Raw genomic sequence first — 113,053 nt, 5'->3', positions numbered from 1 at the left:
TCGACCGATACCGAATTGGCGCACGAGGCCCGAGCAGTACCAGCACGGCGAAAGCGTGGTGACCATCACCGTGTCGCGATAGCTGAGCTGGCGCCCGGCGTTGTGGAAGGCGTTCGTCTCGGCGTGCATCGCCGCGTCACCGTCTTGCACACGGCGGTTGTGGCCGCTGCCGAGCAGGACCCCCGCGCTGGTGAACAGGGCGGCGCCGATCGGGATGCCGCCTTCCGCGGCTCCTTTTCTCGCCTCGTCGCGGGCGACGGCCAACTTGTCTGCGTCGGTCTCGTAGATCACGCGGAGGCCTCCACTCGCTCGGCCGGCATCGTGGTCGTCTCGGCCGACAGGGGAGGCCCCAGCACCGGCCGGATGATGCGGAAGACGACGACGTACAGCAGCGCGGCGACGACGAAGCCGACCAGTGCTGTGAGATCGCCGATCTCAGGCGCGACCAGCACGATAAGGCCCACGTAGACGGCCTGGTTGGAGAAGAGCCCGATCGAGACCACCGCCGCGACGATGAACGCGATGATGCCTGCGGGGTTGCGGTACTTGTTCTTCTCGTCGACGACGAGTGCCAGCACGGCCGTGCCGCGGCGGAGCCAGCGGTCGGCGAGAACGATGCCGAGCCAGGGAGCGATCCAGTAGGCGATCACGAGCAGGAAGTTCTCGTAGCTCGCTCCGGCGTCGGGCAGGGCGAGCAGGGCGATCACGAAGCCCAGCACACCGAATCCGAGCGCCACGATGGCCCGACGGCGCTCGAAGGGGATCTTGATCCCGATCGCGAGGAACGACATCGACCCGGAGTAGATGTTCAGCGCGTTCGCCGAGATGGCGCCCACAGCGATGGCGAGCAGCGTGATCGCCGAGATCCAGCCCGGCATACCCGCGGTGAACGAGTCGGTCGGGCTGGCATCGTCGGCCAGACCGCTGTGAACGACGGTCGCGGATGCCGCGCCCACGATCATGAGAAAGCTGGTCGACACGAAATTGCCGAGACCGGATGCGACGGCGATGGTTCTGCGGTTCGTCGCGGCGGGCAGGTAGCGCGTGTAGTCCGCCGCGTAGGGGTTCCAGCCGGCCGTGTAGCCGAACGCTGCGCCGGCGGCGAGCATGAAGCCGGCGAAACCGCCGAAGCCGTCGGTGCCGTCGCCGGCCGCCGGCGCCGCGGTGTCGGCGTTGGCCAGGATGAAGATGCCGGCGATGAGGAAGATGGCGCCCAGCACGAACATGGCGTAGCGCTCGAAAAGCTGAACGATGTCATGGCCGACGAAGGCCACGGTCACCTCGACGACCACAACGATGATCAGGGTGAGAACGGGGCTCAGGCCCGTGAGCGTGGCCAGGGCGAAGGCCCCGCTGATGGAGTTGACGGCGAACCAGCCGAGCCCGGCCATGGCGGTGTTGAGCCCGGCGGGCACGATGTTGCCCCAGAAGCCGAATGCCGTGCGACCCAGCAGCATCTGGGCGAGACCCTCGCGCGGCCCCCACGTCGACAGGAAGCCCTGGCTCAGGCTGCCCAGGAAATTGCCCAGCAGCACGGCCGCGACGGCCTGCCAGAAGCTCAGCCCGAAGTAGAGGACAGCGATCACACCCACGAAGATCGTGGCGAACTCGAGGTTGGGCGAGGTCCAGGTGGCGAACAGCTGCCACGGCGAACCGTGTCGCCTGTTCGAGGGAATGGGCTCGATGCCCCCGGGCTCGACGAGTTGCGTTTTTACGGGATCGATCACTGTCATCCTCGGAGCCTAGGACCGCCGAACGCGCAGAGGCGTGCGTTGCGACAACGCGTTACAGGTCATTTACACGATCGAAACGAAGCGGGGTGCTGCGTGCAGCCAAGTAATCTTGCACGTATCGATTCCGCACCGATCCAACGCAGGAGCACTATGTCGCGCACCATCAGACTCGCCGTCATTCCCGGAGACGGCATCGGCCCCGAGGTCGTCGCCGAGGCCGTGAAGGTGCTCGACGCCGTGGCCCCCTCCGCGGGCCTCACCGTGGAGAAGACGGAGTTCTCGCTGGGGGCGACCCGTTTTCTCTCCACCGGCGACGTGCTGACCGACGACGATCTCGCATCCATCTCGTCGCACGACGCGATTCTTCTCGGGGCCGTCGGGGGAGTGCCGGGCGACCCGCGCCTCGCCGACGCCAACATCGAGCGCGGACTGCTGCTGAAGCTGCGCTTCACGCTCGATCACTACGTGAACCTGCGCCCCACCACGATCTACCCCGGTGTCGCCAGCCCGCTGTCGAACCCGGGCGACGTCGACTTCGTGGTCGTGCGCGAGGGAACGGAGGGCCCCTACGTGGGCAACGGCGGTGCCATCCGCGTGGGCACGCCGCAGGAGATCGCCAACGAGGTGTCGATCAACACGGCATTCGGCGTCGAGCGCGTCGTGCGCTTCGCCTTCGAGCTGGCCCAGTCGCGCCCCGCCAAAAAGCTCACCCTCGTGCACAAGACCAACGTGCTCACCTTCGCCGGCGGCATCTGGCGTCGGCTTGTCGACACGGTCGGGGCCGAATACCCCGACGTGGCCGTCGACTACCTGCACGTCGACGCGGCCACGATCTTCCTCGTCACCGATCCTGCTAGATTTGACGTCATCGTCACAGACAACCTCTTCGGCGACATCCTCACCGATCTGGCCGGCGCAATCAGCGGCGGAATCGGCCTGGCGGCCTCGGGCAACATCAACCCCGACGGAGCCTTCCCCAGCATGTTCGAGCCGGTCCACGGATCCGCGCCCGACATCGCAGGCAAGCAGATCGCCGACCCCACGGCCGCGATCCTGTCGGTGGCACTGCTCCTCGATCACCTCGGGGTTCCGGATGCCGCGGTCACGGTTCGCGACGCCGTGACGGCCGACATCGCGACCCGGCAGGCAGACCACCCGCGCACGACGAGCGCCGTGGGCGACGCCATCCGCGACGCAGTCGCCGCATCGCTCGCCCGCTGACACCGAACCTTTTCGACTAAGGAACTCGCAATGACCGATCTCGACACCACCTTCCCCCTCACCTTCACCCTCACGCCGTCGGAGGCGACGCGGGCTGAGGTCGAGCGCGAGGCGATCCTCGCCGACCCCGGCTTCGGCAAGCACTTCACCGACCACATGGTGCAGATCGACTGGACCCTGTCCGGTGGCTGGCACAACGCCGCCGTCGTGCCGTACGGTCCGCTGCTGCTCGATCCCGCGGCATCCGTTCTGCACTATGCGCAGGAGATCTTCGAGGGCATGAAGGCCTACCGTCACGCCGACGGCTCGATCTGGACCTTCCGCCCCGAGAAGAACGCCGAGCGCCTGCAGCGCTCGGCCCGCCGCCTCGCCCTGCCCGAGCTGTCGACCGAAGACTTCGTGGAATCGCTCAAGCAGCTCATCGCGGCCGACGGCGCGTGGGTGCCCGAGGGCGGCGAGACGAGCCTCTACATCCGGCCCTTCATGTTCGCCAACGAGAGCTTCCTCGGTGTGCGCAGCGCCCAGAAGGTGGGCTACTACGTGATCGCGAGCCCCGCCGGAGCGTATTTCCCCGGGGGCGTGACGCCGGTGTCGATCTGGCTGTCGACCGACTACGCGCGCGCCGGCCGCGGCGGCACGGGAGCGGCGAAGACGGGCGGCAACTACGCCTCGTCGCTGCTGCCACAGGAGGAGGCGTACGAGCACGGCTGCGCCCAGGTGCTGTTCCTCGACTCGTCGGAGGGCAAATACCTCGAGGAGCTCGGCGGCATGAACGTGTTCCTGGTGAAGAAAGACGGCACGCTCGTTACCCCCGAGTCACCGAGCATCCTCGACGGCGTCACCCGCGACAGCATCATCGAGCTGGCCAAGGCCCGCGGCCACAATGTCGAGCACCGCAGGGTGACGCTCGACGAGTGGCGCGACGGTGTCGCGTCCGGTGACGTGGTCGAGGTGTTCGCATGCGGCACCGCCGCCGTGGTCACGCCGATCGCTGCGCTCAAGGGCGCCGACTTCGTGATCGGCGATCCGGATGCTCCGGCCGGCGAGCTCACGATGTCTTTGCGCAAGGAGCTCACCGACATCCAGTACGGGCGCATCCCCGACGTGAACGGATGGCTGACCCGCCTCGACGCGTAGGCGCCGCCGTTCCCTGAGCTTGTCGAAGGGCAGAGCCGCAGGCGCTACTGGCGCTCGCGGTCGTCGGCCATCTCGAGGTAGCCGCTGAGCGCTGCGATGAACTCGTTGCTCGGAACGTGCTCTGGGTCTGCCTGAACCTTCACGTACTCGGCCTGCAGCTCGTCGATGGCCTGGTCGATCTCGAGCACGGCGAGGGCGTTGCGCTGCTCGTTGTCGAGGCTCACGAGGAATCCGATGGCGCGGTCGATGTCGGCTGCTCCGCCGAAGGAATAGTCGGACATGGGTGTGCTCCTCGAGGCTTGCTCACTGACGGGCGAGGGGATGCTCGCCCTTCGATAGCGTAGCGTTCGCACTAGGCTCGGAAGCGTGAAAATTGCGCGCTTTACGGTCAGCGGGGGAGAGCCCCGATTCGGAATCGTCGATGAGACGGAGATCGTCGTTCTCGTGGGCGACCCCATGTTCGTCGGCTACGAGACCACGGAAGAGCGGGTTCCGCTCGACGCCACGGTCAAGCTGCTCGCGCCGGTCATTCCGCGCTCCAAGGTGGTCGCCGTCGGCAAGAACTACGCCGACCACGCCGCGGAGATGGGCGGCGAGGCGCCTACGACCCCGCTGATCTTCCTGAAGCCCAACACGTCCGTGATCGGGCCGGGCGACGCCATCCAGTTGCCGCGTGAGAGCTCGCAGGTCGAGCACGAGGGCGAGCTCGCCATCGTGATCGGCAGCATCGCCCGCGACGTGAAGAAAGAGGACTACGCCGACGTCGTCTTCGGGTACACGATCGCGAACGACGTGACCGCCCGCGACATCCAGAAGGCCGACGGCCAGTGGGCCCGCGCGAAGGGGTACGACACGTTCTGCCCGCTGGGCCCGGTCATCGAGACGGAGTTCGACTTCTCGGATGCCGCCATCGAGGTGCGCGTCGACGGCGAGCTGCGCCAGAGCGGCAACACGAAGCAGATGATCCACTCGATCCCCGAGATCATCGCGTTCGCGTCGAGCGTGTGGACGCTGCTGCCGGGCGACGTGATCCTCACGGGCACCCCGGCCGGAGTCGGCCCGTTCACCGACGGACAGAAGGTCGAGGTCTCGATCGAGGGACTCGGCCTGCTGAGCAACCCGGCCAAGAACCGCTGAGCCCGCCGTTCTCTGACCCAGCCCGCCGTTCCCTGAGCCCGCTGCCCGTTCCCTGAGCTTGTCGAAGGGAAACTCCCCGGCACCTTCCCCTTCGACAAGCTCAGGGAACGGTGAGGATCGGTGGGAAACGGTGAGGATCGGTAGGATTAGGAGCGTATGTCTGATACCTCCCTGCACCCCGTGTCCACCGCGACCGGCACCGACGTTCGCGTCCGGTTCTGCCCGTCGCCCACCGGTACGCCCCACGTCGGCCTGATCCGCACCGCCCTGTTCAACTGGGCGTACGCCAGGCACACGGGCGGCAAGCTCGTCTTCCGCATCGAAGACACCGACGCGGCGCGCGACTCGGAGGAGAGCTACGGCCAGCTGCTCGACGCGCTGCGCTGGCTGCGCCTCGACTGGGACGAGGGAATCGACGTCGGCGGCCCCGACGCGCCCTACCGCCAGTCGGAGCGCACCGACATCTACCTTGAGGTCATCGAGAAGCTGAAGGCCTCCGGCCACCTCTACGAGAGCTTCTCGACCGCGGAGGAGATCGACGCGCGCAACGAGGCCGCCGGTCGCGCCAAGCAGCTCGGCTACGACAACTTCGACCGCACGCTCACCGAGGAGCAGCGCGAGGCGTTCAAGGCCGAGGGTCGCCAGCCGGCGCTCCGCCTGCGCGTTCCCGACACCGAGCTGAGCTTCACCGATCTGGTGCGCGGCGACATCACGTTCCCCGAGGGCTCGTTCACCGACTTCGTGGTCGTACGCCCGAACGGCGCCCCGCTCTACACGCTCGTCAACCCGGTCGACGATGCACTGATGCACATCACGCACGTGCTGCGCGGAGAAGACCTGCTCTCGTCGACGCCCCGGCAGATCGCGCTGTACCACGCGCTCATCGACATCGGTGTGGCCGAGTGGGTGCCGCAGTTCGGCCACCTGCCCTACGTCATGGGCGACGGCAACAAGAAGCTGTCGAAGCGCGACCCCGAGTCCAACCTCTTCCACCACCGCGACCGCGGCTTCATTCCCGAGGGCCTCGTCAACTACCTCGCTCTGCTGGGCTGGTCGCTTACCCACGATCGCGACGTGTTCTCCATCGACGAGATGGTCGCGGCGTTCGACGTGAAAGATGTCAATCCCAACCCGGCGCGCTTCGACCTGAAGAAGGCGGAGTCGATCAACGGCGACCACATCCGGCTGCTCAACCCGGTCGACTTCGCGGCCCGCACGATTCCCTATCTCGTGCGTGACGGCATCCTGAACGAGCCGCTCAACGACTACGAGGAGCAGCTGCTGCTGAAGGCCGCGCCGCTCGTGCAGGAGCGTATGGCGCTGCTGGGCGATGCCCCGGCGATGCTCGGCTTCCTGTTCGTGCAGGGCGCGAACCTCGAGTACCAGCCGGATGCGTTGGCCGGGCTTCCCGAGAACGCCGGGCTCGTGCTCAGCGCGTCGATGAACGCCATCGAACTCGTCGAAGAGAGCAACTGGAACGCGGCCGAGATCCAGGCCGCTCTGCAGGCTGCGCTCATCGATGGCCTCGGCCTCAAGCCGCGCATCGCCTACGGTCCGCTGCGCGTCGCAGCCTCGGGGCGCAAGGTGTCGCCGCCGCTGTTCGAGTCGTTCGAGCTGCTCGGCAAGGCGGAGTCCATCGCTCGCATCGACCGTCTTTCGAGCAAGCTGGGCTAGGCCATGATCGAGATCTCGCGGCCCCAGGCCGCTGCGCCCGTCGAAGGACACGTCGACTGTGTGATCATCGGCGCGGGGCCTGCGGGCATGTCGGCCGGGCTCAACCTCGTGCGAGCCCGCCGCCGCGTGCTTCTCATCGACAGCAACCGGCCCCGGCACTCCGCCACGCTCAAAAGCCACGGCTTCATCACGCGCGACGGCGTTTCTCCGCTCGAGCTGCGCAAGGCCGGCCGGGCCGAGTTCGAGGCGTACCCGGGTGCGCTGTTCCAGCAGGCCCTCGTGACGAGCGTCTCGGTGTCGGATGCGGCGGGCACCCCGGCGGAGCAGCTGAGAGGCCGGCCCGAGTATCGGGTGCAGGCCACGGCGATCCGTGGTGGGGGAGCGGTCGACGTGACCGCATCCACCGTTCTCATCGCGTCCGGTCTCAGCGAGACCCTGCCCGCACTGCCGAGCGTTCGGTCGTACTACGGCTCGAGCCTGCACAGCTGCGTCGAATGCGACGGCTTCGAGAAGAGCGACGAGCCCCTCGCGCTGATCGGCGAAAGCGACGACCTCGCCGAGCGGGCGCTGCTCATCTCGCAGTGGTCGAGCGACCTGATCGTCTTCACCAACGGAGTCGGAACCGTCTCGGAGGCCGACGAGGCGTCGCTGGCCGCGCGCGGCATCCGGGTCGAAAGGCGAGCCATCGCCGATGTCGTGGGTGACCGGTCGGGCCTTACGGGCGTGCAGCTGGTCGACGGCGAGGTCATCCCGCGCACGGGCGGCTTCGTTCGTCCCCTGTGGGAGACAAAGCTGGAGTATGCGTCGTCGCTCGAGATCCCCGAGACGGCCGACGGCTGGATCGAGGCCGACGCCGACGGTCGCACCCCTGTGGCGGGCATCTACGCGGCAGGCGACGTGGTTCCTCCGGGTCCGCACCAGCTGATCGTGGCGGCCGGCGAGGGCGCCCGCGCGGCTGCAGTGATCAACCGCTACCTGATCGGCTCGCTGTAGGCCCTGCCCGTCCCCTGAGCTTGTCGTCCCGTTCCCTGAGCTTGTCGAAGGGCATCCGTCTCGACAAGCTCGACGAACGGGTGTCCGTCTCGACGAACGGGCTCACTCGGTTTGAGTGCAGCCCCCGCGTAGGCTAGTGTTGACTCTCGGTCAGGGCTTCGGTTCTGATGCAGTGGGGTATGGTGTAATTGGCAACACGGAAGATTCTGATTCTTTTGTTCTTGGTTCGAGTCCAGGTACCCCAGCAGTAAAGACCCGATGATTCGGGTCTTTTTTGTTTAAGCCGACGGGATATCGGAGTGGTGATGGATACCCGCGTGAGTGCCAGTGCGGAGGAGGAGATCCCGTCACCCCTGCCCTATGCATGCAGTCGCGCTGGCAGGCACAGCCGTCTCGAAATTTACACAAAGGGAAGGGTCGATAGGGCTTTCGCCCTGTTAGACCTCCAAGCTCCTGTGCTCAAAGCCGGAAAGCGGATCGGTGGTGTTTTTTGGACGTTAGTCGGTGCGGTGTTTGCTGGGACCAGCGGTTCGAGAGATGAGAAAGGCTGCAACGGCAAGAACAAGGCCAACAACCGCAATAGAGATAGCGATCGGAATGCTTGCTTGAATACCGGCACCGTCCTGAAAACTCTCAACCGTGCCGCTCACGAACGCGATGAGACCCGCATATACAACGGCCGCTATGAAGAGTACAGCGGCTGCCCCATGTAGCGCCTTTACTGCCAGTCGCCCTCTCGGGACTACGTTCTTCGTGAATTCGCTCATGCACAAACTCAGCACAGGTTGACCGCAGACGCAAACAAAGCATGGGACTTGATGTCCCCTAAGTGGGTGGCATCGAGCGACTTCTCGCCGGGGCTGGGCATAGCGAATCGGCTCAGAGCCGCCGAAAGGTGCTCGAGCGAATTGATTGAGCAACGCGTAACGGAGCCAGCAGGAAAGGCCCGGCGATCCGGGCCTTTCTTGTCAAAGCTCTCACTCGATCCAGAGCACGATGCCGGTCGTGCCCGAGAGTACGGCGGCGGTGCCGGCCCGGATGGCGTCGGCGCAGCGCCCCGGGCTGAACGAACTCTCGTCGAAGAGCGTAGCCGAGCCGAGTCCCTCGCCCCGGAAACCGGCGCCCGACCATTCGACCGCGGTGACGTTGTAGGTGGGTTCCGCGAGTTCGGCGCCCAGCACCAGGAAACGCATGTTGAGGTGGTTCGGCGTCACGAGCGAGAGCGGATCGATGAGATCTTGCCCGGCGGTCACGATCAATTCGGGCTTCATCTCCATGGCCTCGACGATTCCGTCGATCGGGTTGGCGCCCGTCTCGACGTGGCGCAGGTCGACATCCGATGCCTGTGCCCACTCGGTGACCGCCGTGGTGAGCGTCTGCGTCGTGACGTCATCACCGGAGGTGAGGAGCACCACGCGGTATCCGGGTGAGGGCCGCACATCAGCCCACGACCCGGCCTCCGGGTTCACGGTCGCCTCAGGCGAGGGCGCGATGTCGGGCATGAACCCGGCATCTGGTGTGCCGATCGGCGTGGTCGTCGGGAGCGGTGAGTTCCAGTCCGCGCTCGCGCATCCCGCGAGACCCAAGACGAGCGATGCCGCGACGACAGCGGCGAGGAGGTGGGGGCGAGGCGGCACGGAGGTTCCTTGCGAAAGAGGGACAGGTCGCCTGAAGAATGCCTCACCGCGGTGTCGGTGTGGTTGCGAACGAGTCCCTTTCTGGCAAACGTTGCGCGCTCTGCGCGACGTGACACCCGGCCGCCACCTCACCATCACGGGGTGTTTGCCTGAGTGACAGTGCCCACAACACCGACCGTTAAGCCGAAGGAAATCTTCAGGCTCGATAGTTCCCGTTGGGCCTGCACGTCGTGGACCCGCACCATCCACATCACATCTTCTCCAACACCTCTTTCAACAGAACGGAAGACTCATGCTTCTGGCAGTTCCCACCAGGCCGAGGGGCCGAGCAGCCCTGTGGCTCTCCGCCGCAGCGGTCAGCGCGGCTCTGGTCTTCGGCGGCTCCCTCGCCGGCCCGACCGTCGCGTATGCGGCCGACACCGCCTCCTACACCGGGATCGTGCTCGGCGTCGGTTCCGACGAGGCCCAGCGCAACATCAGCTGGTACTCCACGGCCGACACCGCCCAGCTCGTGCAGCTCGCCCCGAGCTCGGCTCTGGTCAACGGCGACTTCGTCACCTCAGTCACCACGTTCGCCGCATCCGGAGCCGCGAACACGACCACCACGGGCTTCAACCGCCACGCCACCCTGTCCGGGCTCGCGGAGAACACGCAGTACTCCTACCGCGTCGGCTCCGAGGGCAACTGGTCGACCACGTACTCGTTCAAGACGCAGTCCTTCGAGGGCGACTTCGACTTCCTGTTCTTCGGCGACCCGCAGATCGGATCGTCGGGCGACATCGCGAAGGACCAGGCGGGCTGGGTAGACACCATGAACGTCGCGCTCTCCGCTAACCCGAACGCCGAACTGCTCGTGTCGGGCGGCGACCAGGTCGAGACCGCGAACACCGAGCCGCAGTGGGACGCCTTCATGGCGCCCGATCAGCTGCGCCAGTACCCCTGGGCTGCGACGATCGGCAACCACGACGTGGGCGGCAAGGCCTACGAGCAGCACTTCTATACGCCCAACACCGACCGTTCGGCGGCGTACTACCGCAACGGCAACACGGCGACCGACTCGGGCGGAGACTACTGGTACATCTACAAGGATGTGCTCTTCATCGACCTGAACAGCAACAGCTACAACTCGGCCACCGGTGGCGGTGACGCGGCGCACGTGCAGTATGTGACCGACGTCGTCAACGCCCACGGCGCCGACGCGAAGTACACGGTGCTCACGTACCACCACTCGATCTACTCGGCCGCAGCCCACGCGAAGGATGCCGACAACAAGGTCCGCCGCGTCGACTTCCCGACCACCTTCTCGAAGCTGGGTGTCGACCTCGTTCTGCAGGGACACGACCACGTCTACACCCGCAGTTACGAGATCGCGAACGGCGAGAAGGCCAACCCCGACGAGCAGCCCGGTCAGAACGACGTGTTCGTGGGTGAGGGCGGCGTCATCTACATGACGGCGAACTCGGCCTCCGGCTCGAAGTACTACGACATCACCGCTCCCGACAACAGCGGCACCTCCGGTGCCGGCAACGGTGCAGACCCGCTGAACCCGAGCAGCTATTGGTACAACTCCGCTCAGAACCAGGAGCACGTGCGCAGCTACGTCAAGGTGCAGGTCAAGGCCGACGCCCTCGTGGTCGAGGGCATCCGCTCCGGCACCTGCGATGCGCCCAACGCGGCGGTCGAGCTCGGCAAGGTGGGCTGGTGCGGCACCGAGGGCGCAAACGCACCCGTCGACGGCGTCGGTTCGGTCATCGACTCGGTGACCATCCACCCCTACCACGGCGACGGCGAAGACATCCAGGTCGCCGTCCCGGCCGCGGCCCCCGGCGAGTTCGGCTGGACGATCGACGGCCAGAACGGCCTCGTCGACCTCGGCACCGCGCAGGAGAACAACGGCGCGTTCGAGGCGGCCGGCGAGATCAACCCGATCAAGGTGTCCGACACCCGGTCGTCGCTGTCTCCGTGGTCGCTGACCGCCGTGCTCGGTGAGTTCACCGACGGTGACAAGACCTTCTCCGGCAGCTACATGGGCTGGACTCCGAAGGTCGTCACCGATGGAGCGGGCGCCGTCGCAGGCACGTCTGTCGCGTCGGGCTTCGACGACGGAGGCAAGGGTCTCTCGGTCGACCGTGTGCTCGGCTCCGGCGCTCAGGACCACCCGAAGGGCGAGGCGCTTCTCGGAGCGAATCTCGACCTGAAGCTCCCGGTCGACACCGCCAAGGGTAGCTACCGCGCCACCCTGACGCTCACAGCCCTGGCCGGCTGACACTGAGCTGAGCCCACCACGTCCGTGGGGGGAGGGACGAAGTTCCTCCTCCCACGGACATCCCCGTTTTCACCCCGCATCGCCCCTCACACCGAAGGTCTCCCGTGAACCCACCCTCCGTCTCCTCTCGTCCCGGGGCCCGCATCCGCGCGTGGTCCACCGCGGCGCTCGCCGCTCTCCTCGTTCTCGCGCCCGTCGTCGCGCCCGCGATGGCGGCCGAAACCGATCCGGTCACCTGGACGGTGCGAACCGCCTCCAACGAATACGGGTCGGAGAGAACCAACTACAGCTACACGATCGATCCGGGTGGCACCATCTACGACTCGATCGTCGTCGCCAACCACGGAGTGGACCCCGTGGAGCTGGGGGTCTACGCGTCCGACGGTTCCACGTCGGAAGACGGGCAGCTCTCGTTGCTCGTCGCCGGAGAGGAGTCGCACGGCGTGGGCGCCTGGATCACCACGGAGAACCCGTCGGTCACAGTCGCGGCCGGTGAGACGGCGACGGTGCCGTTCACGGTCGCCGTGCCGGCCGACGCCACGCCAGGAGACTACGCGGGTGGCGTTGTGACCTCACTGACCGTGCCTGACGCCGACGCGGGGGTCAACGTCGACCGGCGGCTCGGCATCCGGGTCAATCTGCGGGTGGGCGGCGAGATCGCGCCGGCGCTGGCCGTGGAGGACATGGCCGTCGCCTGGGGCGGCGGTCTCAACCCGTTCGCGGGTGGCGATGCCACGGTGACGTACACCCTGCACAACTCGGGCAACGCGGCCATCTCGGCCCAGCCGGCGACGCATCTCAGCGGCCCCTTCGGCATGTTCGGCATGGATGCGCCCGCCGTCGACGAGGTGCCCGAATTGCTGCCCGGAGAATCGTGGACGCAGACGGTGACGCTGCCCGGGGTGGCCCCGCTCTTCGCGCTTCTCGCGTCGACCACCGTCACGCCGTTGGTTCTGGATGCCTCCGGCTCCACCTCGCCGATCGCCGATGTCTCCGGCACCGCGGGCGGACCCGCCATTCCGTGGACGCTGCTCGTGATCGTGCTGCTGGTGGCCGTCGGCGTGTACTTCCTGTTCCGTGCACGGGGCGTGCGCAAGCAGTCGGCTGAGAAGCGGCGGGAGGCCGAGGTCGACGCGGCCGTCGCCAAGGCGCTCGAGCAGGAGCGGGTGAAGGCCGGCGCGGCAGCCGAGTAGCCGTGCACGAAGGGGGCCCCGCCGGTCGCGCGATCGGCGGGGCCCTTCTGTGTCAGCTGACGAGCGAGTCAGCTGACGAACATCGTCGATCGGGCGGATCAGCTCGCGCGCTGGCGGGCTCGACGGCGGCGTGCCGCGATCAGCACCGTGCCCGCGACGGTCAGGCCGAGAGCCAGCAGGGCGCCGGGCCACAGCGACGACCAGTCGGCGCCCGTGTCGGGGAGTTCGCCGGTAGCGCCGCCGTGATGGGGCGCTGGAGCGGGTGATGGCGGCGGAGCCGGACTCACGGTCGGAGTCGCCGTGGGGGAGGTCGTCGGAGGAATCCCCGAGCGGTCGGGGATGCGCACCCCGATTTCCTCGGACTGCGAGGATGCCGGGTCGTCGTCGGTGAATGCGAAGGCCGTCGCGGCGGGCGCGAGGAGCGCGGCCGCCAGCACGACGACGCCGACGCTACGCATCGGTTTGGCAGCGGCCTGACGGAGTCGTCTCATCATCAGAGTGGTCGATGCGGTGCTCACGGCTGAAGCACCTCCGTGCGCGTCTCCTCCGCGCGTGCGTTCTCGGGGCGCCGAGTGCGCGCGAAATACCACAGCCCCACCACGATCACGACGAGCGCGAGGTAGAAGGCGATCGGGAAGCGGGCGATCTGGTCAAACACGGGCTGCAATACCGAGTTCTGATCCGTGCTGATGCCGACGATCCACGCAGCGGCGGCGATGATCGCGATCCCCGCGACGGCCGTGCGGAATCCGCCGAAGACGCGTGCGTGGGACAGGAGGATGAGCAGCGGCAGCACGAGCACCGCGGCGATGAGCTGCGCCAGCTCTACGCCCACGTTGAACCCGAGGATCGCCAGGATCTTCTCGCCGAAACCGAGGTTGAGGTCGAGGATCGTCGTTGCGAACGCGGTGCCGTGCACCAGACCGAACAGCCCGGCTATGAGCAGCTCTCCTCGCGGCACGATGGGGCGGATGGCGTGGATCGCGGCGACGATGATCGACACGGCCACCAGGATCTCGACGGGCTTCGTGGGAAAGGAGATGAGTCCGAGTGACACGAGCGCGAGCGTCACGAGATGACCGACCGTGAAGCAGCTGATGATGAGGGCCGCGCGACCGATGGTCTTCTTCAGCGGTATCGGCTGGTTCCAGCGGTATCCCCGTTTCGCACGAGAAGCGAGTGAGGGCGCCACGACGAGGAGCGTCGACAGGAAGAGCAGATGGTCGGTGCCCTCCGCGATGTGGAGCATGCCGAGCCAGATGACGGAGAAGAAGCCGTTCGCCGGCGCGGGGGAGCTGCGGTCGAGCGTCACCTCGGTGACCCCGCCACCGAGTACGGCCACCACCTCGGGGTCGCCCTCGGCGATCTGCCCGTTGTTCCAGTCGCTCACCAGGGCCACATAGACCTGATGTGCCGGAACCACGTCGAGGATGAAGGAGTAGTCGAGAGTGATCGCACCCTCGATGCTGCGCCCAGGGTCCGCAAACCGCACCGTCGTCTCGATCGCATTCTCTCCGTTGATCGGCACGAGTTCGGGGCTCGAGACCACGGTCGGAGTGAGGGCGGAGACGCTGTCCGCCACGCTGACGCGATGGAGGATGAACGTCATGAGGTTGTCTGACACCGCGTCGAGCGCGGCCTGGTCTGTGACCTCGTACCCCGTCGCCGCCGTGAACCCGGCCTCTTGAATCTGCATCGTGATCTCGACCGCATCCGACTGGATCGTGACGAGAAGACCCGTGGTGCCGGCCGGATGCGCGGAGGCTCTCCAGGCGGGAAGGAACACGAGCGCCATCGCGACCGCGACCAACGGCGCGATCATCCATCTTCGCATGCGTCTCACGGGAGTCAGGGTCACAGAGGCACGGTAGTTGCTTCGAATTGCCGGTCGGTTCTTTCCGGCGAACGGGAGGAGAACGGTGGGCGACGTGTTGTGCGGCGAGGTACGAACCGAGCTCGGAGCGATCTCAGGAGCCGCATTGGCCGTTCTGGTCGCGTGGATCGTCTTCCGGGCAGCGGCGACGGCGCGGAGTCGGCCCCGATAAGACGTTCATCCTGGGTCTGTCTTCGCGATAGACCTCGGGATATATTGAGACGGAGAGATGGAGGGATTCATGACCGACGCAGCCACGCGCATCCGCTCTGCTCGGGCGACTGCGGGAATGACGCAGGCCCACCTCGCCGCGCTCTCGGGGATCTCGCAACCTAAACTTTCCGCATACGAGCGCGGAGTCATCAGGCCGGAACCGGCAACTGTCGAGCGGATACTCTCCGTAGCCAAACAGCGTCCCTCCGAGGTGCTCGAAGCGCATGCTGACGAGGTCATCGCGATCGGCCGGAAGTATCACATCCTGCAGGTGAAGGTGTTCGGGTCGGCCGTGCACGGAACCGATACGCCCAGGTCCGACGTCGATCTGCTCGTGTCTTTCAGTGATGAGGCCAGCCTGCTCGACGAAGCCGGGTTCGAACGCGAGGCGTCGGAGTTGCTCGGGTACCCAGTCGACGTGGTGAGCGATCGGGCGGCCCCCAACCCGATACTCGACCGGATCATGGCGGAAGCCGTGCCACTGTGACCGACGAACAACGGGCGCGGTTTCGGGCCATTGATCCCGACGATGCGCGCCCTGCTCAGCTCAAAGTCTCGGTGACCGCCGAGCTCGTCATGCACATGCAGGAACTCGTCGTCGATTCGGCTGCCATAGTCGAGGCGGGAGCGGATGTCTTTCTCAGCGACGGCGGCAGGCTCGCTCGGCACGCCGCTGACGCGATCATCATCAAATTCCACGAGCTGGCAGACCGGATGCCGATGGAGGTGCAGGAAAGACATCCGGATATCAGCTGGACTGATCTCCGGGGAATGCGGAACAGGCTCGGTCACAATTACCGCCAGACGGACTATCGGATCGTCTGGACCACTCTCACGAAGGACCTGCCTGCCATTGCCGCGAGCGTGAGAGGCGAGTCGTAAGAGGGTTCATGTCGGGGCATTCAGCCCGTGGTTCCCCGCACGTCACCTGCCGTTCATGTGGCGGCGGCAGTGTTACGGGGTGCTGAAACCCCTGTCGCGTCCCCTCGCCCTCACCGTTGGATCCGCCGTGCTGCTCGCGGGCCTCTTCGCCGTTCCCGCCGCGGCGTCCGCCGACGTCGGCTCGCAGGAGACGAGCGATGTCGCTGCCGCCACCGACCTCCGCATCAACGAAATCGAGACAGACGGCTCGCCCGACTGGGTCGAGGTCATCAACACGAGCACGCAGCCGCTCGACGCATCCGGTTTCGTGCTGACCGGCCGCGCCAACGCCGTGACCATCACGCTGCCCAGCGGAACCACGATCCAGCCCGGAGCGGTATACGTCGCCGAGAGCTCGACCTTCAAGCTCAAGAAGGGCGACAAGGTCAGCCTGCTCGCGTCTGACGGCACGACGCTGCTCGACTCGTACGAGTGGGGCGACTTCCACCTCGACACCTACGGACGCGTTCCGAACGGCACCGGCGAGTTCGTGAAGCAGACCACGCCGTCGAAGGGCGAGCTCAACCCCGTCGCGACCGACCCGGGCGAAGAGCCTGGCGAGGGCGGCGACGATACAGGGTGGGAGTCCATCAAACTCAACGAGGTGACATCGGCCAACGACGACCCCACGCACGACGCCTACGAGCTCGTGAACACGGGTGACACCGACGTCGACGTCTCGTCCTTCCTGCAGGCCGACAGCACCAGCCTTCCGGCTGCGATCGAGGCGCCTAACGGCACCGTCGTTCCCGCGCACGGCTACCTCGTGCTGCTCTCGAACCAGGGCTTGAGCTCGGGCGGCGACTCGGTGAAGGTCTACCGTGCTGACGGCTCGACCATCGTCGACACGGTCGGATGGGGCAATGCCGACGCGCAGCCCGGATCGTGGTCGCGCTGTGCCGACGCGACGGGTGCCTGGGCGCACACCGCCGCATCCAGCTTCGGAGCCTCGAACGCCACCGCGTGCGCCGGCGAGATCATTCCGCCGAGCACCCCGGGCGGCGGCGAGGTCTCGTGCCAGACCGAGGCGCCCTCGGGCAGCGGCCCCGCCATCACCGGCGGCATCGCCTGGCCCGGCAGCCAGAACCCCGTCGTCTCCGACAACGAGTGCCAGTTCGTCACCCCGGTCTCGGGCCAGGATGTCTCGGGTCTCGACATCGACCCGAGTGCGCCCGATGTGATGTGGGCGGTCAAGAACAAGAGCCACGTCTACCGTCTCATCAAGAGCGGAGCGCTCTGGGTGCCCGACACCACGAACGGGTGGTCGACAGGCAAGGACCTCGTCTTCCCTGACGGCGGCGGCCAGCCCGACTCCGAAGGCATCACGGTCGGCCCCGACGGCCTGCTCTACGTCACGACCGAGCGCGACAACGCGGCGAGCGGCGTGCCGCTCGAGAGCGTTCTGCGCTTCGACCCGACCGAGTCGGGAGCGGTTCTGCACCCGACCCAGCAGTGGGTGCTGACGGCCGACCTGGCCGACGTCATCGACCCGGTCAAGGCCGACTCCAACCTCGGCTTCGAGGGCATCACGTGGGTGCCCGACTCCTACCTGACCGCAAACGGCTTCGTCGACCAGAGCACGACCAAGGCGTACGACCCGAAGGACTACCCGGGCCACGGCACGGGCCTGTTCTTCGGCGCACTGGAGAAGAACGGCCACCTCTACGCCTACGCACTCAAGGGTGACGGCACCTTCCAGCGCGTCGCCTCGATCGACACGGGTCTTCCGATGATCCAGGAGACGCAGTGGGATGCAGACTCGCAGCGCATCTGGGCGGTGGCCGACAACTCGTCCGCCGGATCCACGACGCTGCTCAAGATCGACGCGAACGGTGCGTTCGTCGTCGACCGCATCTACAACCGCCCGACGGGCCTGCCCGACTACAACAACGAGGGGTTCGCCATCGCGCCGAGCTCGACCTGTGTCGACGGCGTCAAGGAGGTCATCCGGGCCGATGACGGCAACAACGGCGGACACTCCCTGTGGTCGGGCACGATCTCGTGCGACCTCGCACTCGGCCCGCAGGGTCCGAACCCGCCCGCCGAGTCGACCCCGACCGTCACCGCGACTCCGTCGACGGTTCAGGCCGGCGGCACGACGACGGTCGTCGCGTCGGGTCTCGAAGCGGATGCGGAGTACACGATCGTGCTGCGCTCCGAGCCGGTGACACTCGGCCTCGTGGTCGCCGACGCCGATGGCGCGCTGACGCTGCGCGACGCGCGCATCCCGGCCGACACGACCGCCGGAGCCCACACGATCACGCTCGCAGCGGCATCCGACCCGTCTGTCGTGGTGGCCAGCACCCCGATCACGGTGACGGCAGCCGCCACGGCGCCGTCGGGAACAGCGCCGACGCCGGCGAACGGCGTCGCCAAGCCGAGCAGTCTCGCATCGACCGGCGCCCAGCCGCTGCCCGTGATCGCTGCGGGTGCACTCTTCCTGATGCTCGGCGCGGGCCTCGTGGTCGCCCGCCGTCGGGCGCGCGGCGCCCAGGCCTGATAGGACCGATATGACAGTCGCGGGGCCCCGAGCCGGGGCCTCGCGGCTGTCGTCGCTGCGGCGCTGTGGGCGACGAGCTTAGGCTGTCAGACATGGATGACGCAGACACCCACGCACGGCTCGTCGAGCAGGGCAGGCGACTGTTCGAGATTCTCGCCCCCGAGGCGACGCTCGACACGGTCGTTCTCGACGGCGGGGCGGGCATCTGTGTGATGCACGATGTGAGGGGCGGCGGCAAGATCTATGTCGCGCCCGACCTGTCGGTGCTCTTCGTCGCCTCGACGCTCGACTTCCAGAAGGGCCTCGAGGCGTTTCTGGCAGGAAGACGCACTCCCCTCGAGAAGTTCGAGCGCCGCTCGTGACGGTCGCGCTGGTCGTCGACGCGGTCGAGCTGGAGGCTTTCGCGAGAGACATCGTTCACCAGCTCGTCGCCGCGGGCGAGGACGTCGTGCTCGTTCCCACCGACGGCCTGCAGCAGCTCGCTCCGGGGTGGGATGCCGACGGTTTCGCCGAGATGGTCAGAGACCCGGCGGCGCCCGCGCACCTCGACGGCACGGAGTTGTCGCTGACCATCGGCCGCGTCGTCGTGCTGGCCTCAGCAAGCTGGCTCGCTACTACCGGGGGCTCCGACGAGTCCGCGGAGGATGCCGTCCGCGTCCTGCGCTCCGGTCTCGAGCGAGGCGTACCCATTCTTATCGTGCCGGGATGGGAGTCCGGAGATGAGGAGGCGTTCGCTCGCGCGCGATCAGCCGCGGCGGAAGTGCCGTCGGTCGAGTGGCTCGATCCGGGCACAGGCGAGTATGGCCACGCGCCCGCCATCACTCCGTCTGGCGAGATGTTCGATGCCGCCTGGGTCGAGGCCTGGTACTGGGGCTGACCGGCGACGTGGTACCTCAGGACCATCCTCACTGACCCGGAATAGGTACATCTGAGGACGCCGCGTCGGCGTGCCTCCTCCTAGCGTGGAACCGCTTCACTCATCCACGCCGGAGGACTTCCCCCTATGACGCTGCTCACCCGCCTGAGCCTGGCCAACCGTGCCATTGTCGCCCTGCTCAGTATTCTCATCGTCGCCGTCGGCCTGTGGGCGACCGCGTCGATGAAACAGGAGCTGCTTCCCTCGATCGAGCAGCCGACCGCGGTGGTCGTCGTCGCCAAGCCGGGTGGGTCGTCCGCGACACTCGATGAGCAGGTGGTGGTTCCGCTCAGCACGGCGTTGACCTCGGTTGCCGGAGTGGACGAGGTGCGGTCGAGCACGTCGAGTGGCTCATCCCAGGTCACGGTGACCTGGAGCTTCGGCGCAGACGACGTCAAGATCCTGGCCGATGTGAAGGCCGCGACCTCCGCGGTTCTCGCACAAGCGCCCGACGGCGTCACCTCCGACGTCTTCGCGGGCAGTTCGAGCGACATCCCCGTTGTGGCGCTCGCGCTGACGAGCGACGCCGATGCGGACTCCTTTGCCGAGCGAGTGGATGCCGAGCTGGTGCCGCTGATCGAGAACGTGCCGGGGGTGCGAGACGTCGAACTGTCGGGGCGCATCCAGCAGCGTGTCGTCGTGACCCTCGATCCCGCGGCGTTGGCTGCACACTCGATCGACGGGCAGGTGATCGCGCCGCTCCTCCGCACCGCCGGAACAGTCGTACCCGCCGGCACCAGTGTCGAGGGCGACCAGGCCCTCTCGATCGAGGTGGGCCAGGAGAACGCGACCCTCGAGGACATCGCGGCCACTCCCATCCCCACCCTCGACGGGCCGATCCCGCTGTCTGCCGTCGCCACGGTCGCACTCGCCCCTGTCGACCAGACGTCGCTCTCGCGCGCCGATGGCCGACCCGCCGTCGGCCTCACCATCACGAAACTGCCCGATGCGAACGCGGTGCAGGTCTCCCATGCGGTGTCGGATGCCGTCGCCGGGCGGCTCGGCTCATTGGGTGACGGTGCCGCGATGCACGTCACCTTCGACCAGTCCACGATGGTCGAACAGTCGATTCACGACCTCTCGGTCGAGGGTGGACTCGGGCTCCTCTTCGCCGTCCTGATCATCCTCATCTTCCTTCTCTCGCCCCGCGCCACCGTTATCACTGCCATCTCGATCCCGCTGTCGCTCCTGATCGCCGTGATCGGCCTGCGCCTCGGTGGCTTCTCGCTCAACATCTTCACTCTCGCCGCGCTCACCGTCGCAGTCGGGCGCGTGGTCGACGACTCGATCGTCGTCATCGAGAACATCACTAGACGGCGAGGCGCCGACGGACTGACGGTCGAGGACGTTCGCGCCTCGGTGGGTCAGGTGGCGGGTGCCGTCACTGCGTCGACGCTCACGACCATCGCGGTCTTCCTGCCCGTGGCCTTCATCGGCGGGGTGTCGGGAGAGCTGTTCCGGCCATTCGCGGTGACCGTGTCCATCGCCCTCCTCGCCTCGCTCGTGGTGTCGCTCACGATCGTGCCCGTTCTCGCCTACTGGTTCATGCGGCATCCGTCGACGAAGGCCCGCGCGTCGCTCGCCGCCGGAGCGTCGTCGGAGCTCGACACCACGGGCATCGACGCCGAGACGGGCGAGCGCACCACGGCGATGCAGCGAACGTACCTGCCCGCGCTGGGGTTCGCGCTGCGTCGCCCCGTCACCATGGTGATCATCTCCGTCGTCGTGTTCGCGGGTTCGCTCAGCACCATCGGTCTGCTGAAAACCGACCTTCTCGGGGGCTTCGCCGATGCGCGAGCGGTCACGATCGAGCAGACGATTCCGCTCGGCTCGACCCTCGCTTCGGCAGATGCCGTCGCTCTCGAAATCGAGAAGGTGGTCTCCAGCCTCGACGAGGTCGAGTCGTACCAGACCACCGTCAGCGGCCAGGGTGCCCCCGTGCAGGTGGGCCTCGTTCTGACAGAAGACGCAGATCCGGATGCGTCGCTCACGACCATCCGCAAGGCCGTCTCCGCGCTGCCCGGCGCCGACGACATCACGGTGTCGACTCAGGCGACGCAGGCCACGAGCTCCACGATCGACGTGGTCGTCAGCGGGTCGGACGAGGCTGCTCTCGCCGCGGCCACCGACACGATCTCGGCGAAACTGGGTGCGCTGAGCGAGATCGACACGGTCACGAGCAATCTCGCCGCGGAACAGCCGGTGCTCAGCGTCTCGGTCGACCCGACGGCCGCCGCCGCCCAGGGATTCACCGTCGCCGAGGTGGGCGCCGCGATCGCCGCAGCGGTCGAGGGCGAGCAGCTCGGCTCCGTGACCGTCGACGGGCGGACCCACGATCTTATGCTGCGGTCGCAGACGACCGAGAGCACCCCCGCGGCAATCGGGGCGCTGTCGCTCCCTGTGACCGCGCTGCAGCAGCAGCGCGCCCAGAAGAACGCCGCGAACGCCCTCACCGCGGAGCAGGAGCAACTGGCCGCCGAAGCCCAGGCGAAGGCGAACAGTGCGGCCTCCGACCAGGTCGCAGACCTGATCAAGACCCGCGACACGACTCGAAGCGACCTGGCCGAACTTCAGGCGCAACTCGCCACACTGACGGCCAACCCGCCGCCCGCAGACCCCGACCCGGTGACCACGGGCGACGTCAGCGCACTCGAGTACCAGAAGCTCGTGGCCCAGCTGAGCGGAGCGGTTGACAGCTCGATCGAGGGCCTGAACACGCTCGATGAGCAGATCGCCGCCGCCCAGAAGGTCATCAGCGATGGTGCCGCCCAGCAGGCGGAGACGGACAGGCTCAGCCAGGCGCAGCGCGACCTCGAGAACGTCACTGCGACGGCCGTGAATGTCGGCGATGTCGCGACGGTCTCCGTCGTCGAAGCCCCGGCCACGATCACCCGCATCGACGGCGTTCGAGCCGTGACCATCTCGGCTCTGCCCGTCGGGAACGACCTCGGCGCCGCCGCGGCCGGCGTCGACGGCGCGATTGCGGCGATCGACCTCCCCGACGGGGTGAGCCTCGACCAGGGCGGCGCGGCGGAGGAGCAGACGGAGTCGTTCGCGCAGCTCGGACTCGCGATGCTCATCGCCATCGCCCTGGTCTACATCGTGCTGGTCGCCACCTTCCGCTCGCTGGTGCAACCGCTGCTGCTGCTCGTGTCCGTGCCGCTCGCAGCGACCGGAGCGATCGGAGGACTGCTCGTGACGGGCACCCCTCTCGGCATCCCCGCGATGATCGGCATGCTGATGCTCATCGGCATCGTCGTCACCAACGCGATCGTGCTCATCGACCTGATCAACGACTACCGCCGTCAGGGTGCGAGTATCGACGACGCGGTGAGGCACGGCGCGCGGCTCAGGCTGAGGCCGATCATCATGACGGCCTGCGCCACGGTCTTCGCTCTGTTGCCGATGGCATTCGGGCTCACGGGCGGGGGCGCGTTCATCTCGAAGTCCCTCGCGATCGTCGTCATCGGAGGCCTGGTGTCGTCGACGGTTCTCACCCTGCTTCTCCTGCCGGCCCTGTACACGCTGTATGAACGCGGCGTCGAACGACGGGCAGAGCGCCGTGTCGCGAAGCGTGCCGCCACCGCCACCGCCACAGCCACCGGCGACGACGGCGACGAGGGCCCGGAGATCGACCGTGGGAGACTGTCCCCGTGATAGACACGGCGCCACGCAGCCCCGGGCTGGTCGCCAAGATGTGGCAACGGCATCCGAGGCTCGTCGATGTGCTGGTGGCCCTGACCTGGATCCTCTTGGCGACACCCAGCCTCCTCGTCGCCAGATCGGTACCGACGTTCGGCTGGCCACCCTTGGTGGTGTTCGTCGTCGTTGTGCTCCTGGTCGCGGCCTGTCTCGTCGTATTCCGTCGTCGCAGACCCGTGCTCGCCTTCGTGATCACCTTCGTCGCCACGCTGCCCCTGATCGCTCTGGCCCCAGACCTGCTGAGCCTCGCCGTCTCGTTTTGCGTCTTCGCCATCGCGGTGCACGACTCCGCGCGCCGAGCCTGGATCGCCGTCGGTGCGGCGACGGTGGTCACGGTCGCTGTATGGGTGACCTATCTCTTCGTCGATCCGCCGTTCTTGATGTCGCCTCCCGAGGGATCGCGTGTCGGCACGGCCTTCACCTACGCCGTGACCAGCCTGCTTGTGCTTCTCGTCGCCGTCTTCTGGGGCCAGAGCCTCGGCAACCGCAAACGCTACATCGAGGGCCTGCTAGATCATGCCCGGCACCTCGAACGCGAACGCGACCAGCAGGCCCAGCTCGCGGCGCTGGCGGAGAGGTCGCGGATAGCCCGCGATGTGCACGACATCGTGTCGCACTCGTTGTCGGTGATCGTGCGCCTTTCCGACGGCGCTGAGGCCGTCTTCGAGACGGAGCCGAGACTGGCCAGGGAAGCCATCGGCCAGCTCGGCGGCGTTGCGCGTTCATCGCTCACCGAGATGCGTCGAGTGATGGGGATGCTCGAATCGACACCGGGATCGGCATCGTCGCAGCTGGGTACCGGGTTCGATGACATACCCCGCCTCGTCGAGGTGTACCGCGGCATCGGACTGCCTGTCGAGCTCACGCTCAAAGGCGAAGCGCCGTCGCAGTCCGGTGTGCAGGTGGCCGTCTTCAGGGTCATCCAGGAGGCCCTGACGAACGCGCTTCGGCATGCGTCGGCGCCGAACCTGGTCGAGGTCCTCGTCGACTCCGGAGATGACGTGACCGTCATTGTGCGCAACGATGGGGCTCCGTCGCGGGCGCGGCTCGGCGACGACCCTGTCGGCCGAGGGCTCGTGGGTATGCGCGAGCGCGCCGCCCTGTACGGCGGCACGCTGACGGCCGGTCCGGAAGACGACGGGCGATGGGCCGTGCGACTGATGCTTCCGGGGGAACGACGGTCATGACGGACATCCGAATACTCATCGCGGACGACCAGGCGCTCATCCGCACGGGACTGTCGATGGTCATCGGGGCCGCCGAGGGGATGGCGGTGGTCGGTGAGGCATCCGATGGCGTCGAGGCCGTCGCGCTCGCGGCGGTGCTCGACCCCGACATCGTGCTGATGGATGTTCAGATGCCACGGATGGACGGCATCGAGGCGACCCGCACGATCACCGCGCGCAGCTCGGCCAGCAAGGTCATCATCCTCACGACATTCGACATCGACTCCTATGCCTTCGGCGGCCTCGAGGCCGGCGCGAGCGGCTTTCTGCTCAAGGACTCCGAGAGCGGAGACATCCTCGCTGCCATTCGCGCGGTCGCCGTGGGAGATGCCGTGCTCGCGCCCCGCGTCACCTCCGAATTGCTCCGACGGTACGGCGCGCTCAGTCGGCCCTCAGACAGCTCCGGCCAGGCCCGGCAGGAGTCCGATCGTCTCGCCGCGGTCGAGCGGATGCGGGCGCTCACCGATCGAGAACGCGAGGTGTTCGACGCCCTCGTCGTGGGACTGTCGAACGCCGAGATCGCGCAGCAGCTCTGGCTCTCGGAGTCGACCGTCAAGACGCACGTCGGCCGCGTTCTTCAGAAGCTCGGGATGCGAGACCGCATCCAGGCCGTCGTCTTCGCGTTCCGAAACGGCATGGCCTGAGCCGGTTCGTTACATCACCGCGCCGATGTAGGAGTACTTCACGAAGACCTCGGCAGCGATGCCGGCCTCGTCGAGCACTCCCTGCACGGCGGTCAGCATGTAGCGCGAGTCCCAGCCCATGTAGAGGAAGTGCTCGTCGTCGAGCGTGTCCCAGTGGCCGTTCCACGACTGCGCCTCGTAGATCGGTCCGCCGCGCCGGGCGCTGAACGCCACCACGTCGGCCCGGGAGTCGGCCCACAGCCGCTTGAAGATGCGGTTGAAGAGGTACTTGACGTCGTAGACCTCCCAGTGCTCGCCGCGGTACTCCACGTACTCGAACTCGCGCTGCCAGCCCTGCGGCCAGCCGCGTCGCTTCTGGGCGTCGAGGATGGGTGTGAGCCCGTCGTCGTCGATCATCACGACGGCCGGTCGCTTCCAGACCTCGAGGAACCTCTCGGTCAGGCGAACGGTGCGTTGCGCGATCGCGCGGGTTCCCCAGCTCGGCACGTCGGCCAGCTCGCGGGTCAGCGCGATCGAACTCTTCGCATAGGAGCGGTCGCGCTTGTCGAGGAAGGATTTGTCGGCAGCGCGCTCGGCCAGGTGCTCCTCGAGCAGGGCAAGGTTGCCGACGGTCTGCGATAGGGCGCGGTGGCTGTTCTGCTCGTCGTCGGTGTAGTCGGCCCATTCGCGCTCGCCGTCGCCGCTCCACGAGTCGCCGGGAGAGAGCGGGAAGATGTGCTCGACCTCGAGATCGATGGATGCGGGCACGTCGCTGAGGCGCGCGAGAACGTAGGCCGAGTGCGGCAGCTCGGCGTACTTCAGGGCCACGCGCACACGCTCGTCGCTGGGCGTGATGCGGGAGATCGCGCGCACCAGCGCATCCGGCCCCTCGGCGCGCGCCCGGCTCAGCCGGGCGACGAGCCGGTCGTTGCTCACGCCGACCAGCGTGCGGCGCAGCAACAGCGACTGGATGTTCTCGAGCAGCTCGATGAGGCTCGTCGCGTCGAGCGCGCCCCGCGAATAGTCGAGGTAGGCCCGCATCACGAGCGGGTACATGCCGCGCCCGAAGGTGTTCAGGTAGCCGAGCTGGCGCGAGACCTCGGGGTCTGCCTCGAGGCTCGGATCGAGGAGGACGCGGTAGGCGGCCGAGAACGAGCGCCATTCGGCGGCGTGCGTGCGCAGGGTGTCGATGTCGAGTCGGGGGAACTGCTGCTGGAACGCGTCGTACACGCCGCGCTGGCCGACGACTGTGACCTCGCGGCCGGTGGTCATGACCAGGTAGTGCCTCCAGAACGAGGCGATCTGCTCGCCCGTGTTCTGCTCGATCGGCAGCCAGAACGACTCTTCGATCTCGCTCTGCTCGACGTGGGTGAGGCCCATCAGTACGTAGTTGTGGATGAGCTCGTGGTCGCGCAGGGGCTCGCCCGTGGAGTTCAGGCTCTCGAAGATCTGCTGCGCATTCGCGTCGGCGCCGAGGGTGATCGCGACATGCTCGAGCTTCTGCAGCCCGCGCCAGATGCGGGGCACCTCGTCGAGGCGCACCTGGCTGCGGAAGAAGGCATAGTTGTCGTCGAACCTCGAGTCGCGCAGTTCGTCGCCGGGGCCGAGGTGGTCGAGCACGACGCTCTCGAAGACCTGCGCCCAGGCTCGGTGGGGGCGCAGCTTCGTGCGGGCCGGATCGGCCGCGCGCACGAGCACTCTCTGCAGCTCGTCGGCAAGCGACGGGTCGCTGTGGGCGACCGTGTGGTGGAGCGCGGCGATCAGCAGCATGAGGGTGGTGATGCGCTGCTGGCCGTCGATGAGCACGAGCTCGGAGTCGTCGGCATCGTCGGTACTGCGGCTCGAGAGGATCGAGCCGATGAAGTGCGTGTGCCGGTCCTCCGATCGCGAGACCGCGCGGATGTCTGCGAGGAGCTTCTCGCACGCGCCGATGTCCCAGCGGTACTGGCGCTGGTAGACGGGAACGACGATGGTCGTGTCGTCTGCCGAGAGCCACGCGACCGTGTTGACCGCGGTCGCATCGATGTTCGTGGCAGTGACCATGTCTTCGTTTTCGCCTCTCGGTATTGCTGGGGTGCGCAACCGCCGAGTTTAGTCGATGGAAGATACGCGCCGACGGTGACTCGAGACGGGTTCAGGAGGAGGATGAGTACTAAAGTCCGTATCGAAATCGTCCAATGTAGGCTTGCCTAAGTTGGGCCTGTTAAAACGTGCTGGCCCCCAACGAAAGGACATGATTTTCAATCATGGGTTACATCAAATCTGCCGCTCTGGAAGAGACCGGCTATGTCGTACTCGATCGCTACAACAAGGAGATCGACCCCAAGGAGTGGCTCGACATCGAGTATGTCGACTGGAAGTCCTCGGGTGACACCCGGTTCGCGCCCCTCGCGAGCGCCTTCGGCGACATCGAGTGCAACGGCTTCTGGAACCACAAGCCGCCGCGCACCGACAAGGATGGCGTGTTCATCCCCTCGCAGGTCGAGAAGGCCCCGACCCTGACCGCCCGCGCCCAGGAGCCCGGCGCCAACATCGGCCGCTGCCGCGTGATCGAGCTGCAGCCCAACAGCTACGCCGACTGCCTCTACAACCTTCACCAGGACGACAACAACCGCCTGAACCCCGACGGAACCGGGTGGGTCGTTCGCGGCTTCTTCAACCTCACCGACGACACCGAGAGCTTCTTCGTTCTGCGCGAGAACCGCACCGACCCGAGCGTCGAGTACCGCATCGCGCTTCCGGCCGGAGCCCAGCTCATCATCGACACCCAGCGCCTGTGGCACGCCGCCACCCACCTGGGAACCGACCCCCGCTACTGCCTGATCACGTCGTGGGAGTCGGGCCCCGAGCTCGACGCCTACATCGAGAAGTACAACGGCCAGAAGCTCGTTCCGAACTTCGAGGTCGACCAGGAGGTTCTCGACGCCGGCCAGGCCGAGCAGACCCGCCGTCTCGCCGCCCGCGCCGCGGCCCTCGCCGCTCGCGGCCAGGCCGAGAAGCTCGTGATGAGCGAGGCCTAGGCCACACCGCTCCAGCGGCTCATCGAGGGGCTCCCTTCCGAATCGGAGGGGAGCCCCTTTTTCGGCGTTGTGGGTCGAGAGGCATGCGCCCATACTTGTTCCTCATTGGAAGACACGTGGACAAAGGAGACCATCATGCCCTCGATACTCACCCCCTACCTCGGCTTTCGCGACAACACGAAAGAGGCCATGGAGTTCTACCAGTCGGTCTTCGGCGGTGAGCTCACGATGAGCCGCTACGCGGACTTCGGCATGAACGAAGACCCGTCCGAGGCCGACAAGATCATGCATGCCCAGCTCGTCTCGCCGGGCGGGCTCATCTTCATGGCGGCGGACACCCCGAACAGCATGCCGTTCACCCCGGGCGATGCCTTCTCGGTGTCGCTCAGTGGTCGCGATGTCGACGAGCTCACGGGGTTCTGGAACGGCCTTTGCGAGGGGGCGAATGTCTTCCTGCCGCTCGCGAAGGCACCGTGGGGTGACAGCTTCGGGCAGCTCATCGACCGGTTCGGCGTTCGCTGGATGGTCAACATCGGGGGCTCACCGGACGAGCCGACACCCCAGTCCTGACGCGCCGCGCTATCGAGCGCGCGCGTACCGGGTCAGCAGCAGCCCGTCCGACTCGAGCACGTGCACGAGTCGCATCCGGCGCGCCGCCTCGCTCTCGCCGTGCGAGATCCGGATGCCCGCCCCGCCCTCCAGGAGCGGGCTGACGGTCAGGCACAGCTCGTCGACGAGGTCGGCGGCGATGAACGTTCCAAACAGGCTCGGTCCGCCCTCGCAGAGAATCTGGGGGAGTCCTCGGCTGACGAGCGCATCGATGATGAGCTGCGGTTCGGCGTGGTCGTCTCCGCACGAGACGACCTCGGCGACCTCGCCGAGTGCGTCGCGCGCGTCGGCCGGCGCCGCCGCCGAGGTGAGCACGAGCGGCCGCACGGGAGCCTTCGTGAAGATGTCGCTCGTCGCATCGAGGTCGAGCCGGCCGGACACCAGGGCGAAAGCCGGCTGCGGTGCCAGGCCGTGCTCGACCCTCCACTGCTGGTCGGCATCCGGCAGTCGCATCGCGCCGTAACCTTCTGAGCGCGCGGTGCCCGCGCCGACGAGAACGACGTCGGCCAGACGTCGGAGGGTGTCGAACACGAGCTTGTCTGCGGGGCCGCCGAGCCCACCCGAGAGCCCCTTCACCGTGGCGGAGCCGTCGAGGCTCGTCACGAAGTTCACGCGCAGTGTCGGAGTGCTGCGATCGGCGACAGAGTACGCCGAGACGAGGCCGGCCTCGTCGAGCGCTGCAGCCGCGGGGGAGAGCAGTGCGATGCGGGGTTCGGTCACGTCGGGCCTCGTTCTCGTGGTCAGTCGTTCTCGTCGGTCATGTTGTGGCGCAGGTGCTGCGGTTCTCGCAGGCCCAGGATGGCCTCCGTCATGCGCATCGCCTGCACGGATCGCGGCACGTCGTGCATTCTCACGATGCGGGCGCCGAGGAGGGCGCAGGCGGTGGCGGCGGCGATGGAGCCGTCGCCGCGCTCCTCGCGCGGCGCATCGATCGACTCGCCCACGAAGTCCTTGTTCGACACGGCCGCGATGGCGGGCAGCCCGATGCGCGCGATCTCATCGAACCGCCGCGTGATCTCGAGCGAGTGCAGGGTGTTCTTGTTGAGATCGTGCCCCGGATCGATGATGATCTGCGACTCGGCCACGCCCAGCCCCATTGCCACCTCGATGCGTTCTCGCAGAAACTCGACGACGCTCTGCACCACGTCGTCGTAGTGCGGAGCCGCGTAGGCGGTGCGCGGCCGGGCGAGGCTGTGGGTGATCACGAGCGTGGCGCCGGTCGACGCCGCGAGCTCGGCCAGTTCGGGATTCTGCAACCCCGTGGTGTCGTTCACCACCGAGGCGCCGGCGGCGATACACCTCTCGGCGACCTCGGGTCGGAACGTGTCGACCGAGATGACGACATCGGAGCGGGCCGCCACAGCCTGCACGACGGGCAGCACCCGGTCGAGCTCTTCTGCGGACGAGATCTCAGGGCCGGGTGCGAACTTGACGCCGCCGATGTCGACCCAGTCGGCTCCGGCGGAGGCCGCTGCCAGTGCGGCGTCGACGGCCCGGTCGAGCGCGAAGGTCCGGCCACGGTCGAAGAAGCTGTCGGGCGTTCTATTGACGATGGCCATCACGGCGATGCGCGAGGAGAAGTCGATGGTGCGAGCGCCGATGGTCCGCACCGGGCTCGTGAGCGGCGGCAGCGGGAATCCGAAGGCCGCCGGGGGGATCGTCATGGTTCCATCATGCCTGCGCGACGACGCTCAGGAGAACGCGGCCGCCGTCCAGATGTGGACGAGCGCGTACGACCGGATCGGCCGCCAAGGCTCGGCCAGGCGCTCGGCCTCGGCGGCCGTGCGCACTCCGAGCGCCCGCCTCAGAACGAGGTCGCCCGCCGGATACGCGTCGCGATCGCCGAGCGCTCGAACGGCGAGGTAGTCGGCCGTCCACGGTCCGACGCCGGGAATGACGAGCAGAGCAGCGCGGGTGGCCACCAGGTCGGCCGACGGGCTCAGATCGAGCCCGTCGGCCGAGGCCTGAGCGACCGCGTGCAGTGTCCTCGTGCGGGCTCCTGTGAGTCCGATCGTGCGCTGCAGCTCGTCGACCGGAATCGACGCGACGACCGCGGCCGGCGGGAAGAGCATCAGCGAATCCGGCCCCGGTTCTCCGTAGGCCGCGACGAGGCGGCCGGCGAAGGTTCGCGCCGAAGCCAGGGACACCTGCTGACCCAGCACCGTCGTGAGGGCGGCCTCGTATCCGTCGGGGTGGCCGATCACGCGGAGGCCGGGCCGGGCCGCGACCAGCGGGGCCAGCCTCGGGTCGCGACCGAAGGCATCCACGATTCTCGACGGCTCGAGATCGAGGTCGAGCCAGGCCCGAACGAGGGATGCGACGGCCTCGACATCGCGCGCGTCACCGCTCGAGACGGTCGCCCTCGCCGACGCCTCCCCGAGCTCGACGCGAACGGCGAGCGGTCCGCTGGGCGCGGCGATGATCCGGGTGACGGAGAAGTCGGTCAGATCGACCCGTTCCGACCCGGGCACGGCGTGCGCCGCGATCAGCGCCAGAGCCTTCTCGCGCTCGTAGGGAGGAACGAAAGGCAGCTCGATGATGGTCGAGTCGCCCGTCACCGCAGGGTCACAGGGCGCGCGCCAGGGAGTCGAGGCGCGAGAGCGGGTCGGTGCCGGCGGGCATGAACACGACGCTCGTGGCTCCGCTGGCGTGCAGTTCGGCGATGCGGTTGCGCACACGATCGGGTGTTCCGGTCAGGGCGAGAGCGTCGACCCACTCATCGGGGAGCGCCGCCACGAAGTCTGCCCGTGTCGCCGACCGCTCACGCAGGGCCGCGAACTCCGCGGCGAAGGGGAGGGGGTCGATGTGCGGAGCCCAGTCGGGCTCGCCGATCCACTCCAGGGCGGGGCGGGCGAGTTCTCGCGCGACGGCCGGGTCGTCGTCGACCGCGGCCACGTTGTAGGCGACGACGCTGTGCGGCCCCCGGGCATCGATGTGGCCGAGTGCCGCGGTCAGATATTCGGGAGTGACCGGCTCTGCCAGGATCGTGCCGTCGGCGGATCGGCCGGAGACCGCCAGTGACTTGGGCCCGCGCACTCCGGCGAGCACCGGGGGAGCGATGGTGGCGGGGCTCTCGAGCTGAGCTCCGTCAATGGTCACATAGCGCCCGTCGACCTCGAGCCGGTCGCCGGCGAGGAGCGTGCGCAGCGCGGTGAGCTGCTCGTCGAGCATCGTCAGGATGCTTGCCGGCTTGTCGCCGACCTGGCGCATCCACACGGGCATCCCGTGCCCGATTCCGAGAATCAGGCGGTCGGGATAGATCTCGGCGAGCGTGTTCGCCTCGAGCGCCGTGAACGCCGCATTGCGCACGGGCGCCGGCAGAATACCGATGCCGACCCGGATGCGCTGGGTCGAGGCCAGGGCGACGGCCGCCTGCGCGAATCCGCCGCGGAAGAAGCAGTCTTCGACGACCCAGAGTTCGTCGAAGCCGAGCTGCTCGGCCTTCTGTGCGAACGGCACGATCTGGTGGGCGGGGAGGTCGCGGGGCAGCATGATGCCGACGGTGGCAGTAGTCATGGCTCCCAGACTAGAGCCCCCGATCGCCCGTCGGCACGCCGGGCATACCCACTCCCCGAGTCTTGCCTGCGGGCATCCATCCGTCAGAAGATGCTCGCAACCCCTCCGACAAGAGCGTCGACTGACGGATGGATCGCTCGACGAGGGGCCCTGACGCAGAAACCGGTCGCATCCACCTGCTGAGGGTGGATGCGACCGGTTCGGTCGTCACATGGGCGAGGGTCAGGCGGCCTTTGCGAAGCCGTCGGCGGGCGACTGGCGTCGACGCTCGCTCCAGCCGACGTCTGCGGCCACCCGGGTGTCGCGCTCGACGCGCATCTCGTCTCCGATGCGCACGTCGGGCTCGATGCGGGAGTTGCTGCCAAGGCGCGCGCCGCGGCCCACGAACACCCCGCGGCCGATATGCACGTTCGCTCCGACGAAGACTCCGTCGGCGAGTGCCGCTCCGCGATCGACCCAGCTGCCCGCGCCGATCCATGCGTTCTGCCCGACCCGGGCATCCGATTCGACGTAAGCCGACGAATCGATGAACGCGCTTGGGTGTACCTTCGCTCCGGATGCCACGCGCCCGCGCCCGTTCAGGTGACGCCGGTACTTCGTGACGACGCCGGACTCGTCTTCGATCTCTTCTATTGGTCTGGTCACTTGTGCCTCCATCTACAGCCGTTCTCACGACTCGATAGAGATAACACACAAGGGGCGAAGAGGATTCCCACCGGCCGACCCCATTGCGCTTTGCGAAAACTCAACCCCCTTTTCTCGCCATTCGCGCGGGCGTAACGTCAGCCGCATGAGTACATTCGACCCCTCCACGAATCACCTGAACGACGACGCCGTCGCAGCATCGGCGGTCGACCGGGGAGACGCCGTCACCGGCCGTCACGCCCGACCACCTGCTGAGGCCGAACGGGACGTCGACGCTTTCGCGAGCGACGACACCCAGCCTTTCGACCCCATCACCGACGACGTCGACGGCAATCACGCCGAACGCGCTGAACCGAACCGCAGCGCCCTCGACGAGGTGGCGCATCCGTTCGACCAGACCAACGGCATCGTCGAGGAGGTCGACCGGCAGCACGGCGAGACGCACAACAACGACGAGCAGCTCGACGCCGACCCCGATGTCGACCCCGACCTCGACCCGACGGCCGAGGACGACGAGCCCGGGCGGGAGTCGCCGAACGACCGCCGGCCCCTCGTGAACACGGCTCTGATCACCGAAGAGGTCTTCGGCGACGACGAGAGGAAGAAGCCCCGCTTCGACTGAGGCCCGAGGCCCCCGGCCCGGCTACACGTCGAGCGTGTCGCCGGGTTCGAGCGCGAAGTACTGTCCGCCGTTGTGTTCGGTGGCCCACTTGATGCGGTCGCCCGTCATCGTCTTCCCCGCCTTCGAGAGAGTCATCTCGTGGGTGGGGAAGCTTCGTTTGGGCTTCACGGCCAGCACGTAGTCCATCGAGTCGCCGATCTTCAGCCACGGAGCTCCGACGGGTGCGGCGAGCACGTCGACGTCGACGCCCTCCGGCACCGTATAGGAGTCGCCGCCGTAGTACACGGAGCCGTTGATGAGCACGCCCACGTTGTCGACCACCGGGATCGACTCGTGGATCACCGCGTGCTTCTCGCCGAAGAAACGGAGGGTGAACGGAGCGACCGTCACCTCGTCGCCCGCCTTGACGATGGTGATCGGGAATCCGGTCGCGGCATCGGCGACGCCCCTCGGGGCGAAGATGTGGATGTCGGGCGCCTTGTCGAGCAGGCGGGTGAGCTGCTCGGGGGTCCAGTGGTCGGCGTGCTCGTGGGTGATCACGACGGCCACGGCGCCGGAGGCCTCGGTGATCGCGGTGGTGAACGATCCCGGATCGACGAAGAGCTTCTTCCCCGACTGCTCGATGATGAGTGCGGCGTGCTCGAGTTTGGTGAGTCTCATTTCTCCAGCGTAGAACTCTCGTGAAGGTCTCCGGTGCGCCTTGCACGTAGGCCATAATCGACAGATCATGACCACCTCGCCGAAGCGGATCGTCCTCGCGATCAACCCGTCGGCCTCGTTCGGCTCGAGAAGCGCCACGGGTCCTCGCGTCGTCGAGGCGCTCCTCGCCGAGGGCCACGACGTGGTCGCCCTGACAGAGCTCGATTTCGCGGCGCTCACGGCATCCGTTCGGCAGGCTCTGGATGCCGGTGGTCCGGCCGAGGCCGACGCGCTCGTCGTCGTAGGCGGTGACGGAATGGTCAGCCTCGCGGTCAATGCGACCGCCGAGACGGGCATCCCGTTCGGCATCATCCCCTCGGGCACCGGCAACGACATGGCCAGAGGGCTCGGCATCCCGCTCGACTCGCTCGACGACGCCTTGGCCGTTCTGCGCTCGGCGCTCGCGGCAGGCGCGCGAACGATCGACGCGGGCCGTGTGCACCACGCCGATGGGACGACCTGGTTCGGGGGAGTGCTCTCGGCGGGATTCGATGCCCTGGTCAACGAGCGCGCGAATCGCATGAGCCGTCCGCGCGGAGCGAGTCGCTACGTGATCGCCTTGCTCGCCGAGCTCGTCACGCTGCGCGCCCGCAGCTACGAGCTCGCCGTCGACGGGGTGACGTCCACCGTGAGCGCCTCCCTGATCGCAGTGGCGAACAACAGATCGCTCGGGGGAGGCATGACGGTGACTCCCGACGCACTCATCGACGACGGATACCTCGACCTGTTCCGGGTGGGGGCGCTGTCTCGTGTGCGCTTCCTGCGCCTCTTCCCGAAGGTGTTCTCGGGCAGCCACACCGGGCTCGACATCGTCGACATCTCCCGGGTGTCGCGCGTGCGCATCGACGCGGACGACGTGATCGCCTACGCCGACGGCGAGAGAGTCGGCCCTCTTCCGGTCGAGGTCGAGGTCGTAGCGGGGGCGCTCCGCATCCTCGCGTGAGCCGATTGGCATTGAGGGCGGATCGTATGGCATACTCGTTGAGTTGCAGACGGCCCCATCGTTTAGCGGCCTAGGACACCGCCCTCTCACGGCGGCAGCACCGGTTCGAATCCGGTTGGGGTCACACTACTCAGTCTCTCTTGAGCTGAAGATAGCCCGGTTCCCCTGATTCAGGGGCGCCGGGCTTTTTCTATGCTCGGGCGCGTACCCTCTTCAGCATGCGAGCAACCCTGATGTACGGCGCCGGAGACGTGCGCGTCGAGACCGTGGCCGATCCCGTGATCCAGGAGCCGACCGATGCCATCGTGCGCATCGTCGCCGGGTGCATCTGCGGCAGCGACCTCTGGCCGTACGCGTCGCGCGAGGCCACAGAAGAGGGGTCTCGCATGGGGCACGAGTTCGTCGGCGTCATCGAGGAGCTGGGCTCCGAGACCACCGATCTCGCCATCGGAGACTTCGTGATCGTGCCGTTCGTCGTCTCCGACGGCACCTGCGACTTCTGCCGGGAGGGACTGCAGACCTCGTGCCGCCATGGCGGACACTGGGGCGGCGACCAGGACGGCGGGCAGGGCGAGCGCGCCCGCGTGCCCCAGGCATCCGGAACCGTCGTCGTCGTGCCCGTGGGCTTCGACGAGAAGCTCATCCCGTCGCTGCTGAGCCTGTCCGACGTGATGTCGACCGGGTACCACGCGGCCAAGAAGGCGCAGATCGAACCGGGGCAGACCGTCGCGGTGATCGGCGACGGAGCCGTCGGCCTCTCCGCGGTCATCGCGGCGAAGCTCATGGGCGCGTCCCGCATCATCCTGCTGGGCAGGCACGAGGCCCGCACTAATCTGGGGCGCGAGTTCGGGGCGACCGAGGTCGTGGCCCAGAGGGGCGACGAGGCCATCGCCCGCGTTCTGGAGCTGACCGACGGCGACGGCGCGCACGCCGTGCTCGAGGCAGTCGGGCTGCGCCCCGCCATCGAGACCGCGATCGCGATCGTGCGTGACGGCGGCGTGATCAGCCGGGTCGGCGTTCCGCAGTTCACCGAGGTTCCGATCGGTCGACGCGAGTTCATGCGCAACATCACCCTCACCGGTGGAGTCGCACCGGCCCGCGCGTACATCGACGAACTCCTTCCTCTTGTGCTCGACGGCACCATCGAGCCCGGCCGGGTCTTCGATCGCACCATCGGCATCGACGAGGTGCCGGCCGGCTACCGGGCGATGGCCGACCGCGAAGCCCTCAAGGTGCTCATCCGGCCGTAGAAGAATTTTTGTTCCTGTGTGATTTCCGTCCCCGCGCCGACATTCCATAAGTGAGGGGGTACGAATGAATGCCGACGACGATTCGGACGCTGAGCTGGTGAGGGGCCTTGCGGCCGGAGACAAACGTGCACTCGCGGTGCTCTTGCGGAGGCATTCGCCCTCCGTCACGAGATATGCCTGGGCCCTGGTTGCGAGCCAGTCCGACGTGGAAGAGGTCGTGCAAGACACCTTCGTGACGTGTTGGCGCAAGGCTGACGGCATCGTGTTGCCCGACAGCTCGGTTCTCCCCTGGCTCCTGACCACCTGCAGATATCTGGCGCTGAACCTCAACAGGGCACGCGTCAGGCACGCCACGGATGAGCTTCCCGACGACGTGCCGGTATCCGACCACGATGTCGATGCTCGGGATCGCCTGCGATGGGTCATGGGAGAGATCGACAAGCTCTCTGCCCTCGACCGTCGCGTATGCGAGTTGTGTTTGATCGATGGTCGCAGCTATGCGGATGCGGCAATCGAAACCGGAATCAGCGTCGGAGCCGTGCGCCAGAGGGTCTCACGGAGTCGCGCCAGGCTGCGAAAGGCGGCGATCGACAATGAGAACTGAACCTCCAGCAGGCGATGACTTCGAGCGGATGATCGTTCGCATCTCCGAGAACGTGCTCCTGGCCGCCGAGTCACACCTCCCGGCAGCCGAAGCGGCGCCGAAACCCCGGTTGCGGTTCGGTGCCATCAGCATTGTCGTGCTCGTTGTGCTCGGTCTCGGCGCTGCGGGAGGCGCACTCGCCATCGGCCTCGGGAATTCCCCGTGGGGAGCCGTGGAGCCGACGGCGACGACCTCGACCACTCCGGCCCCCAGCCGCACGCCTCAACCGACTCCGACTGCAACGACGCCCACAGTGCCAGCCGTGCCGACCGTGGCGATCGGGGAGGCCTCGTTCAGCCCGCCGAGCTGGGGCGCCGGCATCCCTGTGGAGCTCTCCGGATTCGCGCCGAACACGGACTTCGCCCTCTCGATCGACTCCCACTACTCGGCCGGGTCGACATCTCCGGATGACTACTTCTCTGTCCTGACCGCTGTCACCACGGTCACGACCGACGATCGCGGGGCGGTGTCTTTTGTGTGGACTCCGGACTCGTTCCCGCAGAACATCGCCAGTACCGAGAGTGGACAGATCTGGGAGAGCTACCTGCGCGTCGATGCCAGCGGAGGACCGGAACGGGATCCGTCCGACGACGAATACGTCGATCCGATCGCGGCGAGCGGCCCGCTTCCCATCACCTACCTTCCTATCGATGACGTCTCGGTACAGATGCAATCGTGCATCGAGCCGGAGGTGTTCTCGGGTCAATCGGGAGTTCCTGTGACGGTGACGGGTCTCGTGCCAGGTGAGACGGTCTACCTGAGAGGTTCGAGAACAGACAACCCCTACAGTTACTCCCTGTCAGGCGAGGGCGTGGCCGACGGGCAGGGGACGGCGGTCGTCGGCCTCTCGGGTTCCTCGGTTCAGACCTCAGCGGCGATCGCCCCGGCCCAGTGGCAGCTCACCTGGACGGGCAGCTATCGTGCAACTGCATCTGACGCGAATCCCCTCGGCTCCGTGCCGTTGACGATCGGCGGCTGCGGCTGACATGCGATGTTGCGCCGAGTGACGTCATCGGATGCCGCCGGTCACGACGTTCAGCCGGCCGTGGGTACTGTGAATTCATGAGCACAGACAGCCCGCGCGACCTGAAGAGCCTCGGATTTCTCACCATCGGCTTCTTCGACGAGGCCGATCCGTTCGGCGGGCACGAGAGCACGCTGCAGATCATCGAGCTGGGTGAGCGGTTGGGCTTCGACAGTGCCTGGCTGCGCGACCGGCACCTGCAGCACGGAATCTCGTCGCCGGTCGCGGTGCTGGCCGCCGCGAGCCAGCGCACGAGTCGCATCGAGCTCGGCACGGCGGTGATCCCGCTCGGGCTCGAGAACCCGTTCCGGCTCGCCGAAGACCTCTCGACCGTCGACGTGCTGAGCCGAGGTCGGCTGAACCCGGGCGTGAGTGTCGGGGTGCCGACGCACTTCGACGACATCAAGCACCACCTCTATCCGGACTCGTGGGAGAACGAGAACTTCACGACCGAACGGGTGGACCGCCTGCTGCACAACCTGCGCGGCGACGCGGTGAGCACGTTCGAAGGCACGAAGGGCATCGAGGCGTATTCGACGCGCATTCAGCCCCATTCTCCTGGCCTCGCCGACAGAGTCTGGTACGGGGCGGCCGGTCTGTCGTCCGCCGCCTGGGCGGGGGAGCGGGGGCTCAATCTCCTGAGCAGCAGCGTCGTGCGTGCCGAGGAGGACGACGACTTCGCCCGCATCCAACGGGCTCAGATCGATCTTTTCCGCGACCGGCATCCCCTCGGGCAGGCGGCTCGCGCATCCCAGGGGCTCGTCGTTATGCCCACCGACACCGCCACGGCCGAGCAGGCAGCGAAGTACCGGGCGTTCGCCGAGCGTAGATTCGCCCGCACGACCGCGCCCCAGGGGCCGCAGCGGATGCTCTTCGCTCCCGACCTCGTGGGGAGTTCGGAGGAGATCGCCGATGCGCTGCGGGCTCACGCGGGGTACCGGGCCGTCGACGAGGTCGTGTTCGCGCTGCCCTTCACCCTCGAACACGACGACTACGTGCAGATCCTCACCGACATCGCAGGCATTCTTGCACCTCTGCTGGGGTGGCAACCTGAGAAGTAGCCGGACGAAAGTGCTCTATGTCAAGCCCTGTGCCCCGAATAGGGCACGACCGCTAGTGTCTTGGCTGCAGTAGTCGAAATCCGCCTGCTGCACTACACAGTGCATTGGAGAGACAGTCATGAGCTTTCTCGGTTTTCTTCTTCTCGGTCTGATCGCGGGCGCAATCGCTAAGGCGATTCTTCCGGGCAAGCAGGGTGGCGGCTGGGTCATCACCCTCGTCCTCGGCGTTGTCGGAGCCCTTATCGGTGGATGGATCGGCGGCGCTGTCTTCGGCGTCGGCTACGACGGATTCTTCAGCATCCAGTCGTGGCTCATCGCCATCGTCGGTTCGATCGTTGTGCTTCTCGTCTACGGCCTCATCGTGGGCCGCGGAAGCCGCAGCCGCGCGTAACGCGCCAACACACGCTCGAAGCGCCTCGACCCCCTGTGGGTCGGGGCGCTTCGTCGTTAAGCCGGGTATCGACATCCAATTCGCGATATATCTTGACCGAGTGCCAATTCGCGATATATCTTGAGAACAATCAACGCGATATATCGCGTTATCGACCTCAAGGAGAATTTCATGGCCATCGAGAAGTGGCTGGTCACCGGCCCCAAAGTCATCGACCTCGAACTCGTGCGTTCGGTCAAGATCAGCCTCATCGGCGGCAAGATCGACGTGATCGCCCACGACGAGCCCGGCGCACGCGTCGAGGTGCACTCGGTCTCGGGCAGGGACCTGAAGGTCTCGATCGACGGCGACGTGCTCGAGATCGACCACCCGCAGCTCAGCTGGGACAACTTCATCGAGGTCTTCAAGTCGTTCAAGGGCAACGCGAAGGCCGACATCAGCATCATGATCCCGCGCGACGCGAGCCTGAAGTTCGGCGTCGTCAACGCCGGCGCCCTCATCTCGGGACTGCGCACCGACGCCCGGGTCAACTCCGTGTCGGGTGACATCGTGATCGACGACATCGTCGGCGACCTCGACATCAATACCGTCAGCGGCGAGATCTCGGTGAGCGACCAGGAGGGCGTGCTGAACGCGCACACCGTCACCGGCGACATCACGGTCACCGGCGCGCTGCGCAAGTTCTCCGCAGACGGGGTCTCCGGCACGGTGTTCCTCGACCTCACCGGTATTCCCGAGGAGATCAGCAACAACACGGTCAGCGGAGATCTCACCGTGCGCCTCGACCAAGACGTTCCGGCGCGTTTCAGCCTCAACAGCGTCAGCGGCACGCTGCAGGTCGACTCGACCATCACGCGCGGCACCCGTGGCCGCGGCTTCAACCACACGTCGGGCACCCTCGACGCGAAGTGGGTGGAGGTGCGCGCGAACTCGGTCTCGGGCGACATCACGTCGGTGCGCCGTGCGACTGTCGGCGCATCCAGCGTTCCGTCGTCGGGTGTGTTCGACGCTCCCGTCGACGACTCCGCGCCGTTCGACGCACCGGAGGGGGAATCCCTGTGACCCCCGTCTTCGGCCACGGCCACCTGCGGCTCTACCTGCTCAAGCTGCTTGACGAGTCGCCCAAGCACGGCTACGAGCTGATCCAGGCTCTCAGCGAGCGCTTCGGCGGCACCTACGCGCCGAGCGCCGGCACGATCTACCCGCGGCTCGCGAAGCTCGAAGACGAGGGCCTGGTCACCAAGACCGCCGACGGCCGCAAGACCGTCTACGAGATCACCGAGACGGGGCGCGCAGAACTCGCCGCTCGCGAGGGCGACCTCACCTCGATCGAGAACGACCTCACCGACAGCGTTCGCCGGCTTGCCGACGAGGTGCGCTCGGGTGTGGGCGAGGCGATGAAGAGCCTGCGGGCCGATCTCGCATCGGCCGCCCGCCAGGCGCGCGAGGCGACGGATGCGACGAGCCAGTCGTACTCGTCGTGGTTCGCCTTCGATCCCACTCAGGATGCGCCCACCCACGGTGCGCCTCCTCGGAATGCGACGGGCGAGGCGCCCTCCGACGAGCAGGCCGGCCCCGCCGACGAGTCGCCGGCGTCGGCCGATGCGGCGAGGGATGCGAGTCGGAACGAGATCCGCGACGTCGACATCGCGCTGGCCGAGTTCCGCCAGTCGGTGCGCACGGCGCTTCGATCGAGCGGGGCCAAGGGAACCGTGCCCGCGGGCACGGCCGCTGCGTTCGCCCGCCGTCTCGACGAGGTGCGCGCATCCCTTCTCGACGACTTGAAGAAGTAGCCGCTGAGGCGGAGGTTCGTCGGGCGGCTAACGCTGCTCGACGAACTTTCCGTCGATGATGTAGCCCGACACGGCGACGGCGCCCTGCGGCACAGGCAACGGATCGATCGGCTCGACCACCTGGTCTGACGGCTTGTGGGTCAGGCTGCGCGCGCCGGCGCCGTGGTTCTGGGACATGCGGTCGATGAGCGCGAGTGCGATGGCCGAGATGATGAAAACGGTGTGGATGATGACCTGCCAGAAGACGCCCTCGCCCGTGTAGACATCGCCGGTGAGGCTCTCCTCCTCGGTATCGCTGCGTGGGTCGCCGAGATCGCCGACCTCGATGAACGTCTTGAGCAAGTGGATAGACGAGATGCCGATGATGGCCATGGCCAGCTTGACCTTGAGCACATTCGCGTTGACGTGCGAGAGCCACTCGGGCTGGTCGGGGTGGCCCTCGATGTCGATCTTCGAGACGAAGGTCTCATAGCCACCGATGATGACCATGATCAGCAGGTTCGCGATCATCACCACGTCGATGAGTCCGAGCACCGAGAGCATGATCACCGATTCCTCGATGTGCAGCGGGTCTTTCATCACGGTCTCGATGAGGTGTACGAGCTCGATCACGAAGACCACGACGTAGACGAGCTGCGCGATGATCAGGCCCAGGTAGAGGGGAGCCTGCAGCCAACGGCTGAAGAAGATGAGGTAGCCGACCGACCTGACCCACGCGGTCTGCGGTCGGTACTGGCGCTGCTGGGAGGGACTCTGCTGGGACGGGGTGGCGGTGGTCTGCGGGCTGCTGGCCAAGGGGGTCTCCTGAATATCGGTCTGGGCGGAAGCCTAGCGTCAGCATCCTGTAACATCGCCTGAAGAAGGGGAGTATCCCACCTTCATCGCAGTCGTCAGTACGATCCCCACCGCCGCGGGTCCGTTGCGGTGGCGTGACCGGCCCGGCCGGAGTCGCGCGGGAGAGACTTTCGGACGCTCGGCGTACCCGCCATCCCGAAAGGTCACACTCCCTCACATGCCTGCCACGCTCAACCTCCCGGTCTGGTTCGAAGTCGGATCCCTCGTCATCCTGACGTTGATCCTCGTCGTCGACCTTCTGCTCGTGCTCAAGCGGCCGCACATCCCCTCGGCCAAGGAGTCGACGCTCTGGGTGGTGTTCTACGTCGGCCTCGCGCTGGTGTTCGCGCTGCTGATGCTGATCTTCGCCGACGGCGAGCACGCGGGGCAGTTCCTGGCGGGCTGGCTCACCGAGTACAGCCTCTCGATCGACAACCTGTTCGTCTTCATCATCATCATGGCGCGGTTCAAGGTGCCGAAGAAGCTGCAGCAGGAGGCCCTGATGGTGGGCATCCTGATCGCGCTCGTGCTTCGGGGCATCTTCATCCTCCTGGGCGCGCAGCTCATCGAGAACTTCAGCTGGATCTTCTACATCTTCGGAGCCTTCCTTCTCTACACGGCCTGGCAGCAGGCATTCTCGAAGCACGACGACGCCGACGACGGCGAGAGCCGGCTCATCCGCTACCTGCGCCGCCACATCTCCATCTCGAACGACTTCGACGGCGCGAAGGTGCGCACCCGCGTCGACGGCAAGAAGATCTTCACGCCGATGCTCATCGTCTTTATCGCCCTGGGCTCCACCGACCTGTTGTTCGCGCTCGATTCGATTCCGGCGATCTTCGGCATCACGACGAGCCCGTTCATCGTCTTCACCGCCAACGTCTTCGCCCTCATGGGCCTGCGCCAGCTGTACTTCCTGCTTGGCGGGCTCCTCGAGAAGCTCATCTACCTGCACTACGGAATCGCCTTCATCCTCGCCTTCATCGGCTTCAAGCTGGTGGCGCACGCGCTGCACGAGAACGAGCTGCCCTTCATCAACGGCGGCGAGCACATCGAATGGGCTCCCGACATCTCCACCTGGACCTCGCTCGCGGTCATCATCGGCTCGATGGCCGTGGCCACCATCGCGAGCCTCATCGCCATGCGCCGCGAGGGTCGTCGATCGGATGCCGCACCGGCGGGTGCGCCGGTCGCCGGTCCGGCGGGCACGGCTCCGACGCGGGTCGTCGACGCTCCCGTCGACGCCGTCGACGAGAAGTCCGATACGGGCGGCGCGCCGCGCGCCTGACCGTATCCGTCGGGAATGCCCGGGAGGATCGCGGGTGTTACCCTAGACGGATGCTGTCTGGTCGACTTCTTCTTGGTTGCCGCGACGAGTCCTCGTTCTAAGGCCTCACCTCGTCGCGGAGTGTGTCATGGGCTCTCGCAAGCAGATTCGTAAGAGAAGGCATCACTCATGAGCAATGCAGAAGCACCCGTCGTGAAACGCGGCAAGACCCTGGCCGAGAAGGTCTGGGAGGATCATCTGGTCGTCAAGGGCGAAGACGGCACCCCCGACCTCATCTACATCGACCTGCACCTGGTGCACGAGGTCACGAGCCCCCAGGCGTTCGACGGACTGCGTGTAGCAGGTCGCCCCGTGCGTCGGCCCGACCTCACCATCGCGACCGAAGACCACAACACCCCCACTGCGGGCATCGACAGGCCCATCGCCGACCTGACCAGCCGCACGCAGATCGAGACGCTGCGTCGAAATGCCAAGGAATTCGGCATCCGGCTGCACTCGCTCGGCGACGTCGAGCAGGGCATCGTGCACGTCGTCGGACCCCAGCTCGGCCTCACCATGCCCGGCATCACCGTGGTGTGCGGCGACTCGCACACGAGCACGCACGGAGCGTTCGGGGCGATGGCGTTCGGCATCGGCACCAGCGAGGTCGAGCACGTCATGGCCACGCAGACGCTGCCGCTCAAGGCGTTCAAGACGATGGCCATCACGGTCGAGGGCGAACTGCGCCCGGGAGTCACGGCGAAGGACATCATCCTTGCCGTGATCGCCAAGATCTCCACGGGCGGTGGCCAGGGCTACGTTCTCGAGTACCGTGGCTCCGCAATCCGGTCCCTCTCGATGGAGGGGCGCATGACGATCTGCAACATGTCGATCGAGGCGGGCGCACGCGCCGGCATGGTCGCGCCCGACGAGACCACGTTCGAGTACCTCAAAGGCCGTCCGCACGCCCCCGAGGGCGACGACTGGGACGCCGCCGTCGAGTACTGGAAGACACTGCGCACAGACGACGATGCCGTCTTCGACGCCGAGGTCTTCCTCGACGCGAACGAGCTCGAGCCGTTCGTCACCTGGGGCACCAACCCCGGCCAGGGCGTCTCGCTCTCGCAGCCGGTGCCCGACCCCGCCACCATCATCGACCCCAACGAGCGGGCCGCCGCCGAGCGTGCGCTCGAGTACATGGCCCTCGACGCAGGAACTCCGATGAAGGAGATCGCGGTCGACACGGTCTTCATCGGCTCGTGCACCAACTCGCGCATCGAAGACCTGCGCGCCGCCGCCGACATCGTGCGTGGGCGCACAAAGGCCGAGAACGTGCGCGTCATGGTCGTTCCGGGCTCGGCGCGCGTGCGCATCGAGGCCGAGGCCGAGGGGCTCGACAAGGTGTTCAAAGACTTCGGTGCCGACTGGCGCTTCGCCGGCTGCTCGATGTGCCTCGGCATGAACCCCGACCAGCTCGCTCCGGGCGAGCGCTGCGCCTCGACCTCGAACCGCAACTTCGAGGGTCGCCAGGGCAAGGGCGGGCGCACGCACCTCGTGTCGCCCCTCGTCGCTGCGGCCACCGCCGTTCGCGGAACGCTGTCGAGTCCGTGGGATCTCGCCGTCGACGACGCGAGGCTGGTGGATGCGGGACCTTCGACGGGCTCAGGGAACGCAGGCTCAGGGAACGGGAGGGTTCTGTAATGGAGAAGGTATCCGTCATCACCGGAGTCGCCGTTCCGCTCGAGCGGTCGAACATCGACACCGACCAGATCATCCCCGCCGTGTTCCTCAAGCGGGTGACCAAGACCGGCTTCGAAGACGCTCTCTTCTACGGCTGGCGTCAAGACCCGGAGTTCGTGCTCAACCAGGAGCCCTACAAGACGGGATCCGTGCTCGTCGCCGGACCCGACTTCGGAACGGGCTCGTCTCGTGAGCACGCCGTCTGGGCGCTGCGAGACTACGGTTTCAAGGCCGTGCTCAGTGCGCGATTCGGCGACATCTTCCGGGGCAACTCGGGCAAGCAGGGGCTGCTCGCGGCCCAGCTCGCAGAAGCAGACATCGAGAAGATCTGGGCGTTGATCGACGCCCAGCCCGGTCTCGAGGTCACGGTCGATCTGCCGGCGAAAACGGTGACCGCGGGGGCGCTCACCGTGCCGTTCGAGATCGATGATTACACTCGATGGAGGCTTCTCGAAGGCCTCGACGACATCGGGCTCACCCTGCGCGACGAAGCGCGAATCACGGAGTTCGAGGGCCGCCGCGAAGGCTGGCGTCCGAAGACTCTCCCCGTTAAATAACAGCAGTACAGGCGGTTACATCAGTGAATTCACTTCTTCAGGACGCACAAATGGCAGCACGCAGGGTCGGACTTCCGAGCGACACGATCGTGATCAACGGCGGTCGCCCCTTGCGCGGCACCATCGACGTGCGCGGGGCCAAGAACCTCGTGACGAAAGCGATGGTGGCGTCGCTCCTCGGCGACACCAAGAGCATCCTGCGCGACGTGCCCGACATCTCCGACGTGCACGTGGTCGCCAGCCTTCTCGAAGCGCACGGCGTCACGATCTCGGGCAGTGCCGAGACCGGCATCCTGATCTTCGACCCCAGCAACGTGGCCAGCGCCAACAGCGCCGAGATCGACGCGCTGTCGGGATCGAGCCGTATCCCCATCCTGTTCTGCGGGCCCCTGCTGCACCGTCTCGGCCACGCGTTCATCCCCGACCTCGGCGGCTGCCGCATCGGTGATCGGCCGATCGACTTCCACCTCGACGCCCTGCGCAAGTTCGGCGCCGTCGTCGACAAGCTTCCGAGCGGAATCGACATCTCCGCCCCCAACGGGCTGCACGGCGCCAAGATCGAGTTCGCCTACCCGAGCGTCGGAGCGACCGAGCAGGTCCTGCTCACGGCCGTGCGGGTGAAGGGCACCACCGAGCTCAAGAACGCGGCCATCGAGCCCGAGATCATGGACCTCATCGCGGTTCTGCAGAAGATGGGCGCGATCATCTCGGTCGAGCCCAACCGCGTGATCCTCATCGAGGGTGTCGACAGCCTCAAGGGCTACGACCACCGCGCGCTGTTCGACCGCAACGAGGCCGCCAGCTGGGCCTCGGCCGCTCTGGCTACCGGCGGAGACATCACCTGCAAGGGCGCTAAGCAGCAGGACATGATGACGTTCCTCAACGTCTTCCGTAAGATCGGCGGCGCGTTCGACATCGAAGAAGACGGCATCCGGTTCTACCACCCGGGCGGCGACCTCAAGCCCGTGGTCATCGAGACCGACGTGCACCCCGGCTTCATGACCGACTGGCAGCAGCCGCTCATCATCGCGCTGACCCAGGCCATCGGCACGTCGATCGTGCACGAGACCGTCTACGAAGACCGCTTCGGGTTCACCGACGCCCTCGTCGAGATGGGCGCCAACATCCAGGTGCACAAGCATGGACTCGAGGGGGGCGAGCGACGCGTTCCTCGTCGTCCGCTCGAGCAGGCCGCTGTCATCACCGGTCCCACGAAGCTGCACGGCAGCGAGATCGTCGTTCCCGACCTGCGCGGCGGCTTCAGCCACCTCATCGCAGCCCTGACCGCCGACGGCAGGTCGACCGTCAGCAACGTGGGGCTCATCGGTCGTGGCTACGGAGACTTCGTGGCCAAGCTCGAGAAGCTCGGAGCTGACTTCTCCTTCGAGGTGTGAGCGTGGCAGGCCAGCCGTCTGAGAAGACCATCGGTTTTCGAGCACTGGCCGTGGTGCTCGTGCCCTTTCTGTCGAGCATCGCGAAGATCGAGTTCACCGACCCGCAGAAGCTGCCCCGCACTGGCGCGTTCGTGCTCTCGCCGAACCACTACAGCAACATCGACCCGGTCATCATGGGCTGGTCGATCTGGAAGCTCGGACGGGCCCCCCGCTTTCTGGCGAAGGCCTCCCTTTTCCGGGTGCCCGTCGTCGGGGCGGTGCTGCGCGGCACCGGCCAGATCCCTGTCGAGAGGGCCGGATCCGTTCGAGGCAGCGAGCCGCTGAAGGCCGCCCACGAGCTGGCCGACAAGGGCAACGCCGTCATCATCTACCCCGAGGGAACGCTGACCCGCGATCCGCAGATCTGGCCCATGAAGGGCAAGACCGGCGCGGTGCGCATGGCGCTGGAGCAGAACCTGCCTCTCATTCCTGCCGCCCACTGGGGCACTCAGGCCGTCATGGGGCGTTACTCCAACAAGATCAGCCTCTTTCCCCGCAAGACCATCAAGGTCGCGTTCGGCGATCCCGTCGACCTCGACGAATTCCGTGGCAAGCCGATCAACTCGGCTCTGCTGACGGCCGCGACCGAACTCGTGATGGCCGACATCACCGCACTGCTCGAAGGGCTGCGCGGAGAGACCGCCCCCGTGGAACGGTGGAATCCCGCCGCGCACAACCAGAAGGAGACCGGTCGTTTTGAGTAGGACCAGGCCCGTGGCGGTCGTCCCTCCCCGTCGCCGCGTGACCGTGCTCGGCGCAGGAAGCTGGGGCACGACCTTCGCCAAGATCCTCGCCGACGGCGGCAGCGACGTGACCCTGTGGGCGCGGCGCCCCGAACTCGCACGCGAGATCAGCGAGGCCAAGCGCAACAGCGACTACCTCCCCGGCATCAACCTTCCGCTGGCGGTCACGGCCACGTCGAGCCTCGCCGATGCCCTCGCGGGTGCCGAGATGGTGTTCGTCTCGATCCCCAGCCAGAGCCTGCGCGAGAACCTCGCCGCGATCCGGCCCCTCCTGCCGAGCGACGCCCTCGTGATCAGCCTCATGAAGGGCGTGGAGAAGAAGTCCGGCCTGCGCATGAGCGAGGTGATCGAGCTGGGACTGGAGATCGATCGCGATCGCATCGCCGTCGCATCCGGACCCAACCTCGCGCTCGAGATCGCCAAGGAGCAGCCCACGGCGGCCGTGATCTCGTCGCAGAGCCTCGAGACCGCGCAGCGCGTCGCGATGGTGGCGAGCAACCGCTACTTCAGGTCGTTCGTGAACACCGACGTCATCGGCACCGAGTTCGGCGGCGTGCTCAAGAACCTCATCGCGGTGGCCATCGGCATCGTCGACGGCGTGGGCTACGGCGAGAACACGAAGGCCTCGATCATCACCCGCGGCCTCGCCGAGATGACCGACTTCGCCGTGGCGTATGGAGCCCACCCCGACACGCTCTCGGGTCTGGCCGGGCTCGGCGACCTCATCGCCACCAGCAGCTCCTCGCTGTCGCGCAACAATACGGCCGGCCGACTTCTCGGCCAGGGATACAGCTTCGCCGACGTAGTGAAGAGCATGCAGCAGACCGCCGAGGGCCTCGCCTCGGTCGCGCCGATCCTCGAGCTTGCGGCTGCCAAAGGAGTGGACATGCCCATCGTGAAACAGGTCAGCGAGGTGCTGGCCGGTACGCTGAATCCCCGGGACATAGCTCCCCACCTGACGACGGACTCGGACGAGCCGCAGGGCGAAAGGACTATCGATGGCCGGAAAAACAGTGGTGGCTCTGCTTTTTGGGGGTCGTTCAAGCGAGCACTCCATCAGCTGCGCGACGGCGGGCGGGGTTCTTCACGCGATTGACCGCGACCGGTTCGAGGTCATTCCCATCGGCATCACCGGCGAGGGATCGTTCGTTCTCGAAGACGACGACCCCGCCAAGTTCGCGATCGACGCAGAGGCCATGCCCCGTGTGCGCGACAACGGCACACGCATCCGCTGGCCCGACAAGGCAGGCGACCGCACGCTGACCGTCGAGCTCGCCGACGGCAGCTCGCGCAGCCTCGGCGAGGTGGATGTCGTGTTCCCGATTCTGCACGGACGCTTCGGAGAAGACGGCACGGTTCAGGGCATGCTCGAACTGCTCGGGCTGCCGTTCGTGGGATCGGGCGTTCTCGCCTCGGCCCTCGGCATGGACAAGCACTTCACCAAGACCGTTCTGCTGCAGGCCGGCATCGATGTCGCTCCGTGGACGACGGTGACCGCTCGTGAATGGGCGAATGCTCCGTCGGCCGTCGCGGAGCGTGCCTCCAGCCTCGGGCTTCCGGCCTTCGTCAAGCCCGCCCGAGCCGGCTCGTCTGTCGGCGTCAGCCGTGTCACGGACTGGTCGCAACTCGCCGAGGCGATGGAGATCGCTCTCGCCGAAGACAATAAGGTTCTGATCGAAGAGGGCATCGTGGGCCGCGAGGTCGAGTGCGGCGTGCTCGAGGGTCGCGACGGCGGTCCCACTCGGGTATCGGTGGCGGGCGAGGTCGTGATGACAGACAGGGCCTTCTACGACTTCGACGCGAAGTACCTCGACGCTCCGGGCATCGAGCTCGTGTGCCCGGCTCCGATGAGCGACGAGGAGCTCGCCACGATGCAGAGCATCGCGGCAACGGCGTTCGAGGCCATCGGCGGGGCCGGACTCGCCCGCGTCGACTTCTTCCTCACCGAGAACGGCTTCGTCGTCAACGAGCTCAACACGATGCCCGGCTTCACCCCGATTTCGATGTTCCCGGCATGCTGGATCGCGTCGGGCCTGAGCTACCCGCAGCTCATCGACGAGCTCATCGACCTGGCGCTGCCAGCCGCGGCCTGAACGGTCGTTCCCTGAGCGCTCGTTCCCTGAGCTTGTCGAAGGGCCCTCGACAGGCCCCTTCGACAAGCTCAGGGAACGGGGCGCCTACGCCTCGCCCGGCAGGGCCTTGCGGATCACCAGACGCGTCCAGGCACCGACGAAGATGCGATCGCCGTCGTGCACCTCGCGCCGCTGCCCGGGCTGGATGGCGTCGGTCGGCAGCTCTTCGCCGGCTGCTCCCACGAAGGTGCCGTTCGACGACTGCAGGTCTTCGACCCACCAGCGCTGCCCGTCGGTGTTGAGCTGGCAGTGCCGCCTGGATACGCCGCTATCTGAGCCGCAGTCGATCTGCGGGTGGATGTCGCGGGAGACCGAGGTGCGCCCCACCAGGAGGCTGCTCTGCTTCAGCACGACGATCTCGGGGAGGCCGCCCGACGGCAGCGGGTCGTCGGACTTCTGCGCCGCGTACCACTCGGGGTCGATCCAGACCTCGGCGACCCACACGGTGTCGCCCTCGATGGTCGACGCAGCCGGAGGCGAGGAGACGGGGCCGGTTGCGGCCTCGGGCTCGGGAGAGGCCGCTCCGGCGGGCTCGACCGTGGGCTGGCCCTCGATGGCGGGAGCCTCGACATAACCGGGATCGTTGCTCGCCTCGTGCTTGCCTAGATCGTTCTCCTCGATATCGAGACTCGACACCGGGGCGATGACGGGAACGACAGCCGGTGCGTTCGGCACGGGTGCCGGAGCCGTGAGCGGGGCTGCGAATCCCGGCGCGTCGGGATCGGGCTCGGGCAGGGAGCCCGTGGTGAAGTCGTATCCGCAGTTCTCGCAAAACAGTGCGTCGGGCAGGTTCGGGAACGAGCAGTTCGGGCACGTGATCGGCTCACCCGAGCCCGAGCCCGACGACGGAGTCGATGCGGAGGCGGCCACGGGCGCTGCCGGAGCGGGCGCAGCCGCGGCCATCGGTGTTCCGCAGACGTCGCAGTAGTCGGTCGATTCCGACGAGTGTCCGTTGGGGCAGAGGGTCATTTGCGCACCCGCGTCGTCTTCGTCGAGGCGGTGTCGAGGGCCATCTCGTCGAGCTTCGCGACGTCGCGCCGCAGCCTCACGGTGCCCTCGTTCGCGTCGTCGATCTCCACGACCTTGCGCAGCTTGGCGGTGGCCTCGTCGTTGCCGGTCTCTGCGGCGAGCTGCACCGCGCGGCCGAGCTTGACGGTGGCGGTCGCGGCGTCGCCAGCGGCCTTGGCCGCGAGGCCGTCTTGGATGGCGGAGGCGAGCTCGGTCTGGCCCGTGTAGTGCGCCACGGCCGGATCGATGCGCGCCGTCAGCGCGTCGTCGTTCGACCAGCGCGCCTTCACGAGACCGGATGCGACGACCTCGTCGCGCACGGTGAGTTGAACCCGCGCGGCGAGCTGCTCCGAGCCGACCGGCTTCGAGGCGACCCGAACGGCCACGTGGTAGTCGCGCGACTCGTCACCCCACGAGCCTGTGGGGTACGACCCCGTGAGCGGATTCACCATCGTCTTGCGCGTGGTGAGGTCTTCGACGGTGGGTGCCACTTGGCGCACGAACAGCACCTCGGAGCCCTGGGGTGCCCACACCCGCAGATCGGCCGAGGCCACGCCGCGGCCCATCGACTGCTTGATGATGCTCTCGAAGTCCGCGGCCATGTCGGCCGGCTTGGCGATGAGGTCGACGGTGCCGAGCAGCGCCGTGGCGATCTGGCGCAGCTCGTCGACCTGCCAGCGAGAACCGACGCCGCGGGCGTCGCACTGGAAGACTCCGGTGGCGTTGTAGATGGCCTGGCTGAGCGCCTGCGCCGACTCGTGCTCGTTCTTGCCGTCTGTCAGAAGGATCGCGTGGCGCTGCGTGGCCTGCGGGGTCGCCTGGAAGAGTTCGCGGGCCAACGTCAGCCAGGTTCCCATCGCCGTTCCGCCCGAGGGCTGGAAGGCGGCGATCGCCTGCTTGGCTGCTGCGCGCGCGCCCGGCTCCATCTGAACCATGGGGAGCCGTGCGTTCGGGTAGGGGAACGCGCGGGCTGCCGTATCGGTGCCCGAGATCACGGCGAACCAGGTGCCGTCGAGAATCTGGTCGACAGCCACGGAGGCAGCGTGCTTGGCCGCGCCCAGGTTCTCGCCGGTCATCGAGCCCGAGGTGTCGACGATGATGATCTCGCCTGCCGCCATGCCCTGACCCTGGCCCGCCTGGCCCGCGCCGGAGACCGTGACGGTCACGATGGCGTGAACGTCTGTGGCCCCGTCTGAGAGGAATTCATTCTGGAAAACGCTGGCGGTGAACTCTGCCATGGGAGACTCCTCTATCTGTCACAGATCAGGCCGGCTGGGCCGGTGTAGGTACAACGCTATCGAATCGAGCGAGCGCGGCGGTGATGTTGTCCTGTCCGCCCTGCTCGTTGGCCCAGTCGACGAGTGCCGACGCGACCTGCACGGGGTTGGTGCCGACCGACCCGACGACCCGATGCACGAGTTCGGAGAGGTCGTCGGCGTCTGAGCAGTAGTTCCACAGTCCGTCGGAGCAGACGAGGATCCAGCCGGCACCCGTGGGATACGTGGGGACCACATGGGGCACCTCGTCGGGGGAGTCGGCGCCGAGCCATCGGGTGATCGAGTGCGCCTGCGGGGCGCTCTCGGCCTGCTGGCGCGACATGCCGTGGGCCATCATCTCCTGAGACCAGGAGTCGTCGGTGGTGAGCTGTCGCGACTTTCCCTCGTCGGCGATCCAGTAGACCCGGCTGTCGCCGACCTGGCCGACCACGACGAGGGGACCATCGATGACGGCGGCGGAGAACGTGCACGATGGCGGATTGGTTCGTGCCGCCAGCTCGCCGATCGCCTCGTAGATCGCGGCGCTCGCGCGTTCGCCGGCCTCCAGCATGCGGCCCGACCATCGAGCCTGCGCGTACTCGTCGTCGTGGCCGTCGGCCAGGTCTGTCAGACGACCCGCTTCGAGGATGGCTGTGGCGGCTCGCGCTGCTGCGAGGCTCGCCTTGTCGGAGCCGGGCGTCGATGAGACGCCGTCGCAGACGACCAGCACCGCGAACTCGCCGACCTGCGGGTCTGCCGCCAGCGCCATCGCGTCTTCGTTGATCTCGTGTCGGATGCCGCGGTCGCATACCCCGCCGACCCAGGCCGCGGGGGCCTCCTGCCAGTGGTCGCGCTCGCTCTGGGCCGGCTTGCCGCACAGCTCGCAGTATCCGTCGTCGGCGATGCTGCCGCCGCAGTAGACGCACGCCCGCCGCGGAGCCGCGGTGGAGGACGTGGCCTCGTCGGGTTCGGCCTGCGCGCCCTCGGCGGCGTCGGGGTCTGCGCTCACCTCGACCAGTTCGCCGAGCTGGGTGCCGCACTCCTCGCAGAACTTCGCGTCGGGGTCGTTGACGGTGGCGCAGGCGGGGCAGACGATGAGCGCCGCGGCGACCGGAGCCTCGGCAGGGGGCTCTGCTGGGGCAGGGGCCGGAGCCTCGTCCGAGCTCGTCGGAGCGGACTCCGGCTGAGGCGATGTGGGAGCGATGGGCGGCGACGTCTCGGCGATCTCGTCGATCTCGTCGTTCTCGTCGGGGGCGTCGCTCACGACAGGGTCCAACGGCGAACGCTGTTGGCCTCGTCGACGAGGTGCACGCGCTCCGCCGGGTTCTCGGTGAGGCTCGCGAGCTCGCGGTAGGCCCGTTCGAGACCGTCGCGCAGCGGACCCTCCTGGGCCGGAATGCCTCCGACTCGCGCATCGGTGGACGGCCCCTGATCGCGCACGACGGCCAGGGCGGATGCGAGGACGCTCGCCGTGAGTTCGACCCGCGACCGTGAATCGATCGAGACCGTGGCGACACTGTCGAGCGCGGCGGCCAGCGACGGCAGCCCGCGGTTCGACGTGGCCAGCAGCTCTGCGCGGCGACGGCGGGCGTCGACATATGAGCTGCGGGTGGGCGTGACGAGGTCGAGCGCCTTGAGCGCCCCGTCGAGGTCGCCGAACTGCTCACGGATTCGGGCGAGCCCGAATGCCGCGGCGGCGGTGTAGTTCGCGTCGGAGCGTGCACAGATGATGTAGAGGCTCTCGGCGATCTCGGGCTCGCCGCTGGCCTCACAGGCCGCGGCAAGGGCGAGCTTCGGCGCGAGCTCACCGGGAACCTGGCCGTAGACGGTGTTGAACGAGGCGCGGGCCGACCGCGCATCGCCCTTCGCCAACTCGGCGAGGCCCGCGAGCCACACCGCGCGCCACTCCCACGGGTCCTCCGTGAGGATCTCGCTCATGACCGCGTCCACGGCCGGGAAGTTGCCCGACTCGATCGCCGCCCGAGCCCGGGCGAGACGGATCTCGACGGTGACGTTCGGCGCGGACTCGAGCGCGATCAGGCGGGCGGCCGGGTCCTCCATGTTGACGCCGGCGAGCCAGCTGCGCGCGGGGTCCGACTCGTCGACCTTGAGGCCGGGGAGCGCGTCCCAGGGAAGGGGGCGATCCACGATGTCGGCGACCGGCGCCTCGAAGAGAACGGATGCCGCGGAGTGCAGCGCGGGGTGGCCCGGCCCGCGGTCGGTGGCCACGACCTCGCGCAGCACGCCCAGCAACTGGGCGCGCAGCTCGTCGACCGAGGCGAAGCGGTCCGACGGATCGAACGCGCACGCCTTGGCGAGCAGGCGGTAGAACGAGTCGTACTTCTGGAAGACGGGGGTGTCCGCGACATCCGGCAGCGACGATACGAAGGTGCTCTGGTTGCCGCGGAAGTCGAGCACCAGCGTGGCGAGGGTGCGGCCGATCGTGTAGACGTCGGATGCGACGGAGGGGCCCAGGTCGGGAACCTCGGGCGCCTGGAACCCGACGGTGCCGAAGATCGCCGAGGTCTGGTCGTCGACACGGCGCACTCCGCCGAGGTCGATCAGCTTCACGGTGTCGCCGACCTGGATCATGTTGTCGGGCTTGAAGTCGCAGAACAGCAGGTTGATGTCGTGAAGGTACTGGAAGGCGGGCAGGATCTCGAGCACGTAGGCGAGGGCCTGGTCGACGGGCAGCGGGTCGACGACCCCGTTGTTCGCCTTCATGCGGTCTTTGAGGATCACCTTGAGCGACGGACCGCCCACGTACTCCATCACGATGTAGCCGGCGCCGTTGAACATCACGAAGTTGTAGATCTCGACGATAAGCGGGTGCTCGACCTCGGCGAGGAACTGGCGCTCCGTGATCGCCGCGGCATAGGCATCCGGATCGCCCGAGTTGAGCAGACCCTTCAGCACGACCCAGCGGCCGGACACGTTCTGGTCGCGGGCCAGGTAGATCCAGCCGAGTCCACCGAAGGCGAGGCAGCCGACGACCTCGTACTGCCCGCCGACGACGTCGCCGGGCTTGAGCTGAGGGGTGAACGAGAACGGGGTGCGGCAGTTCGGGCAGAAGCCCTCGGTGCGGCCGGGCTTGTCGTCGCGGCCGCGACCCACCGGCTTGCCGCAGTTCGAGCAGAATCGCTTGGATTCGGGAAGCTCGGCCACGGCCATGACGGCCTTCAGCGGATCGGTCGGCGGCTCCGTGGGAACGGTGGTGAGCCCGGCGCCCAGCCGCGGACCGCGCAGGCGCGTCGACGTGGTGCCGAAGCGACGCGTGGCCTTCGATCCGGTCGCCGCGGTGCGCGCCGAGCCCAGTGCGGCCGTGGCCAGCCGCGACGACGACGTGCGGCCCGTGCGGGTCGAGCCGGCCTGCGCGAAGTCGGCATCCGGCCCCGCCCCGGTCTGCGGGCCCGCCGCGAAACCGGTGCCCAGCTTCGCCGACGGCGACGCCGCGGCGGCCGTGCCGGTGCCCGAGGCAGGCGGAAGGGGAGTGGGCGATGCGGGCGAACCGCAGACGTTGCAGTACCCGTCTTCGATCACGCCCGTGCAGCCGGGCTGTTGGCAATGCTGTACATCGGTCATGACGTGTAGCGTCCTTCCTGGCCTGTGCGCGGCGCGGATGCCGGCGGCAGGTCACGGGTGAGAAATTGGTACTGCTCGACGTAGAAGCGGGCGAGCCTCAGGTCGCAGGGCGTGGCGTCGACGGCCTGCTTGGCCTCGATGTATCCGGCGGCGACCGTGGGCGAGGCGGAACGGCCGGAGCTCTCGGCCTTCGCGTGATAGCCCGACAGGCGGTAGCGCAGCTCGGCGCGCTCGCGGAGCTGGCCGGCGTAGGCGTCTTCGACGGCCTCGAACGCGCGGTTCACGAGCGCGAGGCGAGAGGTCCATGCGTCGAGGGCCGCTCGCGTCTGCGGCACGGGTCCGAGCTTCGAGACGTTGGGGATCGCGAGGCGCGGGGGATCGACGATCTCGCGGCGGCACCGCTCGGCCAGGGCGCGCAGCACGGGCTCGCGCCGCTCTGCCGCAGCTGCGTCGTCTGCGGCCTTGCGCGCATCCCGGGCCAGGTCGCGCTTCTGCGAACTGGCGACGATGAGGTCGCGCTCCAGCCGCGCGGAGTCGTGCACGAGCTGGCCGAGCGGTCCTGTCACATCGGCGCCGCGGCCGGCCTTCTCGGCGAGCGCCTCGAGTCGGTTGCGCAGGGTCGAGACCCGCTGCGCGGCCTCGGGGTCGGATGCCGCCAAGTCGCGAGACCGCTCGAGTTCGGCGCGCAGGCCCACGATGCGTGCGGTGGTGCCCGCCGCGCGCGGGTCGAGGCTGAGCCGCGTCGTGAGCTGCGAGACGAGGGCGTCGGCGAGGCGCACGGCTTCGACGAGGGAGACGAGCTCTGCTCCGCCGCCGGAGTCGAGTCGGCCCCAGATGAGCTGGGACATCTTCTGGCGCGCGACCGTGTCGACGCGGCCACTGTCCCACACGCTCTCGAGGCTTTCGCGGCGTTTGCGCGTGGCCTCCCAGAGCGTCTCGGCGAGAACGATGTCGGAGGTGTAGGAATCGGGCTGCTCGGAGGCGAGCGCGGCGGCTCCGAGCCGATCGAGCTCTTTGCGCTGGCGGTCGACCCACTCGCCGAGGCCGGTGAGGTAGGTGAGCAGTTCGCCGGGGTCTATTGCCTCGCCGAGGCGCCCGGGAGCGAGCGGTGTGCTGTCGTTGGTGGTCATCGTCATCGCTGCTCCTCTCGGCTGCTCGTGGTGCGGGTGTGTCGGGTGCTGCGAGGCGTAGATCAGCGCCCGTAGACGGGAGCGGGCGGGGCCGGTGCCGGGCCGAGCACGCCGAGCCACTTGTCGTAGAGGCTCGTCCAGGTGCCGTCGCTGCGCATGCGGTCGAGCACGCCGTTCACGAACTGCACCAGGTCGACCTTGTCTTTCGGCATGCCGAGTCCGTAGGGCTCGTCGCTGAACGCGTCGCCGACGACCTTGGCGTACGGGTCCTGGTCCGCGAATCCGGCGAGAATCGTGTCGTCGCCCGTGATCGCATCCACCTTGCCCTGCTGGAACAGCACGAGGCACTCGGTGTGCGTTGCGGCCGACACAGCCTCGACGCCGGGGAACTCGTCTTCGAGGCGCGTGAGGGTCGTGGTGCTGGCCGGTGCACAGACCTTCTGGTCACCCTTGGTTTCGAGGGCTTCCATCGACGTGGCATCCGAGTCGCTGGCGACGAGCACCTTCTGGCCTGCACCGTAGTACTCGGTCGAGAACGCGATGGTCTCCCAGCGGGCGCAGTTGATGGTCATCGTGCGGGCGACGATGTCGACCTGCGTGTTGCCGGCGGCGTCGGGAGTGAGCACCTCGAGGCGCTGGGCAGAGGTGATGACCTTGAACTGCAGTTTGTTCGGGTCGCCGAAGATGGCGCGCGAGATCTCGTGCAGCACGTCGATGTCGAAGCCCTCGATCTGTCCGGTGAGGGGGTCGCGCGCACCCATGAGCAGGGTGTCGGCTGAGACACCCACGCGGAGGACACCGTTGTTCCTGATGGTCTCCATCGTGCTGCCCGAGGGAATCGAGTCCGGCGAGATCGGCGAGTACGAGGGCTGAACCTCGCCGGGCACGTTCTCGCAGGTCGAGGCGGGTGCCGGCGCGCTCGGCGTCGTCTCGGTGGGCGTCGGCGTGGGGGTGAGCCCCAGGTCGTCGCTGCCCGAGCGCGGAGAGCAGGCGGTGAGCGCCAACGTGCCCACGAGTGCGGCGATGAGCCCGATGCGAGCCGTGCGTGAACGGATGGCGCTCATCGGTACTCCTTGAGTCGAAGGGAGACGCCGCGCCAGGAGAGCACGGCGGCGACGAGGCCGGTCGCGAGGAAGATCCAGCCGAGCAGCGACGCGAGTGCGCCACCGCCGTCGAGGGCGTTCTGCGTGGCCGCGGAGCTCGACTCGATGTCGTCTTGGGCTGCCTCGCTGAAGGAGTCGAACGCAGCGTTGGCGCTGCCGGGCTCCTGATCGATCGCCAGCTTGACGGCCTCGTCCCAGTTGCCTTCGTCGTCTCTGTCGCGAATCTCCTGGTGCTTCTCGACCCACGAGTCGAAGCCGTTGCCGAGGTCGTCGCTGATGAGGTAGTTCTTGCCGCTCGAGTCGAGTCGAGCCTGCGCGTCGGCGACGGCGGTCTGAACCTGGGCCTCGAGCGTCTGACCCGAACCGCGCTTGATGAGCGTGAAGCTCTCGAGCGACTTGGCCTCGGTGGCCGAGGTGTAGGCCTGCGAGATGGCGAGGGTCTTGGCGTAGGAGTTCTGTCGGGCCTCGATCGCGGCACCGGCGGTATTCGAGAACGTGACCACGCCGATGATGCCGACCGCGAGCATGGCGACGGCAGCGATGAGCAACGGCCAGTTGAGGTAGCGGTGGGAACGGCGGGTGATCCAGAGGTGAACCCAGACGAGCGCGACCAGGGCCACCAGGGCGATGACGAGCCACACCAGAGACACGGTCGTCGCGGTGAAGCTGCCGGCGGCCCTGTCTGCGCTCGCCAGCACCAGCGCTTCGAGTTGAGGCAGCGTGCTGTCGTTCAGCAGCGCCGAGGCCTGCGAGAGATACGCGGCGCCGACGGGGAAGCCCTGGCGGTTGTTGGCCCGGGCCTGCTCGATGAGCCCGGTGTAGATCGCGACCTCGGAGTTGATCTGCGCGAAGTCGGTGTCGCCCGCCTTGTCGTCGGCAGCGAGGGTGGTGAGCGACTGGGTGGCGTCATCGATGGCCGCGTCGTATTCGGCGCGCTGGTCAGCGGGTTCGAGGCCGCCGACCAGGAACGCGTTGGCCGCGATCGCGTCGGCTCTCACCAGGTCATTGCGAACAGACTGGATGCCGATCAGCTGCGCGGCCTCGGCGCTCGCGTCGGCCGTGGCCCGGGCCTGCGACGAGCCGGTCTGGAACCCGGCCACGCCGAACGCGAGGCTGGCGAGCACCGAGAGGGCGAGCAGCAGACGGAGCGTGGCCGGTGTGGACCGGGTCTTCTTCGCGGGAGCGGGGGCGGATGGCGCGGCCTGCGGCTGCACGGCGTTCGCGGGCTGGGCCGTGGCGTTCGCCTGCGGAAAGGCCTGGGGAACCGGCGGCGGGGGCGCGGCTGCGGTCGTGCTCATTCGGTGTCCTTCGACGTGGTCGGTTCTGCGCGGTCGTCTGAGGGGGAATCGTCTGTCTGATCAGTCTGCGGCACATCGACGAGAATCGGGTCGACCTCAAACGTGCCGTCGGCATCCGGCGTACCGCCGTCGTTCGAGTCGTTGAGGTCTTCGGCGACCAGCAGCCGCAGGTCGTCGAGCGTCGGCTCGGCGACGTCGCGCAGCCTCCAGGCATGACGGGCGATGGCCTTGTCGAGCAGATTGCGGGCGTAGCGGCCGTTGCCGAAACCCTCGTCGCGGGGCTCGATCGAGACGATCTGCTCGAACCTCTCGAGAGCCTCCGGTGTGGCCTCGAAATCGGATGCCTCGGCAAGGCGCACGAAGATGTCGCGCAGCTCGGCGTCGCTGTAGTCCTGGAAGGTGATCGAGGTGGAGAAGCGGCTCGCGAGCCCGGGGTTCGTCTCCATGAAGCCCTTCATCGGCTCCGGGTAGCCGGCCACGATCACCACGAGGTCGTCGCGGTGATCCTCCATATCCTTGACGATGGTGGTGATCGCCTCGGCGCCGTACTGGTCGAGCGCCAGGCCGTAGGCCTCGTCGATGAAGAGCACCCCGCCGATCGCGCCGGCGATCACCTCGCTCGTCTTCGTGGCCGTCTGGCCGAGGTAGCCGCCCACCAGTTCGGAGCGGTCGACCTCGACGAGGTGGCCCTTCGACAGGATGCCGAGGGCCGCGTAGATGCCGGCGACAAGACGGGCGACGGTGGTCTTGCCCGTGCCGGGGTTGCCCAGGAATACGAGGTGCCGTGTGAGGGTGGGGGTCGTCAGACCGGCCGCCGTGCGCAGCTGATCGATGCGCAGCAGTTGGGTCTGCCTGTGGATCTCGCGCTTGACTCGGTCGAGACCGATTAAGCCGTCGAGCTCGGCGAGCAGCTCTTCGACCGTCTTCTTGGGCTTCTCCCGCTCGGCGGCCGCGGGTGGGGTCGAAGCCGGTGCCGGCTGCGTGGCCGTGGGGGATTTGTGGTCCGTCTCCGCAGGAGTGAGCCCTGCTCGACGGGCGAGCTCAGCCATGGTCGCGTCTCCGGGACGGGCGAAGTCGGGCTGCTCCGTAGTGAACTGCTCTGCCGTGTACGCGGAGGCAGAGGTCAGCGTCGTCGAGGGGAACAGCGTCGACTCCGTGCGCGAGATCGGCGGAAGGGAAGGAGCCTGGCGGGCGCCGGCCAGCTGCGCCGCCGCCGTGGCGGAGGCAGCTCCGAGCACACCGATCGACGGTTCGCCGAGTTCGCTGGCCGCGGCGATCACCGCGGTGAGCGCCTTGGCGTAGTCGCCCGCGTGCTGCGGCGACTCGCTGGCGAGGCTGCTCAGGAGATCGGTGGGGGAGGCACGCCATCGCCGCGCGCTCGAGGCGGCCTCGAAGAAGTCGTCGGCGCTTGCCGCGCCGGTCGCGTCGACCCACTGCAGCGAGGCGCCGATCGCCGACTCGGCGACGGCCGCGGAGATACGCACGCCTTCGTCTCGTGCCGCGGCGGCATCGAGGCCGGCGTTGCTGGCCGCAGCGACGAGGGCATCGAGGGCCTGGCGCAGTTCGGTCGAGTCCGCAGATGTCATGGTGTCTTCGCTCAGCTCAGGGGTTCGGACGGAAGGGTCAGGGAGGTCGACGTCTGGAACTTCTCGGCAAGGAATTGGCCGTGCGCGACGAGAGCCGCGGCGTCGGCGCGGGAGACGGCATCCGAGATCTTGTCGAGCGTGGCGCCCAGCAGGTCGAGCTGGTCGCAGAGCAGCATCAGCGAGGTCTTGCCTTTGTACACGGCACGCCGGTCGGCGAAATCGCGGGGCAACCGGAGGTATCCGCCGACCGCCTCGGGCAGGTAGCTCGTGGCGGTGGACACCACCGTGTGGGCCTGGGCGCTGCCGCCGCCGAGCTGGTCGAGTCGCGGAACCATCACGGCGACGGTGTTGGCGATGCGATTGATGCGCGCCGTCACGATAGGCGGAACCTTGCCCGCCGTGTCGGCCTGCACGTCGGCGATCGACGACAGGATGTCGGCGCTCGTAGGGGCCGGAGGCAGTTCGAACTCGTATTCGCGCTCAGCAGTTCGCCCCGTCACGGAGTCGCGGAGGTTCTGCCAGAAGCCCATTGCGTGTCGTGCTCGACCCGTCGACTCAGCGCTTGTCGAGGTCGAGCGTGCTCGCGACCTCGGTCGTCTCGCTGCGGCGCGCGCGCTCGATGTAGGGCTTGGCCTTCTCGGTCTCTGTCTCGAGAACTCCGATGGTCTGCGCCATGCTGTCGAGCGCCTGCACCTTGAACTCGGAGATCGAATCCATGGTCGCGTAGATGTTGGCGAACGCGGCCTGCAGCTGGGGGAGTCCGACCGTGGCGGACGCCGCCTGCGACTGGATGGAGGCGGACTGGTCGGCCAGCATCTTCGAGGTGGACTCGATCATGTTCGACGTCGTGGTGTTCAGCGCCGTGATCTGGTCGAGCACGAGCTTCTGGTTGGCCAGGGCCTGGGCCACGATCACGGCCGTACGGAGGGCCGAGACAGTGGTGGTGGTCGCGCGGTCGACGCCCTTGATGAGCTCGAGGTTGTTCTTGATGATCACGTCGATGGCCAGGTAGCCCTGGATCGAGACGGCCAGCTGCGTCAACAGGTCTTGGTGCTTCTGGCGTACGTAGAAGAGCACGTCTTCGCGCAGAGCCTTCGCCTTGTCGGGGTCGGTCGTGTCGAACTCGGCGATCTTGGCTGACAGCTTCACATCGAGGCGCTCGGCCACGTAGATGTACTCGTTCAGCCGCTGCATGGTCTCCCACAGATGCTGCTTCTCGAGGTTGAGCGCGGCGTTGTCTTTGCGCAGTTCGTCTTGACCGTCGTAGAGCGCCTTGATGATGGCGTTCAGGTGCGACTGGGCGCTCTCGTACTTGCGGAAGTAGTCGGCGATCTTGCGACCGAAGGGGATGAAGCCGAGGATCTTGCGCTCGACGCTCTGCTCGCTGGGGTCGAGGTCTTCGACGGTTCGACGCAGCTCGAGAAGAGTGGAGCCGATCTTGGAGCTCTCGGACAGGCCGCCCGACTGCAGGGCCTTCACCGGCGTGGCGAGGAGTCTGTTCGACGAGTCGGCCGCACGGCGGATGTCGACGTCTCCCATGGTGCGCACGTCGTTGGCCTTCGCGGCGAAGGCAGGAGAGCGGGTGTCTGTGGTGACGAGCGTGTCGAGGTACGTGTCGACCTTCGCGTCGAGCCCGGGCAGTGCGGCCGGATCGACCTTGGGCGCCATGGCGGGAGCCGAGGTTGCCGCGACGGGCGCGATGGGCTCGGGTGCGGTCAGCGTCAGAACGCTGTCGGACGGGGCCTGCAGGGGAGCGGCGTCGGTCATGGTGTCCTCACAACGGGGGCGGAGCCTTCAGAGTTCAAAGGAATCGTTTCACTATATCGTTTCGGCTTGGAGCGCCCGAGGGAGAGCTCAGAGCCAGCGCTTGGCGCGGAACACCGTATAGAGGATGCCGCCCATGACGATCATCGCCAGGACGGCGAGGGGGTAGCCGAACGCCCAGTGCAGCTCGGGCATGTTGTCGAAATTCATGCCGTAGATGGTACCGACGAGCGTGGGAGCGAACAGGATGGCGGCCCACGACGAGATCTTCTTGACCTGGTCGTTCTGCAGCTGGCCGACGAGGGCGAGATGCGTGCTCAAGGCGTTCTCGAGGAGCGATCGATAGGAGTCGACCCGGTCGACGATGCGGTGCGTGTGGTCGAGCACATCGCGGAATCCGCGTGCCAGTTCGATATCGATCTCGTGCTCTTCGGCGTCGTGTTTCAGATCGCCGACCAGGTCGACGAGAGGATGCGTCGCGCGCTGGAACATCATCACCTCACGGGAGAGTTCGTAGATGCGACGGGAGAGCGAGCCCGTGCGGCCGTCGAAGAGCTCGTCTTCGATCTCATCGACGTCGTTCTCCACACCGGAGGCCACCGGTGCGTAGTCGTCGACCACGCGGTCGAGGATCGCGTAGAGCACCGACTGCGGCCCGCGCGAAAGCAGCTCCGGTGACGCCTCGAGGCGGGCGCGCACGGCGGTGAGGTCGCAGTGATTCGTGCGGCGCACGGTGACGACGAAGTTGGTCCCGACGAAGAGGTGCACCTCGCCGAAATCGACCTTCTCGACGTCGTCGCGGTAGTGGGCGGGCCTCAGCACAACGAACCAGGTAGAGCCGTAGCGCTCGAGTTTGGCGCGCTGGTGCCCGTTCAGGGCGTCTTCGACGGCAAGGGGATGCAGCTCGAATTCGTCGGCTACGGCCTGCAGCTCGGCCGAGTCGGGCTGGTCGAGGTCGATCCAGGCGAAACCGTTGCGCTCGGTGAGCAGCTCGAAGGTCTCGTCGAGAGTCTTGGGGTTGTCGGTGCGAACACCATCGACGTAGATGGCGTTGTCGATCACGGTCATGCGGTGCTCTTGTCTGTGGTGTGTCAGCGTCTGAGGTGTGTCAGCCGGCCGACGGAGCGTCGGTCGGAATATCGAGCGTGTCCTCTGCCCCGAGGCACTTGTTCGTCTGCGGGATCTTGGAGATCGCCGGCCCGAGGTCGACGAGGGTCGACGTGCCCGAGACGACGTCGTAGTCGATGATCACCTCGGTGGTGGGAACCCGGCCGTAGGTGACGAACCGGTAGTTCGGCGCTTTCGAATCGTCGACCACCCAATCGATGCCGTTCACGTTGAGACATTCCTCCGTGGTCGGCCCCTGAGGCGCAATGCCGCAGCGCAGCAGGATGCTCGCGGGCGAGCCCCACGCGGCCGTCGCCTGGGCATCGGTCTGCCGTATGTCTTGATTGTCGGCGTCGCTCGGCAGCACGAGCGGCAGGCTCACGATGATGTCGGCGCAGGCCGGGTCGGCCGCGGACTCGGCGGGCTCGAGCGACACGGTCTGGGCGCAGGCGCTGAGGCCGACGATCATGAGGCCGGCTGCGAGAACAGCTGCTGTGCGGGTGGCGAGCCGGCGTGAAAGAGGTGGTCGAGACATCCCCCACAGGCTACCGTTCAACGGTGACAGAAACCTTCGAGCAGCCCTTCGCTGAGCAGCCCTCGCGCCCGCATCCCCTGTCGGAGCACGGAGAGACCGTTGCCGGGCTCGGAGAGCGCGAGACGCTGCGCCGGATCGTGCGTCGCCTGCCCCGTGCGCGGGCCGAGCTGCTCGGCCCGGGTGACGATGCCGCCGTCGTGGCCGCATCCGACGGGCGCACCGTTCTCACCACCGACATGATGGTGCAGGGTCCCGACTTCCGCCTGGCCTGGTCGACGCCCTACGAGCTCGGCTGGAAGGCCGCGGTCTCCAACCTCGCCGACGTCGCGGCGATGGGAGCCGTGCCGACCGCGCTGCTCGTGGCGCTCGCGGCTCCGCAGGAGACCCCCGTCGCCACGCTCGAGCTGTTCGCCGACGGAATGCGCGATGCGTGCGCCGAGCTCGCCCCGGGCTGCGGAGTCGTCGGCGGCGACCTGTCGACATCGGCCGCGCTGACCATCGCGGTGACCGCGATCGGAGACTTGCAGCAGCGCAACCCCGTGCTGCGCTCCGGCGCATTGGTGGGCGACGACCTCGCCGTCGCCGGGTCGCTGGGGCTGGCCGGTGCCGGCGTCTGGCTCCTGTACAGAGACGGCTCCACCGACTCGGATGCCGAGGGCGGGCGGGAACCCGATGCGCGACGGGCCCGCGCGGTGCGGCACGAGCATCCGGCTTTGGTGCGCGAACAGGTCGCGCCTCGCTCGCCGATCGGGCTGGGTGTCGTCGCATCCGAAGCCGGTGCGACCGCGATGCTGGATGTCTCGGACGGGCTCGTGCTCGACGCGTCACGCATCGCAGATGCGAGCGGCGTGACGATCGAGCTGCATGCCGACGCCATCGACGGGGAGGCGGCCGCGCTCGTCGCGATCGACCCGGTCGTCGGGCGTCGCGCCGCGGACTTCGTACTCGCCGGGGGAGAAGACCACGCGCTGCTGGCCACGTTCCCCGCGGGCGGGGCGCCGGAGGGGTTCCGCGTGATCGGAGCGGTGAGGGCTCGCGGTGCGCACTCCGTGACCGTGGGAGGCGCGGCCTACGAGCGCCCGGGCGGATGGGACCCCTACGCCGACTGGGACGGCGCCGCCGGCTGACCTGTTCTCCCGTGCCCGTGATCGACTCGCCGCATAAGCACCTTCCGGTGGCTCGAGTCGCCTCAAAAGCACCTAAGCGCCCGCCGGACGGTGCCTCTGCGACGAGTCGATAACGACGCGGAGCCCTGCGCCGGCGGACACATCGCGTGCCGCGTTCGTGGCAGACGATGTTGCGCTGATCGAGCTCGAATCGTATGGGCCGATCACCGTGATCGGCCAGTCGATGGGAGCCCATACAGTAATGCTCGTCGCGGCGTCGTCCCGACGCTCGCCGCGTTTGCAGAGAACGGAATGGTGACGGAGGACGTCAAAGCGGAGTTCGTGCGTCGAGGCCGAAACGTGCAACGCCAACTGAGGACAGAGGCGCCACGCAGTAACCGTGTGCCCAGCGATGGCGCGGGTGCAGCGTTGGGGGTGTCGAGGTGTGTCCTCAGTTAGCCCCGAACTCAGGCGAGGGAGATCCACCACAGGGTCGTCTCGCCGTAGTCCTTGCGGCGGTCGAGTTCGAGTGCCGGCGGCAGTACGGGCTGCGGAGAGCGGGCACTGCGCTCCACGACCACGACGGCGTCGGGTGACAACTGGCCGACCAGCGCCTCGAGATTCTGCGCGAGCTCGTCGTCGCTCAGCTCATAGGGCGGGTCGATGAAGACGATGTCGACGATGCCGCGATCCGGAGAAGCGCCGAGGTAGCTCGACACCGAGCTCGCCTGCACGTCGATGCGGGGAGCCGGTTTCGGAGCGCCCTGCTGCAGCAGCCGCGCGTTCTCCCGACACACCTTCGCCGCCGCCGGATTCTTCTCCACGAGCACGACCGTCGCGGCGCCGCGGCTCGCGGCCTCGAGCCCGAGCGCGCCCGATCCGGCATACAGGTCGAGCACCGTCGATCCGGGCAGGACGTCGCGCGCCTCGAGGGCCGAGAACACCGCCTCGCGCACTCGATCGCTCGTCGGCCGTGTGCCCGTCTTGGGCACCGAAATGCGCCGGGAACCTGCGTAACCGGAGATGATGCGCGTCATGCCTGCATGCTATCCGTGTCGGCGGGCGCACTTAGAATCGCCGTATGACCGCGTCGGCCCCTGTCTCGCCACCCGGCGACAGCATCCTCGACGCCAAGCTCACCTCTGGCAGCCTCGGCGGCAAGACGGCGACGCCCCTGGCCAAGTCGCTGGGCATCGTCACCGTGGGTGATCTGCTCAGCCACTACCCCCGGCGCTACGTCAAGCGCGGCGAGCTCACGGCGCTCGACCAGCTGCCCCTCGGCGAGAACGTCACGATCGTGGCCGAGGTGCGCACCGTCAAGAAGCGCACCATGAAGTCGCGCAACGGGTCGATCCTCGAGGTCAGCATCTCCGACGGCCAGGGGTTCCTCACCCTCACCTTCTTCAACCAGGCGTGGCGCGAGGCCCAGCTGCCCGTCGGCGCTCGCGGCATCTTCACCGGCAAGGTGTCCGACTACCGGGGCGCACTGCAGCTCGCGCACCCCGACTACGAGATGTTCGACGACATCCAGCTCAAAGACGGTGCGGCTGCCACATCGAAATGGCTCGAGCAGCCGATTCCCATCTATCCCGCGAGCTCCGCCATCGCGAGCTGGCAGATCGCGAAGACGGTCGAGCTCATCCTCGACGGCCTCGGCGACATCCCCGACCCGGTGCCGGCCGACGTGGCCCATGAGCGGGGCCTCCTCTCCTACAGGCAGGCGCTCGAACTGGTGCATCGTCCCACCAAGACCGGCGACTGGCAGCGGGCGCGCGACGCCCTGCGCTTTCACGAGGCGTTCGTGCTGCAGGCCGCGCTGCTCGAACAGCGCCGCCTCGCCCACCAGCACGAGGCCATTCCGCGGGTGCCCAAACCCGGCGGCTACCTCGAGAGGTTCGACAAGCAGCTGGCCTTCACCCTCACGGGCGACCAGCAGCTGGTGGGCCGCGAGATCGCCGACGACATGGCGCGGCACGAACCCATGAACCGCCTCGTTCAGGGCGAGGTCGGCTCGGGAAAGACCATCGTCGCGCTGCGGGCCATGCTGGCCACGGCCGACTCCGGAGGGCAGTCCGCGCTGCTCGCCCCCACCGAGGTGCTCGCCTCGCAGCACCTGCGCTCGATCGTGCGCTCGCTCGGCCCCGACCTCGCCGCCGAGCTCGTCCCCACGCTGCACACGGGTCAGATGCCCACGGCCGACCGCCGCAAGGCGCTGCTGCGCATGGTCTCGGGGCAGGCGCGCATCGTCGTGGGCACGCACGCGCTGCTCGGCGACAAGGTCACGTTCTACGACCTCGGGCTGGTGGTCGTCGACGAACAGCACCGCTTCGGCGTCGACCAGCGCGACGACCTGCGCCGCAAGGGCGCCACCCCTCCTCACGTGCTCGTGCTCACGGCCACGCCGATTCCTCGCACAGTCGCGATGACGGTCTTCGGCGACCTCGACGTGTCGACCATCGCCGAACTCCCGGCCGGGCGCCAAGGCATCGAGACCTTCGTGGTGCCGCTCGCCGAGAAGCCCACCTGGAGCGCGCGCATCTGGACCAGGATGGCCGAGGAGCTCGCGCTCGGCCGGCAGGCGTTCGTCGTCTGCCCCGCCATCGACGCGACCGCCACCGAAGACCCGGCGGGCGAAGAGCCCGTCGACGACGCGGCCGAGGCCGCGGGCCCGAGCCGACCCGTCGCATCCGTGGAGGCGATCACCGCCCTGGTCAAGGCCAGCCCGGCGCTCGCGGGCGCGCGGGTGGCGTCGCTGCACGGGCGCATGCCGAGCGACGAGAAAGAGGCCGTGATGCGCGCATTCGCCGACGGCGCGCTCGACATCATCGTCGCCACAACGGTGATCGAGGTCGGTGTCGACGTGCCGAACGCGTCGACCATGGTCGTGATGGATGCCGAACGGTTCGGCGTCTCGCAACTGCATCAGCTGCGGGGTCGCGTCGGGCGCGGGGGAGTGCCGGGGCTGTGCCTGCTCGTCACGAACGCGGAGCTCGAAAGTGTTGCCCGACAGCGGGTCGACGCCGTCGCATCCACGCTCGACGGATTCGAGCTCGCGCAGGTCGACCTCGAACTGCGCCGCGAGGGCAACGTGCTGGGCCGCGCCCAGTCGGGCGGCCGATCGAGCCTGCGGCTGCTTCGCGTCACGAGCGACGGCGACCTCATCCTCGACGCACGCATGGCCGCGTCGCTCATCATCGACGACGACCCCGGCTTCGTGCAGCACCCGGCGATTCGCGAGGCGCTCGACAGGCGGCTGCGCGAGGTCGAGGCGGAGTTCCTCGTCAAGAGCTGAGTGTGTGCCGGCGATGATCTTGGTATCAGATCACAGTCACGGGCACTGCACGGTGGAGGTTTCGCCGTCGATCGAGCGTGAGATCCGCGAAGCTCGTGAGTCAGTCGGCTTGCCAGCGGTGACCTTGAGGCCACTCGTCTGCCAACCCGAGCAGTGACCGAGCTTCGAGCGCTTGGCTCTTATCGGTGTTCTGGCCGTTCCACTCGCGAATAACTCCGGGGAACATTGGAATGCTCGACAGTGGGTATAGCGGGTCGGGGTGGAGCCATAGCGCTACGGCGGCACGGGTCGGGTCGTGGAGTTGCAGTTGATCGACGATCAAGACCGCCGACACCCGGCGATTCTTCCAAGCTCGCGGTGATCCGAAGTAGCCGTCAGGATTGCGGACGCCGTGCGTCGTGATCTCCTCACCTGGGCCGAGTCCGTCTAGCATCCACGACACTGAGCCGTAGAGGGCGTTGAACACATCTTCGTCGTCATCGAATGAATTGGTGCCGACCGCGATCACGAATGGTGCATCGAGGTCGCCGTACCTGCGCGCCTTGGACTCGAGGGCACTGACGAGCTTCGCCCCATCGTCGATGAACTCAGCCTCGGAGTGGGCGTAGATTCCGATGGAGCGCCTGGCTTTGCCACGCCTGTCTTTGCGGATCGGCATTGCTTTGACTGTCACGCTCCAGCCGTCTTGTTCGAAGGTGCGGGCGGGCAAGTCCTCCGCATCGACCGTGTCAGGGTCGAGTCCGTCGAGCCAACCTCGGATACCCTGCCTAAAGCTTGCAGCGGGCGCGCTGTTCTTGGCCTGCACGACGGAGGTCGTCATTAAGAAGAAGTTGTCATCACCGACCTGATCTAGTGCTGCCAGCAGATCATTCATCCGGGCAGCCCTGGATCGCTCTGACTTCGACGTCCCGGGAGCGATTGCTTCAATGTAGGTGTGTGTACCGGCTCGCTTTGCGAGGAAGTCCGGGTGACGTGTCGAACGCGGAAGCTCGGGGTGGACGGTGACCTCGAAGCCTCCCCGGATCAGGCATTCGTGCAAGTACAGCTCCAAGAATGCGCTCCGCGCCTGCGCGTTGTCCGAGCGTAAAGCTGCTCGCATGTCTGCGTACTCCCGGTCGCTGAGGCGGTCGGCCCACTCTTGATGAAGCGCGCGGCTGTGTCTCCACAGCGAGCCACCCGCGCGGTTGAAGAATGCAAATGAGGTCTCGCCGTTGCGCTGTGGGCTGAAGTCCGTCCGGTCGCGATCGTCGTATATGGGGGCGCGACTCATGGGATGAGTCTGGCGGTCTACCTCGGCTGCATGCGGACAACACTCCGAAAATGCTTTCGCCGTGCCGCTTCCAGGTAGTCCGGCATGATCCGAATCATGCCGACTCGACATGAAGGGATCATCGACACAGATCAGAATGGGGCACCGTGAGGGCCCTTTTCCGCTCTATCGGAGGGACGCGGGCCTGGCCTCATGAATGAAACTGAGGAGCCCCGATGGGCGACCGGTCTTACGGGCGCCGCCCGCTCTGCGCTCTAGATCGCCATCCCGAGTTCGGAGGGCATCGCTAGTCTGTGTTCTTTGCGCACACGACCCCATCTCGCTATCGGTACGACGGTCATGACGGCCATGCTCGTCTGTGGTTGTGCATCAGGAAGCGGTGGCGGTGAACCGGTGGGCGCGAGTGATTCCTGCGTCCCCCGGATGACGGTCTCGCGGATCACGGCGACACCCGCCGGGTCAATCACGCTCATGTCGGAGGACGTCTGCGACGTCGCCGTCCCTGCGGATGGCTGGCAGGTGGGAGCGGGGGAGCGCCGGCGAGGGTAAGCCCTTGGTCACGGTCCGTGCGACCGAGAGAGTCTCGACGGCTCGTTCGAAGTGTCCCTCACCCGTTCCGCAGACTTCCCCAAGGGCAAGGCATACGCGGGCATCGACAATTGGGACTACTCCACGTGCGCGGACACGGCCAGCTGCGCTGCCCCGACAAGCTCCTTCAAGGTAAGTGGTTAGGCGAGATCGGCCGCCGTTCGTTGTGAGCAGGGGCATCTGGTCCATCACCAAGACTCCGGGTGGATTGAGGGGACGCGGCATAGGTTTATCAGATGGACGACGAGGTGCGGGAACAGAGACAGGCCGATCGGATTTCGCCGTTGTCGACGAGCGACCTGCCGCCATTTATCACCTGCACGACCCAATACAGGCCTGACGTCACGTCGACAGAGGGATGGGTGAGAGACCGAGTCGAGGTGGAGCGGATCGACGGCCTGGGCTGGCCGGTGCATCCGACGCTGATGCGGCGATGAACCTGTCGGTCTCGTTTGTCGGCGATGCGCCGGACGGGCATGTAGTACATGTCAACGTCGCCGGGGCGGATGGAGCGCCTCTCTTCAGTGCGCTGTATCAGTATGGCGATGGGGGCGGGTTGCGACACAAGTTCGTCGGCGGGCACGGTTTCACCGGGTTGCACTACGTCTACCACGGCGGGGCAATGCTTCAGTTTTGGTGCGAGGCAGTCTGAATCAGGCAGACAGTCCGTGCCCGTTAGTCGATCATCGAACGGACTCTATCCGGTCGACGGGCGTCGCGCGTCGGACTGGTCGCCGTCGGCTCCGAATCTCGCGCGGTCTTCACGTTTCATGTCGCGGGACCTGCGCAATCGATCGGTATGTCGTAGCACTTACGACGTGAATTGGTCCATCGCCATTTCGTTCAAGCCGTCGCACGGTCCGAGGTCGACGTCACAGTGAAGCGCGCCTCGGTCGGCGAGAGCGCGGAAGCGAGGATCGTCCCCCTCATCGCCATAGTCCTGTGTTAGTTCGGTGATGCGCGCCTGCGGGTAGCGGGGGCGGGCGACAAACGAGGTCTCGTGCATGACCGCGTTCACGGTCCGTGCCTGCGCCACTACCAAATAGGAACTACCAACGACATGCTCGCACTCAGGTGCTTCGCAGATGGAGCAGTGCCCGTCGAGGTGCTTGGCCACCTGGCGATAGGGCTCCCCCATCACGTGATCGCAGTCCTCGACCATCCGCCCGCAGATGGAGCAAGCGAACTCTGCGACCATCCCGACCGAGGTCCCCATTCGAATGTGCGACACGTTCACCGGGCACGCCGTCCAGTACTCGTCATCGCGCACGACGATCGGGCAGCCAAGAAGCCCCCGCTGAACAAACGACGCTTGGTGGATCGCGACATGGGCGTCTTCTCGAAGCTCGTGATCCTCAAGGAAATTAAGGGCCGCGGTTGCCGACGCAACCGCCTTCCGGACGTGCGGTTCCACCTTCTCCAATAGCGCCGCGTCGACTGACGGCAAGAACTCCGCCCATTCGTCGCGCTTTTTTACCTGAATCGCGCGCCGCACGCCTTCGTCCGCTTGGACCAGCTTGAAGTCGATCACCGGCATCAGCAAGGCGTTCTCGTCGAAGGCCGCTGTCACGCGTTCGAACTCGGTTTCGAACTCCCTTAGTGACTCCTGTCCATGATGCGCGAGGTAACGCAGGCGCTCCGGTCCGCCCGAGGGTGGGACGGGTCCCCACTCTAAGATCAGCGCCTTGAATCGTAGGCTTCGGTCAGCCAAGCTCTTGGCCGCCGCCCGGCTGCCGTGTTTTCGCGGACGTGTTCAGTTCGCGTAGAGCGGCTAGCACATCCGCTCCTTCACCCTCGATCTCGTAGTTCAGCTCGGTCTCTGTCTCGGCCACCTTCAGCTTCAGCGGAAGCTTCGCTGCCTCCTCGACGGTCCAGCCTTGCGCTTTGGCCCGCTCGCTTATGAATAGCGACACCACTACGATCAGCCAGTCGTTGGCCATCGTGAGGCACGCGAGTCCCAGGGCCCACGTCTCAGGGTCGATGCTGTACTCGGATAGGTACTTCCGGGTCCCCTCGGCCATCGAGAACTCGACCGGGATGCCGGCAGCGCGAGCAGCCTTCGGGAGGTAGCGAACCTGCTCCGTGTACCGCAGCTCCCCGTCAAGGACATTCCCTACCGGCACCGCGCTCCGGGTTGGAATCACGTAGACCGTGTCTGTTTCGACCGTTTCGGGCACCGCACCTGGCAGCGGGCTCCAACCAAGTGTCGTCAATTTGGCAACCATGCGTGAAGCATAATGGCCCGTCGAACTCCGCGCGTCTCGGAGCCCGTTGGGTTCTGGTGGCCCGCCCCACGCACAGAAGTGCGACCAACTTGTGGTCAGCGGAAACGGGCAAGTTGAGAGCCATACGGCGGTGCACGAAAGTCGGCCACCGGGCACCTCCCCGTCGGTCAGGATGCCGCGTCCGCGTCGTCGTTGGGATGCGCGTTTACCCCGACCGAAGATAAATGCCCGGAAGGGTGCCCTATCTGCAACACGATCGGACGTCATGCAACTAACGGGGTATGAGACCGATTCCGTTGCGAGGGGGCACCACGCAGCGACCGGCCAACTCGCCCGCGGCCTGCACTCCTGAGACGATGGAGTCATGACCGCAACACTCGTGGCCAAGGGCCTGGCCGGCGGCCACGCCCACCGCACACTCTTCTCTTCCCTCGACCTCACTGTCGCTCCGGGCGACATCGTCGGCGTCGTGGGCGCCAACGGGGCCGGCAAATCCACCCTGCTGCGCATCCTCGCCGGCATCGACGCACCCCTCGAGGGCACGGTCACCCTCGCGCCCGGCGACGCGTTCGTCGGATGGCTGCCGCAGGAGCACGAGCGGGTCGCAGGCGAAACGGTGGCCGAGTACGTCGGCCGGCGCACCGGCACCACGGTGGCGACACAAGAGATGGATGCGGCGGCCGAGGCGCTCGGAGATACCGCGGGCGTCGCACCGGGCGCACCCGATCCGGCCGACGTGTATTCGGCGGCGCTGGAACGCTGGCTCGCCAGCGGGGCCGCAGATCTCGACGACCGCCTTCCTTTGGTTCTGGCCGACCTCGGGCTCTCGCTCTCCTCCGACGCGCTGATGACCTCGCTGTCGGGCGGACAGGCTGCCCGCGTCGGGCTCGCGGCGCTGCTGCTCTCGCGGTTCGACATCGTGTTACTCGACGAGCCCACCAACGACCTCGACCTCGACGGGCTCGAGCGGCTCGAAGGCTTCATTCGAGGGCTGCGCGGCGGCGTCGTTCTGGTGAGTCACGATCGGGCATTCCTCGCGTCGAGCGTCACCCGGGTCGTCGAACTCGACTTGGCCCAGGGAACGAACCGCGTCTACGGAGGCGGCTACGACTCGTTCCTCGAGGAGCGCGAGACCGCGAAGCGGCACGCCCGTGAGGAGTACGACGAGTTCGCCGAGAAGAAGGCCGACCTGGTGGGGCGGGCCCGCACCCAGCGCGAGTGGTCGAGCCAGGGCGTGCGCAACGCCATGAAGAAATCGCCCGACAACGACAAGATCCGGCGCAAGGCCTCGGTCGAGTCGAGCGAGAAGCAGGCGCAGAAGGTGCGTCAGATGGAGAGCCGGATCGCCCGCCTCGACGAGGTGGAGGAGCCACGCAAGGAGTGGCAGCTGCAGTTCACGATCGGCTCTGCTCCGCGGTCGAGCTCCGTCGTCTCCACGCTGTCCGGCGCCGTCGTGCAGCAGGGCGACTTCACACTCGGGCCCGTGTCGCTGCAGGTCGACGCCGGCGACAGGATCGGAATCACCGGACCGAACGGCGCCGGCAAGTCCACTCTGCTGAGGCTGCTGCTCGGGCGCACTCAACCGAGCGAGGGTATGGCGAGCCTCGGAGCGAGCGTGGCGATCGGCGAGATCGACCAGGCGCGGGCCGTTCTCGCCGGCGACGCCACCCTGGCATCGAGCTTCGAGGCGCAGGTGCCCGACTGGCCTGTCGCCGAGGTGCGCACGCTGCTGGCGAAGTTCGGCCTGAAGGCCGACCATGTCTCGCGCCCCGTCGACGAGCTCTCGCCGGGGGAGCGTACCCGCGCCGGCCTCGCCCTGCTGCAGGCGACCGGCGTCAACCTGCTCGTGCTCGACGAGCCCACGAACCACCTCGATCTCGTGGCGATCGAGCAGCTCGAGCAGGCCATCGAGTCGTACGAGGGAACGCTGCTGCTCGTCACTCACGACCGGCGCATGCTCGAGACCGTTCGGCTCAATCGTCAGTGGCAGGTCACTGACGGCACAGTGATCGAACGATAGGGTCGAACAATGAGCAGCGTCGCCGTCGTCCCCGGGTCGTTCGACCCCGTCACCCTCGGACATCTCGATGTCATCTCCCGCGCCGCCGGCCTCTTCGACGAGGTGCATGTGCTGGTCGTGCACAACCCTGCGAAGACGGCGCTCCTGCCCATCTCGCAGCGCGTGCGCCTCATCGAGCAGGCCATCCTCGATGAGGGCCTGCCCCGCAACATCGTCGTCAACTCGTGGAGCGTCGGGCTGCTCGTCGACTACTGCACCGACGTGGGCGCGCGTGCCCTCGTCAAGGGAATCCGTTCGCAGGTCGACGTGGCCTACGAGACGCCCATGGCGATCGTGAACCGCAACCTCGCCGGCGTCGAGACCGTGTTCCTGCTGCCAGACCCGGCTCACGCGCACGTGTCGAGTTCGCTCGTGCGGCAGGTGTCGTCGCTCGGCGGAGACGTGGCGCCGTACGTGCCCACCGTCGTGGCTGACTTCTTGAACACCCAATAAGGCACCGTCGAAACCTGTTCTTCACACGCGAGTGGGAAGATGGAGACATGTCTGATCTCTCCATCGGCTATGCCGCCATGCTCGAGCAGTTCCACCCCACCGAGGCCGTCGCCCTGTCGGCGCTCGCCGAACAGCACGGCTTCACGGGTGTGATGGCGGCCGACCACTTCCAACCGTGGGTTCCGCAGCAGGGCCAGAGCGCTTTCGTCTGGGAGGTCCTCGCCGCCCTCGGCGAGCGCACCACGGGCGACTTCGGCCCCGGAGTCACGGCCCCGACGTTCCGCTGGCACCCCGCGATGGTGGCCCAGGCATCCGCGACCCTCGGCGCCATGTACCCGGGTCGGCACTGGCTCGGACTCGGCTCGGGCGAGGCCCTCAACGAGCACATCGTGGGCGGCTACTGGCCCGAGGCCCCCGAGCGCATCAACCGCATGTTCGAGGCCATCGAGATCATCAACAAGCTCTTCACCGCGTCGATCGCGGGCAAAGACGTGAAGCACTCCGGCCAGTTCTACAAGCTCGAGTCCACCCGTCTGTGGACGATGCCGCCGGTCGCGCCCGAGATCCTCGTCGCCACGGCCGGTCCGGTCACCGCGAAGAGGGCCGGTCGCCACGTCGACGGGCTCATCACCGTGGGTGCGCCGCTCGCCAAGATCGAGGGCCTCTTCGCCAAGTTCGAGGAAGGTGCGCGCGAGGCAGGTAAAGACCCGTCGACGATGCCGCGTGTTCTGCAGCTGCACATGTCGTGGGCCGAGACCGACGAGATCGCGCTGGTCAACGCCATGACCGAGTGGCCCAACGGCGGAATGAAGTTCCCGAAGGGCGACATACGCTCGCCGTTCGAGCTCGAGCAGATGGCCAAGCTCGTTCGCCCCGAAGACTTCGAGGGCCGTCTGGTCATCTCGAGCGACCCCGATGTGCACCGCGCCTACATCCAGAGCTTCATCGACCTCGGCTTCGACCGCGTGTACCTGCACAACGTCGGCCGAAACCAGAAGGAGTGGATCGAGGTCTTCGGCCGCGACGTGCTGCCGAAGCTGCACCGCTAGTGTCTCGGCGCCACGCCGCCGAGATCCGGATCATCGGCATCGAGGGCATCCCCGAGGTCTCACCGGGAGACGACCTCGCCCAGCTCATCGCGTCGTCGCTGCGAGCACAGGAGCTGACTCTCGAAGACGGCGACATCCTCGTCGTCACATCGAAGATCGTGTCCAAGGCCGAGGGTCGCGTGATCGCTGCGGCCGATCGCGAAGACGCGATCACCCGCGAGACCGTGCGGCTCGTCGCGTCGCGCCCGCATCCCGGTGGTGTCACCCGCATCGTCGAGAACCGGCAGGGACTCGTGCAGGCCGCAGCCGGCGTCGACGCGAGCAACACGCCCGACGGCACGATCCTGCTGCTTCCCGAAGACCCGGATGCCTCGGCCCGGGCCCTGTGCGCGGCCGTGCGTCGGGCATCCGGTGCGCGTGTGGGCGTTCTGGTCTCTGACACCCTCGGTCGGGCATGGCGGGAGGGCCAGATCGACGCGGCCATCGGTGCGGCCGGAGTGCTGGTCATCGACGACCTGCGCGGCAGCACCGACACGTTCGGGCAGACCCTCTCGGTCACACAAGCGGCCACGGGCGACGAGCTCGCGTCGGCGACAGACCTCGTGAAGGGCAAGGCCACCGGCATGCCGGTGGCGCTCGTGCGTGGCCTCGAGCGGCTGGTCGTCGAGACGCTCGACACCCCGGCCCGCGCCCTGGTGCGCGATCCGGCGAACGACATGTTCCGGCTCGGCTCCGACGAGGCCCACGCACAGGGGTTCACAGAGGGCTACAGTCGCGGGCTCGCGGATGCGCGACGCGGCCACCGCGCATCGGCTCGGCCATCGCGCGTGCGCCTGCGCCGGAGAACGCGATGAGCGCCATGGGCGACTGGGTCGTCGTGATGCCCGTCAAGGGCACATCCGGCTCGAAGAGCAGACTCCTCGGCGGCCTCGCCGAGTCCGAGATCCCTGAGGCGCTCCGCGCCGAGTTCGCGGTGGCGCTCGCGCTCGACGCCGTCGACGCCGTGCGTACCGCCCTGCCGGTCATCCGGGTGATCGTGGTCACGAGCGCCGAGGTCTCCGAGCGGTTCGAGTCGCTGGGAGCCCTCGTTCGACGTGATCCCGGCACGGGCCTGAATGCCGCCTTCACCCGGGGGGTCCGCGCCGCCATGGAACTGAACCCGGGGCATCCCGTCGCCGCCCTGATGAGCGACCTCGCCGCGATCAGGCCCCGAGACGTGACGGCGGCCCTCGAGCTCGCGAACGCGCATCCTCTCGGCATGCTCACCGACAAAGACGGAACCGGAACGACCATGCTGTCGGCCCTCTCTCCGCGCGACCTCGTTCCCCGCTTCGGACTCGGCTCCGCCCGACGGCATCGCGAGGCCGGGCACGTCGAGCTCGAGCTCGCCCGAGGCGACCGGATGCGCCTCGACATCGACACCGCCGACGACCTGGCGACGGCACGCTCACTCGGGCTGGGCCCACGTGCCCGGGCTGTGCTCGGGCAGTAGCGCAATGGCTTCCGCGGAGGCCGGGCGGATGAGAGGGTGTGAGGCATGGACCCCGATGATCGCGTCTCCGCACGGCGGGTCAATCCGTTCGAGGTGGCCCTGTGGATCTTCGGCGCGGTCGCCGTCGCAGCGGCGGTGTGGAGCACCCAGTGGGCCAACAGTGCGGTCTCCCTGGCGAACGGCGGCTACTACTGCGACGACGCGGGCAACTGCACCGAGCGGTACGACTTCGTTCTGACCCAGACGGTCCTCGTGCTCGCGCCGTCGGTGATGATCGCCGGGCTCATCGCGATCGTCGTCGCCCTCGCCCTCAGGGCATGGCTTGCGGTGCGGCCCGGACATGGGAGAGTGAGTGCATGAATCACCACAGCCGCGTGAACCCCTTCGAGATCGCGCTTTGGGTTCTGGGTGCCGTGCTCATCGTCGGTGGCATCGCGTCTTCTGCGTGGGCGATAGGTCGTCTCGGGGGAGGAGGCCCCAATAGTGCGGGCTTTGTCGCCACTCAGTTGATCTATACGGTCGCGCCCGCCGCCGTCACCGCGGGTCTGGTCGCCATCGTCGCAGCGCTGGCTTTTCGCGCGGCGATGCTCGTCGTCGCCAGGCGCGCCGCTTCGTTGGCCGAGGAGGCCCCGCTCGTGGAGCCATCAGCGACGACCGTGACCATGGAGGCCCCGGGCCCCGCGTCCTCCGCAGAGAGTGCGTTGCGGGAAGCCCCTCTGTCGTTCGACCCTCCGAGGTTCAGGCAGCGTCAACGCGCGATCGACCACTCGGCGTTCAAGAGGCCGGGCGCGGAATAAGCACTCTCGCGCAGCAGAGCGTGCGGTCGGTCTGTCCTAGACCCCGAGTTCCCTCGCCGTCTTCAGGGCCGCGGCGGCGAGCACTCCGCTGAGCTCGTCGTCGTGCATCCAGAGCGGCACCGGCCTGGAGCGGATTCCCGCGCCGTGCAGGGCGGGAACAGCCCCCGCATCCGTCGAGTCGACGAGCCACGCGTCGAGGATTCCGCCGTTCGCCCTGGCGCCGTAGTGCAGGCCGACAGCCTCGGCGGTGACGCCGACGCCGATCGCCGTGAGGCAGGCAGCGGCCATGCCACGCACGGCGGAGCCGTCGATGATGGGGGAGACGCCGACGACGGGTGCTGCGGTCTCGGCCAGGGCCTCGCGAACGCCGGGGATGTCGATGGTCGTTCCGATGGAGACGACCGGGTTCGACGGCGCGATCAGCACGACGTCGGCGTCGAGGATGGCGGCGCGCGCCTCGGGCGTGACGCTCGCGTTCTCGATGCCGCGCTGCACGAAGCCCCTCGTGGGCAGGTTGGCGCGGTGCTTCACCCACCACTCCTCGAAGTGGATCTCGGTATCGACGCCCTCGTCGGTGACCGACACGAAGGTCGGCACGTCGGCATCCGTCACGGGCAGCAGGCGCACGCCGATCGACGGCCAACGCGACTGGATGCGACGGGTCGCCTCGGTCAGTGTCAGACCGTCGCGCAGAAAGTGCGATCGAGCGATGTGCGTTCCAAGGTCGAGGTCGCCGAGGGTGAACCACGGCCAGCCCACGCCGAACGCGGTGAGTTCGGCGCTCACCCTCTCGGACTCGCCGGCCCGACCCCAGCCGCGCACCTCGTCGTTCGCGCCCGCGAGCGAGTACATGATCGAGTCGAGGTCGGGACACACCTTGAGGCCGGTGAGCCACACGTCGTCTCCGGTGTTGACGATCGCGCTCACCTCGTCGGTGTGCCCGCCTTCGCCGTCGGGGTGGACGATGGACAGGTGGTGGCGGAGTCCCCGCAGGAACTTGGCCCCGCCGACACCTCCCGCGAGTACGGCGATCTTCACGAGCCGAGTTTATCCCCGATGGCGGCACCCACCTCATCGACGAGGTGCCGACCCGCCCGGTGGGATAATCGTCGGCATGCCTTCGATCGAGTCCCTGTGCCGTGTTCACGCGCTCCGACCTGACAGCGGCTCCGTGGGCACGACCGCCATCGACAAGAGGCCCGTCGAGGGCCCCGTGAGGATCGGCGAGTACGGCCTCTACGCAGATGTGCAGGCCGACCGCAAGCATCACGGAGGCCTCGCGAAGGCGGTCTACGCCTACGCGTCGGAGGATGCCGAGCACTGGTCCGGCATTCTGGGGCGCGAGATCGGTGCCGGCCTGTTCGGCGAGAACCTGCGCACCCGCGGGGTCGACGTGTCGGGCGCGGTCATCGGCGAGCGATGGATGCTCGGGGCCGAGGTCGTTCTCGAAGTGACCTGCCCCCGAACCCCCTGCGCCACGTTCGGCCGACGCATGGGGGAGCGGGGCTGGGTGAGGCGCTTCGCCGCGGAAGGCCGACCCGGCGCCTACCTCCGGGTCGTGACCCCGGGCGAGGTCGCGGCGGGCGACGAGGTGCGCGTGATCGAGAGCCCCGATCACGGAGTCAGCATCGCGTCGTGGTTCACCGAGCGCCGCTCGGCCGATGCCGTCGCCCTTCTCTCCGCCCACGAGAGCGGTCGGCATCCGCTCGTGCCGGAGATGCTCGACTCGCTCGAGGTCGCCATCGCATCGAGCCGATGAGCCCTGCGGCGCGCTACTCGGCGAGCGCCGCCGCGGCGAGAAGGGCGCCGATCTGGTCGAAGTCGTCGCGCACACGGCCGGCCGTGATGCGGATGAACTGCTCGCCCGCGAGAGGTACCGCGTAGAACGAGCTGCCCGCGGCGACCTTGATTCCCGATGCGGCCAGCGACAGGATCGCGGCTTTTTCGTCGCGGACCCGCAGCCAGGTGTTGATGCCGTCGGAGGGGGAGTGGTCGGCGCCATTTCGCACGAGCGCCTCGGAGAGCGCGCGCTGTCTCGCGTGGTAGACCCGCCTCGCCTCGGAGATCTGGGTGACGCTGGGAGACGCGGTGAGCAGCTGGTAGAGGATCGTCTGCAGCATGCGCGAGGTCCAGCCCGGGCCCACGATGCGCTTCGCGATGACCCGGTCGATGATGGCGGTCGGCCCGCCCAGGGCACCGATGCGCAGGTCGGGCCCGTGTGACTTCGCGAAGCTGCGCACGTGCAGCGTGCGGTGCGGAAACCACTCTCCGAGGCTGAACGCCGGCCCGGTCGTGATCTCGCCCGAGTGGTCGTCCTCGATGATCACCGGGTCGCAGATGTGAGACTTCGAGCGGATGACCCGCGCCAGTTCGCGCGCACGCTCGGCCGTGAGCGACACCCCCGTGGGGTTCTGCGCCCGGGGCTGGATGATGATGGCCGCGGGATTCAGGTCGAGTGCGGCCGACAGCAACTCGGGTCTCATGCCCTGCGAATCGATGGCCACGGGGATCGCCTCCACGCCGAGCTGCTCGAGCAGGTCGAGAAACGCCGGGAATCCGGGGTCCTCGACGACGACCCTGTCGCCGTACCGCACGATCGCCTCGAGGGACCGGCTGATCGCATCCAGTGCCCCGTCGAGAATCGTGAGGCTCGCCGGCACGAAGGGCCAGGATGCGCGCAGCTGCCTCTCGAGGTCGGGCAGCACGCGCATGTCGAGGTAGCTCGCCGTGTCTGCACGGGTCGGAACGTGGCCGAGCGCGAGGGCGAGGTCGGGTAGTAGGAGCGGGTCGGGCGTGCCGGTGGAGAGGTCGAGTCGGGCGACGACGTGCGAACCCGCGAGCTCGCCGAAGTGGGGCGGCATCCAGGCGGTCGACGCCTCGAGCACGTAGCTGCCGGCTCGGCCCCGTGAGTTGATGAGCCCCACCTTCGACAGGGCCTGCCACGCGTTGCTCACCGTGGCCGGGCTCACCCCGAGGGCGGCGGCGACATCGCGCACTGTCGGCAGCCGCTCTCCGGAGCGGAGCGCACCCCCGCGGATGAGCCGCGAGATTGCGGAGGCGATTCCCTCGGGCGTCTTCGCCTCGACGGCATCGATGATGGTCTCGAGCACTGCGGCCGTCCTTTCTCGATGGACTGAACTCTTGACTTATTTACGCCGACGTCACAATCTGAAATCTAAGAGAAATGTTCAACCCCGACAATAACAAAACGGGACCTGAGCACACAGTGGCTGCGTCGCCTCCTCACGGCTGGCACGGAGCCCTGCTCCGCCCGGCTCGAACGCTTCAGCGAGAGGACGATGCAATGACGGTAGTACGTGCAGCACTCACCCAGGCGACATGGACGGGTGACAAAGAATCGATGATCGCCAAGCACGAGCAGTTCGTGCGCGACGCGGCGGCCCAGGGCGTGCAGGTCATCTGCTTTCAGGAGCTGTTCTACGGGCCCTACTTCGGCATCACCCAGGATGCGAAGTACTACGACTACGCCGAGGCCGCAGACGGCCCGACGGTGCAGCGGTTCCAGGCGCTCGCCAAGGAGCTCTCGATGGTCATCGTGCTGCCGATCTACGAGGAGGAGCAGCCGGGCGTTCTCTACAACACGGCCGTCGTCGTCGACGCCGACGGAACCGTGCTCGGCAAGTACCGCAAGCACCACATCCCGAACCTGCAGCAGTTCTGGGAGAAGTTCTACTTCCGCCCCGGCAACCTCGGCTACCCGGTCTTCGACACGGCCGTCGGCAAGGTCGGCGTGTACATCTGCTACGACCGCCACTTCCCCGAGGGATGGCGTGAGCTCGGCCTCAACGGCGCGCAGATCGTGTTCAACCCGTCGGCCACGAAGCCCGGCCTGTCGAACCGCCTGTGGGAGCTCGAACAGCCCGCCGCCGCGGCGGCGAACCAGTACTACATCGGCGCGAACAACCGCATCGGCACCGAGACCGAGGAGTTCGGCGACGACGCCGTGACCTTCTACGGCAGCTCGTACTTCGTCGACCCGCGTGGCAACTTCGTCGGAGACGTCGCGTCGACCGACACTGAGGAGATCGTCGTGCGCGACCTCGACCTCGAGGTGCTGCGCGAGGTGCGCAACTCCTGGCAGTTCTACCGCGATCGCCGCCCGGACTCCTACCTGGCGACGGTCGCACCGTAAGGAAAGGGGACATCATGGCAACGACGCTGATCACCGGGGGAACGGTCGTCTCATCGACCGGTCGCGCCCGAGCAGACGTTCTCATCGACGGCGAGACGATCGCCGCCGTGCTCGAACCCGGTTCGGTGCTGCTCGGCACCGACCTCACCTCCGCCGTCGACACGGTCATCGACGCCACCGGCAAGTACGTGATCCCGGGCGGAATCGACGCGCACACGCACATGCAGATGCCGTTCGGCGGCACCGAGGCATCCGACACGTTCGAGACCGGAACCCGGGCGGCGGCCTGGGGAGGCACGACGACGATCGTCGACTTCGCCATCCAGTCGTATGGCGAACGGGTTCAGGATGGCCTGGCGGCGTGGCATGAGAAGGCGGCCGGCAACTGCGCCATCGACTACGGATTCCACCAGATCATCGGAGACGTCAACGAGGAGTCGTTGCGGGCGATGGACGGCCTGCTCGACGAGGGCGTGTCGAGCTTCAAGCTCTTCATGGCCTACCCGGGCGTGTTCCTGAGCAACGACGGGCAGATCCTTCAAGCGATGCAGAAGTCGGCGGCCACCGGCCTCATGACGATGATGCACGCCGAGAACGGGTCGGCCATCGACGTGTTCGCTCAGCAGCTCGTAAAAGACGGCTACACCGAGCCCTACTACCACGGCGTCTCGCGCCCTTGGCAGATGGAGGAGGAGGCCACGCACCGCGCGATCATGCTCGCCAACCTCACGGGCGCGCCGCTCTATGTGGTGCACGTCTCGGCGAAGCAGGCCGTGGGCCAGATCGCCACGGCCCGCGACAACGGCCAGAACGTCTACGGCGAGACCTGCCCGCAGTACCTCTACCTGTCGCTCGAAGACAACCTGGGAGCCGAGGGCTTCGAGGGTGCCAAATGGGTGTGCTCCACCCCGCTGCGCTCCAAGCACGAGCACCACCAGGACCAGCTGTGGCAGGCGCTGCGCACCAACGACATCCAGATGGTCTCGACCGACCACTGCCCCTTCTGCATGAAGGGCCAGAAGGAGCTCGGCATCGGCAACTTCACCAAGATCCCCAACGGAATCGGCTCGGTCGAGCACCGCATGGACCTGCTCTACCAGGGCGTCGTCAACGGCCACATCTCGCTCGAACGCTGGGTCGAGATCACGTCGACCACGCCGGCGCGCATGTTCGGCATGTACGGCAAGAAGGGCGTCATCCAGCCCGGTGCCGACGCCGACATCCTCGTCTACGACCCCAACGGGCACACGTCGATCGGCTACGAGAAGACGCACCACATGAACCTCGACTACTCCGCGTACGAGGGCTATGAGATCGACGGCCACGTCGACACCGTGCTCTCGCGCGGAAAGGTCGTGGTCGACGACAACCAGTATCTCGGCGCCAAGGGCGACGGCAGATTCATCAAACGCGGCCTCTCGCAGTACCTCATCTAAAGGACCACGCATGGAATTCGGCGCAGTACTCCAGACCAACCCGCCCGCCTCTCGAACGGTGCACCTCGCGAAGCTCGCAGAGCAGCACGGCTTCGAATACGTGTGGACGTTCGACTCGCACCTGCTGTGGCAGGAGCCGTACGTGATCTACAGCCAGATCCTCAACGAGACCCATCGTGTGAAGGTCGGCCCCATGGTCACGAACCCGGCCACGCGCGACTGGACCGTGACGGCCTCCCTCTACGCCACGCTCAACGAGATGTACGGCAACCGCACCATCATGGGCATCGGCCGGGGCGACTCGGCGGTGCGCGTCACGAACGGCGCCCCGACGACGCTCAAGTCGCTGCGCGAGTCGATTCACGTCATCCGCGAGCTGGCGAACTCGCGGCCCGTCGAGTACAACGGCGCCGAGCTGCGGTTCCCGTGGAGCGTCGGCAGCGAACTGGATGTCTGGGTCGCCGCATACGGTCCGCTCGCGTTGAAACTCACGGGCGAGGTGGGAGACGGCTTCATTCTGCAGCTCGCCGACCTCGACATCGCCGAGTGGATGATCAAGACGGTGCGTGCCGCTGCCGAGAATGTGGGCCGCGACCCCGACTCGATCGCCTTCTGCGTCGCCGCCCCGATGTACATCGGCGACGACTGGGAGCACATGCGCGACCAGTGCCGCTGGTTCGGCGGCATGGTGGGCAACCACGTGGCCGACATCGTGTCGAAGTACGGGGCCGACTCGTCTGTGCCGACGGCGCTCACCGACTACATCAAAGACCGCGAGGGCTACGACTACAACGAGCACGGTCGCGCCGGCAACAGCCACACGGCGTTCGTGCCCGATGAGATCGTCGACCGCTTCTGCCTGCTGGGCACCGCCGACGACCACATCGAGAAGCTGAAGAAGCTGAAGGACATCGGTGTGACCCAGTTCGCCGGCTACCTGCAGCACGACAACAAGGAGGAGACCCTCCGCGTGTACGGCGAGACGGTGATCCCCGCGCTCAAAGAGCACATCACGGCCAAGGCATGACCCGAACCGGCTCGCCGCTCGCCCGCCGCGTGCTCCTCGGGGTGCTCGGGGTCGTCGTGCTGGCCGCCGTCTGGGAGCTCTACAAGGCGCTCGGCCCGGCGACCGGGGTGATGATCGGCGACCTCACCGTGCTTCCCCGCACCAGCGACCTCGCGATGCCGCACGTGTGGGATATGGTCGCCCGGCTCTTCCGCCCGGTGCGCTCGGCGGGTGATGACGAGCTCATGTGGCAGGCCGTGCTCGAGGCGTCGTTCTTCAGCCTGGGCGTTGCGGCGGTGGGCTGGCTCGTCGGCGTGGTCGTGGGCATGCTGCTCGCGATCGTGATGCAGCGCTTCCGCACGGCCGAGTCGGCGCTGCTCCCGTGGATCGTGCTCAGCCAGACTGTTCCGCTCATCGCCATCGCCCCGCTGGTCAAGCGGTGGGGTTCGCAGATCGAGGTCGGCGAGTTCAGCTGGGAGAACTGGATGTCGGTGGCGCTGATCGCCTCGTACCTCGCGTTCTTCCCCGTGTCGATCGGGGCGCTCCGTGGCCTGGAGTCGCCCGACGTCAACCACGTCGAACTCATGCGCACCTACTCGGTGGGCTGGTGGGCGACGCTCATCAGGCTCCGCCTGCCGGCCAGCGTGCCCTACCTCCTGCCCGCCCTGCGCCTCGCGGCCGCCAACGCGGTCATCGGCACGGTCGTCGCCGAGGTCTCCATCGGCCTGCGCGGCGGCATCGGCCGCATGATCGTGGAGTACGCCGCGGCGGCCGGCGGAGACCCCGCCAAGCCGTGGGCGCCCATCTTCGGGGCCGTCGTCGTCGGCCTCCTGGCCGCGGGGGTGGTGGCCCTGATCGGCCTCGCCCTCACCCGTTACCGTCGAGGAGAGACCCCCGCATGAGCACCGAACCCACAGCATCCGGCCAGCCCGTAGCGCAGGGCCAGCCCATCGCATCCGCCCGGCCGCCGGCCGTCTCCGTCGCCGGTGTCAGCAAGGTCTTCGCGTCGCGCAAGGGCACGGATGTGACGGCGCTCGAGTCCGTCGACCTCACGATCGCGCCGGGCGAGTTCGTGTCGCTCATCGGACCGTCGGGATGCGGCAAGTCGACGCTGCTGCGTCTCATCGCCGACCTCGACACCCCCACGAGCGGATCGATCGAGGTGTTCGGCAAGACCGCCGGGCAGGCCCGCATCGACCAGGCCTACGGCATCGCCTTTCAGCAGGCGGGCCTGCTGCCGTGGCGCACCGTTCGCGCCAACATCGAGCTGCCGCTCGAGCTGCACAAGGTGGGCAGGGCCGCTCGTGCGGCGCGTTCGTCGGAGCTGCTCGCCCTCGTCGGTCTCTCCGATTTCGCCGACAAATACCCAGACCAGCTGTCGGGCGGCATGCAGCAGAGGGTCGCCATCGCCCGGTCACTCGCCGAGAGCCCGGGACTGCTGCTGATGGACGAGCCGTTCGGCGCCCTCGACGAGATGACCCGCGAACGCATGCAGACCGAGCTCGTGCGCATCTGCGCCGAGACCGGTGCCGCCGTCGTCTTCGTCACGCACTCGATCCCCGAGGCGGTCTTCCTCTCGAACAGGGTGGTCGTGATGTCGCCCCGGCCGGGTCGCATTCGAGACGTCATCGCCGTCGACCTGGGACGCGCCGAGGGGCGCGACGAGGGGCTGCGCGAGGCGGACAGCTTCTTCGAGGCCGTGGTGTCCGTGCGCGAGAGCCTGCACGGCGAGTCCGCTGGGGCACCGGCTGCGCGAGGGGTCGACATCCGATGAAGCAGTCAGCCTCGCTGCCGCGCACGATCCTCGCTCCCGTGCTCCTGGGTGTGCTCGCCGTCGCCCTCTGGCAGCTGGCCGTGGTAGCCCTCGAGATCAAGCCGTTCGTGCTGCCGTCGCCCGTGTCGATCGCGACCGAGTTCTCCTCGAGCGTGTCGAGCGTGTGGACGTCGAGCCTCGTCACCGGGGCGAACGCGCTCATCGGCCTGCTGATCGGCGCGATCGTGGGCATCGTCGCCGCGATCATCGCCACCGTGCTTCCGATCACCGACGAACTGAGCGCCCCGCTGGTCGCCGCGGCATCCGTTATACCGATCGTCGCCCTCGCCCCCGTGCTGTACACGATGTTCGGCGCAGACAAAGAGACGGCGAGGCAGCTCGTCGCGGCGCTCGCGGTCTTCATTCCCGTGTACCTCAACACGCTGCGGGGCCTGCGCCAGGCCAGGCCGGTGCACCGCGATCTCATGCGGGCGTACGGCGCCTCGTCGTGGCAGGCCACGCGGGCGGTCACCCTGCCGGGGGCCGTTCCGTTCCTCTTCATCGGGCTGCGGATCGCTTCGAGCCTCGCGGTGATCTCCGCGCTCATCGGCGAGTACTTCGGCGGTCCCATCGGAGGGCTCGGCAAGTCGATCACCTCGGCGGCGGCCTCGAGCAACTACTCGCTCGCCTATGCATACGTTCTCGGCGCGATCATCCTCGGCCTGGTCTTCTACGTCGTGACCCTCGGTCTCGAGAAGATCGTCTCGCCGCACCGGGCCCCGTCGACGGGCCCCTGACGACGTCCGCCGACCCCGGCGGCCTCAGCACCATTCACCGCACCAACACAGGAGGAACAATGAAACACAGCAAACGCCTCATTGTCACCGGCGCCATCGCGGCCGTCTCGGCGCTCGCGCTGGCAGGCTGCAGCTCGAGCGGCTCCGACGATTCCACCGATTCGGCGAGCGGAGAACTCACGCCGGTGACCCTTCAGCTGCAGTGGTTCGCCCAGGCGCAGTTCGCGGGCTACTACGCCGCCCTCGACCAGGGGTACTACGAAGACGAGGGGCTCGACGTGACGATCCTCGAGGGTGGCGCCGACATCGTTCCGCAGGACGTGCTCTCGGGCGGCGACGCCGACTACGCCATCTCATGGGTTCCGAAGGTTCTCGGCTCCATCGAGCAGGGTGCCGAGATCACCGACGTTGCGCAGATCTTCGAGCGCAGCGCCACCACGCAGATCTCGATGAAGGACAAGAACATCACGACCGCGGCCGACCTGGCCGGCAAGAAGGTCGGCAGCTGGGGCTACGGCAACGAGTGGGAACTCTTCGCCGGCATGCAGAAGGCCGGAGTCGCCACCGACGACATCTCGCTCGTGCAGCAGGCGTTCGACATGAACGGCTTCCTCGCCGGTGACATCGATGCGGCGCAGGCCATGACCTACAACGAGTACGCCCAGGTGCTCGAGTCGGTGAACCCGGCGACGGGCGAACTCTTCACGCCCGACGACCTCAACGTCATCGACTGGAACGACGAGGGCACAGCCATGCTGCAGGATGCGATCTGGGCCGACTCGGCCAAGCTCGCCGACGACGACGCCTACGCCGACCAGACCGTCAAGTTCATCAAGGCCTCGATCAAGGGTTGGATCTACGCGAAGGACAACCCCGAGGAGGCCGCGCAGATCGTGACCGCCGCCGGCTCCACGCTCGGCGAGAGCCACCAGCTGTGGATGACCAACGAGGTCAACAAGCTGATCTGGCCGTCGACATCCGGCGGAATCGGCATGATCGACGAAGACGCCTGGAAGCAGACGGTCGACATCGCCATGGGCACCAAGAACGAGACCGGCGCCACCGTCATCTCCGAGGAGCCTCCGGCGACCGCCTACTCGAACGACTACGTCACGAAGGCTCTCGACGAGCTGAAAGAAGAAGGGGTCGACGTCGAAGGCGCCGACTTCACGCCCATCGAGGTCACCCTCAAGGCGGGCGGCGAGTAACACCAGCTTTACCATTACCATCGTTTCCTGAGCCCGTCGAAGGGAGCCTGTCGAAGGGCTTCCCTTCGACGGGCTCAGGGAACGCAACACAGAAAGAACAGGCACCACACGTGATTCCCACATCAGACGACGGCAAGCGCGCGTACGACCTCGACCGGGCCTACGTGTTCCACTCCTGGTCGGCGCAGGCCGCCCTCGATCCCATGGTCATCGCCGGGGGGTCGGGCACGCTCGTGTGGGACCACGACGGCAACGAGTTCCTCGACTTCTCGAGCCAGCTCGTCAACGTGAACATCGGCCACCAGCATCCGGCCGTGCGCGACGCGATCAAGGCCCAGGCCGACGTTCTCACGACCGTCGCGCCCGCCCACGCCAACCTCGCCCGCGGCGAAGCGGCCAGGCGCATCCTCGATCGCGCCGGCTCCGGCTTCGGCAAGGTCTTCTTCACCAACGGCGGTGCGGATGCGAACGAGAACGCGATCCGCATGGCCCGGCTCTATACGGGGCGCGACAAGGTGCTGTCGACGTATCGCTCGTACCACGGCAACACCGGCGCGGCCGTGGTCGCGACGGGGGACTGGCGCCGCGTTCCGAACGAGTACGCCCGCGGACACGTGCACTTCTTCGGCCCCTTCTCGTATCGCTCGGAGTTCTGGAGCGACAGTGTCGCGCAAGAGGGCGAGCGGGCCCTGCACCACCTGCGCCGCGTCATCCAGAGCGAGGGCGCGTCGTCGATCGCCGCGATCCTCATCGAGACGATCCCGGGCACGGCCGGAGTGCTCGTGCCGCCGCCCGGCTACCTGGCGGGGGTGCGTGCGCTCGCCGACGAGTTCGGCATCGTGCTGATCTTCGACGAGGTGATGGCGGGCTTCGGCCGCACCGGCGACTGGTTCGCCTTCCAGTCGCTCGCCGATGAGAACGGCGACATCGTCGTGCCCGACCTCATCACCTTCGCCAAGGGCGTGAACTCGGGCTACGTGCCCGTGGGCGGCGTCGTCATCTCGCCGTCGATCGCCGCGGCGTTCGACGACTCGGTCTTTCCCGGCGGGCTCACCTACTCCGGGCATCCGCTTGCGATGGCCTCGATCGTCGGCGCGCTCGACGCCATGGAGAGCGAGGGGATCGTGGCCAATGCGAAGCGCGTGGGTGCCGATGTCATCGGGCCGGGCCTGCGCGCGCTGCAGGCCAAGCATCCATCGATCATCGGAGAGGTGCGGGGCCTCGGCGTCTTCTGGGCGCTCGACCTGGTGGCCGACCCGGAGACGCGCGAGCCGGTCGCTCCCGCGGTGATCGCAGCGCTGAAGAAGTCGCTGCTCTCGCTCGGGCTGCTGCCGTTCTTCGCCGACAACAGGCTGCACGTCGTGCCGCCCTGCGTGGTCACCGACGACGAGGTCGCCAAGGCGCTCGACATCTACGATCGGGCGTTCTCGAGCCTCTGACGCGGTCGGTGCAGCGGAGGCTCCTGGCCTGCCGCTGCACCGTCGGTGTCAGCGCGTGGGCTGGGGTCGGTAGCCATCCCGAGCGACGGTCACGATGCTGGCGGCGACGCCTGCGAGTGCGAGAAGAGAGAATGAGACGAGTGCGATGATCATGGTTCCTGTCCTTTCCGGGATGAGTGATGTTGTCTCAACTCTGGCCTCGGCAACCATGTACCACAAGTGAATTGTCCTTTGCTCACTGTGTAGTCCAGCTTCCGTGATCTAGACTGCTGATCATGGACGTCGGACGACTCAATCTGTTGCGCGAACTCGCCGAGCGGGGGAGCATCACCGAGGTGGCCAGGGCCACCCATCGCACCGCGTCGGGCATCTCTCAACAGCTGCGCAAACTCGAGTCCGAGGCGGGTCTTCCGCTCACCGAGAAGGTCGGTCGTGGCATCGCGTTGACCGATGCCGGCCGGGCCCTGGCGCGCAGTGCGACCGATGTCGCCATCGCGCTCGAGAAGGCCGAGGCGGTGTGGGACGAGTTCCGCAACGACCCCACGGGCACGGTGTCGCTCGCCACGTTCCCGACGGCGGGACAGATGCTGCTGCCGGGCATGCTCAAGCGCGTGGCCGAGACCGGCGGGCTCACGGTGCACTGCTCAGACCGCGACCCGGAGTCCGAGGGCTTTCCCTCGCTCACCAGCGACTTCGACATCGTTCTGGCCCACTCGCCGAAGCCCGCGGCCTTCTGGAACGACAAGAACCTCCTCGCCATCCCGCTCATGACCGAGCCGCTCGACATTGCGCTCCCTCCGGGGCACCGCCTCGCCGACAAGGACTTCCTCGTGCCGAGCGACCTGATCGGTGAGCAGTGGATCGGCGTGCCCTGGGGCTACCCGTTCGAACGCACGCTCAACGACATCTTCGAGGCCGCGGGTGTTCCGGTGAACTTCTTCCAGCGCTTCGGCGACACCCGCGTCACCGAGGCGCTCGTGGCGGCCGGCCTCGGCGTCGCCGTGCTGCCCTGCTACACGGCCGCGGGCGCCTACCGCGACCGCATCGTGCTTAAGAACCTGCAGGGCGTCGTCGCCGAGCGCCACATCGCTATTCTCATGCGGCCCGATCGCGCCGAGCGCCTTGCCGTGCGCACCGTGGTGGATGCGCTGCGCGCCGAGGCGGCCGCCGTGGTCGAGGCGAACAAGCACCGCAACCCGCCGGCCGCCTAGCGGTCGTCGTCAGTTCTTCGGGGTGGCCCTGCGCAGGATGAAGTATCCCGTGACGGCGGCGACTACCGTCGGCACCAGGCTCCACGCGATCACGCCAGACGGCCCGTTCGAGTCGAACCAGGCACCGACCGCGGGCCAGCTGTTCGTGAACGACACCAGCGCGATGCCGGCGATCAGCACCAGTCCGAGGGTTCCGAACAGCGCCAGCATGCCGTTGTTACGCCAGCGCTGGTAGATGGTCGCGATCGCGGCGCCGACGAAGTAGAAGAACAGATACGTCGCGAAGTAGAGCCCGAATCGCTCGATCCACGACGCATCCGCGCCGCCGAAGTAGTAGCTGGCGAACATCGTGCCGCCGAGCCCCCACCCGTCGGTCGCCACCTCGATGGCGGCCAGGATGGTGAGGCCCGCGCTGTAGACCGCCGAGAGGGCGACGAAGGTGAGCGCACTGCCCAGCCAGAAGTCGCGGCGTGTCACGCTGAAGCCCAGCGCGAACGGGAAGGTGTAGGCCACTGCCTGGATGCCCAGCACCAGCATGTACACGAAGATGTAGAACAGCGCCCCGGAGTAGGCGATGCCGTCGCGCGCGTCGGCCCTGTCGGACTCGTTCGTCACCGAGGCGAAGATGATCCACCAGATCGTGACGTTGACGATGAAGATGCCACCCATGATCATCCACGGCACAGCGAAGACGCTGTAGCGGTTCACGAGGTGCAGGCGAACGACCGAGAGGATGCGACTGCCCGCGTCGTGTCCGTCGGCCAGCGGCTCTGTCGGTTCGGTTCGAGTGACGGTGCTCATGCGCTCTGCTCCAATACTGTCTCGGTCTGGTTGTCGCCGGTGAGGCGCACGACCAGCTGCTGCAGGGACACGGGCGAGAGTTCGAGCCCCATCTCCGAGGCGCGTGCGCGATCCCGCGGCGAGAGTCGGCCGACGGTGACCGACGCGAGTCCGCCGATGCCGTCGCGGTGCAGCACCTCGCGGTCGGCGACGAAGGCGTCGACGCCCTGTCGGGTGCCGACCACGGTGGTGGCCGAGCCGCGGAGGGTCTCCGCGTCGTCGTCGATGAGCAGCTTTCCCTCGTCGATCACGAGAACGTGCTCGAGCAGGTTGCTGACCTCGTCGATGAGGTGGGTTGAGAGGATGACCGTGCGGGGGTGGTCGCCGTAGTCCTCGAGGAGCCGGTCGTAGAAGATCTGCCGGGCCACGGCATCCAGACCTAAATAGGGCTCGTCGAAGAACGTGAGCGGGGCGCGGGATGCGAGCCCGACGATCACACCGATGGCCGACAGTTGGCCGCGCGACAGCTTCTTGATGCGCCGGTTCAGCGGAAGCCTGAAATCGGCGATCAGTCGGTCGGCGAAGGCGGCGTCCCAGTTGGGGAAGAACCAGGGCGCGCTGGTGAAGACGTGCCGGGGCTTGAACTCGTCGGGGTAGCGCTGGCTCTCCTTGATGAAGCACACGTTCCTCAGCACGCCGGAGTTCTCGACCGGGTTCTCGCCGAAGACGCGGATCTCGCCGCGCGTGGCGAAGTCCTGGCCGGTCAGCAGCTGCATCAGCGTGGTCTTGCCGGCTCCGTTGCGTCCGAGCAGACCGTGGATCGTGTTCTTCTGCACACTGAAGCTGATGTCGTCGACGGCTGTCGTGTCGCCGAATCGTCGGGTGAGGTGGGATGCCTCGACTACTGCACTCATGCGGTGCCTTCCTTTCTGATCATGTCGATCACCTGCGTCTTGTCGATGCCGAGCTTCTCTGCCTCGACGATCAGGGGCGCGATGAATTCGTTCTGGAACTGGTCGCGGCGCTTGGCCACCAGACGATCGCGGGCGCCGGACGCCACGAACATGCCGATGCCGCGCTTCTTGTAGAGAATGCCGTCGTCGACGAGCACATTGACTCCTTTGCCTGCGGTTGCGGGGTTGATGCGGTGGAATGCGGCGAACTCGTTCGTCGACGGAACCTGCGTCTCTTCGGGCAGCGCGCCGGCGATGATGTCGTTCTCGATCAGCTCCGCGATCTGAACGAAGATCGGTCGGGAGTCATCCATGACGATCACTCTTGGTTGGTTCGTTACTCATGTAACTAACCAACCAGCCAAGCTCGGCAATGTCAAGACCGTCTTGGCGCTGGTCGAGTAGGCCGCCCGCGGCTGTATGAGACCGAGGGGCCGGGCCGTGCAGGCGGGGGTAGACTCGAATGTTGTGAACAAATTCAAGAAGACGCCCTACACGGTGGGGGTGCACGACCTCATCCACCGTCCCGGCGAGATGCGCGAGCACGAGCTCGAGATCGTTGTTCCCGAGAAGCTTGGCGAGGGCCTTGTGGCCGTTCAGGCCGACTCGATCCTCGATGTCGACCTGCGTCTCGAGGGCCTGCACGACGGCATCCTGGCCTCGGTTCATGTCTCCGGAACGGCCGACGGAGTCTGCGGTCGCTGCCTCACCGACATCCATCTGCCGGTAGAAGTCGAATTCCAAGACGTTTTCGCGTATTCTCTTGACGAAGCTTTTGATTATTCGGTTCTCGACGATCACGTCGACCTCGAACCGATGATCAGGGATGCGGTGGTACTTTCACTGCCGTTCCAACCGGTCTGTCGGCCGGATTGCCCAGGACTCGACCCGGAGACGGGTGAAAAGCTGGCCGATCAGCCGCATGGCGAACCTCAGCAGATCACCGATCCGCGCTGGGCTGCGCTCGCAGGCTTCGAAGCTTCCACACAGACTGACCAAGCAGACACCGACGCGTCCACGCGACCCGAGTGACCTGAACGATAGAGAGAAGAGAAGATCATGGCTGTTCCGAAGAGAAAGATGTCGCGGGCTTCCACCCGCATGCGTCGCGCTCAGTGGAAGGCTACGGCCCCCACCCTCGTCAAGACGATCGAGAACGGCAAGACTGTCTACAGCCTGCCGCACCGCGCCAAGATCGTCGAGGACTCCGCAGGCACCCCCCTGTTCATGGAGTACAAGGGCCGCAAGGTCGCAGACATCTAAGACTCCTGCTGTCGGCAACGACATCAGAAGCGTCACCAAGGAGTGCCTCGATGGTTTCGGAACATGAAACCGACGGGTCGCTCCTTTTGGCGACTCTGCAGATCGATCTTCCCGACGATCTGCTGGAGCTCGCCCTGACCCACCGCTCGTACTCCTACGAGCACGGCGGCATCCCCACGAACGAGCGCCTGGAGTTCCTCGGCGACTCGATCTTGGGACAGGCCGTCACGGTCATGCTTTACCACCGATTCCCCGACCTCGAGGAGGGCGAGCTGGCCAAGCGCCGCGCCAGCCTCGTGTCGACGGTCGCCCTCGCCGAGATCGCCCGCGGCATCCAGCTGGGCCGTTTCGTGCGGCTGGGCCGGGGCGAAGAGCTCACGGGTGGACGAGACAAGGCCTCGATCCTCGCCGACACGATGGAAGCCGTGATCGGCGCCAGCTATCTGGGCGCGGGTCCGGATGCGGCTACCGCCCTCGTGCTGAGGCTCGTCGCGCCACTGGCCACGGCCCCGGGCCACTTCCGCATCTCGATGGATCCGAAGACGTCGCTGCAGGAGGTCGCGGGACAACAGGGCCTGGCCGCCCCCGTCTACGAACTCACGGAGTCCGGGCCCGATCACCAGAAGGTGTTCGTGGCGACCGTGCGCGTGACGAGCGCCGCCGGTGTCGTCGTGGCCGAGGCATCCGGCACCGGCCCCTCGAAGAAGCAGGCCGAGGCATCCGCCGCCCGCGACGCCGTCGCGGCCCTGTCTGCCGCACCGACGACCGACGCGGTCTCGGCCTAGCGTGCCCGAACTCCCCGAAGTCGAGGTCGTTCGCGCGGGCCTCGAAAGAGCAGTCTCCGGCGCGGTCATCACGGCCGTCGAGGTCTTCGAGCAGCGGTCGCTCAAGCGGCACAGCCCCGTGGCGGGCGCGTTCGTCGACCTGCTCGAGGGGCGCCGGATGCTGTCGGCGGTGCGCCGAGGCAAGTTCCTCTGGTTTCCGCTCGACGATGCGACAGACGCCGGAGGACATGCCCTCGTCACGCACCTCGGCATGAGCGGACAGGTGCTGCTGCGCACCCCGGGCGTCGAGGAGGACGGCCTGCTGCGCATCCGACTGCACATCGAGCATCCCGAGCACGGCGAGTTCTGGGTGAACTTCGTCGACCAGCGCATCTTCGGCTCGATGGCCGTCGACGGCCTCGTACCGACGCCCGACGGGCGCGCGGCCGGCCGGGGGAGCGAGCTCGCTTCCCTCCCTGGCCAGGTGTCGCACATCGCCCGCGACCCGCTCGATCCTGCGTTCAGCGACTCGGTCTTCTTCGCCGCGCTCGCCCGCAAGAACACCGGCATCAAGAGGGCGATGCTCGATCAGAACCTGATCAGCGGCATCGGTAACATCTACGCCGACGAGTCGCTGTGGGCTGCGCGCATCCACTACGAGCAGCCCGCGTCGTCGCTGTCGCGCGCCAAGGCCAAGCTGCTGCTCGCCGAGGTGCGACTGGTGCTCGAGAAGGCGCTCGCCGAGGGCGGCACGAGCTTCGACGCCCAGTACGTGAACGTGAACGGGGCGTCAGGCTACTTCTCGCACAGCCTCAACGCCTACGGTCGGCAGGGCGAGCCGTGCCCCCGTTGCGGACGCCCGATCGTGCGCGAGAGCTTCATGAACCGCGGCTCGCACTTCTGCGCGCACTGCCAGCGGCTGCGCTAATTATCGATGCACACTGCGATGCTGTGGTCTTTCGTTGCCCTAGAGCGTCAACGGCGATGAGTGGAAGAGCGCATCATATTCAATAGTTCACGTTTGCCAGGCTGCGCTTCACCGGACGCGATGTGAACCACAACGCCCTTCGATAACCTAGGTTCGCGGTTGGGTGAGATTCGGGCGAGTACTCTGGAGAACAAATCGTCTTAGAGAGGTCTCATCATTTAGGCGGAGAGAAGTAGATCCGTCAGGTCATGGAGGCTTCGTGATACACGGTGACCGAAGCGATCTGGAACTTTGGCGTCGTTGAGCATCGCTGACCATGATCGTTCCGTCACGACGAGGTCACAGTATGGTACGGCGATGGCGAGCGCAGCGACATCATTGAGGTCGTTCCCCTCCCAGGTCTTCTCAGGGTTTGCCTGGCGCTGCCGACGCAACTTCATCTCGACCCAGCGAGAAGGCATGCTGTCAATAATGCCGGTCATCCGTGCGGCGATATCCTCGAAGGTAAGGCCGTACTCAGCTCCGATACGAGTCAATGGATCATGAATGTCTGCAACCGCTGTCGCGAGCATGACCTCATCCAGGTGGCGGCGTCCATACTGTCGAATGGCTTCAGCCACGTGTAGTTGTCCTTGAACAAACCTATCGTCGGTGAGCGTCTTCATGTCGTGGAACACGACGCGCATCGCGTCGGGCGCTCCCGCAGGCGTGGCGCCGGCGAGCAGCAGAGTTTCAAATTCTCGTGAGGCGCGGCTATGGATTTCATCCTTCATGTTCGAAGGGAGAGAGATTTCATGCCACTCTTTGGGAGGCAAATAGCGCAGATTGTGACTAGCGAACGCTTGGGCTGCTCCGTTCCCGAACATTTGAAGTGCGGGATCTGGAGCCGGTAGGTGAAATATCTTGATCAGACCGCGGCGAATTTCCCAAGGCACGATTTGGTGAGGTGGGGAGATGCGAAGTGGCCCTGCGAGGCGCATCATCGTGGTGGCTAACTCCGATCGCTTTCTCGGATTGGGATGTTTGCCTGTCTCGAAGTAGTGAGCCGCGCTCAGCGGGAATCGAACGCGTCCTGAGTCGACCGCGTCCTTGAGGACCATTAGCGTGTCGCGGAAAGCAAGGCCCTGCGGATGGCCAGTTTCTGCACGCGCCAGATCAATCCATTTGTTTTGATCCAGATAAACGGTCAGCACAACTTGATTGTGCCCGCTATGCCCGCCAATGTCCGAGCCGTACTTCCCTAAATTGTTGCTGCCCGGTGCCCGTGCCGTACTGGACGGCTAGATGAAGTCGACCCACCGTGGAATGCTTGAACGCGGGGCCGCGCCGAGGTTATTCGGAAGTGAGGCTTCCAGTCATGAGCCAAGCTGATGAAAATAGTCGATAAATTAAAGGGTCCGACCAGAGATCCAAGGATGCGCGCCGTACTTCACATGTCGGAGTTGGCGTCGTGTGCGCGAAGGGCGAGGAGATGACCTGTGGCCGCGGTGCTGCCAACCCGAACACAGCTACGAGATATCGCCTTTTCGCGGATTCAGCAGGTCGGTGTCAGAACCCCGTATGTCTAGCACCGCTGTTCGTGGAGTTGCCCCAAGCCGGAACTGTGCACTTCGGGGAGATCGCCCACGTTATTGCCGCGAGTGCCGAGGGGCCAAGAGGTGATACTCGCGCAAGTCCGGAAGAACTCGGGGCATGGAGCAATCTTGTGTTGCTGTGCGCAAACTGCCACACGACGATTGACAGGGCCCCCGAAGATTTTGACGAACAGCTCTTGGTGCAATGGAAGACGTCCCATGTCTCCAAGATTGAAACCGCCCTAGGTATCTCCGCTTTCTCAAACCGAGGAACTGCGCGAGTTGCAATTGAGGTTCTCCAGGCGGAGAACCGAACGATTCATGCGCGTCGCGGTCCCGATAACGACTATCGGTTCGACCCCGAGAGCGAATATGCGTCGCTCTGGAAACAAGACGTCGTCAACGTCATCATTCCGAATCATCGGACAATACTGCGTTATCTCGATGCGAACCGGTCGCTTCTCAATGCTGAGGAGAAATCCGTAGTGGAAGTTTATCGGATCCACGTGCGCGACCTAGAGCGGCGACACGTTCATGGCGACCAGGGCTTCATCTCCGAGAGATACCCAGCAGAAATGGACTCCGTATATGCCGACTAATCAAATTGACTTTCTGAAGCCCACATTCGAAAGACTTGATTTCGTCTCGAATGTTGTGGTCGAGCAGTACTCCATGGTGATCACACGAACGGAGGATCCGCCCGTTCGTATCGGATTCGTCCATCAAGACCCGCTCGGCGTTGATGAGGTAGGGCAACTATTGGAGGCTCATCCGGATGTGCAGGTAGTCGTCAACGTGCCCAAGGGCGCGCGGTTGCTGGGTGAAGCGATTATTCGATGCCATGAAGCTTCTGTAGCCATAGGGAGCGTCGCCGATGGAATGCGAGCCCTTCGACTGTCAAATCCCGGAGAGTACAGAGACAGAGAAACCGAATTCGCGCTCCGAGGGCTTCGGCAGCATGGAGCTGTCCAAGCGATTGAGATTCTCGACGACAAGCGTCTTCTACTAGAGCGACATCAATTACCGTCGCTCACCGTGTTTATCGGCTCCGAGTACCAGCCCACCGCCCATTCTGTTCGCTCCGCTATTCAACGGTACGGAACATTCGACATTTATGTGGCGACCAATCCGAATAGTCATCCAACAGCGGAAGCCGTTGAGGTCGGACTCGAATTGGGATGTCGCGTTCTGCGATGGGGACCTTTGCTCGGCGAACTCAATCGATGAAGTCGAAGAACGATCTGCAGGTTCTTGTTCGAGCTACTCGACGTTTTCCGGACCTCGAGATTCTCGTCTTTGGTTCCCTAATATCCTCTATCGGCTCCTTCGCTGATCTCGATTTATTGGTTGTGTACGACTCCTTGGAAGAAGTTGATTCACTCGCCTCGGTGCTCGACGCCGAACTCCCTGCAGAATCCATAGATTTGACGGCAATGTCTCGTAGTGAGGATCGCGAGTCAAACTTTCGTCGCAATTCGGGGGCCGTCACCGTCGAAGCATTCATTTCGAGGAACCTGCTTGACTATGCGGCGGCGACAGCCAGGGACGGGTCAAATAGTGCTTCTAGAGAGGGCTAACTAAAGATCTGCCATGGCCTCGCGAGGTTGTTCACCCCGAGTCAGGGGGAGGGGGCGTAGAGCAAAGCGAAGGCTGACCGGAAGCCAGCGAGAACTTTACTCTGGAGCAGGCTGACATAGCGCGACAGCTTCATGAATCGCGGCTCGCATTTCTGCGCGCACTGCCAGCGGCTGCGGCCCGCGTCGCTGGGCTGATTGAGAGCACGCTCACCGGATGCTCAGGGTCGGTGCATGCATACTTGCCGCTGACCATTCGACAGGAAGGACTCGGCGTGAGCGAGAACGACGAATCGACCGGGCCCCAGCTGGAGCCCTGGTTCAGCGAGACCCCGAAGCCGCGCAAGCGCCCTGAAGCCGAGACGGTTCCGATCGAGGCGTTGACCGTCGATCTGTCGAACGACTCGACGAACACAGCGCCGACCGAACAGCTCTCGTTCGAGCAGCAGGAGCAGCCCTGGTTCGAGCGGGACATCGACGCCGAGACCGCCGAGACCGCCCAGACCGCCGAGCCCGCCCTGTCAGGCCAGCCCGACGCATCCGGCACCGAGGACGACGCAGCAACGGCCGAGGCCGCGGCCGCCGAGCCCGGCGAGAGACCGAACGCGCGCCGTCGCCGCCTGCGTCGCACCAGCCTGGCCGTGCTCGGAGGAGCCCGCCCCGACGCCATCGAGGGCGCGCCCGGCGACCGCCAGGCCTACTCGTCGATGGCTCTCATCCTGATGTTCACGGCCACTGTCGCTGCACTCTCGATGTCGTTCGCGCTCGGCATGGTGTTCCACGCCGACTGGTTCTGGTTCATTCCCGTGGGCATCTTCTGGGGTGCGGGAATCTTCGCCATCGACCGCGCCCTCACCATCCAGCTGTCGAATACCAAGGGCGCGTGGAAGACGACCTTCGCCGTCGTGCCTCGCGTGCTGCTCGCGGCCATTCTCGGTGCCGTCATCTCGACGCCGGTCACGCTGCAGATCTTCGCGCCGGAGATCAGCGCGCAGATCCTCGTGATGGAGGCCGAGTCCCGCACGGCGTTCGCCGACCAGCTCGCGAGCGACCCCGTGCTCGCCACCGAAGACGACGTGCGCGCCACGATCGCCAGCAACCAGGCGATCATCGATACGAGCGACGCGGTCGATCCGATGACCGACCCCACGTACGCGGCCGCGAAGAAGGCTGAAGATGCGGCTCTCGCCGATCTCAACGCTAAAACCGCAGCGTGGCAGGCCGAGGCCAACGGCACAGGGGGGACAGGCCAGTTCGGTGCAGGCGCTGTCACCGCCGTAGCGAAGGAGGCCGTCGACGCGGCCCAGATCGTCTACGACCAGGCGCAGGAAGCAACCGCTGCGGCGCTCGCGACCGCGCAGCCCGCCTTGACATCGCAGCTGAAAGAGTCGAAGACCACCGCTGAGGCGGCGCTCACGAAGGCCCAGGCCGAGCTCGCCACGATCGAGCAGCGCAAGGCAGACTTCCAGGCCCAGAACGATGCGGCCGTCTCCTCGAGCGACGGCATCAGCAACCGGCTCACGGCGCTCGACCGACTCAGCGCCGAGAGCCCGTCGGCCGGGCTCGCGCACGTCATGGTGTTCCTGCTGTTCTTCGCGATCGAACTGCTGCCCGTGATCATCAAGCTGCTGCGCCACCTCGGCAACAAGGACTCCGTGCACGACGAGACCGCGCGCGAGCACGATCGAACCGAGATCAACCGTGTGCGCCAGCAGTTCGCGCTCGAGCGCGACCAGACGCTTCTGGATGCCCAGATCACCTCGGGCAGGCTGGCCACACTCCGGCAGCTGGCCGAGCACGAGGAAGAACTGGCGCTGGCCACGGGCAAGGAGCGCAACGTCGGACTCGACGACCGCGTTCGCCGTAAGAGCCAGGACTTCTTCGACGAGTGGGATCGCGACCAGTCGGCCCAGCGCCAGCGCTGATCAGCGCCAGCGCTGATCAGGGCGGCCTGATCAGGCGGAGGCTTCGACCTCCGACGGCTCCACGGGCGCGTGGTGCGGCCGGCCGGTGAGGTGTCCGGTCAGCGCGACCACGAGAGTGATGAAAGCGGCCAGCGCGACGCCCCAGCCGATGTGGACAGTCATCAGCAGAGCACCCACGGCGGCGCCTCCACCGATCAGCAGGATGGCGCCGGCCCGCCGGAACCACGGCTGGCCCGAGCCGCCGGCCAGTCGCGAGTCGGCAGCGAGGCCCGTGATGGTCGACGTGACCACGACGGTGGTCACGTCTTTCACGGCGATGTGCCGGGCCGTCGCGGCCTGCACGCCCATCACCAGGGCGAAGGAGCCCGTGAAGATGTACTCGTAGGGGGCAGGGGGAGGGCCGTCGTTCACGAAGAGGGCGATGGCGAGGCCCACCATGACCGCGCCGACGATGCTGAAGAGCACGGTGGTGCGGGTGGTCCAGCCGACCTTGACGGGGCGCAGTACTCGCCCGCCGATCGCGGCGCCCAGCATGAATGCGAACAACGCCACGAGCGGGCCGATGACCGGAAGGTCGTCGGCGCCCGCGATGGCCATTCCGAGGATCACCACGTTGCCGGTCATGTTGGCCGTGAAGACCTTGTCGAGGCCGAGGTAGCCCACGGCGTCAGCGATGCCGGTCGAGAAGGTGAGCGCGAGCATCAGGCCGAGGTGCAGATTGGCGGGCTTGCTTCGGAGTCGGCGGAGCACTGGGCACCTGCTCTTTCGATGTCGTGGTTGCGGGCGGGGCGGCTGGCGCACGATACTCTCGAAGCGACCGACCCCATCTTTCCAGACTTCGGAAGGCCCGCACCGGATGCCCGTGACAGCCCCGCTCCAGCCCGGCCAGGGATTCGTCCAGGCCGCCCACTACCTGCCGGCCACGATCGGCAACGTGCTGTGGGGCAGGCTGCCCTGCGAGAGCGACGCGTCCGTGCTCACGATCGACTCCGGCGACGAGGTCACGATCGACACCATCAGCCACGAGGGCGTGCTCGAAGACCAGGGCCGCGATCCGGCCGCCTTCTTCGCCGCACACGGTGTGGCGCGTGAGAACGTGCTCGACGACGCGATCGCTCTCGCGGCATCCGGATACCAGCGCGACCCCAAGGTCGACGGGCCGCACGTCGTGACCGGGCCCATCCGCATCCGGGGGGCGAAGCCGGGCGACCTGCTCAAGATGACCGTGCTCGAAGCGACCCCGCGCGTGCCCTACGGAGTGATCTCGAACCGGCACGGCAGAGGGGCGCTGCCCGGGGAGTTCCCTCAGGTCGAGGGCTCCGTCAGCATCTTCGCGGCCGTCGACCACGACCCCGACGGCAGCCAGGTGGGAACCCTGCCGCTCGTCGCCGGGGGAGAGCGCTCGGTGCGGTTTCCGCTTCACCCGTTCCTCGGCATCATGGGTGTCGCGGTCTCGGGGTCGACGCGCCCTCACTCGGTGCCGCCCGGCCCGCACGGCGGCAACATCGATATCAACCTGCTGACCGCGGGCAGCTCGCTCTACATTCCCGTGCAGGTCGACGGGGCCCTCGCCTACGTCGGCGACCCGCACTTCGCCCAGGGAGACGGAGAGGTCGCGCTGACCGCGATGGAGGCCTCGCTGCGCGTGACCGTGCGGTTCGAGGTCGTGCCGCAGAGCGACGCGCTCACCGCCTTCGGAGCCCTCGTCGGGCCGCTCGCCGAGACGCAGGAGTTCCTCGTTCCCACGGGAATGGACGCCGATCTCGACGAGGCGGTGCGCCGATGCGTGCGGGCCGCGATCTCGCTGCTGCACGCCCGCTACGGCATGCAGGAGGACCTGGCCTACGCCTACCTCAGCGCCGCCACCGACTTCAACATCTCCCAGGTCGTCGACCTGGTCACCGGCGTGCACGCCCGCGTGCGCGTCTCCGACTTCGAAGGACATCATGCCTGATCAGATTCCTCCCACATCCGTCACCGGCGAGCTGCCCGACGGCCTGATCGACGCCTTCTGGGCCTACGAGAACGCGCTTCTCACGAACGACCTCGAGGCGCTCGACTCAGCCTTCGCTCCGGGCGACACGACTCTGCGCGGAGACGCCGGCGGCCTGCTGGTCGGCCATGACCGCATCAGCTCCTTCCGCGGAGCCCGGGGTGGCGCCCCCGTTCGCACGATCACCTCGATCCACGTGCGTGTGCTCTCCGACGAGTACGCGCTCATCGTCAGCGAGAACGAGCCGCGCTCCGGTGGGCGCGGGCTCGTCACGCAGCTGTGGGCGTGGCATCCGGATGCCGGGGGCTGGGTCGTCGAATCGGCCCAGGTCGCCGGCGCACCGGCCGCCATGAACACCGCCATCTGGCGGGTGCTCGGCAACCCGCTCGTCGCCTCGACCGCGTCCGACGGCGGTGCGCTCGCGGGCGAGACGGTCGCGGTGAAAGATCTCTTCGATGTGCAGGGCTTCGCCGTGGGCGGCGGAGTGCCCGAATTCCTGGCCGAGGGCGAACCCGCCCAGGCGCACGCGCCCGCGGTCGCCGCCCTGCTCGCGGCCGGCGCATCCATTCGCGGAATCGCGCAGACCGATGAATTCGCCTACTCGATCGCCGGAAAGAACGTGCACTACGGCACCCCGCCCAACGTGAAGGTGCCGGGTGCGATCCCCGGCGGCTCGTCGAGCGGACCGGCATCGGCCGTCGCGCTCGGGCACGCCAGCATCGGACTCGCGACCGACACGGCCGGGTCGATTCGGGTGCCCGCGTCGTATCAGGGCCTCTGGGGCCTGCGCACCACGCACGGCGCGGTCGACGCCGGCGGGCTCCTGCCCCTGGCCGAGTCGTTCGACACGATCGGATGGCTGACGAGGTCGCCCTCCGTGCTGCGTGCCGCTGCCGCGAGCTCGCTCGACGGCGACGCCCAGCAGCCGGTCGAGCCGCGGTTCGTGATCTCGACAGAGCTGCTCTTCGCGGCCGACGACTCGATTCAGGGCGCGATGGTAGATGCCGTGGGGCGGCTCGAGGCCGACGGCCTCATCGGCGAGGTCGGCGTGGTCGACCTCGGCGACACCTCGGGGTTCTTCGAGGCGTTCCGCACCGTGCAGGCCGCCGAGGCGTGGCGTCGTCACGGCGACTGGATCACGGCGCACCCCGGGGTGCTCGCTCCCGATGTCGCCTCCCGATTCGAGGCGGCGTCGACGGTGACCGCCGAGGCCGAGTCCTCGGCTCGCGAGGTACTGGCGGCCGCGTGTACCCAGCTCGACGAGGCGCTCGCCGGGCGCATCCTGCTTCTGCCGTCGACGTCGTCGACCGCGCCGAGCGTCGGAGCCCAGCCGGACGAGATCGACCGGACTCGCGCCGCGACCCTGGCGATGACCTGCTACGCGGGCATCGGCGGGTACCCGGCTCTGTCGGTTCCGCTGCTCGAGGTCGACGGTGCGCCCGCCGGCCTCTGCCTCGTGGGCCCGCGCGGCACCGACCTCGCGCTCATCGACATCGCGGCCCCCTTCGTCCGCTGACGGCCCGTTCCCTGAACGGGGCCCCGTAACACGCATGAAACGCGCGTTCCGTAGAATCGAAGCCTGAAACAGGTGAATCATTCTCAGCGAAAGCGGTCAGCTCATCTCCCTCTCGTCACTGCCCCAGCCCATCAACCCGCCCCAGCGACTTCTTATGGGGCCGGGGCCGATCAACGCCGATCCGCGCGTGCTGCGCGCCATGTCTGCGCAGCTCGTGGGCCAGTACGACCCGGCGATGACGGCCTACATGAACGAGACCATGGAGCTCTACCGTGGGGTCTTCAAGACCGCGAATGAGCAGACGCTCGTGGTCGACGGCACCTCGCGGGCCGGCATCGAGGCCGCGCTCGTCTCGCTGATCGAGCCGGGCGACCGCGTGCTCGTTCCCATCTTCGGCCGCTTCGGCCACCTGCTGCGCGAGATCGCCGAGCGCTGCGGCGCCGAGGTGCACGTCATCGAGGTTCCCTGGGGCGAGGTCTTCGCACCCGAAGCCATCGAGGCGGCCATCATCGAGGTGCAGCCCTCGCTGCTCGCGGTGGTGCACGGCGACACCTCCACCACGGTTGCGCAGCCGCTCGACGAGCTGGGTGCCATCTGCGCGCAGCACGGCGTGCTCTTCTACACCGACGTCACGGCCTCGCTCGCGGGCAACACCATCGAGACGGATGCCTGGGGCATCGACGCCGTGACCGCGGGCCTCCAGAAATGCCTGGCCGGCCCCTCCGGCTCCGCCCCGGCCACCTTCTCGGCGAAGGCGGTCGAGCGCATCGTCGCGCGTAAGAGCATCGAGGCGGGAATCCGCGAGGCGGGTGACGCGGTCACCGCGCATCCGATTCGCTCCAACTACTTCGACCTCGCGATGATCTTCGACTACTGGGGCCCCAAGCGGCTCAACCACCACACCGAAGCCACGACCATGCTCTACGGGGCACGCGAGTGCGCCCGCCTGCTGGTCGACGAGGGCATGGAGAACGCCGTCGAAAGGCACCGCCTGCACGGCTCGGCCATGCTCGCCGGTGTGCAGGGACTCGGCCTCGCGGTGTTCGGCGACCTCGCCCACAAGATGAACAACGTCGTGGCCGTCATGATCCCCGACGGGGTCAACGGCGACGCCGTGCGCGGCGAGCTGCTGAACGACTTCGGCATCGAGATCGGCACCTCCTTCGGCCCGCTGCACGGCAAGGTCTGGCGCATCGGAACGATGGGCTACAACGCCCGCCGCGACACCGTGCTCACGACGCTCGCCGCCCTCGAGGCCGTGCTGCGCCGGGCCGGCGCATCCGTGACACCCGGCGGAGGAGTCGGGGCGGCCTACGAGATCTACGCCGACGCCGACCGGGCCGTCCGGGCATCGTCGGGAGCCGGCGCGTGACGAAGCCGGACTCGACCAGCGCGCACGCCATTCTCGAGCGCTGCGACGAACTCGCCACTTACTCCTCGATGGAGGACGGGCTCATCGAGCGCGTGTACCTCTCGCCCCAGCACGCGGCGGTCAATGCCCTCGCCGGTCGCTGGATGACCGAGGCGGGCATGACCACCTGGCAGGATGCCGCCGGTAACCAGTGCGGCCGGCTCGAGGGTGCGACCCCCGGCCTGCCCGCGCTGCTGCTCGGATCGCACCTCGACACCGTTCCCTCGGCGGGCCGCTACGACGGGATCCTCGGCGTGCTCTCCGCCATCGCCGTGGTCGACCGCATCCGCTCCTCGGGCCGCGAGCTTCCGTTCGCCCTCGAGGTCGTGGCGTTCGGCGACGAGGAGGGCACCCGCTTCGGCCGCGCCCTGCTCGGCAGCCGCGCGCTCGCGGGCACCTGGCTCGACGAGTGGTGGCAGCTCGAAGACGAAGACGGGGTGTCGTTGCGCGACGCCTACGTGCATTTCGGCCTCGATCCGGATGCCGTGGGCGAGGCCGCGCGGTCGCGCGGCGATTTAGTGGGGTACCTCGAGACCCACATCGAGCAGGGGCCGTACCTCGAAGACGAGAACAAGGCGCTGGGCGTCGTCTCTTCTATCGCCGGAGCGCGCCGCTTCCTCCTCACGATCACCGGCCAGGCGGGCCACTCGGGAACGCCTTACGAGCGTCGCCGCGACGCGCTCGCCGGCGCGGCCGAGGCCATCACCACCATCGAGCGCATCGCCCGCTCGGCCCAGCTCATCGCTACGGTCGGACACCTCGAGGTGTTCCCCGACGCGGTCAACGTGATTCCCGGCAAAGTCGAGTTCAGCCTCGACCTGCGCGGCGAGTACGACACCGAGCGCGACAAGGTGTGGCTGCAGATCGAGGAGGCCATTCTCGAGATCTGCCAGCGACGACGGCTGCGGCTCACGAGCATCCAGACGCACTCGGCCAAGGCGGCCGTCTGCGCGCGCCGGCTGCGCGATGCGATCTCCGACGGCATCCGGTCGACGGGCGACACGCGACCCATGTCACTGTTCTCGCGCGCCGGTCACGACGCGATGGCCATCGCCGAGATCGCCGACATCGGCATGATCTTCGTGCGCTGCAAGGGCGGAGTGAGCCACAATCCCGAAGAGCACGTCACCGAGGCCGACGTGGCGAAGGCTCTCGACGCGTTCGAGGCAACCGTTCTGCGGCTTGCCGACGGATACGAGGGGTAGTCGATGATCGCGGCCGCGCCCACGATCGGGCAGCGCATCGACGCGCAGTACGGCGCCCTGTCACGGCAAGAGCAGAGGGCCGCCGACTTCATCCTCGACCACCTCGGCGACCTGGCCGTGTACAACGCCACCGAGCTCGCGAAGCTCAGCGGGGTGTCGAAGGCCACGGTGTCGAGGCTGTTCCGCCGGCTCGGGTTCTCGGATTCGGCCGAGGTGCGCGAGCACGCCCGCAGCCTGCGAAGCCAAGGTGCGCCCCTCGGCGGCATCGGCGCCGCCGCGGGAACCCCGTCGGCCCTTGCCGCTCACGCCGTGCAGGAGAACGAGAACCTGCAGAAGCTCCTGGCCGGCCTCGACGACGGGCGACTGGATGCCGCGGCCCGGCTCATCGCGGGCGCCGGCGAGGTCGTGCTGATCGGCCTGCGCAACAGCTACCCGCTGGCGCTGCACCTGCGACAGCAGCTCGCGCAGGCTCGCGATCGGGTGCGACTCGCGCCTGTCCCCGGCCAGTCGCTGGGGGAGGACATCGCGGCCCTGGGCTCGCGCGACGTTGTTGTGCTCGTGGGCTTTCGCCGCCGCCCCTCGGGGTTCGGGCTGATCATGCAGACGCTCAGGGAGCGCGGCGTTCCCGTGATTCTCATCTCGGACTCGTCGGCCCGTCGGCATGCGGAGGGCGCCGCGTACTGGCTGGAGTGCCCCGTCGACAGCGTCTCCGCGTTCGACAGCTATGCGGCCGCCATGAGCCTGGTGAACCTGCTCGCGAGCGGGGTCCTCGGAGTCGACGTTCGCGACGGACGAACCCGCATCGCGTCGATCACGGGCATGTACGACGCCCTCGACGAGCTAGAGACCCCCTGGTAGGACCGTCGATCTGTACTCGGCTCGGCGCTAACGGAGCACGTTCCTCGCGACACGCCGACGATTCACGGCTGACGCGCCGCGAGGATGTCGATTCGTGCTCCGTTAGCGTCGAGGTCAGCGGGTCGCTGCCGCCAGCATGTCGGTGATCTCCGCCACCGTGCCGCGCGGGCCGTAGGCCGGGGTGCCCGGCTCGACGCGCCAGCTGTTCGCCAACGAACCGTCGTCGACGACGTCGAAGCCGAATCCGTCGATGAGGCTGGAGACGATGGTCTTCGCATCACCGTTGTCGCCCGAGATCACGAGCGCACGACGGTTCTCGGTGCGCGGCTCCTGCGCCTCGGAGGTGAGCTTCGCCGCTTCGATGTGGTTGAACGCCTTGACGACCTTCGACGTGGGCAGGTGCTTCTGCAGGAGCGCGGCCGACGTGGTCGACTTTGAGTCGAGCTCGGCGATGTTGCCGTCGCGCTGCGGGTAGTAGTTGTTCGTGTCGATCACGATCTTGCCGGCGAGCGGCTCCACGGGAACCGACTCGTAGGCCTTCAACGGGATCGTCACGATGACGAGGTCGCCAGCCTTGGCCGCCTCTTCTGCGGTGGCCGCTCGCGCCTTGGGGCCGAGCTCCTCGACGAGGGCGCTGAGGGTCTCGGGTCCGCGCGAGTTGCTGATGACGACGTCGTAGCCGCTGGCGATGCTGAGGCGAGCGAGCTGGCTGCCGATGTGTCCGGCCCCGATGAGGCCGATGGTCGTGATTCCGGGAATAGTCATGACCGGGTCAACGCACGCACCCCGCCGAGGATTCCTGTTGTCAGGCGAAGCTCAGCAGCCGGTCCATCAGCAGGGGAGCGTACGGGCGGTCGAGCTCGAGCACGACGCGCACGTGCGCGCCTCGCTGCGGTGGATAGCCGTTGTAGAGGCCGCGCATGTCGCAGATCGTCTGTCCGCGGCCGGGCCCGTCCGTCGCATCCACCGTCACCCGCACCAGCGGGGCGAGGGTCGGAACGATCTCGCCCGTGCTGATCGCCACGGCCAGCGGATCGTGCAGCGCAGAGCACGGCCTGCCGAAGACCGACACGTAGAAGTCGAAGTAGACGCCGAGCATGTCGGCCAGCATCGGGGCGATCGTGCCCGGAGCCGAACGCAGTCGTTCGCGGTCGTCGGCCTCGATCAGCTCGCCCATGGTCACGTCGAGTCCGACCATCGTGATGGTCCAGGGGGCGTCGAATACTATCTCGGCCGCGTGCGGGTCGTTGATGATGTTCGCCTCGGCGACGGGGGAGGCGTTGCCGGGAACCAGCGCTGCCCCACCCATGATGGTGAGATCGCCGATCAGTTCGGGAAGGCGGGGCTCGAGCTCGAGCGCGAGGGCCAGGTTGGTGAGCGGGCCGATGGCGATAAGACGCAGCTCGCCTGGGTATTCGTGGGCCATGCGCACGATGAACTCGGGCCCGGATTCGGAGAGCGGATCGACGTGCGACTCGGGCAGCTGAACTCCGCCGATGCCGTTGTCTCCGTGGATGTGCGGCACCCCGCCGTCGAACTCGGCCATGCGGAAGTGGTGGGCGCCGATGGCCACGGGCACGTCGGTGCGGCCGACGAGCGAGAGCAGCCTCAGCGTGTTGTCGGCGGCCTGCGCCGCCGAGGTGTTGCCCGACACGGTCGAGACGCCCACGAGGTTCACGTCGGGGTCGCTCAGCAGGTGGAACAGGGCGAGCGCGTCATCGACCCCGGTGTCGCAGTCGAGCAGATACGGGCGTGCGGGCATCGGGTTTCCTCCACGGGATCGGGCTGGGGCTTCCCTCGATTATGGCGCGCCGATGCGGCCGTCTCAGACCGTGGGATCGCCGGGCGTATCGACGTCGACGCCCGATCCCAGGTCGGAGCAGTCGACCAGTCGCACCCCCTGCGCCACGAGGTAGGGGCGCGCCCCCACGTCGCCGGTCACGCTCTCGGCGAGTGCCTCCCAGTGGTCGCGGCCGATGACCACCGGATGCCCGGGGCGACCCGAGAACGAAGCCTGGCGCAGGGTGTGGCGACCCACGGCATCCGGCTCGGGCGCGATCAGCCGCCGCACCTCGGCGGGGCCGAGGGACGGCACGTCGACGGTGACGATCGCGACGGCGACGGGTGCGGACTCGGGCGTCGTATCGAGGGCGCTCGCGGCGGCGAGGCCACGACGCAGTGACGCGGCCATACCCGTCTGCCAGTCGTCGGCGCGCACGGCGCGCACTGATGCGCTGTGTGAAAAGGAGCGCTCGAGCAGAGCCTCGGCGTCGTCCGCCTCGGCGCCGAGAACGGCGATGACGGGGGAGCATCCGCCCGCGAGCAGGCTGCGCACGGCATTCGCGAGCCACGACGTGCCGTCGGCGGATTCGACGAGCGCCTTCGGTCGGCCGAAACGCGTGCCGCCGCCTGCCGCGAGCACGATTCCCGCGACGGGTGCGGGCGCGTTCGACATGGCCTCATCGTACGGCTCGCCCGGGAGTCGCCGAATAGAATTCAGGTGTCGCCCGCGCACGACCGCGGGGCGCATTCTGCCCGAAAGGCCGGCTAATGAATGATCTCTCCGTCGACCACTTGCGCGTCGACCTGCGCGCCTGCCTGGCTGTTCCGCGGTGGATCGACGAGGTCGCGGAGCAGGCTCCGTTCGCCTCGGTCGACGACCTGCTCGAGGCCGGTCGAACCGCAGCGAACCCGCTGACCCGCGACGAGGTCCAGGCGGCGCTCGCCGATCATCCGCGCATCGGCGACAAGCCGGAGGGCGAGGGCGCTGCGCAGGCTTTCTCGCGCTCGGAGCAGGCGTCGCTCGACGACGACGACGCCGAGACCGCGGCGGCCATCGCGGAGGGCAACGCGATCTACGAGAAGCGGTTCGACCGTGTGTTCCTCATTCGCGCGGCGGGTCGCAGCCGGGGCGAGATCCTCGCCGAGCTGAACCGTCGCATCCGCCTCTCAGACGACGAGGAGTTCGCGATCGTCGAGCAGCAGCTGCGCGAGATCGCCCTGCTGCGGCTCGAGAAGACGTTCACCGAGCGCGGCATCGAGCCCGCCGAATGAGCGACCGCAGCCACATCACGAGCCACGTGCTCGACGCGGCTACGGGAACGCCCGCGGCCGGGGTGCCGGTCACGCTGTCGCACCTCTCTGCTGACGGCTGGGTCACACTCGCCGAGGCGGTGACGGATGCCGACGGCCGGGTCTCGCAGTTCGGCCCCGAGGCCGTGCCGGCGGGCCGGTATCGGGTGACGTTCGATACGCAGGCGTACTTCGCGTCGCTCGGGCAGACCGCGTTCTACCCCGAGGTGCAGGTGGTTTTCGAGCTGGCCGAGGTCGACGCGCACTATCACGTGCCCCTTCTGCTGAGTCCGTTCGCGTACTCGACGTATCGGGGCAGCTGAGGGGCGTGCACCGCTCGGCGAGGTGAGGCGAGTCGAGTCGGCACGACGCGCGAACTATTCCGGCGCCACCGCCCGCCGGCCCTGCACGAACGTGCCCACGATCGCCGGCTCGCGCAGCCCCATGAGCAGCGCGAACAGCTCCCGGTCGGTCTCCACCTGGTCGTCGCCCGAGCGAACTCGCCCCTCGAGCAGCATCGCGAGCGGCTCCCAGCGCCGCGGGTCGATCAGTAGGAAGTCCGCGTCTTTGCCCACGTCGAGGTTGCCGAAGCGCTCCTCCATGTCGAGCGCCCGAGCCCCGGCGAGGGTGCCGGTGAACAGCAACTCTGCCGGATGCAGCGACACACTCGCCTCGCCGGGCTCGCTGATGTGCACCTTGAACGCGTCGTTGAGCACTCTCGAGATGAGCCACTCGTCGCCCGCGCCCACGTCGGTTCCGAGGGCGACGGTCACACCGGAACCGGTCGTGCGCGTCCACGGCATCGTGCCCGATCCGAGGAACTGCTGCGAGGTCGGGCAGTGCGCGATCGACGATCCGGTCGCCGCGAGCCGAGCCAGCTCGTCGTCGGTGCAGTGCACCGCGTGCGCGAAGATGCTGCGCCGCCCGAGCAGCGTCGAACCGCCCACCTGCGACCCCGGCAAGAACTTGCCGTCGTACGTGTCGAGGTAGCTGCCCGTCTCGTACACGGCCTTGACCGCGGCGATCTCGCCGCCCGTGGCACTGTCGTTCTCGCTCAGATGACTGTGGAAGTACACGCCCGCCGAGCGCACCTCGTCGTACAGCTCGCCGAGCGCGCGCAGCGTCTCGCGCGTGACCGACAGGCTGAACCGGGGCACGATCGCGACCTGGATGTGCGCCGTCGCCGCATCGCCGGTATCGACGGCATGCCACCTCGAGATCTCATCGCGCACGAGCGCGATCGCTTCGGCCTCGCCGGTAATCAGCGCGCCCGCCGACTCCGGCCCCACGGTCTGGATGCCGCGGCCCGACACCACGCGCAGCCCGGCATCCCGCGTGGTGCGGAAGAGGGCATCCTGCGCGTGCGGAAAGGCGGAGCCGAAGACCATGGCGGCCGTTGTGCCGGCGGCGACGCGGCGACGCGTGAAGTCGCGCGCGATGCGCTCGGCGAATTCGGGATCGGCGAGCCGCGACTCGGCAGGGAAGATGCAGTTGTCAAGCCACTCGAGCAGCTGGCCGCCGCCGTACGAGTCGGTGGAGTATGTCTGCGGAAAGTGCACGTGCGCGTCGACGAAGCCGGGCACGATGTACCCGCCCCGGTTGTCGACGACGGATGCGCCGACCAACGTCGGCGGCAGCTCGGCGGTA

Annotated in this window: 110 protein-coding genes and 2 tRNA genes (2 of these 112 running past the window's edge); 71 read left to right on the top strand and 41 right to left on the bottom strand. The window is 67.3% G+C overall.

Annotated features, from left to right (window positions below; genetic code table 11):
• Positions 1 to 291, bottom strand: partial view of a nucleoside deaminase gene (locus ASF06_RS11625; RefSeq protein WP_055947077.1) — the 5' portion only. 162 nt of this gene lie to the left of the window's left edge; only the first 291 of its 453 coding nucleotides appear in the window; its start codon is at positions 289 to 291; its stop codon lies beyond the left edge, outside the window.
• Positions 288 to 1,733 (bottom strand): purine-cytosine permease family protein, encoded by a 1,446-nt coding sequence (locus ASF06_RS11620; RefSeq protein WP_055947075.1) that lies wholly within the window; start codon positions 1,731 to 1,733, stop codon positions 288 to 290. Before ASF06_RS11620 ends, ASF06_RS11625 begins: the two co-directional genes overlap by 4 nt.
• A 150-nt stretch (positions 1,734 to 1,883) precedes the next feature.
• Between ASF06_RS11620 and ASF06_RS11615 the strand changes: the two genes are divergently transcribed.
• Together ASF06_RS11615 and ASF06_RS11610 are read left to right on the top strand one after the other, a co-directional pair.
• Positions 1,884 to 2,954, top strand: coding sequence for a 3-isopropylmalate dehydrogenase (locus tag ASF06_RS11615; RefSeq protein WP_055947073.1), 1,071 nt, complete (start codon positions 1,884 to 1,886; stop codon positions 2,952 to 2,954).
• Between the two features lie 30 nt (positions 2,955 to 2,984).
• Positions 2,985 to 4,091, top strand: coding sequence for a branched-chain amino acid aminotransferase (locus ASF06_RS11610; RefSeq protein WP_055947071.1), 1,107 nt, complete (start codon positions 2,985 to 2,987; stop codon positions 4,089 to 4,091).
• 44 nt (positions 4,092 to 4,135) lie between these two features.
• Here ASF06_RS11610 and ASF06_RS11605 read toward each other — a convergent pair whose 3' ends face one another.
• Entirely contained in the window at positions 4,136 to 4,372 is a 237-nt protein-coding gene (locus tag ASF06_RS11605; RefSeq protein ID WP_055931112.1) for a hypothetical protein, read from the bottom strand.
• An 85-nt stretch (positions 4,373 to 4,457) separates the two neighbouring features.
• Here ASF06_RS11605 and ASF06_RS11600 point away from each other — a divergent pair, with 85 nt between their 5' ends.
• From ASF06_RS11600 to ASF06_RS19540, 5 genes are all read left to right on the top strand, one after another.
• Positions 4,458 to 5,228 (top strand): fumarylacetoacetate hydrolase family protein, encoded by a 771-nt coding sequence (locus ASF06_RS11600; protein ID WP_055947069.1) that lies wholly within the window; start codon positions 4,458 to 4,460, stop codon positions 5,226 to 5,228.
• A 156-nt stretch (positions 5,229 to 5,384) separates the two neighbouring features.
• Positions 5,385 to 6,902, top strand: a complete 1,518-nt coding sequence (gene gltX / locus ASF06_RS11595) for a glutamate--tRNA ligase (RefSeq protein WP_055947066.1) — start codon at positions 5,385 to 5,387, stop codon at positions 6,900 to 6,902.
• A 3-nt stretch (positions 6,903 to 6,905) separates the two neighbouring features.
• Entirely contained in the window at positions 6,906 to 7,895 is a 990-nt protein-coding gene (locus tag ASF06_RS11590) for an NAD(P)/FAD-dependent oxidoreductase (protein WP_055947062.1), read from the top strand.
• A gap of 173 nt (positions 7,896 to 8,068) precedes the next feature.
• A tRNA-Gln gene (locus tag ASF06_RS11585) sits at positions 8,069 to 8,140 on the top strand.
• 72 nt (positions 8,141 to 8,212) lie between these two features.
• A complete protein-coding gene (locus ASF06_RS19540) occupies positions 8,213 to 8,608 on the top strand; it encodes a hypothetical protein (protein WP_157439180.1) in 396 nt (131 codons plus the stop codon).
• 264 nt (positions 8,609 to 8,872) lie between these two features.
• Here the strand turns inward: ASF06_RS19540 and ASF06_RS11580 are convergent, their stop codons facing one another.
• Positions 8,873 to 9,532 (bottom strand): hypothetical protein, encoded by a 660-nt coding sequence (locus ASF06_RS11580; protein ID WP_055947057.1) that lies wholly within the window; start codon positions 9,530 to 9,532, stop codon positions 8,873 to 8,875.
• Positions 9,533 to 9,824: 292 nt separating this feature from the next.
• Here ASF06_RS11580 and ASF06_RS11575 point away from each other — a divergent pair, with 292 nt between their 5' ends.
• A complete protein-coding gene (locus tag ASF06_RS11575; RefSeq protein WP_082500888.1) occupies positions 9,825 to 11,798 on the top strand; it encodes a purple acid phosphatase family protein in 1,974 nt (657 codons plus the stop codon).
• A 104-nt stretch (positions 11,799 to 11,902) separates the two neighbouring features.
• Positions 11,903 to 12,991 (top strand): COG1470 family protein, encoded by a 1,089-nt coding sequence (locus ASF06_RS11570; RefSeq protein ID WP_235500983.1) that lies wholly within the window; start codon positions 11,903 to 11,905, stop codon positions 12,989 to 12,991.
• 98 nt (positions 12,992 to 13,089) lie between these two features.
• On the opposite strand, the gene ASF06_RS11565 is transcribed toward ASF06_RS11570, so the two are convergent.
• Both ASF06_RS11565 and ASF06_RS11560 read right to left on the bottom strand, forming a co-directional pair.
• The gene (locus tag ASF06_RS11565; RefSeq protein ID WP_157439179.1) at positions 13,090 to 13,509 is read right to left on the bottom strand and encodes a hypothetical protein; all 420 of its coding nucleotides are present in this window, start codon (positions 13,507 to 13,509) and stop codon (positions 13,090 to 13,092) included.
• Positions 13,506 to 14,849, bottom strand: a complete 1,344-nt coding sequence (locus ASF06_RS11560; RefSeq protein ID WP_082500887.1) for a HupE/UreJ family protein — start codon at positions 14,847 to 14,849, stop codon at positions 13,506 to 13,508. Before ASF06_RS11560 ends, ASF06_RS11565 begins: the two co-directional genes overlap by 4 nt.
• 256 nt (positions 14,850 to 15,105) lie before the next feature.
• Between ASF06_RS11560 and ASF06_RS11555 the strand changes: the two genes are divergently transcribed.
• The 8 genes from ASF06_RS11555 to ASF06_RS11520 all read left to right on the top strand — a co-directional run bounded on the left by ASF06_RS11555 (position 15,106) and on the right by ASF06_RS11520 (position 24,986).
• Positions 15,106 to 15,564, top strand: a complete 459-nt coding sequence (locus tag ASF06_RS11555; protein WP_157439178.1) for a helix-turn-helix domain-containing protein — start codon at positions 15,106 to 15,108, stop codon at positions 15,562 to 15,564.
• Positions 15,561 to 15,959, top strand: coding sequence for a HepT-like ribonuclease domain-containing protein (locus ASF06_RS11550; protein ID WP_055947050.1), 399 nt, complete (start codon positions 15,561 to 15,563; stop codon positions 15,957 to 15,959). Before ASF06_RS11555 ends, ASF06_RS11550 begins: the two co-directional genes overlap by 4 nt.
• A 79-nt stretch (positions 15,960 to 16,038) precedes the next feature.
• On the top strand, positions 16,039 to 18,498 hold the full coding sequence (locus tag ASF06_RS11545; protein ID WP_162237701.1) for a lamin tail domain-containing protein: 2,460 nt from the start codon (positions 16,039 to 16,041) through the stop codon (positions 18,496 to 18,498).
• 92 nt (positions 18,499 to 18,590) lie between these two features.
• A complete protein-coding gene (locus tag ASF06_RS11540; protein ID WP_055947046.1) occupies positions 18,591 to 18,860 on the top strand; it encodes a hypothetical protein in 270 nt (89 codons plus the stop codon).
• Positions 18,857 to 19,375: a hypothetical protein gene (locus tag ASF06_RS11535; protein WP_055947044.1), complete on the top strand. Its 519-nt coding sequence runs from the start codon at positions 18,857 to 18,859 to the stop codon at positions 19,373 to 19,375. Before ASF06_RS11540 ends, ASF06_RS11535 begins: the two co-directional genes overlap by 4 nt.
• Before the next feature lie 126 nt (positions 19,376 to 19,501).
• Positions 19,502 to 23,071, top strand: coding sequence for an efflux RND transporter permease subunit (locus ASF06_RS20035; protein ID WP_055947042.1), 3,570 nt, complete (start codon positions 19,502 to 19,504; stop codon positions 23,069 to 23,071).
• On the top strand, positions 23,068 to 24,303 hold the full coding sequence (locus tag ASF06_RS11525) for a sensor histidine kinase (RefSeq protein WP_157439177.1): 1,236 nt from the start codon (positions 23,068 to 23,070) through the stop codon (positions 24,301 to 24,303). Before ASF06_RS20035 ends, ASF06_RS11525 begins: the two co-directional genes overlap by 4 nt.
• Complete coding sequence (locus ASF06_RS11520; protein WP_055947037.1) at positions 24,300 to 24,986, top strand: response regulator; 687 nt, start codon at positions 24,300 to 24,302, stop codon at positions 24,984 to 24,986. The genes ASF06_RS11525 and ASF06_RS11520 overlap by 4 nt, the downstream gene beginning before the upstream one ends.
• 9 nt (positions 24,987 to 24,995) lie before the next feature.
• Here the strand turns inward: ASF06_RS11520 and ASF06_RS11515 are convergent, their stop codons facing one another.
• Positions 24,996 to 27,008 carry a DUF262 domain-containing protein gene (locus ASF06_RS11515; RefSeq protein ID WP_055947035.1) on the bottom strand — a complete coding sequence of 671 codons (2,013 nt, stop codon included), beginning with the start codon at positions 27,006 to 27,008 and terminating at the stop codon, positions 24,996 to 24,998.
• Positions 27,009 to 27,211: 203 nt separating this feature from the next.
• Here ASF06_RS11515 and ASF06_RS11510 point away from each other — a divergent pair, with 203 nt between their 5' ends.
• The gene (locus ASF06_RS11510) at positions 27,212 to 27,985 is read left to right on the top strand and encodes a hypothetical protein (protein WP_055947033.1); all 774 of its coding nucleotides are present in this window, start codon (positions 27,212 to 27,214) and stop codon (positions 27,983 to 27,985) included.
• Between the two features lie 135 nt (positions 27,986 to 28,120).
• Complete coding sequence (locus ASF06_RS11505; protein WP_055947031.1) at positions 28,121 to 28,555, top strand: VOC family protein; 435 nt, start codon at positions 28,121 to 28,123, stop codon at positions 28,553 to 28,555.
• A gap of 9 nt (positions 28,556 to 28,564) precedes the next feature.
• On the opposite strand, the gene ASF06_RS11500 is transcribed toward ASF06_RS11505, so the two are convergent.
• From ASF06_RS11500 to ASF06_RS11480, 5 genes are all read right to left on the bottom strand, one after another.
• A complete protein-coding gene (locus ASF06_RS11500) occupies positions 28,565 to 29,314 on the bottom strand; it encodes a pyrimidine reductase family protein (RefSeq protein ID WP_055947029.1) in 750 nt (249 codons plus the stop codon).
• A 20-nt stretch (positions 29,315 to 29,334) separates the two neighbouring features.
• The gene (gene folP, locus ASF06_RS11495) at positions 29,335 to 30,258 is read right to left on the bottom strand and encodes a dihydropteroate synthase (protein ID WP_055947026.1); all 924 of its coding nucleotides are present in this window, start codon (positions 30,256 to 30,258) and stop codon (positions 29,335 to 29,337) included.
• A 27-nt stretch (positions 30,259 to 30,285) separates the two neighbouring features.
• A complete protein-coding gene (locus ASF06_RS11490) occupies positions 30,286 to 31,152 on the bottom strand; it encodes a DNA-3-methyladenine glycosylase family protein (protein WP_235500982.1) in 867 nt (288 codons plus the stop codon).
• A 7-nt stretch (positions 31,153 to 31,159) separates the two neighbouring features.
• Positions 31,160 to 32,110 carry an LLM class flavin-dependent oxidoreductase gene (locus tag ASF06_RS11485; protein WP_055947025.1) on the bottom strand — a complete coding sequence of 317 codons (951 nt, stop codon included), beginning with the start codon at positions 32,108 to 32,110 and terminating at the stop codon, positions 31,160 to 31,162.
• A 222-nt stretch (positions 32,111 to 32,332) separates the two neighbouring features.
• Positions 32,333 to 32,755 (bottom strand): DapH/DapD/GlmU-related protein, encoded by a 423-nt coding sequence (locus ASF06_RS11480; protein WP_055931168.1) that lies wholly within the window; start codon positions 32,753 to 32,755, stop codon positions 32,333 to 32,335.
• A 145-nt stretch (positions 32,756 to 32,900) separates the two neighbouring features.
• On the opposite strand from ASF06_RS11480, the gene ASF06_RS11475 reads away from it, so the two are divergent.
• Complete coding sequence (locus ASF06_RS11475) at positions 32,901 to 33,377, top strand: hypothetical protein (protein WP_055947023.1); 477 nt, start codon at positions 32,901 to 32,903, stop codon at positions 33,375 to 33,377.
• Positions 33,378 to 33,398: 21 nt separating this feature from the next.
• Here ASF06_RS11475 and ASF06_RS11470 read toward each other — a convergent pair whose 3' ends face one another.
• The gene (locus ASF06_RS11470; protein WP_055947021.1) at positions 33,399 to 34,037 is read right to left on the bottom strand and encodes an MBL fold metallo-hydrolase; all 639 of its coding nucleotides are present in this window, start codon (positions 34,035 to 34,037) and stop codon (positions 33,399 to 33,401) included.
• Between the two features lie 67 nt (positions 34,038 to 34,104).
• Between ASF06_RS11470 and ASF06_RS11465 the strand changes: the two genes are divergently transcribed.
• From ASF06_RS11465 to ASF06_RS11425, 9 genes are all read left to right on the top strand, one after another.
• A complete protein-coding gene (locus ASF06_RS11465) occupies positions 34,105 to 35,019 on the top strand; it encodes a diacylglycerol kinase family protein (protein WP_055947019.1) in 915 nt (304 codons plus the stop codon).
• 51 nt (positions 35,020 to 35,070) lie between these two features.
• Positions 35,071 to 35,143: transfer RNA gene (locus ASF06_RS11460), tRNA-Glu, on the top strand.
• A gap of 94 nt (positions 35,144 to 35,237) precedes the next feature.
• Positions 35,238 to 36,269 carry a zinc-binding dehydrogenase gene (locus tag ASF06_RS11455; protein WP_055947017.1) on the top strand — a complete coding sequence of 344 codons (1,032 nt, stop codon included), beginning with the start codon at positions 35,238 to 35,240 and terminating at the stop codon, positions 36,267 to 36,269.
• A gap of 64 nt (positions 36,270 to 36,333) precedes the next feature.
• Positions 36,334 to 36,873: an RNA polymerase sigma factor gene (locus ASF06_RS11450; RefSeq protein ID WP_055931180.1), complete on the top strand. Its 540-nt coding sequence runs from the start codon at positions 36,334 to 36,336 to the stop codon at positions 36,871 to 36,873.
• On the top strand, positions 36,863 to 37,897 hold the full coding sequence (locus ASF06_RS11445; RefSeq protein WP_157439176.1) for a hypothetical protein: 1,035 nt from the start codon (positions 36,863 to 36,865) through the stop codon (positions 37,895 to 37,897). The genes ASF06_RS11450 and ASF06_RS11445 overlap by 11 nt, the downstream gene beginning before the upstream one ends.
• Positions 37,898 to 37,974: 77 nt before the next feature.
• The gene (locus ASF06_RS11440) at positions 37,975 to 38,997 is read left to right on the top strand and encodes an LLM class flavin-dependent oxidoreductase (protein WP_055947013.1); all 1,023 of its coding nucleotides are present in this window, start codon (positions 37,975 to 37,977) and stop codon (positions 38,995 to 38,997) included.
• A 118-nt stretch (positions 38,998 to 39,115) separates the two neighbouring features.
• Positions 39,116 to 39,388 carry a GlsB/YeaQ/YmgE family stress response membrane protein gene (locus ASF06_RS11435; RefSeq protein WP_055931188.1) on the top strand — a complete coding sequence of 91 codons (273 nt, stop codon included), beginning with the start codon at positions 39,116 to 39,118 and terminating at the stop codon, positions 39,386 to 39,388.
• Positions 39,389 to 39,559: 171 nt separating this feature from the next.
• Positions 39,560 to 40,450, top strand: coding sequence for a DUF4097 family beta strand repeat-containing protein (locus ASF06_RS11430; protein WP_082500885.1), 891 nt, complete (start codon positions 39,560 to 39,562; stop codon positions 40,448 to 40,450).
• Positions 40,447 to 41,181: a PadR family transcriptional regulator gene (locus ASF06_RS11425; protein WP_055947011.1), complete on the top strand. Its 735-nt coding sequence runs from the start codon at positions 40,447 to 40,449 to the stop codon at positions 41,179 to 41,181. The genes ASF06_RS11430 and ASF06_RS11425 overlap by 4 nt, the downstream gene beginning before the upstream one ends.
• Before the next feature lie 27 nt (positions 41,182 to 41,208).
• Here ASF06_RS11425 and ASF06_RS11420 read toward each other — a convergent pair whose 3' ends face one another.
• Positions 41,209 to 41,976, bottom strand: a complete 768-nt coding sequence (locus ASF06_RS11420; RefSeq protein ID WP_082500884.1) for a TIGR00645 family protein — start codon at positions 41,974 to 41,976, stop codon at positions 41,209 to 41,211.
• A 217-nt stretch (positions 41,977 to 42,193) separates the two neighbouring features.
• On the opposite strand from ASF06_RS11420, the gene ASF06_RS11415 reads away from it, so the two are divergent.
• From ASF06_RS11415 to ASF06_RS11385, 7 genes are all read left to right on the top strand, one after another.
• The gene (locus tag ASF06_RS11415) at positions 42,194 to 43,303 is read left to right on the top strand and encodes a TerC family protein (RefSeq protein ID WP_055931193.1); all 1,110 of its coding nucleotides are present in this window, start codon (positions 42,194 to 42,196) and stop codon (positions 43,301 to 43,303) included.
• Between the two features lie 168 nt (positions 43,304 to 43,471).
• Entirely contained in the window at positions 43,472 to 44,983 is a 1,512-nt protein-coding gene (gene leuC / locus ASF06_RS11410; protein ID WP_055947010.1) for a 3-isopropylmalate dehydratase large subunit, read from the top strand.
• Positions 44,983 to 45,579 (top strand): 3-isopropylmalate dehydratase small subunit, encoded by a 597-nt coding sequence (gene leuD, locus ASF06_RS11405; protein ID WP_055947006.1) that lies wholly within the window; start codon positions 44,983 to 44,985, stop codon positions 45,577 to 45,579. Before leuC ends, leuD begins: the two co-directional genes overlap by 1 nt.
• 23 nt (positions 45,580 to 45,602) lie before the next feature.
• On the top strand, positions 45,603 to 46,973 hold the full coding sequence (gene murA / locus ASF06_RS11400; RefSeq protein ID WP_055947004.1) for a UDP-N-acetylglucosamine 1-carboxyvinyltransferase: 1,371 nt from the start codon (positions 45,603 to 45,605) through the stop codon (positions 46,971 to 46,973).
• Positions 46,974 to 46,975: 2 nt separating this feature from the next.
• A complete protein-coding gene (locus ASF06_RS11395) occupies positions 46,976 to 47,716 on the top strand; it encodes a lysophospholipid acyltransferase family protein (RefSeq protein ID WP_157439175.1) in 741 nt (246 codons plus the stop codon).
• A 10-nt stretch (positions 47,717 to 47,726) separates the two neighbouring features.
• Positions 47,727 to 48,851, top strand: a complete 1,125-nt coding sequence (locus ASF06_RS11390; RefSeq protein WP_055946999.1) for an NAD(P)H-dependent glycerol-3-phosphate dehydrogenase — start codon at positions 47,727 to 47,729, stop codon at positions 48,849 to 48,851.
• Positions 48,754 to 49,848, top strand: a complete 1,095-nt coding sequence (locus ASF06_RS11385; protein ID WP_055946997.1) for a D-alanine--D-alanine ligase family protein — start codon at positions 48,754 to 48,756, stop codon at positions 49,846 to 49,848. The genes ASF06_RS11390 and ASF06_RS11385 overlap by 98 nt, the downstream gene beginning before the upstream one ends.
• Positions 49,849 to 49,932: 84 nt before the next feature.
• Here ASF06_RS11385 and ASF06_RS11380 read toward each other — a convergent pair whose 3' ends face one another.
• From ASF06_RS11380 to ASF06_RS11325, 12 genes are all read right to left on the bottom strand, one after another.
• Positions 49,933 to 50,856 carry an FHA domain-containing protein gene (locus ASF06_RS11380; protein WP_055946994.1) on the bottom strand — a complete coding sequence of 308 codons (924 nt, stop codon included), beginning with the start codon at positions 50,854 to 50,856 and terminating at the stop codon, positions 49,933 to 49,935.
• On the bottom strand, positions 50,853 to 52,133 hold the full coding sequence (locus ASF06_RS11375) for a VWA domain-containing protein (protein ID WP_055946992.1): 1,281 nt from the start codon (positions 52,131 to 52,133) through the stop codon (positions 50,853 to 50,855). The genes ASF06_RS11380 and ASF06_RS11375 overlap by 4 nt, the downstream gene beginning before the upstream one ends.
• Before the next feature lie 25 nt (positions 52,134 to 52,158).
• Entirely contained in the window at positions 52,159 to 53,415 is a 1,257-nt protein-coding gene (locus ASF06_RS11370; protein WP_235500981.1) for a PP2C family serine/threonine-protein phosphatase, read from the bottom strand.
• A complete protein-coding gene (locus ASF06_RS11365) occupies positions 53,412 to 55,733 on the bottom strand; it encodes a serine/threonine-protein kinase (protein ID WP_055931219.1) in 2,322 nt (773 codons plus the stop codon). Before ASF06_RS11365 ends, ASF06_RS11370 begins: the two co-directional genes overlap by 4 nt.
• A complete protein-coding gene (locus ASF06_RS11360) occupies positions 55,730 to 56,869 on the bottom strand; it encodes a hypothetical protein (RefSeq protein WP_055946990.1) in 1,140 nt (379 codons plus the stop codon). The genes ASF06_RS11365 and ASF06_RS11360 overlap by 4 nt, the downstream gene beginning before the upstream one ends.
• Before the next feature lie 56 nt (positions 56,870 to 56,925).
• On the bottom strand, positions 56,926 to 57,927 hold the full coding sequence (locus ASF06_RS11355) for a glutamate ABC transporter substrate-binding protein (RefSeq protein WP_055946988.1): 1,002 nt from the start codon (positions 57,925 to 57,927) through the stop codon (positions 56,926 to 56,928).
• Positions 57,924 to 59,264 (bottom strand): hypothetical protein, encoded by a 1,341-nt coding sequence (locus tag ASF06_RS11350; RefSeq protein ID WP_055946986.1) that lies wholly within the window; start codon positions 59,262 to 59,264, stop codon positions 57,924 to 57,926. The genes ASF06_RS11355 and ASF06_RS11350 overlap by 4 nt, the downstream gene beginning before the upstream one ends.
• The gene (locus tag ASF06_RS11345; protein WP_055946984.1) at positions 59,261 to 60,850 is read right to left on the bottom strand and encodes an AAA family ATPase; all 1,590 of its coding nucleotides are present in this window, start codon (positions 60,848 to 60,850) and stop codon (positions 59,261 to 59,263) included. The genes ASF06_RS11350 and ASF06_RS11345 overlap by 4 nt, the downstream gene beginning before the upstream one ends.
• Positions 60,851 to 60,861: 11 nt before the next feature.
• A complete protein-coding gene (locus ASF06_RS11340) occupies positions 60,862 to 61,380 on the bottom strand; it encodes a hypothetical protein (protein WP_055931232.1) in 519 nt (172 codons plus the stop codon).
• Between the two features lie 25 nt (positions 61,381 to 61,405).
• On the bottom strand, positions 61,406 to 62,617 hold the full coding sequence (locus tag ASF06_RS11335) for a toxic anion resistance protein (protein ID WP_055946982.1): 1,212 nt from the start codon (positions 62,615 to 62,617) through the stop codon (positions 61,406 to 61,408).
• Positions 62,618 to 62,704: 87 nt separating this feature from the next.
• A complete protein-coding gene (gene corA / locus ASF06_RS11330; protein WP_055946979.1) occupies positions 62,705 to 63,682 on the bottom strand; it encodes a magnesium/cobalt transporter CorA in 978 nt (325 codons plus the stop codon).
• A gap of 40 nt (positions 63,683 to 63,722) precedes the next feature.
• Positions 63,723 to 64,256, bottom strand: coding sequence for a DUF3515 family protein (locus tag ASF06_RS11325; protein ID WP_082500883.1), 534 nt, complete (start codon positions 64,254 to 64,256; stop codon positions 63,723 to 63,725).
• A gap of 77 nt (positions 64,257 to 64,333) precedes the next feature.
• Between ASF06_RS11325 and ASF06_RS11320 the strand changes: the two genes are divergently transcribed.
• A complete protein-coding gene (locus ASF06_RS11320) occupies positions 64,334 to 65,383 on the top strand; it encodes a thiamine-phosphate kinase (RefSeq protein ID WP_055947264.1) in 1,050 nt (349 codons plus the stop codon).
• Positions 65,384 to 65,829: 446 nt separating this feature from the next.
• On the opposite strand, the gene rsmD is transcribed toward ASF06_RS11320, so the two are convergent.
• Positions 65,830 to 66,399 carry a 16S rRNA (guanine(966)-N(2))-methyltransferase RsmD gene (gene rsmD, locus ASF06_RS11315; protein ID WP_055946973.1) on the bottom strand — a complete coding sequence of 190 codons (570 nt, stop codon included), beginning with the start codon at positions 66,397 to 66,399 and terminating at the stop codon, positions 65,830 to 65,832.
• 44 nt (positions 66,400 to 66,443) lie between these two features.
• On the opposite strand from rsmD, the gene ASF06_RS11310 reads away from it, so the two are divergent.
• Positions 66,444 to 68,654, top strand: a complete 2,211-nt coding sequence (locus ASF06_RS11310; RefSeq protein ID WP_055946970.1) for an ATP-dependent DNA helicase RecG — start codon at positions 66,444 to 66,446, stop codon at positions 68,652 to 68,654.
• Between the two features lie 100 nt (positions 68,655 to 68,754).
• Here ASF06_RS11310 and ASF06_RS11305 read toward each other — a convergent pair whose 3' ends face one another.
• Positions 68,755 to 69,924 (bottom strand): hypothetical protein, encoded by a 1,170-nt coding sequence (locus ASF06_RS11305; protein WP_055946968.1) that lies wholly within the window; start codon positions 69,922 to 69,924, stop codon positions 68,755 to 68,757.
• 824 nt (positions 69,925 to 70,748) lie between these two features.
• Here ASF06_RS11305 and ASF06_RS11300 point away from each other — a divergent pair.
• Positions 70,749 to 70,949 carry a hypothetical protein gene (locus ASF06_RS11300; protein ID WP_055946966.1) on the top strand — a complete coding sequence of 67 codons (201 nt, stop codon included), beginning with the start codon at positions 70,749 to 70,751 and terminating at the stop codon, positions 70,947 to 70,949.
• A gap of 374 nt (positions 70,950 to 71,323) precedes the next feature.
• Here the strand turns inward: ASF06_RS11300 and ASF06_RS11290 are convergent, their stop codons facing one another.
• Positions 71,324 to 72,082, bottom strand: coding sequence for a hypothetical protein (locus ASF06_RS11290; protein ID WP_055946962.1), 759 nt, complete (start codon positions 72,080 to 72,082; stop codon positions 71,324 to 71,326).
• A gap of 133 nt (positions 72,083 to 72,215) precedes the next feature.
• Positions 72,216 to 72,737, bottom strand: a complete 522-nt coding sequence (locus tag ASF06_RS11285) for a hypothetical protein (protein WP_157439174.1) — start codon at positions 72,735 to 72,737, stop codon at positions 72,216 to 72,218.
• Positions 72,738 to 73,101: 364 nt separating this feature from the next.
• Between ASF06_RS11285 and ASF06_RS11280 the strand changes: the two genes are divergently transcribed.
• From ASF06_RS11280 to ASF06_RS11250, 7 genes are read left to right on the top strand one after another with little or no spacing between them, the layout of a single operon-like run.
• Positions 73,102 to 74,757 carry an ABC-F family ATP-binding cassette domain-containing protein gene (locus tag ASF06_RS11280; protein ID WP_055946959.1) on the top strand — a complete coding sequence of 552 codons (1,656 nt, stop codon included), beginning with the start codon at positions 73,102 to 73,104 and terminating at the stop codon, positions 74,755 to 74,757.
• A 9-nt stretch (positions 74,758 to 74,766) separates the two neighbouring features.
• Entirely contained in the window at positions 74,767 to 75,249 is a 483-nt protein-coding gene (coaD, locus tag ASF06_RS11275) for a pantetheine-phosphate adenylyltransferase (RefSeq protein ID WP_055946957.1), read from the top strand.
• Between the two features lie 47 nt (positions 75,250 to 75,296).
• Complete coding sequence (locus ASF06_RS11270) at positions 75,297 to 76,298, top strand: TIGR03557 family F420-dependent LLM class oxidoreductase (protein WP_044442178.1); 1,002 nt, start codon at positions 75,297 to 75,299, stop codon at positions 76,296 to 76,298.
• Positions 76,298 to 77,152: a coenzyme F420-0:L-glutamate ligase gene (locus ASF06_RS11265; protein ID WP_055946956.1), complete on the top strand. Its 855-nt coding sequence runs from the start codon at positions 76,298 to 76,300 to the stop codon at positions 77,150 to 77,152. The genes ASF06_RS11270 and ASF06_RS11265 overlap by 1 nt, the downstream gene beginning before the upstream one ends.
• Positions 77,149 to 77,790 carry a 2-phospho-L-lactate guanylyltransferase gene (cofC, locus tag ASF06_RS11260; RefSeq protein WP_082500882.1) on the top strand — a complete coding sequence of 214 codons (642 nt, stop codon included), beginning with the start codon at positions 77,149 to 77,151 and terminating at the stop codon, positions 77,788 to 77,790. The genes ASF06_RS11265 and cofC overlap by 4 nt, the downstream gene beginning before the upstream one ends.
• Before the next feature lie 45 nt (positions 77,791 to 77,835).
• Positions 77,836 to 78,150, top strand: a complete 315-nt coding sequence (locus ASF06_RS11255) for a hypothetical protein (protein ID WP_055946952.1) — start codon at positions 77,836 to 77,838, stop codon at positions 78,148 to 78,150.
• Positions 78,147 to 78,587, top strand: coding sequence for a hypothetical protein (locus tag ASF06_RS11250; RefSeq protein ID WP_157439173.1), 441 nt, complete (start codon positions 78,147 to 78,149; stop codon positions 78,585 to 78,587). The genes ASF06_RS11255 and ASF06_RS11250 overlap by 4 nt, the downstream gene beginning before the upstream one ends.
• Before the next feature lie 36 nt (positions 78,588 to 78,623).
• On the opposite strand, the gene cofD is transcribed toward ASF06_RS11250, so the two are convergent.
• Positions 78,624 to 79,625: a 2-phospho-L-lactate transferase gene (gene cofD, locus ASF06_RS11245; RefSeq protein ID WP_055946948.1), complete on the bottom strand. Its 1,002-nt coding sequence runs from the start codon at positions 79,623 to 79,625 to the stop codon at positions 78,624 to 78,626.
• A 76-nt stretch (positions 79,626 to 79,701) separates the two neighbouring features.
• Between cofD and ASF06_RS11240 the strand changes: the two genes are divergently transcribed.
• The gene (locus ASF06_RS11240) at positions 79,702 to 80,346 is read left to right on the top strand and encodes an MOSC domain-containing protein (RefSeq protein WP_055946946.1); all 645 of its coding nucleotides are present in this window, start codon (positions 79,702 to 79,704) and stop codon (positions 80,344 to 80,346) included.
• 13 nt (positions 80,347 to 80,359) lie between these two features.
• Here ASF06_RS11240 and ASF06_RS11235 read toward each other — a convergent pair whose 3' ends face one another.
• A complete protein-coding gene (locus ASF06_RS11235; protein WP_055946943.1) occupies positions 80,360 to 81,697 on the bottom strand; it encodes an aminotransferase class I/II-fold pyridoxal phosphate-dependent enzyme in 1,338 nt (445 codons plus the stop codon).
• Between the two features lie 194 nt (positions 81,698 to 81,891).
• Between ASF06_RS11235 and ASF06_RS11230 the strand changes: the two genes are divergently transcribed.
• From ASF06_RS11230 to ASF06_RS11190, 9 genes are all read left to right on the top strand, one after another.
• Positions 81,892 to 82,740, top strand: coding sequence for a nitrilase-related carbon-nitrogen hydrolase (locus ASF06_RS11230; protein WP_055946941.1), 849 nt, complete (start codon positions 81,892 to 81,894; stop codon positions 82,738 to 82,740).
• 14 nt (positions 82,741 to 82,754) lie between these two features.
• Positions 82,755 to 84,176 carry a dihydropyrimidinase gene (hydA, locus tag ASF06_RS11225; protein WP_055946938.1) on the top strand — a complete coding sequence of 474 codons (1,422 nt, stop codon included), beginning with the start codon at positions 82,755 to 82,757 and terminating at the stop codon, positions 84,174 to 84,176.
• A gap of 10 nt (positions 84,177 to 84,186) precedes the next feature.
• Positions 84,187 to 85,203: a TIGR03842 family LLM class F420-dependent oxidoreductase gene (locus ASF06_RS11220; protein ID WP_055931293.1), complete on the top strand. Its 1,017-nt coding sequence runs from the start codon at positions 84,187 to 84,189 to the stop codon at positions 85,201 to 85,203.
• Positions 85,200 to 86,084, top strand: coding sequence for an ABC transporter permease (locus tag ASF06_RS11215; protein ID WP_055946936.1), 885 nt, complete (start codon positions 85,200 to 85,202; stop codon positions 86,082 to 86,084). Before ASF06_RS11220 ends, ASF06_RS11215 begins: the two co-directional genes overlap by 4 nt.
• Complete coding sequence (locus ASF06_RS11210) at positions 86,081 to 86,956, top strand: ABC transporter ATP-binding protein (RefSeq protein ID WP_055946933.1); 876 nt, start codon at positions 86,081 to 86,083, stop codon at positions 86,954 to 86,956. Before ASF06_RS11215 ends, ASF06_RS11210 begins: the two co-directional genes overlap by 4 nt.
• Positions 86,953 to 87,732: an ABC transporter permease gene (locus tag ASF06_RS11205; RefSeq protein ID WP_055931302.1), complete on the top strand. Its 780-nt coding sequence runs from the start codon at positions 86,953 to 86,955 to the stop codon at positions 87,730 to 87,732. The genes ASF06_RS11210 and ASF06_RS11205 overlap by 4 nt, the downstream gene beginning before the upstream one ends.
• 59 nt (positions 87,733 to 87,791) lie before the next feature.
• Positions 87,792 to 88,940, top strand: coding sequence for an ABC transporter substrate-binding protein (locus tag ASF06_RS11200; RefSeq protein WP_055946930.1), 1,149 nt, complete (start codon positions 87,792 to 87,794; stop codon positions 88,938 to 88,940).
• Between the two features lie 113 nt (positions 88,941 to 89,053).
• Positions 89,054 to 90,379 (top strand): aspartate aminotransferase family protein, encoded by a 1,326-nt coding sequence (locus ASF06_RS11195; RefSeq protein WP_369797324.1) that lies wholly within the window; start codon positions 89,054 to 89,056, stop codon positions 90,377 to 90,379.
• 275 nt (positions 90,380 to 90,654) lie between these two features.
• Entirely contained in the window at positions 90,655 to 91,590 is a 936-nt protein-coding gene (locus tag ASF06_RS11190) for a LysR family transcriptional regulator (protein WP_055931310.1), read from the top strand.
• Between the two features lie 9 nt (positions 91,591 to 91,599).
• Here the strand turns inward: ASF06_RS11190 and ASF06_RS11185 are convergent, their stop codons facing one another.
• Genes ASF06_RS11185 through ASF06_RS11175 form a run of 3 tightly spaced genes read right to left on the bottom strand, consistent with a single transcriptional unit; the run spans position 91,600 to position 93,637 of the window.
• Positions 91,600 to 92,391, bottom strand: coding sequence for a hypothetical protein (locus tag ASF06_RS11185; protein WP_055946928.1), 792 nt, complete (start codon positions 92,389 to 92,391; stop codon positions 91,600 to 91,602).
• The gene (locus ASF06_RS11180; RefSeq protein WP_055946926.1) at positions 92,388 to 93,284 is read right to left on the bottom strand and encodes an ABC transporter ATP-binding protein; all 897 of its coding nucleotides are present in this window, start codon (positions 93,282 to 93,284) and stop codon (positions 92,388 to 92,390) included. Before ASF06_RS11180 ends, ASF06_RS11185 begins: the two co-directional genes overlap by 4 nt.
• On the bottom strand, positions 93,281 to 93,637 hold the full coding sequence (locus ASF06_RS11175; protein WP_055932192.1) for a GntR family transcriptional regulator: 357 nt from the start codon (positions 93,635 to 93,637) through the stop codon (positions 93,281 to 93,283). The genes ASF06_RS11180 and ASF06_RS11175 overlap by 4 nt, the downstream gene beginning before the upstream one ends.
• A 154-nt stretch (positions 93,638 to 93,791) precedes the next feature.
• Between ASF06_RS11175 and ASF06_RS11170 the strand changes: the two genes are divergently transcribed.
• Genes ASF06_RS11170 through mutM form a run of 4 tightly spaced genes read left to right on the top strand, consistent with a single transcriptional unit; the run spans position 93,792 to position 96,278 of the window.
• Positions 93,792 to 94,355 (top strand): YceD family protein, encoded by a 564-nt coding sequence (locus ASF06_RS11170; protein ID WP_369797325.1) that lies wholly within the window; start codon positions 93,792 to 93,794, stop codon positions 94,353 to 94,355.
• Positions 94,356 to 94,382: 27 nt separating this feature from the next.
• Complete coding sequence (rpmF, locus tag ASF06_RS11165; protein ID WP_044442139.1) at positions 94,383 to 94,586, top strand: 50S ribosomal protein L32; 204 nt, start codon at positions 94,383 to 94,385, stop codon at positions 94,584 to 94,586.
• A gap of 50 nt (positions 94,587 to 94,636) precedes the next feature.
• Positions 94,637 to 95,371, top strand: a complete 735-nt coding sequence (gene rnc / locus ASF06_RS11160; protein WP_055931314.1) for a ribonuclease III — start codon at positions 94,637 to 94,639, stop codon at positions 95,369 to 95,371.
• Between the two features lies 1 nt (position 95,372).
• On the top strand, positions 95,373 to 96,278 hold the full coding sequence (mutM, locus tag ASF06_RS11155) for a bifunctional DNA-formamidopyrimidine glycosylase/DNA-(apurinic or apyrimidinic site) lyase (RefSeq protein ID WP_055946924.1): 906 nt from the start codon (positions 95,373 to 95,375) through the stop codon (positions 96,276 to 96,278).
• Positions 96,279 to 96,496: 218 nt separating this feature from the next.
• Here mutM and ASF06_RS19530 read toward each other — a convergent pair whose 3' ends face one another.
• Positions 96,497 to 97,471 carry a hypothetical protein gene (locus ASF06_RS19530; RefSeq protein ID WP_157439172.1) on the bottom strand — a complete coding sequence of 325 codons (975 nt, stop codon included), beginning with the start codon at positions 97,469 to 97,471 and terminating at the stop codon, positions 96,497 to 96,499.
• Positions 97,472 to 97,857: 386 nt separating this feature from the next.
• On the opposite strand from ASF06_RS19530, the gene ASF06_RS11145 reads away from it, so the two are divergent.
• The 4 genes from ASF06_RS11145 (at position 97,858) to ASF06_RS11140 (ending at position 101,351) form a co-directional block, all read left to right on the top strand.
• Positions 97,858 to 98,451: a hypothetical protein gene (locus tag ASF06_RS11145; protein ID WP_157439171.1), complete on the top strand. Its 594-nt coding sequence runs from the start codon at positions 97,858 to 97,860 to the stop codon at positions 98,449 to 98,451.
• The gene (locus tag ASF06_RS19525) at positions 98,441 to 99,079 is read left to right on the top strand and encodes a hypothetical protein (protein ID WP_157439170.1); all 639 of its coding nucleotides are present in this window, start codon (positions 98,441 to 98,443) and stop codon (positions 99,077 to 99,079) included. The genes ASF06_RS11145 and ASF06_RS19525 overlap by 11 nt, the downstream gene beginning before the upstream one ends.
• The gene (locus tag ASF06_RS19520) at positions 99,076 to 99,429 is read left to right on the top strand and encodes a hypothetical protein (RefSeq protein ID WP_157439169.1); all 354 of its coding nucleotides are present in this window, start codon (positions 99,076 to 99,078) and stop codon (positions 99,427 to 99,429) included. Before ASF06_RS19525 ends, ASF06_RS19520 begins: the two co-directional genes overlap by 4 nt.
• 272 nt (positions 99,430 to 99,701) lie before the next feature.
• Positions 99,702 to 101,351, top strand: coding sequence for a DUF4407 domain-containing protein (locus tag ASF06_RS11140; protein WP_055946917.1), 1,650 nt, complete (start codon positions 99,702 to 99,704; stop codon positions 101,349 to 101,351).
• Between the two features lie 30 nt (positions 101,352 to 101,381).
• On the opposite strand, the gene ASF06_RS11135 is transcribed toward ASF06_RS11140, so the two are convergent.
• Positions 101,382 to 102,101: a YoaK family protein gene (locus ASF06_RS11135; protein ID WP_235500980.1), complete on the bottom strand. Its 720-nt coding sequence runs from the start codon at positions 102,099 to 102,101 to the stop codon at positions 101,382 to 101,384.
• Between the two features lie 106 nt (positions 102,102 to 102,207).
• Between ASF06_RS11135 and ASF06_RS11130 the strand changes: the two genes are divergently transcribed.
• From ASF06_RS11130 to ASF06_RS11110, 5 genes are all read left to right on the top strand, one after another.
• Positions 102,208 to 103,305: an acetamidase/formamidase family protein gene (locus ASF06_RS11130; RefSeq protein ID WP_055946914.1), complete on the top strand. Its 1,098-nt coding sequence runs from the start codon at positions 102,208 to 102,210 to the stop codon at positions 103,303 to 103,305.
• Positions 103,298 to 104,860 (top strand): AtzH-like domain-containing protein, encoded by a 1,563-nt coding sequence (locus tag ASF06_RS11125; RefSeq protein ID WP_055946912.1) that lies wholly within the window; start codon positions 103,298 to 103,300, stop codon positions 104,858 to 104,860. The genes ASF06_RS11130 and ASF06_RS11125 overlap by 8 nt, the downstream gene beginning before the upstream one ends.
• 154 nt (positions 104,861 to 105,014) lie before the next feature.
• Complete coding sequence (locus ASF06_RS11120) at positions 105,015 to 106,232, top strand: pyridoxal-phosphate-dependent aminotransferase family protein (RefSeq protein ID WP_082480080.1); 1,218 nt, start codon at positions 105,015 to 105,017, stop codon at positions 106,230 to 106,232.
• The gene (locus tag ASF06_RS11115; RefSeq protein ID WP_082500880.1) at positions 106,229 to 107,476 is read left to right on the top strand and encodes an allantoate amidohydrolase; all 1,248 of its coding nucleotides are present in this window, start codon (positions 106,229 to 106,231) and stop codon (positions 107,474 to 107,476) included. The genes ASF06_RS11120 and ASF06_RS11115 overlap by 4 nt, the downstream gene beginning before the upstream one ends.
• 3 nt (positions 107,477 to 107,479) lie before the next feature.
• Positions 107,480 to 108,334, top strand: a complete 855-nt coding sequence (locus ASF06_RS11110; protein ID WP_055946910.1) for a MurR/RpiR family transcriptional regulator — start codon at positions 107,480 to 107,482, stop codon at positions 108,332 to 108,334.
• A 114-nt stretch (positions 108,335 to 108,448) separates the two neighbouring features.
• On the opposite strand, the gene ASF06_RS11105 is transcribed toward ASF06_RS11110, so the two are convergent.
• From ASF06_RS11105 to ASF06_RS11095, 3 genes are all read right to left on the bottom strand, one after another.
• Positions 108,449 to 109,084, bottom strand: coding sequence for an NADPH-dependent F420 reductase (locus tag ASF06_RS11105; protein WP_055947252.1), 636 nt, complete (start codon positions 109,082 to 109,084; stop codon positions 108,449 to 108,451).
• A 55-nt stretch (positions 109,085 to 109,139) separates the two neighbouring features.
• The gene (locus ASF06_RS11100; RefSeq protein WP_055946908.1) at positions 109,140 to 110,096 is read right to left on the bottom strand and encodes a nucleoside hydrolase; all 957 of its coding nucleotides are present in this window, start codon (positions 110,094 to 110,096) and stop codon (positions 109,140 to 109,142) included.
• Between the two features lie 63 nt (positions 110,097 to 110,159).
• Positions 110,160 to 110,789, bottom strand: a complete 630-nt coding sequence (locus tag ASF06_RS11095; protein ID WP_055946906.1) for a nucleotidyltransferase family protein — start codon at positions 110,787 to 110,789, stop codon at positions 110,160 to 110,162.
• 95 nt (positions 110,790 to 110,884) lie between these two features.
• On the opposite strand from ASF06_RS11095, the gene uraD reads away from it, so the two are divergent.
• Positions 110,885 to 111,388: a 2-oxo-4-hydroxy-4-carboxy-5-ureidoimidazoline decarboxylase gene (gene uraD, locus ASF06_RS11090; protein WP_055946904.1), complete on the top strand. Its 504-nt coding sequence runs from the start codon at positions 110,885 to 110,887 to the stop codon at positions 111,386 to 111,388.
• Entirely contained in the window at positions 111,385 to 111,729 is a 345-nt protein-coding gene (gene uraH / locus ASF06_RS11085) for a hydroxyisourate hydrolase (RefSeq protein ID WP_055946901.1), read from the top strand. The genes uraD and uraH overlap by 4 nt, the downstream gene beginning before the upstream one ends.
• A 54-nt stretch (positions 111,730 to 111,783) precedes the next feature.
• Here uraH and ASF06_RS11080 read toward each other — a convergent pair whose 3' ends face one another.
• A protein-coding gene (locus ASF06_RS11080) for an amidohydrolase family protein (protein WP_235500979.1) crosses the window boundary here: on the bottom strand, positions 111,784 to 113,053 show its 3' portion. It continues 137 nt past the right edge of the window; only the last 1,270 of its 1,407 coding nucleotides appear in the window; its start codon lies beyond the right edge, outside the window; its stop codon occupies positions 111,784 to 111,786.

Origin of the sequence: Agreia sp. Leaf244 (assembly GCF_001422695.1) — a bacterium.
Classification (GTDB): Bacteria; Actinomycetota; Actinomycetes; order Actinomycetales; family Microbacteriaceae; genus Agreia.
This window is presented reverse-complemented; position numbering and strand designations above follow the sequence as displayed.

Excerpts from the sequence above, each read along its gene's own strand:
- ASF06_RS11520 (WP_055947037.1), top strand. The coding sequence starts at position 24,300 with ATGACGGACATCCGAATACTCATCGCGGACGACCAGGCGCTCATCCGC.
- leuC (WP_055947010.1), top strand. The coding sequence starts at position 43,472 with ATGAGCAATGCAGAAGCACCCGTCGTGAAACGCGGCAAGACCCTGGCC.
- ASF06_RS11200 (WP_055946930.1), top strand. The coding sequence starts at position 87,792 with ATGAAACACAGCAAACGCCTCATTGTCACCGGCGCCATCGCGGCCGTC.
- hydA (WP_055946938.1), top strand. The coding sequence starts at position 82,755 with ATGGCAACGACGCTGATCACCGGGGGAACGGTCGTCTCATCGACCGGT.
- ASF06_RS11615 (WP_055947073.1), top strand. The coding sequence starts at position 1,884 with ATGTCGCGCACCATCAGACTCGCCGTCATTCCCGGAGACGGCATCGGC.
- rsmD (WP_055946973.1), bottom strand. The coding sequence starts at position 66,399 with ATGACGCGCATCATCTCCGGTTACGCAGGTTCCCGGCGCATTTCGGTG.
- ASF06_RS11210 (WP_055946933.1), top strand. The coding sequence starts at position 86,081 with ATGAGCACCGAACCCACAGCATCCGGCCAGCCCGTAGCGCAGGGCCAG.
- ASF06_RS11230 (WP_055946941.1), top strand. The coding sequence starts at position 81,892 with ATGACGGTAGTACGTGCAGCACTCACCCAGGCGACATGGACGGGTGAC.
- ASF06_RS11100 (WP_055946908.1), bottom strand. The coding sequence starts at position 110,096 with ATGCCCGCACGCCCGTATCTGCTCGACTGCGACACCGGGGTCGATGAC.
- ASF06_RS11175 (WP_055932192.1), bottom strand. The coding sequence starts at position 93,637 with ATGGATGACTCCCGACCGATCTTCGTTCAGATCGCGGAGCTGATCGAG.
- cofC (WP_082500882.1), top strand. The coding sequence starts at position 77,149 with ATGAGCGCCATGGGCGACTGGGTCGTCGTGATGCCCGTCAAGGGCACA.
- ASF06_RS11280 (WP_055946959.1), top strand. The coding sequence starts at position 73,102 with ATGACCGCAACACTCGTGGCCAAGGGCCTGGCCGGCGGCCACGCCCAC.
- ASF06_RS11485 (WP_055947025.1), bottom strand. The coding sequence starts at position 32,110 with ATGACTACTGCCACCGTCGGCATCATGCTGCCCCGCGACCTCCCCGCC.
- ASF06_RS11350 (WP_055946986.1), bottom strand. The coding sequence starts at position 59,264 with ATGAGCACGACCGCAGCCGCGCCCCCGCCGCCGGTTCCCCAGGCCTTT.
- ASF06_RS11110 (WP_055946910.1), top strand. The coding sequence starts at position 107,480 with ATGATCGCGGCCGCGCCCACGATCGGGCAGCGCATCGACGCGCAGTAC.
- ASF06_RS11620 (WP_055947075.1), bottom strand. The coding sequence starts at position 1,733 with ATGACAGTGATCGATCCCGTAAAAACGCAACTCGTCGAGCCCGGGGGC.
- ASF06_RS11505 (WP_055947031.1), top strand. The coding sequence starts at position 28,121 with ATGCCCTCGATACTCACCCCCTACCTCGGCTTTCGCGACAACACGAAA.
- ASF06_RS11610 (WP_055947071.1), top strand. The coding sequence starts at position 2,985 with ATGACCGATCTCGACACCACCTTCCCCCTCACCTTCACCCTCACGCCG.
- ASF06_RS11540 (WP_055947046.1), top strand. The coding sequence starts at position 18,591 with ATGGATGACGCAGACACCCACGCACGGCTCGTCGAGCAGGGCAGGCGA.
- ASF06_RS11375 (WP_055946992.1), bottom strand. The coding sequence starts at position 52,133 with ATGGCAGAGTTCACCGCCAGCGTTTTCCAGAATGAATTCCTCTCAGAC.
- ASF06_RS11305 (WP_055946968.1), bottom strand. The coding sequence starts at position 69,924 with ATGAGTCGCGCCCCCATATACGACGATCGCGACCGGACGGACTTCAGC.
- ASF06_RS11125 (WP_055946912.1), top strand. The coding sequence starts at position 103,298 with ATGCCTGATCAGATTCCTCCCACATCCGTCACCGGCGAGCTGCCCGAC.
- ASF06_RS11205 (WP_055931302.1), top strand. The coding sequence starts at position 86,953 with ATGAAGCAGTCAGCCTCGCTGCCGCGCACGATCCTCGCTCCCGTGCTC.
- ASF06_RS11250 (WP_157439173.1), top strand. The coding sequence starts at position 78,147 with ATGAATCACCACAGCCGCGTGAACCCCTTCGAGATCGCGCTTTGGGTT.
- ASF06_RS11360 (WP_055946990.1), bottom strand. The coding sequence starts at position 56,869 with ATGACGATGACCACCAACGACAGCACACCGCTCGCTCCCGGGCGCCTC.
- ASF06_RS11575 (WP_082500888.1), top strand. The coding sequence starts at position 9,825 with ATGCTTCTGGCAGTTCCCACCAGGCCGAGGGGCCGAGCAGCCCTGTGG.
- ASF06_RS11440 (WP_055947013.1), top strand. The coding sequence starts at position 37,975 with ATGAGCACAGACAGCCCGCGCGACCTGAAGAGCCTCGGATTTCTCACC.
- ASF06_RS20035 (WP_055947042.1), top strand. The coding sequence starts at position 19,502 with ATGACGCTGCTCACCCGCCTGAGCCTGGCCAACCGTGCCATTGTCGCC.
- rnc (WP_055931314.1), top strand. The coding sequence starts at position 94,637 with ATGGTTTCGGAACATGAAACCGACGGGTCGCTCCTTTTGGCGACTCTG.
- ASF06_RS11285 (WP_157439174.1), bottom strand. The coding sequence starts at position 72,737 with ATGGTTGCCAAATTGACGACACTTGGTTGGAGCCCGCTGCCAGGTGCG.
- ASF06_RS11355 (WP_055946988.1), bottom strand. The coding sequence starts at position 57,927 with ATGAGCGCCATCCGTTCACGCACGGCTCGCATCGGGCTCATCGCCGCA.
- ASF06_RS11325 (WP_082500883.1), bottom strand. The coding sequence starts at position 64,256 with ATGTCTCGACCACCTCTTTCACGCCGGCTCGCCACCCGCACAGCAGCT.
- ASF06_RS19520 (WP_157439169.1), top strand. The coding sequence starts at position 99,076 with ATGAAGTCGAAGAACGATCTGCAGGTTCTTGTTCGAGCTACTCGACGT.
- ASF06_RS11240 (WP_055946946.1), top strand. The coding sequence starts at position 79,702 with ATGCCTTCGATCGAGTCCCTGTGCCGTGTTCACGCGCTCCGACCTGAC.
- rpmF (WP_044442139.1), top strand. The coding sequence starts at position 94,383 with ATGGCTGTTCCGAAGAGAAAGATGTCGCGGGCTTCCACCCGCATGCGT.
- ASF06_RS11555 (WP_157439178.1), top strand. The coding sequence starts at position 15,106 with ATGACCGACGCAGCCACGCGCATCCGCTCTGCTCGGGCGACTGCGGGA.
- ASF06_RS11475 (WP_055947023.1), top strand. The coding sequence starts at position 32,901 with ATGAGTACATTCGACCCCTCCACGAATCACCTGAACGACGACGCCGTC.
- ASF06_RS11220 (WP_055931293.1), top strand. The coding sequence starts at position 84,187 with ATGGAATTCGGCGCAGTACTCCAGACCAACCCGCCCGCCTCTCGAACG.
- ASF06_RS11385 (WP_055946997.1), top strand. The coding sequence starts at position 48,754 with ATGGCCGGAAAAACAGTGGTGGCTCTGCTTTTTGGGGGTCGTTCAAGC.
- ASF06_RS11510 (WP_055947033.1), top strand. The coding sequence starts at position 27,212 with ATGGGTTACATCAAATCTGCCGCTCTGGAAGAGACCGGCTATGTCGTA.
- ASF06_RS11515 (WP_055947035.1), bottom strand. The coding sequence starts at position 27,008 with ATGGTCACTGCCACGAACATCGATGCGACCGCGGTCAACACGGTCGCG.
- ASF06_RS11345 (WP_055946984.1), bottom strand. The coding sequence starts at position 60,850 with ATGACATCTGCGGACTCGACCGAACTGCGCCAGGCCCTCGATGCCCTC.
- leuD (WP_055947006.1), top strand. The coding sequence starts at position 44,983 with ATGGAGAAGGTATCCGTCATCACCGGAGTCGCCGTTCCGCTCGAGCGG.
- ASF06_RS11270 (WP_044442178.1), top strand. The coding sequence starts at position 75,297 with ATGTCTGATCTCTCCATCGGCTATGCCGCCATGCTCGAGCAGTTCCAC.
- ASF06_RS19525 (WP_157439170.1), top strand. The coding sequence starts at position 98,441 with ATGCCGACTAATCAAATTGACTTTCTGAAGCCCACATTCGAAAGACTT.
- ASF06_RS11445 (WP_157439176.1), top strand. The coding sequence starts at position 36,863 with ATGAGAACTGAACCTCCAGCAGGCGATGACTTCGAGCGGATGATCGTT.
- ASF06_RS11300 (WP_055946966.1), top strand. The coding sequence starts at position 70,749 with ATGGACGACGAGGTGCGGGAACAGAGACAGGCCGATCGGATTTCGCCG.
- gltX (WP_055947066.1), top strand. The coding sequence starts at position 5,385 with ATGTCTGATACCTCCCTGCACCCCGTGTCCACCGCGACCGGCACCGAC.
- ASF06_RS11215 (WP_055946936.1), top strand. The coding sequence starts at position 85,200 with ATGACCCGAACCGGCTCGCCGCTCGCCCGCCGCGTGCTCCTCGGGGTG.
- uraH (WP_055946901.1), top strand. The coding sequence starts at position 111,385 with ATGAGCGACCGCAGCCACATCACGAGCCACGTGCTCGACGCGGCTACG.
- ASF06_RS11310 (WP_055946970.1), top strand. The coding sequence starts at position 66,444 with ATGACCGCGTCGGCCCCTGTCTCGCCACCCGGCGACAGCATCCTCGAC.
- ASF06_RS11590 (WP_055947062.1), top strand. The coding sequence starts at position 6,906 with ATGATCGAGATCTCGCGGCCCCAGGCCGCTGCGCCCGTCGAAGGACAC.
- ASF06_RS11605 (WP_055931112.1), bottom strand. The coding sequence starts at position 4,372 with ATGTCCGACTATTCCTTCGGCGGAGCAGCCGACATCGACCGCGCCATC.
- ASF06_RS11120 (WP_082480080.1), top strand. The coding sequence starts at position 105,015 with ATGGGGCCGGGGCCGATCAACGCCGATCCGCGCGTGCTGCGCGCCATG.
- ASF06_RS11365 (WP_055931219.1), bottom strand. The coding sequence starts at position 55,733 with ATGACCGATGTACAGCATTGCCAACAGCCCGGCTGCACGGGCGTGATC.
- corA (WP_055946979.1), bottom strand. The coding sequence starts at position 63,682 with ATGACCGTGATCGACAACGCCATCTACGTCGATGGTGTTCGCACCGAC.
- ASF06_RS11435 (WP_055931188.1), top strand. The coding sequence starts at position 39,116 with ATGAGCTTTCTCGGTTTTCTTCTTCTCGGTCTGATCGCGGGCGCAATC.
- ASF06_RS11130 (WP_055946914.1), top strand. The coding sequence starts at position 102,208 with ATGCCCGTGACAGCCCCGCTCCAGCCCGGCCAGGGATTCGTCCAGGCC.
- ASF06_RS11255 (WP_055946952.1), top strand. The coding sequence starts at position 77,836 with ATGGACCCCGATGATCGCGTCTCCGCACGGCGGGTCAATCCGTTCGAG.
- ASF06_RS11380 (WP_055946994.1), bottom strand. The coding sequence starts at position 50,856 with ATGACCCTCTGCCCCAACGGACACTCGTCGGAATCGACCGACTACTGC.
- coaD (WP_055946957.1), top strand. The coding sequence starts at position 74,767 with ATGAGCAGCGTCGCCGTCGTCCCCGGGTCGTTCGACCCCGTCACCCTC.
- ASF06_RS11340 (WP_055931232.1), bottom strand. The coding sequence starts at position 61,380 with ATGGGCTTCTGGCAGAACCTCCGCGACTCCGTGACGGGGCGAACTGCT.
- ASF06_RS11185 (WP_055946928.1), bottom strand. The coding sequence starts at position 92,391 with ATGAGCACCGTCACTCGAACCGAACCGACAGAGCCGCTGGCCGACGGA.
- folP (WP_055947026.1), bottom strand. The coding sequence starts at position 30,258 with ATGACGATCCCCCCGGCGGCCTTCGGATTCCCGCTGCCGCCGCTCACG.
- ASF06_RS11465 (WP_055947019.1), top strand. The coding sequence starts at position 34,105 with ATGACCACCTCGCCGAAGCGGATCGTCCTCGCGATCAACCCGTCGGCC.
- ASF06_RS11095 (WP_055946906.1), bottom strand. The coding sequence starts at position 110,789 with ATGTCGAACGCGCCCGCACCCGTCGCGGGAATCGTGCTCGCGGCAGGC.
- uraD (WP_055946904.1), top strand. The coding sequence starts at position 110,885 with ATGAATGATCTCTCCGTCGACCACTTGCGCGTCGACCTGCGCGCCTGC.
- ASF06_RS11430 (WP_082500885.1), top strand. The coding sequence starts at position 39,560 with ATGGCCATCGAGAAGTGGCTGGTCACCGGCCCCAAAGTCATCGACCTC.
- ASF06_RS11335 (WP_055946982.1), bottom strand. The coding sequence starts at position 62,617 with ATGACCGACGCCGCTCCCCTGCAGGCCCCGTCCGACAGCGTTCTGACG.
- ASF06_RS11450 (WP_055931180.1), top strand. The coding sequence starts at position 36,334 with ATGAATGCCGACGACGATTCGGACGCTGAGCTGGTGAGGGGCCTTGCG.
- ASF06_RS11470 (WP_055947021.1), bottom strand. The coding sequence starts at position 34,037 with ATGAGACTCACCAAACTCGAGCACGCCGCACTCATCATCGAGCAGTCG.
- ASF06_RS11415 (WP_055931193.1), top strand. The coding sequence starts at position 42,194 with ATGCCTGCCACGCTCAACCTCCCGGTCTGGTTCGAAGTCGGATCCCTC.
- ASF06_RS11190 (WP_055931310.1), top strand. The coding sequence starts at position 90,655 with ATGGACGTCGGACGACTCAATCTGTTGCGCGAACTCGCCGAGCGGGGG.
- ASF06_RS11455 (WP_055947017.1), top strand. The coding sequence starts at position 35,238 with ATGCGAGCAACCCTGATGTACGGCGCCGGAGACGTGCGCGTCGAGACC.
- ASF06_RS11180 (WP_055946926.1), bottom strand. The coding sequence starts at position 93,284 with ATGAGTGCAGTAGTCGAGGCATCCCACCTCACCCGACGATTCGGCGAC.